This is a genomic window from Obesumbacterium proteus, from assembly GCF_001586165.1.
In the GTDB taxonomy this organism is placed as follows: Bacteria; Pseudomonadota; Gammaproteobacteria; order Enterobacterales; family Enterobacteriaceae; genus Hafnia; species Hafnia protea.
Window position 1 is genome coordinate 4,138,654 of the sequence record NZ_CP014608.1, and the last position, 115,343, is coordinate 4,253,996.

The window sequence follows — 115,343 nt, forward strand, 5'->3', positions numbered from 1 at the left end:
CGTCTCAATAGCGCTCGTTTTCCTCAGGTTATTGAATGGATGAAGGAAAAGAAAATCCACCCAGAAAAGCTGATCACCCATAGCTTTCCACTTAAGCACGTCACCGATGCGCTCGTTCTGTTCGAACAAGATCAGAAAACCTGCTGCAAGGTGCTTTTAGATTTTAGTGAATAGGTTTTAGTAAAGAGATTTTAGCGAATAATTTTATCCAAAAAATTGGATACACGTGTGTCTGCCACAAACGGGCAGACACACACCCAACAACATAATGATAAAAGCACCACGTGGGGTAGTTATGGCTAAGAATTTACGTTGGACTATCGTGTTTCTGCTGTTTTTAGTCTACATGATCAACTATTTAGATCGTGTCGCACTGTCAATTACGTTACCGATGATCGAACAAGACTTATCACTCAATGCTGAGCAGTTCGGCATTATCTTTGGCAGTTTTTTCTTTGGGTACGCCGTATTCAATTTCATCGGTGGTCTTGCCGTCGATAAATTTGGTCCGCTATTAGTGCTCGGCGTTGCGGTAGGGCTTTGGTCAATTTTTTGTGGTTTCACCGCGTTGGCCTCCGGTTTTTATTCAATGCTGATCCTGCGCGTCTTGTTCGGTATGGCTGAAGGCCCTATTTGCTCCTCGGCCAACAAAATGATTAACGGCTGGTTTCCACGTAAGCAGGCGGCAACCGCCATGGGCTTGCTAAGCGCCGGTTCTCCGCTGGGCGGCGCAGTTGCCGGTCCTATCGTGGGATATTTAGCATTAGCTTTCGGTTGGCGTCCTGCGTTTATGATTATCTGCGCCATCGGTATTGTCTGGATGCTGATCTGGTTTTTTGTGGCTTCGGATTCGCCGGAGAAAAGCCGTCACGTCAGTCAGGAAGAACGTACGCTGATCGCTCAGCAAAAAAGCGAAGAGCTGAACGCGGATAACAACCAGCAACCGGGCCATTCGCTGATGTTTTACATGAAGCAGCCGATCATTCTGGCCACCGCGTTTGCTTTCTTTTGCTACAACTACATCCTGTTTTTCTTTCTCAGCTGGTTTCCGTCCTATCTGGTTCAGGCTCACGGCCTGAATATCAAAGAGATGAGTATCACCACGGTTATTCCTTGGATCGTTGGTTTTATTGGCTTGGCATTGGGCGGCATTATCTCTGACTGGATATTCCGCCTCACCGGCAAACTGCTGCTGTCGCGTAAAATCGTGCTGGTCGTATGTCTATTAGCCGCAGCAATCTGCGTTGCGTTGGCGGGTACAGTGAGTCAGGTGATTCCTGCGGTGATCCTGATGTCGGTGTCTATTTTCTTCCTCTACGTTACCGGTTCGATTTACTGGGCAATCATTCAAGACGTGGTGCACAAATCACGTATCGGCGGTGCCAGCGGCTTTATCCATCTGGTGGGTAGCGTGTCAGGAATTATCGGGCCCATCGTGACCGGATTTATTGTGCAAAACACCGGTAAATTCGACAGCGCCTTTATCTTAGCAGGCTGTGTGGCAGCGCTAGGCGCGCTTCTGGTGTTCTTTGTTATCCGTCCGGCAGCCTCAACGCCCGCGGTAATGAACCACGTTTAATCTTTGGTGAAAATACGACCGTTTGATACTCGTCAGACTTAATGGACATATTGATGAAAAACGACTTACTCCAAGCGAACGCTATCGTTCCTAGTTATTCTCGTGAACAGTTGAAAACCCGCATCGTGCATCTCGGTTTTGGGGCTTTTCACCGCGCTCATCAGGCCGTTTATGCCGACCAATTAGCCGCCGATCACCACAGTGACTGGGGCTATGGCGAAGTGAATCTGATCGGCGGTGAGCAGCAAATCCGCGATTTACGCCACCAGCAAAATCTCTTCAGCGTGGCAGAAATGTCGGAGCAAAGCTGGCAGTGCCGTGTTGTGGGAGTTGTTCGAGAGGCGTTGCATGTTCAGCTTGATGGATTAGACCGGGTAATGGACATGCTCTGCCAGCCGGACGTGGCGATTGTTTCCCTAACCATTACCGAAAAGGGCTATTGTCACCATCCCGCAAGCGGCATGCTCAACCTTGAGCATCCGTTAATTGCACACGATATTAAATATCCACAGCAACCCACGTCGGCAGCGGGCGTTATCGTTGCAGCGCTAGCAAAACGACGCGATCTGGGCTTACCCGCATTCACCGTGATGTCATGTGACAACATGCCAGAGAATGGACATGTTACCCACAACGTTGTCTGCGGGCTGGCGGCGGCGCAGTCGCCAGAATTAGCTGAGTGGATTGAGCAAAACGTCACGTTTCCTTCCACCATGGTCGATCGCATCGTTCCTGCCGTCACCGCTGAAACGCTTGATCAAATCGCTCTTCAACTTGGCTTACGCGATCCCGCGGGCGTCGCCTGCGAACCCTTTAGGCAATGGGTTATTGAAGACAATTTTGTCGCCGGTTGCCCAGCATGGGAACGAGTTGGTGCAGAGCTGGTCAGCAACGTGTTGCCTTATGAAGAGATGAAGCTGCGTATGCTGAATGGCAGCCATTCATTTTTAGCCTATCTAGGCTATCTGGCGGGGTATGCGCATATTAATGATTGCATGCAGGACGAAAACTATCGCCACGCTGCACGGAGGCTGATGCTGAATGAACAAGCGCCCACGCTCAGCGTTCCCAACGTGGATTTGCAGGCATACGCCGATTCGCTCATCGCCCGTTATTCAAACACGGCGCTCAAGCACCGCACGTGGCAAATTGCGATGGACGGCAGCCAAAAACTGCCTCAGCGAATGCTCGACTCTGTACGCTGGCATCTCTCACACGGTTCCCGCTTTGATCTTCTCGCGTTAGGTATTGCAGGCTGGATGCGCTACGTCGGCGGCATTGATGAACGCGGGCAGCCCATTGAAATTAGCGATCCCCTGCTGGCTGATATTCAGCGCAGCGTACAAAGCTCCGCGGAAGGACAGGAAAGGGTATCGGCACTGCTTTCTCTCGAGGCCATATTTGGTGCTGATTTGCCTCAGAATCCTGAATTTGTGCGGGCGGTAAACACCGCATATGCCTTGCTATTAGCACGGGGAGCAAAAGATAGCGTTGCCCACACGCTGAAATCAACGGTCTGTTAATTTACTGGCCCGCACCCGCGGGCCGTTCTTAAAAGCATTTACCTCACCCATCGCCATGATTGCAAGATTTAGGCAAACTTATGCCTGAATGCTGTTAAAATGCAGGCACTTTTACAAAAACTCAACGATCCCATACGCATGCCGATGTCTACACCTCAGCAGAACTACGACCTAAATGGCACTGTTCCAGTGAATCAGCAAATCTACCGCTATCTGCGTAAAGACATTGTTGAATGCACCATTCCTCCCGGTACGCTGCTTTCAGAGAAAGAGATCTCGACACGGTTTAACGTTTCACGCCAGCCGGTGCGCGAAGCGTTTATCAAACTGGCGGAAAACGGATTAGTACAGATCCTGCCGCAGCGCGGGACCTTTGTGCAGAAAATATCGGTTAAGCGCGTCGCTGACGGACGTTTTATTCGCAGCGCTATCGAATGCAGCATTGCACGACGCGCCGCAGAGCTGGCAACACCAAGCCAATTGCTGCTGCTAGAGCACAGTATTAGCCGTCAAAAACTGGCCGCACAGCATCAGCAAACCAGCGAGTTCTTAGCCTTAGACGATCAATTCCATCAGCTACTGACCGACATAGCTGACTGCCCTTTGGCGTGGGAAACCATTGAGAACATCAAGGCGACGATGGACCGAGTGCGTTTTCTCACCTTAAGTAAAGTTTCACCACCGGAAAGCCTGATCAGCCAGCACGAAAAAATCTATCAGGCGATCGCCAACGGTGACGCCGACGCCGCAGAAGAGGCCGTGCTGGCGCATCTACAGCAGATGATTCACACCATCACGCCGATTGAACAGCAAAACAAAGACTGGTTCGAATAGCGTTTAAGCGCGGCTGTCCTTTCAGGCTGACAGCGACAAGGCTCACTTTTTCTCCCATCACCTAGAGCTGGTTCAATAAAGCATGTATTGTACCGGCTGGCTGTAAGCAAACCGCTAATATCTTGTTAAGTAATTTCACTCATTGCTCAAGGTCATTTGCCTGAGCCAAGACGGGAGTTCACCATGACTGATATCGCTAAGTTGTTAGGTAAAGAAGCCGATTCACTGCTCCAACATCGCTGTACCACCCTACCCGCTGAACAGTTTTATCTTCCCGGAGCGGACTTCGTTGACCGCGTCATGATCGACAATAACCGCTCTCCGCGCGTGCTGACCGCCATGCAGAATCTGTACAATACCGGCCGTTTAGCTGGAACAGGCTATTTGTCGATTCTGCCAGTCGATCAGGGCGTTGAACATTCAGCCGGAGCCTCTTTCGCGGCAAACCCACTCTATTTCGATCCCAAAAACATCGTTGAACTGGCGCTTGAAGCAGGATGTAACTGCGTAGCTTCAACCTACGGCGTACTGGCATCCGTATCGCGCCGCTATGCTCATAAAATTCCATTCTTAGTTAAGCTTAACCATAACGAAACCCTGAGCTATCCGACTCAATATGACCAAACGCTGTATGCCAGTGTTGAGCAGGCTTTCAATATGGGCGCTCAGGCCGTGGGTGCCACGATTTACTTCGGATCTATTGAGTCACGCCGCCAGATAGAAGAGATTTCTGCCGCCTTTGAGCGTGCGCATGAGCTGGGCATGGTCACCGTACTGTGGGCCTATCTGCGTAATCCAGCGTTCAAAAAAGATGGCGTTGATTATCACGCCAGCGCTGATTTAACCGGACAGGCCAACCATCTGGCCGCCACGATTGGCGCTGATATCGTGAAGCAAAAGATGGCCGAGAATAATGGCGGGTACAAAGCGGTTAACTTTGGTTATACCGATGAACGCGTCTATAGCAAACTCACCACCGATAATCCGATTGATTTGGTTCGCTACCAGCTCGCTAACTGCTACATGGGCCGCGCAGGCCTCATTAACTCCGGTGGTGCGGCTGGTGAAAACGATATGTCTGAGTCTGTACGCACCGCGGTTATTAATAAAAGAGCCGGCGGCATGGGCTTAATCTTAGGCCGTAAAGCCTTCAAGAAATCCATGAAAGACGGCGTTGCATTAATCAACGCCGTGCAGGATGTTTATTTAGATAAGCACGTGACTATTGCTTAATCGGTATCGCCTGACGGGCTTTTCCTAAGCCCGTCACTCTTCTTCTCTAACTTCATGTTTTAACGATTCAGGGATCTCTTTCTTTAAACGATCCAACATGGCAGAAAATACCGGGTTATGCGCCGACGAACGGTTATAAATCATATAAATTCTTACCTGCGGCATAACAAAGTCGGTTTTCAACACTTGGACATTAAAACTGTTTTTGAAGCGATTCAATAAGCCCGCAGGGATCACACCAACGGTATCCGTATTTTCCAATACGCTCATGATCGTGAGCATTGAGTTACTGGTAAATACGACGTTTCTATTACCTAGCGCTTCATTAATTTTTATTTTCCCCGCCACAACCTCAGGATCATCAATGTTAATCGCGGTAAATTTTTCATGCTCAGCCAATTCTTGCGTAAGCACTCCTTTTAAGCGCGGATGATCTTTACGGCAAACAAATAAAACCTCAGTGTCAGCGCAGGGTATACATATGGTCGAAAAACTGGTGTACGGGCTGGTACTGAAAATGATATCCGCCTTGCGAAAACTCAGTAACTCTTCCGTTTTCAACGATTCGGTATAGCCACTGTAATGAATGATTTCGTAGTCAACGCCGTCATCTTGTAAACCTTGCAGCACCGCTGGCAGCAATGCCATCCCCATAAACGGTGGGGAGTAAACGACAAACTTCTTTTTCAAGTCATTATCGGATGAAACGCTAACCACGCGGCCAAGCTGCTCCATGCTTTGCGTCAGTTGTTCATGCAAGTTAATCGCCACAGTGGTGGCTGAAATGCCCTTCCCTTCACGAATAAATAGCGGATCGTTAAAATGATTACGTAATTTTTGCAAAGACTGGCTGACCGCGGAAGGCGTCATTCCCATGGATGTGGCAGCCAAACTCACACTCGAATGGGCATATACCATTTCAAAAACAGTCAGTAAATTTAGGTCAAAGATTTTTATCTTTCCCAAAGAGTTGCGTTCGGTATATCCGCTCATAGATAGTGCGCTCATGTTTATATAAAAAATATATGAAACAATATCGATTAATAATTACAATAAATCCATAAACTGCCACTACATTACTTATTAAGTAATTATAATCAATAAAAATTAGCAGAAATATCCAGATCCGTTGGAATGTCACAATATTTTTCGAACGCAAAAAAAAAGCTCCGTATTCTTAATAAGATACAGAGCTTTTTATCAGGCTAAATATTAATGTCGATTACGTACTAGCTGATAGCGGCGGGTAAGATACTCTACCGGAACGCTCCAGATATGGACTAAACGACAGAACGGAAATAGCACGAATAGCGTCATGCCCAATACGATATGCAGCTTAAAGATCAGCGCAACACCCTCTAAATGCGCAGCCGCACCGGTGTGGAATGTCACGATAGACTGTGCCCACGCCACCAGCTTCATCATTTCACTGCCGTCCATATGTTGGGCGGAGAAAGGAATGGTGAGAAGCCCTAAGCACACCTGAACCACCAGCAGCGTCAGGATTAAAATATCGCCCACGCTTGAGGTTGCACGCACGCGAGGATTCATTAAACGACGCTTGAGCAGCATAACGCCGCCGATCAGCATCATCACACCGCAGGCACCACCGGCAAACATCGCCATTTTCTGCTTAATGGGCACCGGCAGGAATGATTCATACATCCAATGCGGTGTTAGCATGCCTAAGAAATGCCCAGCGAAAATACCTAAGATACCAATGTGGAAAAGGTTAGATGCCAGACGCATGCCCTTTTTATCCAACATTTGGCTAGAGCCCGCACGCCAGCTGTATTGTCCATAGTCGTAACGGATCCAACTGCCAATCAGGAAAATTGCCCCCGCCAGATAGGGATAGATATCGAAAAAGAACTGGTTGAGATAATTCATTAGCGTTCTCCTGCCACCGGCGTGGCGTCCAAACTGAGATACTGCGGCGCAACCGCACCTGCGAAACGACGGTGATGGGCGTTCTGCTGTGCCGACGCACAGCCTTCTTCACCCAGAAACTTCACCTGTTCCTCTTCCCACACCGCATCTAACGCCGCCGGGGTATCGTCACGCGTTTCCTGTGCCACTTTATCGCTCAGTTGCTCACTGGCGACGTGAGTGCCTGAAACCGCCAGCAGCAGATCAAACAGTACGGCATAGTGGCTTTGACGATCTTTTAAACGTGCGCCCAACAATGCCAGAATTGGCACGATGTCCAACAATCCCTGACGCGCCGTCTCACGATCGCGGCTAGCGAGGAATTCGAGATACATCGGCAGGAAATCAGGCAGCTCACGGCTGTCGATCTCTAAACCCGCAGCGTTATATTGCGCCATCAAATCAACCATCGCCTGACCACGATCGCGTGATTCACCGTGTACGTGCTCAAACAACAGCAAAGACGTCGCACGGCCACGGTCAAACAGTTCACAGTATTGCGCCTGAACATCCATCAGATCGTTTTGGGTGAAATCACGAATAAAGGTCAGCAACTGCACCGACTGTGCCAGCGTCAATTCACTGGCGTCATCTAATGCCGTCACCAGCTCTTGCCGATTTTCCCATAATGCCTCATCGGGATAATCCAGCAGACGAGCGATAATGCGCAGCGTCATCATCAGCTTTTCTCCCCATGAATATCGGCATCACGCGGTGTTTTCTGCGTCACGTCGATAGCGTCGATACGGCGACTGTTAAACAGGTTGAATTTGGTATCGCTGCCGTGACAACCATCGCCAAAGCTAAACCCACAGCCTTTGCTTTCAGGGAAAGCTTCACGCGCTTGTTCACGGTGGCTTGATGGGATCACGAAGCGATCTTCGTAATTCGCGATAGCCAAGTAGCGGTACATTTCCTGTGCCTGAGCCTCGGTTAATCCCACCTGCTCGAGCGCGCTGGTGTCAATAACGCCATCAACGGTTTCTGCACGTTTGAAGTGACGCATAGCCAACATGCGTTTCAACGCCAGCAGCACCGGTGCGGTATCGCCCGCCGTCAGCAGATTAGCCAAGTATTGAACGGGGATACGCAGGCTTTCTACATCCGGCAATACGCCGGTATGCGGTAAAGCACCGGCATCGGCCGCCGACTGAATTGGCGACAACGGCGGTACATACCACACCATTGGCAGCGTGCGATATTCAGGGTGCAGTGGCAGAGCCAGCTTCCAGTCCATCGCCATTTTGTACACCGGCGATTTCTGCGCTGACTCAATCACGCCCTGCGGGATGCCGTCTTTCAAGGCTTGTTCAATCACCGCCGGATCGTTTGGATCCAAGAAGATATCCAGCTGGCGCTGATACAGATCTTGTTCATTTTCTGCCGCTGCCGCATCAGCAATTTTATCTGCGTCATACAGCAATACGCCGAGGTAGCGGATACGCCCTACGCAGGTTTCAGAACAGATAGTTGGCTGTCCGGACTCGATGCGTGGATAGCAGAAAATGCATTTCTCAGACTTGCCGCTTTTCCAGTTGAAGTAGATTTTTTTGTACGGGCAACCGGTCAAACACATGCGCCAGCCGCGGCATTTGTCCTGATCGATCAGCACAATACCGTCTTCCGAACGCTTATAGATCGCGCCGCTTGGGCAAGTGGCCACACACGCCGGATTCAGACAGTGCTCACACAGGCGTGGCAAATACATCATGAAAGTATTTTCGAACTGGCCATACATCTCTTTTTGCATGTTGGCGAAGTTCTGGTCTTTGGCGCGCTTGGAAAATTCGCCGCCCAGAATATCGTCCCAGTTCGGGCCGTTTTCGATTTTCTTCATACGCTGACCGGTGATCAGCGAGCGTGGACGCGCAATCGGCTGATGCTTACTTTCCGGCGCGTTTTGCAGATGATGATAATCGTAGTCAAACGGTTCGTAGTAATCGTCTAATCCCGGAACGTCAGGGTTAGCAAAGATTTTAGACAGCAGCCCCACGCGGTTGCCCATGCGTGGTTCTAACTTGCCGTTAATCTTGCGGATCCAGCCGCCTTTCCATTGCGATTGGTCTTCCCAATTGTGGGGATAGCCCACACCGGGTTTGCTTTCAACGTTGTTAAACCACGCGTATTCAGTACCTTCACGGCTGGTCCAGACGTTTTTACAGGTCACGGAACAGGTATGGCAGCCAATGCATTTATCGAGATTCAGCACCATGCCGACTTGAGAACGGATTTTCATTTGGCTTTCTCCTGCTGGCTACCCTGAGAGTAGTCGTTACCTTCTTCGTCTAACCAGTCGATACGGTTCATCTTACGTACCACCACAAACTCATCACGGTTGGAACCCACGGTACCGTAGTAGTTAAAGCCGTAGGCCAACTGAGCATAGCCACCAATCATGTGCGTCGGTTTCGGCGAAATACGTGTAACCGAGTTATGAATACCGCCGCGTTGGCTGGTGATTTCTGAACCAGGAATATTCACGATACGTTCCTGCGCGTGGTACATCATGGTCATGCCCGCTGGGATACGCTGGCTCACTACCGCACGCGCCGTTAATGCGCCGTTGGCGTTGAAGGCTTCGATCCAGTCGTTATCTTCAATGCCTAACTCTTTGGCGTCATCTTCGCTCAGCCAAACAATCGGGCCGCCGCGGCCTAACGTCAGCATCAATAAGTTGTCGCTGTACGTTGAGTGAATGCCCCACTTCTGATGCGGAGTCAGGAAGTTCAGCGCTTTCTCTTTGTTGCCGTTCGGGGATTTCCCCATCACCGGTGCCGCCGCACGAGTGTCAATCGGTGGACGATAGACCAGCAAGCTTTCCCCGAAGGCACGCATCCATTCATGATCCTGATAAAGCTGCTGACGGCCGCTCAGGGTGCGCCAAGGGATCAGCTCATGCACATTGGTGTAGCAGGCGTTATAAGAGACATGTTCGTCTTCCAAGCCAGACCACGTTGGGCTTGAGATAATCTTGCGCGGCTGCGCCTGAATATCACGGAAGCGAATTTTTTCGTCTTCTTTGTTCAGAGCTAAATGGGTGTGGTCACGGCCGGTAATATTGCTCAGCGCCTGCCATGCTTTCACTGCCACCTGTCCGTTAGTTTCAGGCGCCAATGACAGAATGACCTCTGCCGCATCAATCGCCGTGTCGATTTTCGGACGTCCGGCTGCTGCACCGTCTGGCTGGGTATAGTTAAGCTGTTTGAGGAAATCGACTTCGGTCTGAGTATTCCAGCTAATGCCTTTGCCGCCGTTGCCCAAGGTGTCCATTAACGGCCCCAGAGACGTAAAGCGCGCATAGGTGTTTGGATAATCACGTTCAACCGCAATGATATGCGGCGCAGTTTTACCCGGAATAAGATCGCATTCGCCTTTTTTCCAATCCTTCACGCCAAACGGCTGCGCCAATTCGGCTGCGGAGTCGTGCTGGATAGGTAAGGTAACGATGTCGGTTTCTTTGCCTAAATGGCCGTCACACATGCGCGAGAACGCATCGGCGATACCTTTATAGATTTCCCAGTCGCTTTTGGATTCCCACGCAGGATCGACCGCGGCAGACAATGGATGAATAAACGGATGCATATCCGACGTATTCATGTCGTCTTTTTCGTACCATGTTGCGGTTGGCAGCACGATATCGGAATAGAGACAGGTGCTCGACATACGGAAATCAAGCGTGACCACCAGATCCAATTTGCCTTCGCCCGCGTTATCTTTCCATTCAACGTCTTCAGGTTTCACACCGCCCTGCTGGCCCAAATCCTGACCTTGAATACCGTGTTCGGTACCCAGCAGGTATTTCAGCATGTACTCATGGCCTTTACCGGAAGATCCCAGCAGGTTTGAACGCCATACGAACAGGTTACGTGGGAAGTTTTTCTCATCGTCTGGCTGCTCAGCGGCAAAACGAATCGAACCTTCTTTTAGGCTTTTAACCGTGTAATCCACCGGAGACAGGCCTGCTGCGCGGGCTTGTTCAGCAATATGCAGCGGGTTTGTTCCGAGCTGAGGCGCAGAAGGCAGCCATCCCATACGTTCGGCACGAACGTTTAAATCAATCAGGCTGGTGCTAAAACGAGATTTATCCGCCATTGGCGACAGCAGTTCTTCGGTGCCAACGGTTTCATAGCGCCACTGGCTTGAATGGTTGTAGAAGAAAGAGGTGCTGTTCATATGGCGCGGTGGACGCTGCCAATCCAGACCAAATGCCAGCGGAGTCCAGCCCGTTTGTGGACGCAGTTTTTCCTGCCCAACGTAGTGAGCCCAGCCGCCACCGCTTTGGCCGACGCAGCCGCAGAAGATCAGCATGTTGATCAGGCCACGGTAGGTCATATCCATGTGATACCAATGGTTCACACCGGCACCGACGATAATCATCGAGCGACCGTGGGTTTTTTCGGCGTTTTCCGCAAACTCACGCGCAATGCGCACGATATTTTCTTTGCTTACGCCGGTAACCAATTCAGCCCAAGCTGGAGAATAGGCTTTAACATCGTCATAGCTTTGCGCACAGTTTTCATCGTTCAAGCCGCGCTCAATGCCGTAGTTTGCCAAGGTCAAATCGTAGACGCTGGTCACTAACGCCGTAGAACCATCGGCCAGCTGTAGGCGTTTAACCGGCAGCTTATGCAGCAGCACGTCTTTGAGCTCAACGCTGTTAAACTGATCGGTTTCGCCGGTCTTAATGCCGCCAAAATACGGGAAGCCAACTTCAGCAATTTCGTCATGATTATCGAGCAGGCTGAGCTGTAATTTAACTTCTTTACCGCTCACGCCGTCACGCTGTTCGAGATTCCATTTGCCCTTCTCGCCCCAACGGTAGCCGATAGACCCCTGCGGCGCGGTCAGTTCGCCGTTTTGGTTAATCGCAACGGTTTTCCACTCAGGATTATTTTCTTGGCCTAAACCATCCACCAAGTCAGAAGCGCGTAGCATACGACCCGCGGCATAATGGCCTTCTGCACGTTGCTCCAACAGCACCAGCATTGGCATGTCGGTGTAGGTGCGCACGTAGTCGGCAAAATATTCGGTCTGACGCTGAACGTGGAACTCATTGAGGATCACATGCCCCATCGCTAACGCCATGGCGCTATCGGTACCCTGTTTCGGGTTCAGCCAGTGGTCACACAGTTTGGCAATTTCCGCGTAGTCCGGCGTTACCGCGACGGTCTTCGTGCCTTTGTAACGCACTTCGGTGAAGAAGTGCGCATCAGGCGTGCGTGTTTGCGGAACGTTAGAGCCCCAAGCAATGATATAGGAAGAGTTATACCAGTCAGCCGATTCAGGCACGTCGGTTTGCTCGCCCCACGTCATTGGCGATGCAGGAGGCAAATCGCAGTACCAATCATAGAAGCTCAGGCATACACCGCCGATCAGCGACAGATAGCGTGCGCCCGCCGCATAGGAAACCATCGACATCGCAGGGATCGGCGAGAAGCCAATAATACGGTCTGGACCATACTGCTTGGCGGTATAAACGTTTGATGCCGCAATCAGTTCGTTCACTTCTTTCCAGCTCGAACGAACGAAACCACCGCGACCACGCGCCTGTTTGTATTCTTTAGATTTCTCAGTGTCGCTAACGATAGAAGCCCATGCGTCTACCGGATCGCTGTGCTGGGCTTTCGCTTCACGCCACAGTTTCATCAGGCGCTTACGCATCATCGGATATTTCACGCGGTTAGCGCTATACAGATACCAAGAGTAGCTCGCACCGCGCGGGCAGCCGCGTGGTTCGTGGTTTGGCAAATCAGGGCGAGTACGAGGATAGTCAGTCTGCTGTGTTTCCCAAGTGACTAGACCGTTCTTGACGTAAATCTTCCAGCTACATGAACCGGTACAGTTTACCCCGTGGGTAGAGCGCACGATTTTGTCATGTTGCCAGCGGCTGCGGTATCCGTCTTCCCAGTCACGGTTAACGTTCAGTTCTTGGCCGTGGCCATCAGCGAACGTTTCGCCTTTCTGTTTGAAATAACGGAACCGGTCAAGAAATTTGCTCATCCGGAGTTCTCCTGATACGGGGATTAAATCCCCTGTCATTATTGTGAAATATGCGTGATGCATTGCTCAGATTGCGGCCAGACTACCGAGCGTTACGCGCGCGGAACTTGATTGCGATCAAGGCAGAATGCGAGGCCTATTTCGGTATCAGTGCGAAATACCACCAAAGGATAAGATCGTGAAAAACATCTAATTCAATGAAAAATAAAGATTAAATTTAAATATATATATTTTATTGAGGATAGTTTGATAGGCAGGACTATTTGGGGGTAGGTAAGTCGTTGATGGCCATCAGGTCAGCCTTTTTGCTCAATGCTTCGACGTTAAACCATAAGGAAAAAGAGTAACAACATGAAAATGGGATATTGTATTTGCCACTCAGACATATCAGCATCACGCCGAAAATATCCCCTTCTGGATTATTCTTTCAGCCAGAAATTGCGTTTTACTCTTGAGATTGACACCTGATGAGTCATATAAATATGTGATGTTTCCTATTTTGGCAGCGCTTCCCTTATTCGCTAATGCCATTGAACCAGACACCAGTTCTCCCATTCAGCATCAAAAATGCGGAAAAAACATTAACCTAACGTTGAGAAACGTGGCCGATGGTCACGCCGTTATCGGTTTGATTAACCGTAAAACCAAGGCTTGGGATTATTTTTACTCTCATAATGGCTTTGTCAGCGATTACAAATATTCCCAATATGTTCCCGTTGTCCATAACGCTAAATCCGATAGCTACGCGTTAGCGAAAGAAACCTCCAGCAACAGCCATGAGATTTATTGGGGAGTGGATAAAGCCGGTAATTATCAATTAGCCCTTGGCAAACACAGCTATCGCTGCGGGCCGCTGATGGTGCCAGAAAAGAATCCCGCGCGTGTAAACGACAATTTAAACGCAGCCTATGGTGAATAGTCGCCCTGCTGTTCGCCAATAGTAAAAAGCCCCCGCGAGAAATTAGCGGGGGCTTTTTTATCAGAACAAGCAAACTTATTAACGTAACGCGACTTACTTAAGCCAGATTTTAGGGGAACCACTCCGATGGGGTCGTAGCGGCGTAAGCCGCCGACAACTTTGCCAGGAGCAAAGTTGAACAACGCGTCAGCGTTGCCCTTTAGGGAGGAACACATGGATGTGTTCCGTAACCGCCCCGCGGGGTGGTAGCCCCGTGTATCTCGATCTCTTAAACGATTAAGATCTATTAGCGGGCTTTCTTTGTTGCCAGCGTTTTCAAATTACGGCCATAAACAAACCACGTAATCAGAATACAGACGACGTAAAACACCACAAAGACCTTCATGGCCCCAGCCGGAGAACCGGTCAGCGCCAGCGATGTACCGAAGGCTTTAGGAATGAAGAAGCCCCCTGCTGCGCCAATGGCGGAGATAAAGCCAAGCGCCGCTGCGGTATCAGTTACGGCTTCACGCTGTGCCTGATCGTCGCTACCGCCACGCGCTTTCACGCTGTCGATAGTGATCTTACGGAATACCACCGCAATCATCTGGAACGTAGAACCACTGCCTAACCCAGCGGTTAAGAACAGCAGCATGAAGACGCTGTAGAAGGCGATAAACGAACCACCCACTCCGTGAGTTGGCAGCGTCAGGAACAACAGCGCGGCAAAAATCGCCATCAGCACAAAGTTGATCAGCGTGACGCGAATGCCGCCAAAGCGATCGGACAGAGCCCCGCCGACCGGACGGGCCAACGCCCCGAGGAACGGACCAAAGAAGGCGTAATGTAGGATCACAACATCAGGGAACTGGGTTTTTGACAGCATGGCAAAGCCTGCGGAAAAACCAATAAACGAGCCGAACGTCGAAAGATACAGCACGCTCAAGATCCACAGATGCCCACGTTTAAGCACCGGCAGTTGTTGGCTGAGCGAAGCTTTAGACGCGGCTAAATCGTTCATGCCAAACCAAGCAAACAGCGTAGCAATAATCAGGAACGGCACCCAGATCCATGCGGCGTTTTCCAACCACAGGCTACTGCCGTCTAGCTGAGTATGTCCTGTACCACCGAAGATACCGAAAATGCTGACGGAAATAGCAATTGGCGCAATCAGCTGCATCACGCTAACGCCTAAATTACCTAAACCACCGTTTAAGCCCAGCGCTCCGCCCTGTTTGTTCTTAGGGAAGAAGAAGCTGATGTTCGCCATACTGGAGGCGAAATTAGCACCGGCAAAACCACACAGCAGGGAAATCGTCACGAAAACGCTAAACGGCGTCGTGGGATCCTGCACCGCATACCCCAGCCATAGGCAAGGAATAATGAGGAAAATCGTGCTGATTGTCGTCCAGCGACGCCCACCAAACATGGGGATCACAAAGGAGTATGGCACGCGCAAAATGGCACCCGAAACAGAGGGCAGCGCGGTCAACATAAACAGCTGGTCGGTGGTGAAGTTAAACCCGACTTTGTTGAGATTTACCGCTACCGCGCTGAACAGCATCCAGACGCAAAAAGCGAGTAATAAACAGGGAATTGAAATCCATAGATTACGTTGAGCCGTTTTTTGGCCAATTTGCTGCCAAAAATCAGGCTCTTCAGGGCGCCAATCCTGGATCACGCCCCCTTTCGATTGTGTATCTGGAGCGGATGCTTGTGTCATAAAAACCTCTGCCTTTATCCGGTTAGTAGCGGAGTTGTACGCATCACGCACGTGGGCAAACTTGATACAAATCAAGCCGCTGTAAGGTAGCAATTTAGCGAAATCAGCCATAACTCCCTTAATGAGTAGGCTATAATTATAAAAATATTTTCGAAGAATCATTCGTTTAAAGCTTTGAAAATTGAGCCTCGCCACGTGAGTGGCACAAGCAAATATTAAGGGTTACTTCCTTATGGGTATGGGGTTATAGGCTAGGATGATTTAAAAAGGCTTTTCAAAGGTATCTTTCCCTTCTCCCCCAGCTGGTAGATTTTCATGAAACATTTCTGTGCACGTTTTTCCATTGTCAGTCAGGTAGCCGTTTTGATGCTACTGCTTGGCATATGTGGTATTGCAGGAATGAGCGTTTCCAGCTGGATGGCACAGAGCATTCAAGGCAACGCGCATGCGATCAACACCTCTGGTGCGCTGAGAATGCAGAGCTACCGTCTACTTTCGATGGTACCGCTGAATGCCAATGCAGATAGCAAACGCTGCTTAGATGAATTAAATAACGATTTAAATAGCCCAGTGTTACTTGCAGCGGTCAAGGAAGAGCATCTCAACAAGCAGTTTTCCGCCCTACAACAAGCTTGGCTGGGCGATCTGCGCCCCGCACTGCTTGCCGCACAGCATCCCGATGATGCGCGGGATAACGTGGCTAAATTTGTCGGCCACCTCGATGAGCTAGTCTCCGCCATCGACCATCAAACCGAACAGCGTTTGACGATGGTGAGCATGGTACAAAAGATTTTTATTATTCTGACGCTGTTATTGCTGGTTGGCACCGTGGTCTATTTACGTCGCCGATTACTCCACCCTTGGCGCCAACTGGTCAGCATGTCGCAGGCGATTGGACAAGGGAATTTCAGCCAGCGTTTTCAGCAGACCGATCATCAGGATGAAATGGCTATTTTGGGTTCAACGCTGAACGCCATGTCGTCCGAACTTTCGCTGATGTATGGCAAACTCGAGCAGTTGGTCGAGCAGAAAACCACGGATTTGCAGAAGAAAAATCAGGTATTGTCGTATTTGTATCGCGCCAGCCGCCAGCTCCATTCGCGCGCGCCGCTATGTTCTCGTCTGCTACCGGTGCTTACAGAGCTGCAAGAGCTCACACCGCTGCACTCGTTACAAATTCGCTTGTATGAAAACAACAGCGACGAGCAGTTTGACGAACTGAACTGCGTGGAAACACAACGTCCCAAGCACTGTCCCGATACGCATTGCGTGCAGTGTTTGAATCACACAGATCATGCCCCAAATAAACCCAGCTCTACCGTAAGCTGGAGCTTGAACGATCAAAGCGGCCGCTATGGTTTAATTTTGGCTCAGCTGCCTGAAGGCATGACGCTACAGCCCGAGCAAAAACAGCTGATGATGACGCTGTCCGAACAGATCACCAGCACGTTGGCCCTTGAGCAACAGGCCGACCAGCAACAACAGCTGGCGGTGATGGAAGAACGTTCTGCCATTGCCCGTGAGCTACACGACTCTATCGCCCAGTCGCTCTCATGCTTAAAGATGAAAATCAGCTATTTGCAGATGCAGTCCACGGCGTTGCCTGACAATATTCAAACCCAGCTGCAAGAGATGCGTGAAGAGCTGAATGCCGCCTATCGTCAACTGCGCGAGCTGCTCACGACTTTTCGCCTGAAACTGAGCGAGCCGGGGTTACTGGCTGCTTTGCAGGTCACCGTCGCCGAATTTAATCAACGCTTTGGTTTTACTATCCATTTTGACTATCAGCTTCCGGCCAAAAGCGTTCCATCCCATCAGGCAATTCATTTGGTACAAATTGCCAGAGAAGCCCTAAGTAACATACTTAAACACGCACAGGCAACGCAGGTTGATATGACTATCACCCTGCAAGATGATGAAATCATTATGTCTATTTGCGACAACGGCCTAGGTATTAGCACTTCCCCTGAGCGGCAAAATCACTACGGCCTCGTGATCATGAGCGATAGAGCCCAGAGCCTGAACGGGGAATGCCACATTTCACGTCGTGCGAGCGGTGGCACCGAAGTACGAGTCACATTCCCGCAGGAATTGCGCTAATCCCACGGCATCTGGTTTAGAGGAGAAATTGATGAATTCCACATTAACTCAAGACGATCAATATACGATTCTGTTAATTGACGATCACCCGATGCTTCGCAGCGGTGTAAAACAACTGATTAGCCTTGAGCCACAGCTCAAGGTCATCGGCGAAGCCAGCAACGGCCAGCAGGGCATTGAGTTGGCGGAAGAGCTCGATCCCGATTTGATTTTGCTCGACCTTAATATGCCAGGCATGAACGGGCTGGAAACGCTGGATCAGCTTCGTACCCGCACACTATCAGGCCGCGTGGTGGTGTTTAGCGTTTCTAATCATGAAGATGACGTCATCAGCGCGCTCAAACGCGGTGCCGATGGTTACCTGCTTAAAGATATGGAGCCCGAGGATCTGCTGCGTTCACTGCATCAGGCCGCGGCCGGACAAGTGGTTATCAGCGAGGCGCTCACACCGGTATTAGCCGCCAGCCTGCGTGAAAGTCGCCCTTCTTCAGAGCGCGATGTGCAGCAATTAACCCCGCGCGAATGTGATATTTTGAAGCTGATTGCGCAAGGTTTACCGAACAAAATGATCGCCCGTAAATTAACCATCACCGAAAGTACGGTTAAAGTTCACGTGAAACATTTACTGAAAAAAATGAAATTAAAATCACGTGTAGAAGCCGCCGTATGGGTATTGCAAGAAAAGGTCTTTTAATTAAAAAAACAAAAAAGCCCGCGAGACAAATATCAGCGGGCTTTTATTGCGGTATTAAAAATTACTTATTCTGATCGACCAAGAATTTCACGACATCGGCAAATTCAGTGCGGTAACCATCGATGGTTTTGCTCTGCATTCCGTCATTTTTAATCTGATATTGCCCATCGACATAGAATGATGGCGTACCGCGCACACCAAAGGCCTCGATGGCATTTTGCTGTTTTGCGGTGATTGATTTCACCATAAAGCTATGAACCGCGCCGTCATATTCTTCGGCTGGAATACCCGCCTTAATAAATACCTGACGGATACCCTCTTTATTCTTTATCGATTGCTCTTTTTGAACGGCATCGAAGAGAGGCTTTTCTACTTTATTTTCAACCCCTAATGCAATGGCAACGGACCATGCTTCGGTCAGTTCTTCACCCATAGAACCGAGGAAGCTGACGTGGTATTTCACCACTTTATCGTTCTGAGGCAGACGTTCGTTAACGGCTTCACCCACTTTATAAACATTGGCAAATTGATTACACGGCGGGCAATAAAAGGAGAAAAACTCAACAACGGTTGGCGCATTGGGCACCTGGTTTTTCAGTTTGATGTACTGATCGCCTTCCTGATAGTCTGCCGCGTGTGATGCAAAAGAAAATAAAGAGAATGTGCTGAGTAGCGCCAGCAAAAGATATTTTTTCATATTTGTAAACATTACCGTCATTAGAGAGTTAAACAACGGCCAAAATGTTAGCATCAACGGTTATAAAACCCTGCTGGCTTTACGGTTTATTACATAGTCAATGACATAGAAAGACAAACACCATTATTAATTGCGTGCTGATAGTTTCAAAAGAAAATATTTTATATGCACATCTCATGGATGTGATTTATTCCCCAAGCGGTAAATTCATCTTGGGGAATATCAAACAAAAATGCGTTAAAAAATCAGTTCCAATCAGGCGCACTTTCAATTTGCTTGGTGAGCATCGCTTTCATCTGGCTGTCTGGTTTGCCCAGCCACTGATATTTTGCGTGCTTGCTTGGGTGGTCGAGCGCGTCAGGCGTATCCGCTATTTCCACACGAACGCCCCAAGCCTGTTTCTTATCGTTGCTAAACGCCACGTACATAAAATTATTAGCGCAGTCATGTGGCTTGCAGATATTGCCAACCTGATATTTTTTGCCTTGCCACGTTACCCATTCTGGCGGCGTTGAGGTGCCTGAGCCTTTACGTGCCCACACGGGCAAGTTTTTCTGCCCTTTCACCATCTTCTGCCATGTTTGCTGATAACCTGATTGCTGTACCAACTCCGAGGTTGAGACTGGTATCGAAGCCGCTAAGCTGGCGGTACTCAAACTCATAACAGCCCCTAGCAGCGCCGCTCGTAGCATTTTTTTATCAATCATCATCAACATCCTTTGCAGTCAAATATCTATTACAAATTGAATAACAAGAAAACATACATGCATCTTATATGACCACGCTATAAGGCAAAAGTTGATCCATACCACGAAAGTTATGACAAAAAAGCGGGAAATCCTCGTTGGTATGACAACTTAAGGTAAGCTATCAACCATAAGAATTGACCAGAGAAAATCAGCATGTTCACACTCCCTTCGTTGCCACCGCTAGAAAAAAGCCTGCATAGCGCAGAGCTTGCACACCCATTAAATAAGTTAGAAGAAGATAAGATTTCACAGATGGTGGCCGATCTGGATTTGAACGGTTCGATCAAAGAACATTACTTAACCGGCTGGATGGGGCTTTGCCCGCTGGTGATGATCCGTAACTATCAGGATAAGCGCGGCACATCCAATGGCTTTATGCTGACACGGCCCGGTCATTTCCGCTTTAGCGTACAGGCCATTACCTTCCGTATTCCCAAATTTCTGCTGTGGGCAACGTTTCGCCGTAAACCACGGACGATGTCGCTGATTGCCTATCAGCAACTAGGTGAAAACGGCGGCGGCCTAATGCAATATCGCAACATTCTCGACGCTGAGATGAAAGAGACGGTCAACCAGCAATGGCGAGAGATCAATGATTACCTTGGTGCCGCGTGCTATCAGGTTGAAAATGACTATCCGCTGTGGCAAATGCTAGAGAAAACGGTCACGGAAGAGAAGGCTAACGACTTAGCGACCACGCTGGCTTCTAATGGTAAAAAGCTGCAAAAAGATGATGAATTCAGCGGGCTATGGCAAGGCGACCTCTTTATTGCCACCCGCCCTGCCGGTGAAACATCGCCAGCCACATCGGTCATCATAAGCTGGCACGACGGCGATGATATTGGCAGCTATCTTTATGGCTGGCTGAATAACGAACAAGGCGAAAAGCAGCTTGCGCTAGCTATTCGCCCTGGGAAAAATGAGCAGTTTTTCACGCTTAACCGCTTTGATGCCGAGCATGTGCAACGTGCAGCGGCATTGTTTAAGTTGGTGACCTCTAAATAAAAAACAGGGCCATCTCATTGGCCCCGTTTTTTATACGTTAATTACGGCACAATACACGCCACGCCTTCCGTTTTTTCAGCCAGATTCGACGTTATACGTCCCGTTGCGGTGTACACATAATAATAAGCATCTTGATCGGCAATCGCTTCTTCAGAGGTCCAAAATACGGTACCAGCATGAGAAACATCATCCAGACTCGCTCCCCACTCCTGCCACAGTGAGTCACTTGGCACCGTACGATCGCTATTCCCCGTAGATAAATCATCACGCGTTGGCAAACTGTATCCCTGACTTTCACACCAGGCTTTCGCGTCATACCAGTTTAATTTACCTGCTGATTCGTCTCTAAAAATAAAGAATTTTTGCGGGTTAAAAACAATGGATCCTTTCGCTTCGTTATGCCGAGCCGTTATTCTGAATGCCCCCTTAGCCTTAATAGTAACAACTCCTTTATCGCTCACTGTCGCAATAGATGGATTGCTCGTTGTCCATTCATCAATTTGATCGTCTTCGTTATCCGTTTCTAATTGGATCTGTGCGCCGGGAAACGCGGTATGAATGGTGGCATCCGCAGTAGCATAATAGGTCGCACTGTTATTTGAAGGCGCAATTAAATAGCCAATCACATTTAATAGATGTGGGTTAACCGGGCCGGTCGGGATATTGTCATTAACATCATATGTACTGATATCCTTGATAGAGAGCGCAACATTTTCCCGTGGTTCGCCGGTCACTGTGGTCGGTGTTATATTGACCCCTACAGTGCAGCCTTTATCATCGGGATGGATGACATACTGATTAACGCCCGTCGCCAGCACGTGGGTTTTGTTACTTGTATCAGTACAAATCCACTCTACTGTCGGTAGCGTGATTTCCTCATCGCCTTCAGCATCAGTCACTGTCCAAGACATTTTAATAATATCCGTAACATCCAACTCATCGTCTACCCCCATCGTTTCATTAACACGACTGAAACTCACTTTTCCTGCTTCATTTTTATCATTATAAATAACAGGGGCAGTTCCGTTAATTATGCCCGCAGAGCCTGTCATATCCGTTGCATTAACGATATTCAATGAGCTAGAGAGAAAAAAAACAAATGCGACTGTGCAGCTATTGAAACGCTTTATTTTCATAAAACCATCCTGCAATAAGCGTTGAGCACCGAAGCACTCAACGCTTATTATTTGCGCATATTATTTACGCTTGGTCGATTTCAGCACTGCTCTGACTTTCGCAGTGTAATCAACTTTCAGGCTGTAACCCTGAACACCGTCAGCGCCCGCCGTTGCAAACACATTTTTCGCATTGACGTTAGTGGTTGGGATAACCAGATCTTTGTTATCCGTGCTGCTTACAGCATAACCGCCTGCGGTACCGGTGGTTGCACTGGTGCCATCGAAGAACCATTTGTAATTGTAGTTAGCCGATGCGTCGAGTTCACCCGCGTCTTGCTTACCGTTGTTGTTAACGTCATACCAAACTTTGAACTGATAAGTATGTCCGACCAACAGTTTGCTATCTGCTTTGCCGATCAGGTTAACCGTTGGTGCTTCGCTATCGACAATCGCGGTACCGATAGTGCCACCCACAATTGGACCATCTGGAATATTATCGCTGCTATCGTATTTACTGATATCGTTGATAACGATGGTTTGGCCGGTTGTTGGCACACCCGTTGACGTTTGCTCAGTAATTTCCGCGCCTAAATAAAGACCGGCGTCTGCATTCTGAATGGTGTAATCGGCTTTTCCGTCGTTACCACTCAGCATCACTTTATTGGCTCCAGCGCCATCGGTGGTGGTGAACCATTTAATGGAAGCCGTACTGCTGTCGGTATCGCCTTCAGCATCTTGTAACACGTAGCTCAGCGTAATTTTATCGCCCGGAGACATCGCATCGGTGGAACCGCTGTGGTGGTCGTTGGCGAAAGCAACGCTGTGAGCCGCACCTGCGGCGCTCGCTTTAAGCACAGGGAGTGTACCGTTAAGCGTACCCGCAGAGTCCGTCATAACCGCCATTGCAAAAGGACTACAGCTGGCGAATATAAAGGTTGCAAGCATCGTTTTATTAAATTTTTTCATATCAATATGACTCATAAAGTTAATATTAATTATTACTTGAACAGCCTGAGATTATTAATTTCCACGCAGCTGATTCATGATTTGTTGCCCTGCCGGCGTGAGTTGATAATCAACTTTTAGCTGATATCCCTGCACACCATCTGCACCCGCACTGGCTAATACTTGATTTGCCTCTGCATTGGTTTTTGGAATTGATATAGTATTATTCTTAGTCGAATCTATTGCATAACCGCCTCTAGTTCCATTTGGAGAAACACCATCAAACATCCATTTATAATCAACCAGCGAAATTAGCGGAGTAGGATCGCTATCAGAAACAGTTTCACGATCTGTGGCATCCCATTGCCCATTATTATTACTGTCATAGGCAATTTTAAATTGATATTTATGACCTAATTGAAGCAGGTTTCCCTTTGTCGCCGTTAAATTAACGGTTGGATTTTCACTATCAACAATTGCGGTATAGATCATTGTGCTTGCAGAACTAAAGTCGACTAGCACAGCATTCGTTTTTTGTGTGTTGTCATCACTCTTTGATGCAATGATAGAAAACACGCCATTCGTTGTACTGCCTAATATAGCTTTAGCTCCCGATGGCGGCTCTTTAAAGAACAGACATTCACTTCCTGATTTACAGTCATTTTTCGAGGCGTGAATAGCAATTTCATGAGAGTGAGACTTGTCTTCCATTTTATAGGCACGGAAGGTCAGGTTCAGATCCTTGGCATCCAACGGCGTGGTTTCTCCGGCCAGCCCCGTCACTTTTGCGCCACTGGCAACCAAGTTTGCAAAATTATTACCATTGGCTAAAAGCTTAATCGCTTTCTTTTGCTCACCGCTGTCATCAATAACCAACTGATAGTCAATCGGGGCTTCTGCCACGATAACATTGACGGCATTGGACTGTTTTGTATGGCCCTTATCATCAACCAGTATGACCGCAAGCTTGTATTTATTTGCGTTCGGATCGGTTGAGTTCACCCACGCAGGGAAGGTCAGCGTCCAGTGATTATTTTGTCCATTGCTGATGTTTTCTGCCGTCAGTGCTGGCAACCCGAGCGTGCTTTCAGGGCTAAAATTGCTCATTGGCACCCATTTGGCACTTTTGATTTTCAGGTGCGAAGTAACGGTAGCATTGACTGTCCAATGGCAGCCTTCGTAAGCCTCGGCGCTATCGGGATCATCAGCCAGAATACAGGCTGCCGCAGTGCCTGTCGGCTTGAGGTAAAGCCCAACATCAAGATCGTTTTTCTCACGGTATTCCAGCACGATGTCATTATTGCGATCGACAAAATCCATGCGACTGCCTGCAAGGCTGCGCATATTTGCAACCTCATCGCCATCAAGCTGTTTTGATAAAGGAACGCCAATGCGGTAATCCAAATTTAGATTTGCCGTCATCTCGTTTTGATCTGAATCCCCTTTTTTATACCCTGCCTGTAGGGTAATCAGCGGAACCGGCGTGTAGTCGATGCCAACCGTCACTGCTGAAGGATCTTCCTGCAAACTATCCTTACCGAATAACGCTACCTGATCGCCGTAGTACTGTTCGTATACCATCGATGAGCCTAGCTGTGGATAAGCAGGTAGATAAGCCTGTAAGCGAATATCCCAGCCACGCGCAGGGCGTTCCTGATAATCATCAAAATCAGGTGAGTCTTTCCAAGAAGAGAGCGGCACATAATAGTTACCACTCAGCTTTAAGAAATTTGTCCAAGCTTCGCCACCTAATCCTGCGCGATGATGTCCACGAGTCATATCATGGTCATAGAAAACATTAGAACCTAGCATCCAGTCTTCAGAGATATTATGGCGAACACCGATCCCCACATTAGCAATAGTACGGCCATCTTTATTATGGGCAGAAAATTGACTAAACCAGAGATCGCTCTCGCCCTCATACCACGGAACTAAATAATCAAGGGATGAACCTTCAAGGCTTCCTTTATCGTTAATATTTAAATTGGTTGCAATATGGCCATAAGGTGAAAGCAGCGATTCTATTTCTGATTGTGCTGTAGCCGTGGCTAGATTTTTACCATACTGCAAGGCTTCTGATTTCATGCCTTCTGGCGTCAAATTTTGGAAATTACTCTGCGCCTCATTCACTAAAATTTCTGACGTTTTTTTCTCAATAGGATTATTTTTTTTATTTAAAACTGCCGTTGAAGAAGCGTTATTCTGATTATTAGATGCAGTGTCGCTAGTACCTAAATCAGGTAAAGCAATATTATTAGCTGAATAACTAACACCTGAAATGGCAATACTTAGCGACGGTGCTATTAGGCAATACAAAATGATCTTTTTCATATACACCGAAAGTATTATCAATAAAGAGTTATTTCTATTAAACTAATACTTAAGAATCTCTTCATGGCTGGAATACCACAAATTATGAGCGAGTTGTCTAAATATTAAAATATCCAAAATTGGATAGAATTTTGACTTGAACAAGGAAAAACAGCCGTAAAAATATCATTAAAAATAATAAAACATAGTTAATTCAAAAGGATAAATAATTCTTATTTTATATATTTAGCCACACTTAATTATACATATCTATAGAATAACACCGCTTAGAATTTATTATGAACCCGCACTTATCTTATATGTAAGCAAGAAAATGGCTTCTAGAAGCGCTTCTGCGCAGCATATAGCCTAGTTTAATAAACAACCGAATGACTCTTCGTACAGCAGAAGAGGATTAGCTTAGTAGTTACGCGGAAAACTATTGAGGATTTTGATTAACTTACCGTGCTGAATGTCGATGTAACCACCAAAACGCAGGTCTGCTAAAACTTTCATCACACCACTGCGTGCCAGATTTGAACGCTGTAAAATGTAATCTGCAACGCTTAATTTTGCGCGTTCGCTGTCAGGATAGTAGGATAAATCTTTGAGAAATAAACAAACAGTTTCATAGGTGGAGCTGTTTATCAGCAGAGATTCATGATGTAGTTGACGATCGTTAAGATAGCCTTGATAGTAAAAAACATCGCGCCACAACGACTGCTGCTCAATTATCTTCATGGCTGCTTGCAGTGGTAACGTACTGATCTCAGCGTCTGATGAAAACTTTAAGTAATAATTTTGGGAGCGATAGGTTGAGCCTTGCAGCCCAAGAATTGATGGCGAAAAAGCCGTTTCAACAAGACGATTATCTACCTCACGCCATATGTCGACTCGCCCTTTTGTCACCAGATAAACTTTAAACTCCGCATCTTTATTTTTTAGCCGTGCTTCGATGCTCTTGCCATCGTGCGGGTACGGTTTGGACATACTCACAAAAGCAGTCATTAAACGATGAATGCTTTCCATCGGCTTTTCTATGACGCTGCGATTATTGAAATGACCCATAAAAATGCCAAGTTTATTGTAAGTTCAGTCAGTATATCCTAAATCATCGCAGGTGTAGAAAAGTCCCCTATTGCGCATAGACGACTTATCTCCCGAGCGTGTAACTTAATAACTCCCCTCTAGAGCGGGAGCTACCACCATTGGTGGAAATGGTGTACCGGCCCAATACCATGACCAACTTCTAATGAATCTGCGGCCTCTAAGGCTTTTTGCAGATAGTTTTTGGCGGCAAGTACCGTTTCATTCCAGTTCTGATATCGCGGGCGTAGTGCGGCAAGCGCCGCCGATAACGTGCAGCCGGTTCCGTGGGTATGACGGGTATTCACCCGTGGTGCGGTAAATCGCTGTTCGCCTTCACGACTAAACAACCAGTCCGGACTTTCGCTGTCGCTCAAATGCCCTCCTTTCATCAATACCGCTTGGCAGCCCATATCTAACAGCGCGTGGCCTTGACGACGCATTTCATCTTCATTGGTTGCCATTGGGCAGGCTAAAAGCGCTGCTGCTTCAGGCAGATTTGGGGTGATAAGCGCCACTTTGGGAAGTAACAAATCACGCACGGCCTGCACCGCCTCTGGGGCTAGCAATGGATCGCCGCTCTTCGCCACCATTACCGTATCCAACACCACAAAGGGAATAGGATACATATCTAACGCCTGCGCGACCTGCTCGACGATATCGGCATTGGCCAGCATGCCAATTTTTGCACTGTCGATACGAACATCGGTGAGCACGGACGCCAACTGAGCCCCAACAAACTGTGGTTCAATCTCATAAACAGACTGCACACCGCGCGTATTCTGCGCCACCAGCGCCGTGATCACGCTGGTACCATAGGCGCCTAACGCGGAGAACGTTTTGAGATCGGCCTGAATTCCTGCGCCGCCGCTCGGATCGGTTCCTGCAATAGTTAAGGCATTAATACGTTTCATGAGCGATCTCCAGAGCGAATAAAATCCTGCGGGGTTAAGTGATACAGCGCGTCGATAAAAGCGGGTACAAAACTGCCGGGGCCGTGAGATACGGCGACCGCACGCTCACCGGCCAGCGACATCGCTTGGCAGGCGGTGGCAACGGCCAGCAAAAGATCGGTCTGCCGAACGCTAAACGCCGCCACCACGGCGGACAAGGCACAGCCGGTTCCGACGACGCGCGTCATCAGCGCGTCGCCGCCGGTTACGCCATACACTCTTTTACCGTCAGTGACGTAATCCGTTGCGCCGGTTACAGCCACCACGGCTCCCGTTTGCAACGCCAGAGCCTGAGCAGCTGGCAATGCTGCCGCAGAATCATCGGTGCTATCAACACCGCGGCCTCCCGCTTCCATCCCACTCAACGCCAATATTTCTGAGGCATTTCCACGAATAACGCTGGGCTTCAGCGCTAAAAGCTGACGTGCAAATTCGGTGCGATAAGACAATCCGCCAACGGCAACCGGATCAAGCACCCACGGTTTTTGATGATAATTGGCAGACTCAATGGCAGCTAACATCGACTGCGCTCTTTGCACATGCAAGGTACCAATGTTGATTAACAACGCGTCAGCCAATGAAGAAAATTGGGCGGCTTCTTGCGGCTCAACCACCATGGCAGGCGATGCACCCAGCGCCAACAGCACGTTCGCGGTAAACGTTTGGACGACTTCGTTGGTGAGACAATGAATCAGCGGGGCGTGATGGCGAAACTGAGCAAAAGCGGCAGCGGCGCTTTCACCGAGTGATTCTGTATGGGGAAATTCGGTAAGGTGCGGATTCGACGCGATGGACATATTCCTCCCAACCGGCGGTCAAGAAGACGATGCGCTCATGCACCGAGACTTCCCTACGCTGGCATAATCCAGATCAGGTAATACGGGTAAGTTCTCAGCCCTTTCATTTTCATGTGGGCACCCCGAGTCAAGGCATTCATTATTGGGAACACGGAGCGCCACGTCAAGGCCAACGGGCGCTCCAGCTCATGTTACTTCTGATGTTCTGCGCAGTCGCAGCCCCAGTTTTTCAACTTAGACGTTTTCCCAATACCCGGATTGAGCGTGTTGGTGGGGTCATTTTGTTGATAGAAAGCCTTCAGCTGTGGCTTGGCTTTGTATAGATGGCCAACGTTATGCTCCGCAGGATATTCCGCGCCGCGCGTGTCCAGCAGCGCGAGCATCTTTTCCTTCAGCGCATGCACATCGACGCCTTTTTTAACAATGTAATCCTGATGGAAAACGTAGCACATGAAATGCCCATAATAGAGGCGGTGTACCAGCGCATCGTCAAATTCCGGCGGCAGACGCTCGAACCAATCATGATCGTTTCGACGCAGCGCAATATCGAGGGCAAGAATGTCTTCAACCTCTTTGCTATGCACCGCGTTGTAGCGAATGGCCGCGCCCGCAGCGGCAAATCGGTGTAAGAAGGCTTTAGCTCCTTCTTCTGCCGTACAGACAAAAAACTCTCCTTCTGCCTGTGCAAAATAAGATTCTAGCCACGCGCGCGCTTCCTCAATGCCCTCGCCCGAAATTTTCAGCATCAGATGATGTTCAAAGCGGTTGCGATACTCTTTCAAACGTTTGGGTAAATGCGATGGCAGCAGGTGACTCAGCGTTTGCATCGTGCGATCGACCAAATGACTCGGCAGGAAAGGCACTTTGCCGAAGATGGCATCCATACGTCCTTTCAGAGTAAAGAACATCGGCATTTTGTCGGTGCCCAGTTTGTCGATCATCACGAAGGTATCTTTGCCATACACTTCCGCAATATCGAAAATATCGCGATGCATGTACTCACCTGCCACCGGCAGATTTTTGAAATTCGCCAGCATATGACGACGCAGCTCGGTCAAAACCTGCGGCTGGTTGGTGCCGATATAGAAGACCTGCGATGAGGATTGCGCCGGGAAAGTATCTAAGCGCACCGCAAATACCGCGAGTTTGCCCGCACAGCCAGAGGCTTCAAACAAGCGGCGTTCATCGGCGTTAAAGCGTGACGGCGTATCCGCTTCAACGTCGCGAATTCGCTCGGCATAATCGTGATCGGACGCCTGGCGTTCGCTGTGTTCAACGTCTTGCGGGCCGTACTTCTGGTTTTCCAAACGCGTCAGGATCTCTTCTGGCGTGCCGCCCAACGCAATGCCTAGATGGTTAACTAGCTCAACCTGCCCACGCTCATTCACTCGACCATACAGCGCCATTTCGGTATAGGCGGGGCCACGGTGCACCAGCGATCCACCAGAGTTATTACACACGCCGCCCACAACCGATGCGCCGATACAGGAAGACCCGATCACCGAATGCGGCTCACGCCCCAGCGGTTTTAGGATACGTTCTAGATGCCACAGCGTGCTGCCCGGCAAAGCCACAACCTGCTTGCCTTCGTCCAACAGCTGAATTTTATCCAAACGCTGGGTGCTAATAATGACGATTTCGCGATCGTAGTCATTACCGCTCGGCGTGGAACCTTCGGTCAGTCCGGTGTTAGCCGCCTGCATCAGCACAATTTTATCGGCCTCAACGCTGGCCTTAAACACCTTCCACTGTTCAAGCAAGCTGCCGGGAAAAACCACCGCCAAGGCATCGCCCTGTCCTGAACGAAAGCCTTTGCGATAGCGTTCAGTTTTACGCGCGTCGGTAAGAATATGAGATTTACCCACGATATCCGTGAGTTGTTGAATTAACGCACGCGAGTCGGAAGTCTGACTCGCACCAAGAGGTTGTTCCTGCATAGCCATAGTCCTTTTATTAGTATGATAAATCCTTTCGAGGATACCGCTTTTTGCTTTAATGTGAAAAAAATTATACTGGAAAGTTAAATAAATAATTGCTGGGGCAAAAAAAACCTGACGCTAAGGTCAGGCTGTTTATCTCAGCAAAGGCTACTCATGTAATCCACATTCGCGTTTTAGCCCAAAGAATCGCGTTTCTTCCTCCGCCATTCCCGGCTCCCATTTGCGCGTGGTGTGAGTATCACCCACAGACAGATAGCCTTGCTCCCATGGCGGGTGATAGCTGAGTCCATGCTGCTGTAAGTATTGATAAATCTGCTGATTATCCCAATCGATAATCGGCAGAATTTTAAATACCCCGCGCTGAATCGCGAGTACCGGCAAATGCGCACGGCTGCCCGATTGTTCACGGCGTAGACCAGCAAACCACGTTTGCGCCCCGAGCTCGCGCAATGCGCGGTTCATCGGCTCAACTTTGTTAATATCGTTGTAGCGCTCAATGCCCTCGACACCCTGCTCCCAAAGTTTGCCGTAGCGCGCTTCCTGCCACGCTGCCGACTGTTCAGCGCGGTAAACCTTGAGATTCAAATTCAGCTTTTCGTGCAGGGTATCAATGAACTGGTAGGTTTCAGGAAACAAATAGCCAGTATCCGTTAAGATCACCGGAATATCCGGCAGCTCACGGGTGACCAAGTGCAGAGATACCGCTGCCTGAATGCCAAAACTCGAAGAGAGTGCAAACTCGGCGGGCAAATGCTCTAGCGCCCAACGCACCCTTTCCTGTGCGCTCAGTTTTTCTAGCTGAGTGTTAATTTCAGCTAACGCCATGACCTGTTCGACTTTGGGTAAGGCTTTCAGCTCATGTAAGTTTAATGCAGACATAGAATTCTCCGCGATGAATCAGCAACCCCCTCCCAACCTCCCCCTTCGCAGGGGGAGGGGCATAACAGCGACACCTTTTGGCTCTCAAAAAAAGAACATATACAGCGTCACCACTCAGCCCCACACCTGTCAAAAGGAGGGGTATAACAGCGACACCTTTTAGTTCTCAAAAAAGAACACATACAGCGTCACCGCTCAGCTCCCGCACCTGTCAATATGAGGGGCATAACAGCAACACCTTTTAGCTCTCAGAAAAAGAACACATACAGCGTCACCGTTCAGCCCCCTCCCCTGACAAGGGGAGGGTTGGGGTGGGGTATTTACATCAATCAGTCATAAAAATCCCTTGCAGGATCCAGCACCGGACGCACAATCCCTGCGCGAATGGTGAAATCACCAAAGCCTTCATCGGCTTCTCGTTCTTTCGCCCAACGGCCTACCAATTCGTCGATCACGCCGAGGATTTCTGCATCGGTGATGTTTTCGCGATACATTCTCGGGATCCGCGTTCCGGCGCGATTCCCACCTAAATGCAGGTTGTAGCGCCCCAGCGCTTTTCCGACCAGACCAATTTCCGCCAACAGCGCACGGCCACAGCCGTTTGGACAACCGGTGACTCGCAGAACAATATGTTCATCGCCAACGCCGTGGCTTTGCATAATCTCTTCAACCTGAGTCACGAACTGCGGCAGGAAGCGCTCGGCTTCTGCCATCGCCAGCGGACAGGTTGGGTAAGACACGCAGGCCATTGAGTTTTTACGCTGCTCGCTAACGCCGTCGTCGATCAGGCCATGTTCACGCGCAATTTGTTCGATACGGGCTTTGTCTTTTTCAGCCACGCCCGCCACAATCAGGTTTTGATTCGCCGTCAGACGGAAATCCCCCTGATGAATCTTGGCAATCTCTGCCATGCCGGTTTTCAACGGACGATTTGGATAGTCCAGAATGCGCCCATTTTCAATAAACAGCGTCAAATGCCATTTATTATCAATGCCCTTCACCCAGCCAATGCGATCGCCACGTCCGGTAAACTCATAAGGACGTACCGGCTCGAACGTTACTCCCGCACGCTTTTCCACTTCGGCTTTAAAGTTTTCTACGCCGACGCGCTCTAAGGTGTACTTGGTTTTTGCATTCTTACGATTGGTGCGGTTTCCCCAGTCGCGCTGCGTCGTCACCACGCCTTCAGCCACCGCCAACGTGTGCTCGACGGGAATAAAGCCAAGCTCGCTGGCCGTGCGGGCATAGGTCGCCTTATCGCCATGAGCAATAGACAGTCCACCGCCGACCAGCACGTTAAAACCGATCAGCTTGCCGTTTTCAGCAATCGCCACAAAGTTGAGATCGTTGGCATGCAAATCCACATCGTTTTGCGGCGGGATCACCACCGTAGTTTTGAACTTACGCGGTAAATAGGTTGCACCAAGAATCGGCTCTTCATCGGTAGTTTCGACTTTTTCCTGATCCAGCCACACTTCTGCATAGGCGCGAGTGCGCGGCAACAGATGTTCAGACAGTTTTTTCGCCCACTCATAGGCTTCTTGGTGCAGCTCTGACTCTACAGGATTCGACGTGCACAGCACGTTACGGTTAACGTCATTGGCGGTCGCCAACGCATCTAAGCCCAAACGATTAAGCAGCTGATGCACTGGCTTAACGTTTTGCTTCAAAATGCCGTGAAACTGGAACGTTTGACGGTTGGTAATACGAATGCTGCCGTACAGCGTGCTTTCGTCGGCAAACTTATCGATACCCAGCCATTGCTGTGGCGTCATCACGCCGCCCGGTAAACGGCAGCGCAGCATCATGGCATGACGCGGTTCTAGCTTTTGCTCGGCGCGTTCGGCGCGAATATCGCGGTCGTCCTGCTGGTACATACCGTGAAAACGGATCAGCAGAAAATTGTCACCGTTAAAGCCACCGGTCAGACCATCATTTAAATCTTCGGCAATAGTGCCGCGCAGAAAATTGCTCTCACGCTTAAGACGCTCAGCGTCGGCCAAGGGTGCATCGACCACCAAGGGCCCCGGGTGTTTGCTGCTAAAAGCGTAATTATCTTGCATCGATTTGCTCATTATTAGTAAACGTCCCGCTGATAGCGGCGCTCTACGCGCAGCTCACTTAAAAATTCATCGGCCTGCTCGGCATCCATTCCACCGTGTTCAGCCAATAGCTCCAGTAACGCCTGTTCAACATCTTTCGCCATGCGGTTGGCGTCTCCGCAGACGTAAATATGTGCGCCCTGTTCGATCCAGCGCCAAACCTCGGCCCCTTGCTCACGCAGCTTGTCCTGTACATAGACTTTATGTTTTTGATCGCGTGACCAAGCCAAATCGATACGGGATAGAACGCCATCTTTGACAAAGCGCTGCCATTCCACCTGATACAGAAAATCTTCGGTAAAGTGAGGGTTGCCAAAGAAAAGCCAGTTAAGGCCTTCTGCTCCTTCAGCTGCACGTTGTTGAATGAACGCACGGAACGGAGCAATGCCGGTACCAGGGCCAATCATAATGACCGGCGTTTGTGGATTAGCAGGCAGACGGAAATTGTCGTTATGCTCGATGAAAACGCGCAGCTCGCCGTCTTCTTCCAGACGATCGGCTAAATAACCCGAAGCACCGCCTGTGCGTGCACGGCCATCAACCTCATAACGCACCACGCCAACGGTAATATGCACTTCGCTGCCCACTTCCTCTTGAGAAGATGCGATGGAATAAAGACGCGGCGTTAACGGGCGTAACAGCGCCACTAGCTGCTCAGCGTCTAAATCAGCCGGTGCTTGGCGGATCATGTCCGGCAGCGGCGTGGTTTGTGCGTATTGTTGCAGCTGATGCTTATCCGCCAAGAGCTCAATCAAGCGCTCATCGCGCGAAAGTGCCGCGTATTTTTCTACAATAACGGTGGTGTTTTGCGTAAGCTCCAAGCGCTCGGTCAGCGCCTCACGCAGCGTCATCGTTTGGTCGTTAAGAGTGACCGTCTCGTCGCCGGTGCGCCAAATCAGGCCAATAATTTCTTCAACCAAATCGGGATCGTTGTGATACCACACGCCCAGTGCATCGCCCGGCTGGTAGCTCAGGCCCGATTCACCGAGATCGATTTCAATGTGGCGCACGTCTTTATCCGAGTTGCGGCCGGTAATTTTTTGCTTCACCGCTAAAGAGGCGGTTAGCGGGGATTCTTTGCTGTATGGGCTGCTCACGATCTGCGCGACGCTTCCGGCTACGCTAACCTGAGTCTGCGCCGCCGTTGCCTGTGGTACGCGCTGTTTCAAAACGTCTACGATCTGCTTACGCCATGCTTCTGCCGCGGATTTGAAATCAACATCGGCGTCGGCGCGGTCGAATAAGCGCTCCCCACCCAGTTCTGCTAAACGGGCATCAAAATCTTTTCCGGTTTGGCAAAAGTTTTCATAAGAAGTATCACCAAGGCCAAACACCGCAAACGCCGTTCCGGCCATCTGTGGGGCTTTTTTGGAGAACAAATATTTGTGCAACGCGACGGCTTCTTCCGGTGGTTCGCCTTCCCCTTGGGTTGAAGCAACAATCAGCAGCAGTTTTTCCTGCGCGATCTGTTTGAATTTATAGTCACCCGCGTTAACCAACGTCACCCCCAAACCCGCGGCGGTTAAGTCATCGCGCAGTTGCTCAGCCACCCGTCGTGCATTGCCCGTTTGCGAAGCGGAAATCACGGTAACTGACGCGGCTGCGGCCGGTGCTGGCGTCACGGCTACCGTACCTGGCTGTTGATTAACCATTCCCCAGAAATAACCGGAGAGCCACGCCAGCTGGTGTGGTGAAAACTCACCAATCGCCGACTGGAGCTTTGCCAATTGCTCCGGCGTGAGTGGAAGCATAGAAGTAGGAGGAGCCTGAGTCGTCATTGCTAAGTGTTCCTTGCACAGTGATCCCTTTGGTACTTCAAGCAGCCTCAGACTTAGCTTTAAGAACCGTGGGTGTGGCGAATTGATGTAGCGCTTTTTGTAAGGTTACCTAGCTGGATAATAACAATTAAATAAGTGATGGAAATAACAAATAACCATTTGAACTAACCACTAATTCAGGTAGGTGATAGAGGCTGGAGTGTTTTAGGCGAAAGTCTATAAAATCAATGAATAACAGTTAGTTATTACATAACTATTCCCACTGACTTTGCTATTAGCTTTATTATTCACGCCTAAGGGAGTCTTAATAGATAGGATTAAACATTTCATCGCCCGTTAAAAAAATAACGCAGCGGAAATAAAACAGGCGACCTCTTGGGCATTGAAGAATAAATTTTCTGCTTATACTCAAACAATCGCGGTAAAACTACCGCCAACGGGCGCTTTCCGGTAGTATGCGCAGGTTTTTTAGGTTACGAGGCGTCATCATGACAACCACCCTGTTTAAAGATTTTCAGTTTGAAGCTGCGCACCATCTGCCACACGTTCCGGAAGGACATAAGTGTGGTCGCCTGCACGGCCATTCGTTTTTAGTACGCATTGAAATTACCGGCGAAGTGGATGCTTATACCGGCTGGGTGATGGATTTTGCCGAGCTGAAAGCGGCGTTCAAACCAATTCTGGACCGCCTCGACCATTATTATCTGAATGATATTCCTGGTCTTGAGAACCCAACCAGCGAAGTGTTAGCCCAGTGGATTTGGCAACAGCTGAAACCTGAGCTGCCATTGCTAAGCGCCGTATTGGTGAAAGAAACCTGCACCGCAGGCTGCACCTATCGCGGTTGATCGTTGCCATGGTGTGACCGGTATTGCACCGGTCACATAAATTTCGCACATCTATTGCACACATAAGTCGCGCTAGTGATTGATTAGCGTTTTGAGAGCAAGAGCCCCAGAATCAGCCCTGCGGTTGCCCCAATTCCCACGCTGTGCCACGGTTTATTCCGCACGTAGCCATTCACATCACAGCAGGCATTTTTCACCCGATCCGTTACAGGACACGGCGTATCGCCGCTGATGCGTGCTTTCACCTCACGCAGCGTATCTTGTGCGCTACGGCGCAGCGAAGCGATTTCATCCTCCGTCTTATCCGCTCCCTCCTGCAACACACCTTCAAGCGCGTCCGCCAACAATGAAACCTCTTCTTCGATGGTTCGTTCAACTTTATCGGTTTTTCTAAACATAGTGTTCCCTCTTTGCTGTATCAAAATCATGTTCAAAGGATTGGCGAAAAATGATTAGCAAATTTAATGCTAGCTAATAAGCATAGTTGAAACTCAGCGATAAGGGTTCGGAGTGTTCTGGAAAGCGATTGAGAAACCAAAAAGCGCTGTTTAAAAAATCCGCTCGACAGAATCTTCGGCTTCGCCTATTTTCGTTAATAGCCTGTAAACAGGCAGCGTCGCTCGGACGGTCCGGGCGCTAACGTCATCTTGAGGTATCTATGACAGACTCACGCACTCCGCGTCGTTTTACTCGTATTGATCGTCTTCCCCCTTATGTATTTAACATTACCGCTGAGCTAAAAATGGCTGCGCGCAGGCGCGGCGAAGACATTATCGATCTCAGCATGGGGAACCCAGACGGCCCAACGCCGCCGCACATCGTTGAAAAAATGTGTACGGTTGCACAGCGTGAAGATACCCACGGCTACTCCACCTCACGCGGTATTCCGCGTTTACGCCGCGCGATCTCGCACTGGTATCAAGATCGTTATCAGGTCGATATCGATCCCGATAGCGAAGCCATTGTTACCATCGGTTCCAAAGAGGGTCTGGCACATTTGATGCTGGCCACGCTCGATCATGGCGATACCGTTTTAGTACCGAATCCTAGCTACCCTATTCACATTTACGGCGCGGTCATTGCGGGTGCGCAGGTGCGTTCCGTGCCGCTGGTTTCAGGCATCGACTTTTTCAACGAATTAGAACGCGCCATTCGCGAAAGTATTCCCAAGCCTAAAATGATGATTCTGGGCTTTCCTTCGAACCCTACCGCGCAGTGCGTTGAATTAGATTTCTTTGAGCGCGTCATCAAGCTGGCGAAAGAACACGATATTTTGGTGGTACACGATTTGGCCTATGCCGACATTGTGTATGACGGCTGGAAAGCCCCTTCAATCATGCAAATTCCCGGAGCCAAAGACGTCGCCGTCGAGTTTTTCACACTGTCGAAAAGCTACAACATGGCTGGCTGGCGCATCGGTTTTATGGTCGGCAATCCTGAGCTGATTAACGCGCTGGCACGCATCAAGAGCTACCACGACTACGGGACTTTTACGCCATTGCAGGTGGCGGCGATTGCCGCACTCGAAGGCGATCAGCAATGCGTGCGAGATATTGCCGAGCAATACCGTCAACGCCGCAACGTGCTGGTCAAAGGGCTGCATGAAGCCGGTTGGATGGTAGAGAACCCCAAAGCGTCGATGTATGTTTGGGCAAAAATCCCCGATGCCTATGCGCACCTTGGATCGCTTGAATTTGCCAAAAAGCTGTTGGCCGATGCCAAAGTCTCCGTTTCCCCTGGAATTGGTTTTGGTGACTACGGCGATACCCACGTTCGTTTCGCCCTGATCGAAAACCAAGACCGTATTCGTCAGGCCGTGCGCGGGATTAAAAGCATGTTTAGAAAAGATGGGCTGATTGCAAGCAAGTCATAAACCCTCCCGTGATATTTGGGTAATGACCCCACCCTAACCCTCCCCTTCGCAGGGGAGGGAACTGTTCAGTGATGTTTAATAACCACACACTAACCATGCCCTTTGCAAGGAGGGAACTGTGCGGTGATGTTCGTAAGAATCTCGATCGGCTCCTCCCCCTGCGAAGGGGGAGGCTGGGAGGGGGGTCTTATAACCCCACACTAGCCATGCCCTTTGCTGGGAGAGAAACTGTGCAGTGATGTTCGTAAGAATCTCGATCGGCTCCTCTCCCTGCGAAGGGGGAGGCTGGGAGGGGGTCTTATAACCCCACACTAACCCTTCCCTTTGCAGGAAGAGAACTGTGCGGTGATGTTCGTAAGAACCTCGATCGGCTCCTCCCCCTGCGAAGGGGGAGGCTGGGAGGGGGGCTTAGCCAAAAACTAATGGCTTGCCACTTTCGGCCTGAAGAAAATCACCGGCAACACCACCAGCGCCATCGCATAGAACATGCCGCCTTGATAGTGCTCAAACAGGAAACCTGACAGCATTGTCATAATCGCTACGCTTCCGCCCATGCCTAGCGCCGAATAGACCGCTTGCAGACGGATCACATCGCCACCCTGTCGTGCCGAAATAAAGCGCATTGCCGCCAGATGACATACGGTGAAAGAGCCCGCATGCAGAATTTGAATCAAAATCAGCCACGGCAGCGCCGTTGTTGAGCCCATTAAGCTCCAACGAACCACCGCACAAAAACACGACAATAGCAGTAGCTGGGAAACCGACATGCGGCGGAATAAGCGCTTGCTTAATGCAAAGATGATCACTTCAGCAACAACGCCTAACGACCACAGATAACCGACCACCGACGCGGAATAGCCCGCTTCCTGCCAGTAAATTGTGCTAAATCCGTAATAGCCTGCATGAGCCCCTTGAAGTAAGGCGGCACACAATAAAAAACGCCATACCGGCGCTTCTTTTAATAAAATTTTCCACGGCGTGGTTTCCTGCACCGCGCTATCTTTTGGTGCATCCTGTGGCATATGACGCGGGCGTAAAAGCATCCCCACCAGCATGGCCGCCAGACCCGCCCACAGGCAATACATAATGGCCTTATGGCCAAAGGCATTGACCACTTCCCCTGTTACCGCTGAACCAATGACAAAGGCCATCGATCCCCACAGGCGTACTTTGCCGTAGTCTAACCCCACCTGACGTTGCCACGTTGCGGCCAGCGCATCGGTCAGCGGAATAAGCGGCCCATAGAAAAGGCTAAATCCGGCCATCACCACCAGCAGCCACGCCCAAGCAGTACCAAAGGAAAATGCGATAGAACAAATCAGGGCGAGGAGAGCAATAAGACGGAGAGCGGTAATCAGTTGAGAGGTTTTTTTAACGGCGGGAGCAATGAATAAACTACCAAGAAAACGGGCTATCATCCCTGCGCCAAGCAATAAGCCAATTGACTCGGGAGAAATGCCCTCGCCTTGTAGCCACAAGCTCCAAAACGGCAGAAATATGCCAAAAGAGAAAAAATAGGTGAAATAACTGAGTCCTAACCAACCAGCAGACGGCAACATTTTTCCTCCTTAATTTTAAACGCGCTACTTTGACAGAGGCATCCCATGCTGGCAATGAATATTGTCGCAAAATCAATTAGCAAATGAGATGTACACATCCCCTCATCAGTTTTTTGTTCCGAGAGGTTATATAGGAAATAGGTGACAGTTTTTAACGCATGTAAGCAGCTTTGTTTAGCGGTTGTTTGCCAAGCGTAAACGGGGGTGAAACAGCTTAAAATTTTGTGAGAGGCGGGTCTAAAATTAGGATTTGATTGATTTTATATATCAGAATGCTGGTTACCATAGGCATCCCTGTTTTTGACTAGGAAGCTGACGAGTGACGGAAACCACTTCGTTAAACAAAATTGATGCACTTAAAGCCGAAATTAATCAGGAAATATCCATGATCGAATTCGACCTGAAGCTGCAAATTTCACATGATGCATTAGCCGATCATTCAGAGAAAGAACCCGACGTCGCGATAGAAGAGGCGTGCTAAATCTGACTCCCTTTTCCCGGTTCACTGAGCCGGGATTGTTTGCAGCAGTTCACAGCGCTTATCCAGCAATGACTCCACCGATGCCCTATTTCTCTCTCCCATCCCTACCCGCGTGGCCAATAATATAAAGCCCGGCTGATTTTCAAACGTCGTTGGCACCACGGCTACGCCATAATAGGCCAGCTGTTCAGGCGTAAGATGAAACCGATCGGCAAGCGATTTGATTGGGTTCACGCCGATGAGCGCCGGTTGCTCAACACGCTTGGCATAAAACGGATGACGCAACAGCAAATCAGGTAACAAAGTCCATTCACGCCCAATATAGGGGCGCTCAGCTTTTAACTGGCGACGAACGTCTTCACGCAAACAGGTGAGATGAATATGAAGCTGATTCTGGCTGCGTCCATAGGCTGAATTTAACGCCAGCCCCAGTACATCGTCTGGAAGCGGTCTGCCATATTCATACGCCAGCCGATAGCGCATCGTCCACGCGTAACCGAAATAATCCGGCGCGTCCTTTTCTAGCAGCACAGGGCTCTCAATGCCGCTCATTCGAGCATTGGGGACCAAAATAAAATGAGCGGGAAAGCGCGGATTTTGAATCACGGTAAACGCAGAGCGCCGATCGTGAGTCGGCGAGTAGATCTGGGCGCAGGGTGCGGGATCGTGCTTTTGCTGATAGTTAACGCGACAAACTTTATCCACCACGCCCCACAGCGCGTCAGATTTGGCACAGCCGGTTAGCGAAAACACCAGCATCAGAAGCGCAGTGCCAAAAATCATCCGATAATTATTTAGCAGCGCGCTTCTCATCAGCATATCAGGCGATATTCAAATACTTATGGGTTTGCATCGACAAGCGCCAGTTGCGCGCAATACAGGTTTCAATACACAGCTTCGTCGCGCTCTCTTTTTGGCTAATCGGCTGGAGCGCGATAATACGTTTCTTGTCATCGTGAAGCACGGACAGTAATGCATCTAAATCTTCAATATCGCGCTCACGCGCAACGGGATGCTTAACCTCATCGGCGCGCACCAAAGAGGATTCCAAAACCTTCATCCCGCCTTTCATGTTGACCTTTGGAGAGACGGTCACCCAAGTTGCTTCAGAACAGCGGATTTCATGGGTGCCGCTGGTTTCTATCTGGCAGGAAAAACCATTTTGATTCAGCAATTCCGTCAACGGACGTAAATCATGGATGCAGGGTTCGCCGCCGGTGATCACCACATGACGAGCGGTATATCCGCGCTCGCGCAGGATATCCAGCAGTTGCTCAGGGCTAGCGCTGCCCCACGCATCGCTCTCTTCAGTTTTGATCAAGATTTCGTTCATGCCGATTTCTCGTTCAGGTAACTGTTCCCACGTATGTTTGGTATCACACCAGCTGCACCCTACCGGACAACCTTGCAGGCGAATAAAAATAGCCGGAACACCGGTGTAAAAACCTTCCCCTTGCAGGGTCTGGAACAGTTCGTTTATCGGATACGACATGACACTCTCATTGTTAATAAAACTTTCTTACCATAAAAAAGCTGCGCCATATTGTCGCAGATTTGCCCCCGCGACGCCAAACACGCCGCACCTCAGTCGCACATCGCATTTGAAGTCACAATTAAATAACATTTTCATCAAAAACGTTTGACACTCATAGGCCTTTCGAAAATAAATGTATATACAACTCTATACAGGTTTGGGGATGCTATGAATTTATTGGAGTCCGACGTTATTTGGCGCAACGGACGCTTAGCCACCATGAGCGCACAGAGCAACGCGCCTTATGGTCTTCTCGATCGTCATGCACTGGTGGTGCGCGATAAGCATATTATAGCGGTGATCCCAGAGGATGAGCTTCCCGCGCAGCATCCCCAGCAGATCGATCTCCAGGATCGGCTCGTGACTCCAGGTCTTATCGACTGTCATACGCATTTAGTCTTCGGTGGCGATCGCGCCTACGAGTGGGAACAGCGCCTGAACGGCGTGTCATATACCGAAATCAGCCAGAAAGGCGGCGGTATCAATTCAACCGTGCGCGCCACGCGCGATGCCTCACCGGATACGCTGCTCAGCATCAGCCAACAGCGTTTGCAGGCTTTAATGGACGAAGGCGTAACCACGGTAGAAATGAAATCCGGCTACGGTCTGGATCTTATCAATGAAGAAAAACAGCTACGCGTTGCCCAACAGTTGGCACGGCAAAATGCCATCGACGTTAGCCCAACGCTGCTTTCAGCGCATACCACACCGCCGGAATATCATGGCCGTTCAGACCACTATATCGATCTGATTTGTGAGGAAATCCTGCCGCAGCTGTGGGAGAAAAAACTGTTTGAATCGGTCGATGTATTTTGCGAAAGCGTGGGTTTTTCACTCACGCAAAGCGAAAAGCTGTTCGCGGCCGCTAAACAGCTCGGAATTCCTGTGCGTGGGCATATGGAACAGCTTTCTAATCTTGGCGGCAGCGAACTGGTCGCGCGTTATCACGGGCTGTCGACCGACCATATTGAGCATCTGGATGAAGCCGGTATTCAAGCCTTAGCGCGCAGTCAAACCGTGGCGGTTCTGTTGCCCGGTGCCTTCTATTTTTTACGCGAAACCAAACGCCCTCCGGTGGATTTGCTGCGCGAATATCGCGTCCCTATGGCGGTAGCCAGTGATTTCAATCCCGGCACCAGCCCCTTCGCCTCTCTGCGTCTCGCGATGAATATGGCCTGCGTGCAATTTGGCCTCACGCCGGAAGAAGCGTGGCTAGGCGTGACACGACATGCGGCTCAGGCGTTAAACCGTCAGCATACCCACGGACAGCTTGCCGCCGGTTTTCAGGCTAATTTCGCGGTGTGGGAGGCAGAAAAACCGGTTGAAGTGATTTATGAGCTGGGGCGAAATCCACTGTATCAGCGGATTTATCAAGGCCAAGCGACACAAAAACAGAGCGAAAATGAGGAAATGCAATGAGCCACTGGCAGCCCACCGCGAATGACGTTTGGCAAGGACGTAACGATCTTGCAGAGTCTCCCGAAGCGTTACGCTTATTTCAAACTATTGGGCAACACAATGAGCCTCGCCCTATCGTGTTGCTCGGTTTTGCCTGTGATGAAGGTGTTAAACGCAATCATGGCCGCACCGGTGCCGCGGCTGCGCCCGATGCGCTGCGTAAAATGCTGGCTAATCTTGCTGCGCATGCAGGACATGATCGCGTCACCGACGGCGGCACTTTACGCGTTGGCGATACCCCATTAGAAGAAGCGCAGGCGCTCTTTAGCCAAAAGATCACGAAATATCATCAGCAAGGGGTAAGAACCTTAGTCTTTGGCGGTGGTCATGAAACCGCCTTCGCCCACGGTTTAGGGATATATCAGGCACATCCCGACAAAACCGTCGGCATTATTAATTTTGATGCTCATTTAGATCTGCGCCGCAACGACGTGGCGACATCGGGCACGCCGTTTCGCCAGCTCGCTCATTACTGCGAACAGAACCATCGACCGTTTCATTATCTCTGCGTCGGCGCTAGCCTCGCCGCGAACACGCAGGCGTTGGTCACTGAGGCCGAGCGCTTAAACGTTGAGATCGTATGGGATACCGAGGCGCTTACGCGATCGCTCGACGATCTGCATCGCCAGATCGGCGCATTTATGGATAAGTGTGAGATCGTCTATCTGACGATCGATCTGGACGTACTTCCTGCGTGGCAAATGCCCGGCGTCTCAGCGCCCGCCGCCGTGGGATTACCGATTGAACGACTTTTGCCGTTAGTAGGTGCGATATGTGAAAGTCCGTCATTGTGGGGAGCGGATCTGGTGGAATACAATCCCTCTTTGGATATTCAGCAATTCGGTGCCCGCACGGCGGCACGCATTGCATGGCAAATTCTACATCAATGGAACATCGGCGATTGCCCATAAGGAATGTTATCCATGACTCTTCCCGCTGATTTATCACCGCTATCAACGCCTGCACCGCTGTATGAGCAGGTCAAAAAAATGATTACCGATAACATCAGTAGCGGAGCTTGGCCGCCAAATTATCGCATCCCCTCAGAGGCCGAGCTGGTCGCGCATCTGGGATTCAGTCGAATGACCATCAATCGGGCGTTACGCGAGTTAACTCATCAAGGATTACTGGTGCGCATGCAGGGCGTTGGCACCTTTGTTGCGGAACCGAAAGGGCAATCTGCGCTGTTTGAAGTTCACAGCATTCGCGACGAGATACTGGCACGCAATCACCGCCATCACTGCAAAATTATCTTACTGGATAAAGTGCAGGCTAACAGCGAACAAGCCGCAGCCTTAAATCTCAGCGTAGGCGCGCCAATTTTTCACTCCATCATCGTGCATTACGAAAATGACACGCCGGTGCAGATTGAAAATCGCTATGTAAATCCTATCGTTGCGCCTGATTATCTACAGCAGGACTTTCTCAAAATCACGCCGCACGACTATTTATCGCGCGTGGCACCACTCACCGAGGGAGAACATATTGTTGAAGCCCTGCTGCCTTCGGCAGAAGAAAGCCAATGGCTTCACATTCAGGCGAATGAGCCTTGCCTATTGATCGAACGTCGAACTTGGTCTAAACATCATAATGTTACCTTTGCAAAATTGCTGTTTCCTGGAACTCGACATCGTTTAAAAGGACATTTCACCTCATGAATCAATGGCAGATCATACGATGGGCTGATTATCACGCCATGCCTTGGAAAAATGGACAAGGCGTTACGCAGGAGATCATGCGAGTGGATTCCCCAAGCGGACGCGATTTTCGCTGGCGTTTATCCATGGCAGAAGTTTCCTCTGACGGCGATTTCTCCAGCTATACGGGGTATCAGCGCATCCTTTCTATTTTAGAAGGCGATGGCTTGCAGTTAAAAATCGATGGGCGTATTGAGCCACCAATTTTGGCCTGTGGGATCCAGCGTTTTTCCGGCGATAGCCGCGTGAGCAGCACGCTGCTCAATGGCAAAGTGCGCGATCTGAATTTGATTTACGATCCACGCTATTATGGCGCACGACTCCAGTGGGTCACCACCAGCCCAAATATGCCGCCACTACGCTGCCACGCCAGCACCATTATTTTATTCTGCCACGACGGCGAAATTTCGCTGACGCCGATTGGCGGCGGTGAATCAATTACGCTAAACCGCTATGACAGCGCAGTGTTAGTCACACCTCGCCCACAAACCCACACCGTTAATTTAGACGGCCACGGCCATCTTGGGGTCTTTGAATTAACCGGGTTCGATGAATAAACTCAAGAAGTCTTAATCCTCGTTAACCTAAAATGATTTATTCCTGTTAATCATGTCAGTCTTACGCACGATTGGTTAAACTATTATCAATCGTGCGGTATGAGGCCGTTCGCTAACAGGAGGTTGTCGATGTTTACCGTTATTCCCGTCTTAGTGGTTGTTGCGTTGGTCATCGTATGGTCAGGGATTAAAATCGTGCCGCAAGGCTTCCAGTGGACCGTCGAGCGCTTTGGCCGCTACACCAAAACATTAATGCCTGGCCTGAATTTAATCATTCCATTCATGGATCGCGTCGGTCGTAAGATCAACATGATGGAACAGGTTTTAGACATCCCTGCTCAAGAAATCATTTCAAAAGATAACGCCAACGTCACCATTGATGCCGTTTGCTTTATTCAGGTTATCGACCCTGCCCGCGCCGCCTATGAAGTGAGCAATTTAGAGCGCGCCATCGTCAATTTAACCATGACCAACTTCCGAACCGTTCTGGGTTCGATGGAACTGGATGAAATGCTGTCACAGCGCGACCACATTAATGGCCGTTTGCTGCATATCGTTGATGAAGCCACCAACCCTTGGGGCGTAAAAGTCACGCGTATCGAAATCCGCGACGTGCGTCCGCCGGTCGAACTGGTGGCTTCCATGAACGCCCAGATGAAAGCTGAGCGAACCAAACGTGCGGATATTCTCGAAGCTGAAGGTGTGCGTCAGGCAGCCATTTTGCGTGCCGAAGGTGAAAAGCAGTCTCAAATCCTGAAAGCCGAAGGTGAACGTCAGTCCGCATTCTTGCAGGCAGAAGCGCGCGAACGTGCCGCGGAAGCTGAAGCTCAGGCCACCAAAATGGTGTCAGAGGCGATTGCCGCCGGGAACATTCAGGCGATTAACTACTTCGTGGCACAAAAATATACTGACGCACTGCAAAAAATTGGTTCTGCCACCAACAGCAAAGTGATTATGATGCCGCTGGAAGCCAGCAATCTGATGGGCTCCATTGGCGGTATCGCTGAATTGCTGAAAGAAACAGGCCCCGTTAAAGGCAAATCATAATGATTGATTACATTGCCCAAAATCCGCATGGCTTTTGGCTGTCGCTGGGCGGTGTGCTATTAGCTGCGGAGTTGTTAGGCGCTGGCGGGTATCTGCTGTGGTGCGGCATTTCAGCACTGTTGGTCGGCCTGCTGACATGGGTACTTCCATTTGGCTGGGAGTGGCAGGCAACGCTGTTTGCGATCCTCACCGTCGCTACCGCGCTACTTTGGTGGCGCTGGCTACGGCGCAGTCAGCCGGTATCAAGAAACAATGATGACCTGCTTAATCAACGTAGCCGCCAACTTATTGGTGCGCGTGCCACGCTTGAAGCCCCTATCGTCAACGGCAATGGACGCATTCGTATCGGCGACAGCAGCTGGCGCGTCACCTGTTCGCAGGAGTTACCGATCGGGGCCGTCGTTGAAGTTATCGACGTAGAAGGTATTACGTTAGTCGTGAAAAGTATTTAAGCCGTCAGTTCCCCCGCGCAGAGATTTGCCGGGGGGCAAGCCACTTAAGCCTTATGCCCGTGGCAGCAACCCGCCAGATTATTAATGATCGGGCAATCCGCACTTTCATCGCCGGGACACTCATCGGCTAGCGCCATCAACCGGTGGCGCATCTGCTGCAATTCGTCAATATGCCGTTCCAGTTCGGCCACTTTCTCTAAAGTACGGCGCTTAACGTCTGCACTGTGGCGGCTTTTATCATGAAAAAGCCCGACCAGCTCGCGGCATTCGTCCAGCGTAAAGCCCACCTGCCGCGCCTGACGCAGCAAAGTCAGCTCTTCAATATGTTTTTCACCGTAGAACCGATAGCCATTATCAGCGCGGTTTGGCGCGGTCATCAGCCCTTTTTCTTCGTAAAAACGGATGGTTTTACTGGTGAGTCCGGTTTTCTTGGCAACCTCACTGATATTCATTCTGCCTCCCCTCTTGACCTTACCCTTGCAGGAAGGTTTAAGCTTAGTCCAAGTGAAGAATACCATGTGATTCGCCCATCAACACCACGTGTTCATTGGGCAATACCAGAGAGGATTTTATTATGTCACAAACTCAACTGTTCGCGCTGCAAGGCTTGTCCTGCATGAACTGTGCGAAGAAAGTCAAAACCGCGTTAGAAGCGCGTTCCGATATTGAACAAGCACAACTGAATAACCCACGCTATGCCAAAGTTACCGGCGACGCCGATGCTCAGGCAATTATCTCAACCGTAGAGCAAGCGGGCTACCATGCCACAGTTGCGGGAACGCCTGACGTAGAGCTGGCACTTAGCGGCTTAAGCTGCGGCCATTGCACCGCCAGCGTCACCAAAGCGCTGGAGGCTGTTGCGGGCGTTGATGCGGTTGAAGTTTCATTAACCGACGCCAAAGTCTATGGTTCCGCCGATGCAACCACGCTGATTAATGCCGTGATAGCCGCTGGCTATGAAGCTTCATTGGCAAGTGGAGAAAGCCACCCAAAAACTGAGCCGCTGACACAGTCTGCAACAGCAAACTCGACAGCACCACAAGCGCCGGAAACTCTGGCAGCGGCTGAAACGACTTCTCCGGCGACAGCAACTGCGAACGCTTCTGACGATGACGATAGCGTTCAGCTGTTGCTCGACGGCATGAGCTGCGCAAGCTGCGTATTAAAAGTGCAGAATGCTTTGCAAAGCGTCCCCGGTGTTCAACAAGCCCGCGTCAACCTTGCCGAACGTAGCGCATTGGTCACAGGGCATAGCGATCCAGATGCTTTGATACACGCCGTTGAAAAAGCCGGTTACGGCGCTGAAATCATTCAAGATGAAGAGAAACGTCGTGCACGCCAGCAGGAATCGGCAGAGAAGTCTGTGAAAAAATTCCGCTGGCAGGCTGCTCTGGGCTTAGGTCTGGGTGTGCCGCTGATGGCGTGGGGGCTCTTCGGTGGATCGATGGAGCTCACGGCGAGTAACCAGAATAACTGGCTGATCGTCGGGCTGGTAACCTTGGCCGTGATGGTATTTGCCGGTGGGCATTTCTATCGCAGCGCATGGCGTAGCCTGATGAACCGTAGTGCCACCATGGACACCTTGGTGGCATTAGGCACCGGCGCAGCATGGCTCTACTCCATCACGGTAACGCTGTGGCCGCATGTGTTCCCGATGGAAGCGCGTCACCTTTACTACGAAGCCAGTGCGATGATTATTGGTTTGATTAACCTCGGTCATGCCATGGAGGCCAGAGCACGCCAACGTTCTTCCAAAGCGCTTGAGCGCCTGTTGGATTTAACCCCGCCGACCGCTCGTGTCGTCACCGAAGAGGGTGAGAAAACCTTACCGCTGGCCGACGTTAAGCTTGGCATGACGTTACGTTTAACCACCGGCGATCGAGTTCCGGTTGATGGTGAGATTATTTCCGGCGAAGTATGGATGGATGAGGCCATGCTGACCGGCGAACCGATTCCACAGCAGAAATCTTCAGGCGATCCGGTCCATGCGGGCACCGTAGTACAAGACGGTAGTGTTTTGTTCCGCGCAGGTGCCATCGGCAGCCAAACGACGCTGGCGCGCATCATTAAACTGGTGCGCCAAGCACAGAGCAGCAAGCCTGAAATTGGACAAATGGCTGACCGTATTTCCGCAGTTTTTGTTCCAACCGTGGTTGGGATTGCGGTATTTAGCGGCCTGATTTGGTATTTCTTTGGTCCACAGCCGCAAATTGTGTACACATTGGTGGTGGCGACGACGGTACTGATTATTGCCTGCCCATGCGCCTTAGGTTTAGCAACGCCAATGTCGATCATTGCCGGTGTTGGGCGAGCCGCTGAACTGGGTGTGTTGGTGCGTGATGCCGACGCATTACAACGCGCCAGCGAACTCGATACGTTAGTATTCGATAAAACCGGTACCTTGACTGAAGGTCAGCCAAAAGTGGTTGAGATTCACACTTTTAACGGCGTCAGCGAAGCGCAGGCTTTGCAGTGGTCTGCGGCCTTGGAAGCGGGTTCAAACCATCCATTAGCACGCGCAATCACAGAGCGAGCGGATCGTTTGGTCATCCCTGAAGTCACCCAGTTCCGCACGCTGCGTGGTCTTGGCGTAAGCGGTGACGTTGATGGGCATACGTTGCTGTTGGGGAACGACGCACTGATGGAACAGCAACAGGTTGATACTTCCGAGGTTAAGTCCCTGCTTAAACAGCAGGCCGAACGAGGGATTACGCCGGTACTGTTATCCGCAAACGGGAAACCTGCCGCATTGCTTTCTATCCGTGACCCGCTAAGAAGCGACAGCGTGGAAGCACTGCAACGCTTGCATGGTTTGGGCTATCAGTTGGTGATGTTAACCGGCGATAACCCACTCACTGCGAATGCAATTGCTAAAGAAGCTGGCATCGATCAGGTCATCGCGGGCGTACTCCCTGAAGGTAAAGCCGATGCGATTAAAGCGTTACAGGCTAAAGGGCATAAAGTCGCGATGGTCGGCGATGGTATCAACGACGCCCCTGCGTTAGCTCAGGCTGATGTGGGTATCGCGATGGGCGGCGGCAGCGATATTGCCATTGAAACTGCGGCAATTACGCTAATGCGTCATAGCCTTAACGGTGTGGCTGACGCGGTAGAGCTTTCCTGTGCAACGTTGCGCAATATGAAGCAAAACCTGCTAGGCGCTTTCGTCTACAACTCGTTGGGCATTCCGATTGCCGCTGGCGTGCTGTATCCGTTAACCGGAGCCCTGCTTAGCCCAGTCGTTGCCGGAGCGGCCATGGCGCTGTCATCCATTACCGTGGTGAGTAACGCTAACCGTCTGTTGCGTTTCAAACCTAAATCACAGTCTAAATAGGCCTTGATCTTTAGTCCTACTCAAAAGGCCGCGTTTGCGGCCTTTTTTATTGCCCTTCTCGCTCGCTTCTCATCCGCTTAAAGAATTTCCGATCAAAAATCCGCTTGCATCGGCAAAAAATGCGCCGCATAATAATTGTTATGTTATAACATCAATAAAGAGTAAAAAATGAAAACCAATATCCATCCAAACTATCGCACAGTGGTTTTCCACGACACAACGGCAGACGCCTATTACAAAATCGGTTCAACAATCCAATCCGACCGTACTATCGAATTGGAAGGGGTTAGTTATCCGTATATCACGCTAGATGTCTCTTCCGCTTCCCACCCTTATTACACGGGTAAGCAAAAAGAGTTTTCTAAAGAGGGCAGCGCAGCCAAATTCCAGCAACGTTTCGGTCGCTTTATGACGAAGACAAAATCGGCAGAGGCTAACTAATGCAAGTTTTAAGCTCATTACGTTCCGCAAAGAAACGCCACCCTGACTGCAAAATAGTAAAACGTCATGGACGCATTTTCGTTATTTGTAAGTCTAATCCGCGCTTCAAAGCCGTGCAGGGAGGTAAGAAAAAACGCTGAATATGCCTGCTTTACTCACCACAGCCCCACCAAGTGGGGCTGCTCCCGCGCCTTCATCCCGCCATCCGCTTTACCTTTCCATCTGCCCTGCCTCACTTCCAACACACTGAAAAAACACGAATCAGCTTGCTAGAACTTAGTTAGCACACCAAGACACATAATCACTGCGTAATAAAAGGTAAAATTCACTTGGCTAGGTACCTATTTGTGCAATAATCATAAAGAGATAATTATTTTCAAGTCTTTACCCTATGCTTAATTAGTTAAACACCTTTAGAATCGCAAGGATAATTTGCTTTAGAACTTTCTGAAAAGTGTTTAAAAAACACGCGAAGTGTCTTAATTAAATACTTATTAACACAAATTATCGCCAATCTAGATGTGCTTTTGCTATGATGCTGCGGCCTTTAGTAATGCTTATGGTTGTAAACTGCTCGTGATGTTTATTGTTGTACTTCACGACGGCATAGACTAATTCGTTGAGACAACGTTGAGCAAGATGGAGGCATGATATGGATGAATACACGTCTTATCAGCACGATATAACTGAACTGAAATACCTGTGTAATATGCTGTATAATCAGGGAATGGAAGTTCTGAGTGATAGCCATCATGGCTGGGTTAATGACCCAACTGCTGTAGCTAACCTGCAACTCAATGAATTAAACGAACATATCGCAACGTTCGGTTTAACGTTCAAGATTAAGTATCCAAAGAGTTCAGAATTAACTGAAATATTAGATGAGTATCTTGACGAAACTTACAGTCTGTTTAGTAATTACAGCATAAACGAACCAGAACTAAAAAAATGGCTTAAAGCAAAAGGCCGTATTTTGCGTTATTTAGCGGGTGAAAAACCAGCATCCGCGTTGAATTTTTAACCTTAGATCAGGAGTTCTTATGACTAAAATTGATTACCTTATGCGCTTACGCAAGTGTACAACGCTAGACACTTTAGAGCGCGTAATTGAAAAAAACAAATACGAGCTCTCCGACGATGAGCTAGAAACTTTCTACTCAGCCGCCGACCATCGTTTGGCCGAACTCACCATGAACAAACTGTACGATAAGATCCCTGCTGAAGTTTGGAAGTATGTACGTTAATTAGTTAATCTAAGTTGTCACTTAAGAAATTACCTTTATTTATTACTTAACGATTAATAAACACTTTTATCAATTGGATTATTTATCAATGATTTTCCATTTGTATTTTTGCGCCTTAGATTAGGTGCTACTGTTTCAGCACTAGTAAGAAAAACAGTAAAGGCCAATAACGTTTATATGCGCTGGCCTTTACTTGCTCTATTCGCCCGATAAATCCGTACTACGGCGCAATCTATCTAAATCAATGGCTTTGTCTTTAATCACATTGAGCTTGGTTTCAGCTGCAACAAGGCTCCATATGGTTCCCTGCTCTTGTTGGTAAAACGCATTTATCGCCAGAAAGTAATCATCTTTATATTTAACCCACCCTCTTTGCGCAATTTTTAGTTTTGCTTGAACGACTTCTGATTGATCCTTGAGTAATAGCTTGTACTGGTTATTTAACTCAACATCCCAGGCTTTCATCGCGGTCTGATAGCAGTCAGAAATATCTGGTGTCGCAGAGGCCACATTTTTGCAGCGCTCTAAGGAATCATCAATATTCTTGCCCAAAGGCGTCTTTGCATAGGCTGATACGCAGCATAAAAACAGCGTTATCGCCAGTAACCCTTTCTTCATTACAACAACCTCATTAATGCACTCAATAGAAAGAATATATACAACTTTTCTCGCTGTTGCGTATTACTGTTGCAATAAAAAGGTGATGGGTAGGCAATACAAAGAGTTTGAGAATAGCTAGTTGGGGATGAAGCAATTGAATGGTTTAAAGCTAAGAAAATAGGGAGGGCCTAAATGGGTGGAGGCCCTGCCAGCTACATCCCGGCACACACGTCGCCTGCTGCGGCTGCTTCCTTCCGGATCTGACCGAGTTCACAAGTTAGCGTTGCGGGAGAACCAACAGGGCCTCCATTGATGAGCGACTGAAGATAACTTAACTTGCTGCATAACATCATGCATAACTTCAGTGCGGGGGCATTATCTGTGATGGCACGGTGAAATGCAAGGCTAAGGCTGTCGAACGTCGTTTTATTAAACAATCATTTTATCCATCAGCCCCTTATGGCAAACTGCATGCATACTATGAGCGACTCATTTTGAACTTCAATGCCTTATGCCAAACGATATCCCACCAGAACCTGAAGATAACTTTCGCCAACGTGTTTTGATGTCAATTCATGCCATCCCTTATGGGAAGGTGGCAACGTATGGGCAAATCGCGCGCCTTGCAGGTTCATCACGTGCGGCACGGCAGGTGGGTGGTATTTTACGTAAGCTCCCCAAAGGTTCTTCAATTCCTTGGTATCGCGTCGTCAATCGCAGCGGCAACATCTCTCTGATTGGCCCTGACTACACGCGCCAACGCACAGCTCTGCAAGATGAAGGCATCACCTTCAACGCTAGCGGTGTTATCGATTTGGCTCTTTACGGATGGAATCCATCGCAGCCATAAAAAAACCTGCCACATTGGGCAGGTTTTTCATATCGCCTAAACGAATATTAGAAAGGTGATGTTCCTTCAACCTTCTTTTTTTCGTTCAGCACGGTGGCTGCGCCGTCAGCGGAAACTGGCACCAAGACCAGATCTTTCTGCGTACCAGCGTTGTTATTCACCACTTCATTTAGCGTATCGGTGATGAATACTAAGCGACCGTCGATTTTGATTGCCGCGCTCAGGTTAATACGCTGGTTTGGCTGAATATCCTGAGGATTAAACGGCAGAACAAAGTTATAAGGTGGTTGTTTGCCATCGGTGCGGAACACTTTCTGTGACAGCACGCGAGCAGGCGCATCCGCCAGAGAAACATCGGCTAAGGTGACCGTAACTTCCGCATTCGGTGGCAAAGCGATACGCTGACGAATATTCACGCTACCGCGCACCGCTGGGCCGCTAATCTGCGACGCATCAGCAGTCACTTGATTACCCGGAGCAGGCGTTGGAACATCAGCGGCATTTGAAGAACAGCCAGCAACCGTTGCGGTCATCAGTACACCACCTACAATTTTCCAGAGTTTCATAAGTTCGGTCTCCTTCCTTTTATTTTTGTTGTCGAATACCTATCTATAAAAGCATATTGAGCAATCGACACGAGCCTCTTAAAATAGTTTCTTAAACTACGATACTCAATAAGCATGGCACAAAGCGCTGAGTTTTCCAGTTTTATCTACTTTACATTAACATATTCAGATAATTGAACCCTCGAAACGATGGCGAACCCTTAAATAGTTTTGTGATAAGTTCTGCCATAATTGATAATGCAGTTGGGGTTTTCGCTCCCGTTTTCAACACTGGTTAATTAGGATCTCACTCATGAGTCAGGCATTAAAAAATTTACTCGATCTGTTAGATCTGGAAAAAATCGAAGAAGGGATCTATCGCGGGCAGAGTGAAGATCTTGGCTTACGTCAGGTTTTTGGCGGTCAGGTGGTGGGCCAAGCGCTCTATGCCGCGAAACAAACGGTGCCCTTAGAGCGCAATATTCACTCCTTTCACAGCTATTTTCTGCGCCCCGGCGATAGCAGCCAGCCAATAATCTATGACGTTGAGAATCTGCGTGACGGCAATAGTTTCAGCGCGCGCAGGGTGAAGGCGGTACAACACGGTAAACCTATTTTCTACATGACGGCCTCTTTCCAGACTGCAGAAGAAGGTTTTGAACACCAGAACGTGATGCCTGATGTGCCAGCGCCTGAATCATTAAAATCTGAGTCTGAAATTGCCAGCAGCATGGCACACTTGATCCCTGAATCCGTGCGTGAAAAATTTACCTGTGAAAAACCACTGGAAATGCGTCCGGTAAGTTTCCATAACCCGTTGATGGGGAAAGTAGAAGAGCCTATCCGTAACGTCTGGTTCAAAGCCAACGGCGAAATGCCCGACGACCCACGCATTCATCAATACTTACTGGGTTACGCGTCTGATTTCAACTTCCTGCCCACCGCATTACAGCCGCACGGTAAAGGATTCTTAGAGCCTGGCATGCAGGTCGCGACGATTGACCATTCAATGTGGTTCCATCGCCCATTCCGCTTGGATGAGTGGTTGCTTTATGCGGTTGAGAGCACCTCTGCATCTGGCGCTCGCGGTTTTGTACGAGGGCAATTCTACAATCGTGCGGGTGAACTGATTGCCTCTACGGTTCAGGAAGGCGTGATCCGCCAACGTTCGTAAAAACTGAGTATCATTCATAAAGCAAAAGGGCGGATTTCTCCGCCCTTTTCACATCTGGAATCACACGATAAAGAAGAAAACTACTGGTTATATGCGTTCTCACCGTGGCTGTTAACGTCCAGACCTTCGCGCTCTTGTTCTTCCGGCACACGTAGGCCTACACAAACATCGGCAATCTTAAAGGCAATTAACGCAGCCACACCGGACCAAACGATACAGACCACAACGCTCAGTGCCTGCACGCCTAACTGATGGCCCATCGTTACCCCTTCAGCATAACCTGTTCCTCCCAATGACGTTGCGGTTAGGATCCCCGTGGCTAAACATCCCACGATACCGCACACGCCATGCACGCCGAATACGTCACAGGTATCATCCACCTTCAGCCAGCGTTTCAGCATCACCACGCCCCACAGCCCAGCGACACCCGCAATCAGGCCGAGCAGCAGCGCGCCGCCCACACCAACGGTACCCGCGGCAGGCGTCACCGCAACCAGCCCTGCGATACAGCCTGAGCACGCACCCAGCAGAGACGGCTTTCCGCGCGTCATCCACTCCGCTAACACCCAAGACAGAATCGCTCCCGCCGTTGCCACCACCGTATTCACAAAGGCCAGCGCGGCAATTTCATTCGCTGCACTTGCCGAGCCTGCGTTAAAGCCAAACCAGCCGATATACAGAATCGCAGTTCCCATAAAGACCATTGGCAAGTTATGGGGTTTGAAGGCTTCTTTGCCGAATCCTGCACGCTTGCCTAGCAGGTACGCGCCAACCAAACCGGCAATTGCCGCGTTAATATGCACGACCGTTCCACCTGCAAAGTCTAACGCCCCGTCTGCTGCTAAATATCCGCCGCCCCACACCATATGAGCCATCGGAATATAAGAGAGCGTGAACCATAGTACGGCGAAAATCAGCACCGCTGAAAAGCGAATACGTTCTGCAAACGAGCCAACAATCAGCCCCACGGTAATACAGGCAAATGATCCCTGAAACGCAACGTGGATCATTTTATAGAATGAGCCGGTTAAATCAGTTAGCCCAATCCCTTTCAGCATCACTTCATCGAGGTTACCAAAAATGGCGCTACCGGCACCAAACGCCAAAGAGTAGCCATAGACAACCCACAGCACGCAGATGGTGGCAAAGGTCACCATCACCTGTGTCATTAAGGACAGCACGTTTTTGGAGCGCAATAATCCACCGTAAAATAGGCCAATGCCTGGGATGGTCATAAACAGAACGAGCGCGGTACAAATCATCATAAAGGCGTTATCAGCCTTATCTGCTACGGCTGGCGTTGCGGCCATGGCGGCACCGGGTAGTAATAAAGCACTCCCCAGAGCTAAAGTGGATAAGCGTGTTTTCATCATTAATCCATCCCTATCTGTGTGAGTTATTAATTACAGAGCCGCTTCGTCGGTTTCACCGGTACGAATGCGAATAACGCGCTGTAGTTCGGCAACAAAGATTTTTCCGTCGCCAATTTTTCCGGTGTAGGCGGATTTACTGATGACATCGATCACCTCATCGAGTTGATCGTCGGCAATCGCCACATCAATTTTCACTTTGGGCAAGAAATTCACGTTGTACTCTGCCCCACGATATAGCTCGGCGTGACCTTTCTGGCGGCCAAATCCCTTCACCTCGGTAACGGTCAGTCCCTGAATCCCAACAGAGGAAAGGGCTTCACGTACGTCTTCCAGTTTGAACGGCTTAATTACCACGGTTACAAGCTTCATACGGCCTCTCCTCACATAACTCCGATTAATTTCGTCTACGCATTAACATGAGCAAAGGCTATGCCAACTTTGCATAAGGCTCGTTGATGGAAGAAAATGCTGGTTTTAGGGAAGGAGGGACTCAGTTACAGCAGATAAAACGTGAGGTATTTCTCAAAAACGCACCAATAGCGTGCAATCAGGGAAAATACGGTGCATTTTTTTTACACAATTCTAGGCTGCTATGCACTGCAAATGCACAGACTGGGTTACCATAATGAACGCTGTAGAAAACAAAAAGCCGGTGCTATGCATCCGTGGCATAACAACCGGCTTTTTAGCTGCGGAAAATATTTAGATCGTCGGCGATTCTTGATGCAATCCAGCCGCCAGCGCTTCTCCCACTAATTGCAGCTGGTGCATTTGGTAGTAACGCCCCTGCTTAGCCAGTAGTTCGTGATGCGAACCTTGTTCCACTGCCTGTCCTCGGTGCAGAACCAGAATAGAGTCAGCATCTACGATAGTCGACAATCGATGAGCAATAACAATCAAGGTTGTTTGTTGGCGAATCACATTGAGCGCTTTCTGAATCGCCTGCTCGGTACCGGAATCGATATTAGCCGTTGCCTCATCCAGAATAAGAATTTGAGGAGCCTGAACCAGCACACGCGCCATTGCTAACAGCTGCTTTTGCCCTACGGACAGATTATTTCCCTGCTCACCCAGTTGGGTTTGAATGCCCTGCGGCCAGCTTCTGACCAGCGGTGCAAGCTGCACGTCCTCCAGCGCTTTCCAAACCTGAGCCTCACTGATATCGCGGCCAAGCGTCACGTTATGCATAACCGACTCAGCCATCACCACAGGATCCTGCTGAACCATCGCTACGCCTTCACGCAAAACCTGATGGCTCAGCGTAGGGATCGGACGACCATCAATGCAGATCTCTCCCTGATTAACCGGGTAATAACCCATCAGCAAGTTAGCCAGCGTCGATTTACCGCTGCCAGTATGCCCGACTAATGCCACAAATCCGCGTGATGCAATATGCAGATTGATATCCTGCAAAACAGGGCGACCTTCCCGATAGGCAAAAGTCACGTTGTTAACATCAACGCGCCCGCTCTGCAAAGGCTGAATATCGCCACCGTAATTCTGCTGGGCATCATCCATTAACTCGAAAATGCGCTCTCCGGCAACAACGGCCTGCTGCATCATGGACTGTTGGCTCGTGAGCTCAATCAAAGGCTCATTCAGACGACCTAAATAGTTAATGAAAGCGTAAAGCACGCCCACGCCAATCGAGCCTTCGGCGCTGAAGCCAAACAGCATTAACAGTCCACAGAGGATCATGGCGGAGAAAAGGCTCAGCAACGGACGCAGTAAAAAGCCTTCCAAACGCAATGTCTGCATACGCGCTTGATAATGAGAGCGGCTAACCTCCCCCATTTTTTCACCAAAGCGCGCCTGCTGGCGGAACTGTTGGATAACTCCCATGCCGTTGATCACTTCGTTAAAACCATCATTGATATCGGCAAGGTAGCTACGAACGCGGCGTACCACCGGTGTGCTGTAGTGCTGGTAAACGGCCATCACCACAAATACGGCGGGGAAAATACAGATAGAAATCAGCGCCATTCGCCAATCAAGGGTAAACATGGCCACCAGCATCGCACCAATCAGCGCCGCGCTTTTCAGCACCGTCGCCACTACCGTGACATAAAGATCTTTAATCACTTCGGTGTCGTTGGTCACTCGCGAGATAAGCTGTCCGACAGGCTGATTATCGAAGGCTGATAGAGGCTGGCGCAGCGCAGCATCCATAACGTCGGTGCGTAGCTGTTGCACGACTCCAACCGCCGCACGGTTGAACAGCAATGCCTGCGCATACTGCAAACCCGCTGCGGTAAACTCAAGAAGCAGATATAACAGCGCGAGGCCCGTCACCAATCCAAGTCTGAGATCGCCTTTGGCAACCACGTTATCAATAAAGTAGCTGATAATAATCGGGCCGCAAACTTCCGCTGCCGCCGCTACCCACAGCATCACCACGGCAATCGCTAACGGCTTTTTATAAGGGCCACCATAGGCGAGCAAGCGTTTCAGGGTCGGCCAGAGTTGTTTGATATTACGCATTATCTGGCTCCTGAATCTGCGAGTCTGGTTCATCAAGCTGCGCTTCAATTTGCTGGAAGCGATGCATATCTCGATACCAACCACGCTGTTGACTCAGTTCACTGTGCAAGCCACGCTGAGCCACAGCGCCTTGCTGAAGCACGAGGATTTCGCTGGCTTCTGTCAGCGCAGAAAGGCGATGGGCGCTGATAATCACGGTTCGATTCTCTCCCCATTCGCGCAGATTATGCAGAATTTGATATTCAGTACGGCCATCAACCGCCGATAGTGCATCGTCAAGAATCAAAATTTCCGCGTCCAGTAACAATGCGCGAGCAATAGAGATACGCTGCTTTTGTCCACCGGACAGCATCACGCCACGCTCTCCCACTTCGGTTTGATAGCCTTCAGGCAAGCGCAGAATATCCTCATGCACGCTGGCGAGCTTAGCCACACGTTCAATATCTTCCTGTGTTGCATCAGGCTTACCTAATGCAATATTCATGGCAACGGAATCCGAGAACAGGAAAGGTGTTTGGCTCACCACGGCAAGACGAGCACGCCATTCATCCAGACGAAGTTCACGCAAAGAGATACCGTGGAAACACACTTCTCCTTGGTCGGGATCAAACTGTCGCTGAATCAATGAGAGCAACGCGCTTTTACCCGCCCCCGTTGGCCCACACAGGCCTAGCATCTGACCCGGCGCGAGATTGAATTGGATGTTATGCAGTACAGGGTTAGTCCCTTCGCTATAAGCGAAACGTGCAACATCAACGCTGAGTACGCCTCGCCCCTGAGGCAAAGAACGCTCGCCGTCTTGAACCGTTGACGGCTCAGATAGCATGCTGCGTATACGGCTATAGGCCGCACTACCGCGCTCCACGATGTTAAACATCCACGCTAATGCCAGCATCGGCCAAATCATTAATCCCAGATACATCACGAAGCTGGTCAATTGCCCTAACGTTAGGTGACCATGAATGACCATCACCCCACCGCCGCCAATCGCCAATAAGTTGGCACAGCCAATCGCGATAAAAATCGTCGGGTTAAAGCGCGCATCGACTTTAGCTACGTGCATATTTCGCGCACCGGCTTCGGCTGCGACATCGGCAAAGCGTTTCGACTGATGATTTTCTAGACCAAAGGATTTAATCATGCGAATGCTGGTCAAGCTCTCTTGAGCCTGATCGTTGAGCATGGAGAACGCCGCCTGCGCAGACTTAAACCGCGAGTGTAGCTGCGCGCCTTGATGCTTAATCACCATAGCCATAATCGGCATCGGAATAAGAGACAGCAGCGTTAGCTCCCAGCTAATTTGGGTGCTCATCACAAACAGCACCGCCAAGCCCATCACCAGCGAGTCCACCAGCGTTAATACGCCTTCCCCCGCGGCAAAGACAACGCGATCGACGTCGTTGGTCGCTCTGGCAATTAAATCGCCGGTGCGGTGGCGCTGATAAAATGAAGGCGCTTGGTTACTGAGCTGGCGGTAATATTTTTCACGCAGTTCAACGGCAAGCAAATAGGACGCGCCGAAGAGCAGCACTCGCCACACATAGCGCAGCAAATACACCACCACCGCGACGAGCAGTAAAATACCAATCCAAAATGCCAGCGTTTTTGCGGGCATATGCTGTTTTGACACGCCGTCGATCACGATGCCAACAATGCGCGGCGGCACCAGTTGCAAAATAGCGATAACGACTAATAAAAGTACGGCTCCCAGATATCGCCGCCATTCACGACGAAAATACCAGCCTAGTTGGGCAAATAATCTCACGTATTTTTATTCCATAGCCCGCAGTGGGCTTTGATTTTAAATGCTGTATATATAAACAGCACTAGGATAACACCGATAGGAAACTTAGGTAACCGCGTGATGGGTAAATTTGTGTGCTTTATTCACCCACTGGCAAGAACGTGGTGCTTTTGATTTGTTCCATCGCAAAACTGGAAGTGACGTCACTTAAGCCTTTCACCGCATTCACCAATCGCTTATAAAAAGCATCGTAGCTTTTCATATCCGCAACCTGTACCTGCATTAAATAATCGTACTCTCCAGCCATACGATAAAACGCAAGGATTTCAGGCATGTGCTCAACCTGCTGCACAAAATGATGATACCACTCGCTGCTGTGATGCTGGGTTTTGATCATAACAAATGCGGTCAGACCAAGGCCAAGCTTGTCTTTGTCGAGCAGCGCTACGCGCCCGACGATATAGCCTTCATCTTCTAGGCGTTTCAGGCGTTTCCAGCAAGGCGTAGAGGTTAGGTTGACCGCATCGGCCAACACCTGCAACGACTGAGTGCAGTCGCGCTGTAAAAGCTCCAACAGTTTTCGGTCTGTTTTATCTAACATATATCACTTATGGAGAAATATTTTCTCTTATTAGGCCAATATGAAGTCTATATAGCAACTTTTTTTTCTGCAAAATCCGATAGTCTTATCCCATACGTTCAGACTGACTCATATAGGCCATTATCATGAACAACGCTTGGGTAAAGCACGCTATCAGCGAGATCGAAGCCGATTTTCAACGTTCGGCAGACACACATCTTATTCGTTTAAATCTGCCTACTTTTCCCGGCATCTATTTGTATCTAAAAGATGAGAGCACCCATCCAACCGGCAGCCTGAAACATCGTCTAGCCCGCTCACTCTTTTTATATGGACTCTGTAACGGTTGGATTAAAGAAGACACCACGATCATCGAAGCCTCTTCAGGCAGCACCGCCGTCTCCGAAGCCTATTTCGCTCGACTGCTGAATTTGCCGTTTATCGCCGTGATGCCTTCATGCACCGCTCGTAAAAAAGTCGAACAGATCGAGTTCTATGGTGGTCGCTGTCATTTTGTTGACAGCGCCAGCCAGATTTATGCGGCGTCAGAGCAGTTGGCCAAAGAGTTGAACGGCCATTATATGGATCAGTTCACCAATGCTGAACGAGCAACCGACTGGCGTGGCAACAATAATATTGCCGATAGCATATTTCGTCAGATGGAACGCGAACCGCATCCGGTTCCTGCTTATATCGTCATGAGCGCGGGCACCGGCGGCACGTCCGCAACCTTAGGTCGTTATATTCGTTACCAAGGGCACCCGACTCATCTGATGGTGGTGGATCCTGAAAACTCGGTCTTTATGGATAGCTATCTGCAAAAAGACCGCACTATTACAGGCACCTGTGGCAGCAAAATTGAAGGCATCGGACGCCCACGGGCCGAGCCCTCATTTATCCCTGAGGCTATCGACAGCATGATGCGTGTTCCTGATGCCGCCAGCATTGCCACCATCCATTGGCTACAGAAGGTATTAGGACGCAAAGTCGGGGCTTCGACGGGTACAAACATGTGGGGAGCATTAACACTGGCACGTCAAATGCGCGAGCGCGGCGAACAAGGCGCTATCGTCACCCTACTCTGTGACAGCGGTGAACGGTATTTAGATACCTACTATGATGCTGATTGGGTGAAAAAGAATATCGGTGACTTGAGCCAATATACCCAACAGTTAGAAGCGATGTAGCGTATCCCTCTTTCCTAAAGCAGAAAGAAAAAACCGGGCTATATACATTATGTATAGGCCCGGCGGCTGTAAAAGAATCCTCGTTATTCGGGGGAATGGTGAGGTTTTTTTGGTGAACTCAGCCAATTGTTTAACTGCTGTGCCACCGCCTGTTGCTGGCAATGACCAATAATCTCTAAGTGCGGCAGGCTGGCTTTAAGCTGCGGCAACGCATTACCCATGATGTAACCTTTTCCAACCATGCCTAACATCTCTCTGTCATTCATCGCATCACCAAACGCCATACAATCAGCAAGATCGATATCTAAATGATTGCATAAATGGCTGAGCGCAGAACCTTTGTTCGTCCCTACTGGCAGAACTTCTAAGCAATCGTAGGCCGAAAAACACAGATCAACCGCATTGCCAAAATGCTGGCGTAGGCGCGTTTGTAAGGCCGTTAAGGCATCGTGATCGCCACAAAAACAGATTTTACTAATACCATAAGCCGGTAAAGCGCGCAGCGGCGTGATTTGATAGCCAAAACCATTTTCCACATGTGGCGCTAAGAGCTCTGGATACTCAACCGAGGTCAACCAGCCGTCATCTCTAAAAACGTGTACCGAGGCGGGCGTTTCCCAATGCGAATGCAAAACCTCAAGCGCAATTTCTGGTACTGAGTCGCTGGAAAATAAGTTATTACCCTCGCGATCGTGTATCCGCGTGCCATTGCCGGTAATCATGTAACCCTGTAAACCTAATCGGCGCGCAATAGTACGCACTTCAAGAAAATGACGCCCCGTTGCAAACGTCAGCGCAACCTGATTTTCAGACAAACGATGCAGCGCATCCAAGGTTTCAGTCCCAACCTGATGATTAGGCATCAACAGAGTGCCATCCATATCAAAGGCGGCTAAACGAACCATACTGAAACCTCTTCTTGTGACGAATAATTTTGTGACGAATACAGTGAGATAAACAGTATGGCGTGGCATTTGCGGAACTAATAGTGAACAATTAAAGAAAATTGTTCAGGATTTAACGATGCGCCTGCTACAGAGGCTTAGCCAATACCAACGTTTAAACCAGTTTGCTGGTGACGATCCGATTCAGACAACCGTTGCTGAACTGGCTGGGGTTTTCTGCTGTAGTGAGCGCCATGTACGCACGTTGTTAGCCCAACTTCAGGAGCTGAAATGGTTGGAATGGCATGCAACCGCAGGACGTGGGAAACGCGCCCGTTTGCACTGCGTTATTCCTGAACAGCAGCTGCGTGCTAACCTGACGCAACAGTTGCTCAACGCGGGCGATCATCAAAATGCGTTAAAGCTGGCCGAGCGTGACCCCATCCATCTAAATGAACTGCTGATGCCGCATCTGGGTGGACAATGGGATTCTGACCTTCCTACGCTGCGTATTCCGTACTATCGAACGCTTGAACCTATTGCACCGTTAGCACTAACTGGACGTGCCGAACAGCATCTCGCCCATACCATTCATGCAGGGCTCACTCGCTTTGAAACCGGTAATCCTCACCCGCAGCCCGATTTAGCACATCATTGGCAAATCAGCGCCGATGGTCTTAAGTGGCAGTTTTTACTGCGCAGCGATTTACGCTGGCACAACGGGCAGCCTATCACTGCCGAACAGTTGGTTCAGCGGCTAAAACAGCTGCGCCATCATCCTCGCTGCGGTAGTTTCCTGAGCAGCATCGCGGATATTTCTCTGCCCCACGCGCTGTGCATTCGTTTTACCTTAAAGTGTGCCGACTATTGGCTTGCTCACCGTCTGGCGGATTTACTCTGCCTTCTGCCTCATCCTGATTACCCTGAAATCGGCGCGGGGCCTTTCCGCCAGATCAGCTCTTCTGACATGCTCATTAGGCTTGAGCAGCACAGCAGCTATCATCTGCATCGCCCTTACCTGCATGCGATTGAATATTGGATCACCTCCAATCCTGAGCAAGCATCAGCGGCGCCCAGCAGCCAGCATCCAGTAAAAATAACCATCGGACAGTATGAAGAGTTAGACAGCGTTCGTCCGGTACAACGCAGCACCAGCGTAGGTTTTTGTTATATCGCACTCAACCAGAAGCGCGGAAAGCTCACCGTGGCTCAAAGGCGTTTCCTCACGACGCTGATTCGAGAAGAAAATACGCTCAATCATCTCCCGATTGAAAATGGCCTTATCGAACGCAGCAGCGCAATGTTGTCTGGCTGGCCGTTGCCGGAACCTACCCCTGAGCCGATTTCGTTGCCCTCAAAACTCACGTTGCTTTACCATCCACCGGCAGAGCTCACCGCGCTTTCCGACCGGCTACAGGAACGCCTCGCTCAAGCTGGGTGTGAGTTAGAAGTGCGTTTCTATGACGGTAAACGTTGGGAGTCAAATGCGCAGTTTGCTGATGTCGATATTATTTTAGGCGACAGATTAATCGGCGAGTCGCCCGAGGTCGCCTTGGAGAACTGGCTGAGAATTGATGTGCTCTGGCAGGCAATTTTGAGCGATAAAGAACAGCAGCAATGCCGCACGGTGCTTGATGGTGTGCAGCAGTTAGCAGACGAAACGCAGCGTCATCATGCTCTACGGAATTATTACACTCACCTCATGCAGCAAAGCATCATCATGCCGCTGTTTAATTACCAGTATCAAATCAGTGCACCTCCTCGCGTAGAAGGCGTGACGCTTACCGCCTATGGGTGGTTTGACTTCTGTCGGGCATGGGTTCCCGCCCCCACGGATGAATAGTCGGGCTGTTCATCTATTCTCATAGCCGTTACCATAGACAACGTTATGGCAGGCAATTTTGTTGTCTGCCTATCTTTTTTTAGATTGATAGAGGTAAGGCAATGAAACGCGCGGTGGTAGTATTCAGTGGCGGTCAAGACTCCACAACTTGTCTAATTCAAGCTTTGGAGCGTTATGACGAAGTGCATTGCATCACTTTTGATTATGGCCAACGCCATCGTGCTGAAATTGACGTCGCACGCGATCTCGCGATTAAACTCGGCGCATCAGCGCATAAAGTGCTCGATGTTGGCTTGCTTAACGAACTGGCGATAAGCAGCCTTACCCGCGATAACATTCCGGTTCCCACCGAAAGTGAAGACGGTATTCCAAATACTTTTGTGCCTGGCCGCAATATTCTATTTCTGACCTTAGCAGCTATTTATGCTTATCAAGTGCAGGCCGAGGCCGTCATTACCGGCGTATGCGAAACGGATTTTTCCGGCTACCCAGACTGCCGAGACGAATTTGTGAAAGCGTTAAATAAAGCGATTGTCTTAGGCATGGCGCGCGACGTTCGTTTCGAAACCCCATTGATGTGGCTGAATAAAGCAGAAACCTGGGCGTTAGCCGATCATTACCAAAAACTTGATCTGGTTCGCCAGGAAACGCTCACCTGCTACAACGGTATTCAAGGTGACGGCTGCGGTGAATGCGCTGCCTGCCATTTGCGCTCACACGGGCTCAATGATTATTTAGCCAACCGTGCGGCGGTTTCTGCAAGCCTAAAAGAAAAAGCCGGTCTGTAAGATCAATGTTGGTCACTTAAGCCTGATTTTAGGGGAAGTACACCGATGGGGTCGTAGCAGCTTTAGCTGCCGGAGCGCCCCGCGGTGTGCTAGCCCCGTGTATCTCGATCTCTCAAACGATCAGCATCAACCTGTAAGATCACACTCAATGAGCCGCTATATTTTCATATTGGCGGCTCATTTATTATCTTCACTTATCTCCGCTCAATTCCAGCAGACGATCGCGTAATGCGCCTTCCAAAGGCAATGCCTTTTGCGTTCTCAGATCGGTGCAAACAAACGTTAAAGCAGCATCAATGATAATTTCATTATCCGAAGTGCGAGTGATGATTTGATTTAACACGCCGCTACGGCCATTAAGCTGATGCAGCTTACTCTCCACCACCAGCTCATCATTTAACACAGCGCCGCGACGATAGTTAATGTTCAGATTCACCACCATAAACGCGATGGCTTCCTTCATCATCCAATCAAAAGCACCGTGGTCTTCAAGCCACTGCCAGCGCGCCTCCTCAAGGAACTCAAGGTAACGGGCGTTATTGACATGCTGATAGACATCTAAATGATATCCTCGAACTTTAATGATGGTTGCATTGCTCATCGTTCATGTGGCCTTTTCCAGTATTTGACTGAAGCGACTGCAAACATGCAGCCGCCTGCTCAGCTATTTTTAATTCTTAGCGCACTATTGAAAGTAGCAGAGCGCTAAAAAACCAAACTGGTTTGACCACTGAATTTTGTGCTCGATCACAATTTTAAGCGATCGCGGTTACGTTCGATTAATGCTGCGCCAATTCCTTTCACCTCTTCTAACTGTTCGATCTGGGTAAAAGCCCCATTCTTCTCACGATATTCCACGATCGCCTGTGCTTTCTTCAGCCCAACACCGTTAAGCGCCGTTGCCATCTCTTCCGCACTGGCCGTGTTGATATTAATACTGGTTCCCACAATGCCCGGTGAGGCATCTTTAGTTACCGGTTGAGGATCTGTGGCTTTTTGCGTTTGTTCAACGCTAGGGGGTGTTGGTTTAGCCGTCGTCGCCGCTTGAGCCTGTAACGGCAACAGCAAAGCCCCTGCGAGCAAGGCCCATGCACCGATTAATTGCACCATCATATTTTGCTTTTTCATGCTGAAATTCTCCTGTTGTGTGTCAGCGAACACAGAGTGCAGCAGGATAAAAAACATGACAAACACCATTCTCCAGATATGGAAAAGGCCGCATAAGCGGCCTTTTATGATTGCATCAGGATGCAAATTTATTGCGATGCTTACTGCATTTCGCTCGCTGCGCTGCCTAATTTAATTTTGGCATTTGAACGCAGATTATCCATCAGAGAATCGAAGGTAATGCCGGTTGCACCAGTCAACATCTGAGAAGAGAAGGCTTTAAGCTCTTCATTACTCAAATGACCCGACTTAACCGCGTCCAATTGGATCAGCACGATGTTGTCTTGACGATCCTGAGCCAAGCCATAAACCGGCTTGTTGTCTTTTGGCTGCGCCATGGCAAACACGGTATCGGCTAACTGACGATCCTCAGAGGCACGCGTTAAGGTCTGTTCTGCACCAAAACTAATCCCCGCCGCTTTCAGCGCTTCATCACCTTTACCTGACTGCAACGCGCTCAACAGTTTGTCGCCTTCATTACGCGCCTGCTGGATAGCTTTCTGACGCTTCACCATATTGGTGATTTGATCTTTAACCTGATCCATCGGCTTAACGCCTTCTGGCTTATGGCTAGAAATACGGATCACGAAAGCACGGTCGCCTTCAGCGCTGATCACATCAGAGTTGCTTCCTGGTGCGCCATTCTCGCCAATCAGCGAACCATCGAAGATTGCCTGAGTAACCGGTTTAAAGTTCAGCGCAGCAGGGACGCTGTCACGTGTAAACCAGCCAGTCTCAGTCGCCTTCACGCCAGCGGCTTCTTCTGCACCGGCCAGTGATTCATTATCGCTGGTTGCAGAGTCGCTCACTTTTTGCTGTAACGCGTAGTAAGCATCAAGTGCTTTCTGCTGTTTAACCTGAGTGGCAATATCCGCACGAACTTCAGCCAGCGGTTTTACCTGCTCTGGTTTCACGTCATTCAGGCGAATAACGAGATAGCCAACGCTTGATTTTACTGCACCAGATAGCTGACCTTTGGTGGTTAACTTAGCACCCAGAATTTCATCTGGCGTAGTGCCCGGTTCTAACCATCCCAACTCACCGCCGTTTTTACGCGAGATGATGTCAGTGGATTTCTCAGCAGCGACTTTGGCGAAATCGGCACCGCCGTTCAATTCATCCAATACCGCTTTAGCATCAGCTTCAGTTTTTACCTGAATAACGCTGTAATCTTTGCGCTCCGGCTGGGTGTAGCTGGATTTATGCTGATCGTAATAAGCTGCGATATCCTCATCAGAAACGGTAATTTTGTCCTGAATCGCCGCGGCATCCATTTCGATATAGCTAACCTTCACTTCTTCCGGCGCAATAAAACTATTTCGGTTTTGCTCGTAGTAGGATTTCAGCTCTTCATCAGTAACCTGCTGAGCTTTCTCCAACTCTTTGATATCAATCGTTGCCAAACGCACATCGCGCTGCTGCATGGTTAACGCAGCCATAGCTTCAACTTCTACCGGCAGCGTGAAGCCCGTTGCGGTGTAAGCCTGAATCAGCTGTTGGCTGGTGAGCTGCTGGCGAACCAACTGTGCATAGGTATCTGGACTTAATCCCATATTGGCAATAATGTTCAGATATTTAGCATTATCGAACTGGTTGTTCGTCTGGAAGTAAGGCATTGCCCAGATAGCTTCTTTCACCTGCTCATCGCTAATTCCCAGACCCAATTTCTTGGCGTACTGATCAAGCAGAGTGTCATCAATTAGGCGGTTAAGAGCCTGCTTGCGCAGCTCTTTCATATAGCCTTCGTTACCTGCCAACACTGAAAATTGGTCGCCCAATTGCTGCTGTAAGCGACTACGTTCGCTTTGAACCGCTTGCTCAAGCTGACCACGGCTAATTTCCTGACCATCGACTTTCGCCGCATAGTCACCGGAACCGCCGGTCAAATAACCCCCTACCCCGGTCAAAACAAATGACACGATGATTAGGCCCAGGATGATTTTGAGCACGACGTGATTAGCGGCCGCGCGTAAATTGTCCATCATAGTGTGGCAACACTCCGCTGTGATTGTGGGTAATACAGTAATTTTTGTCGGCTCAGTCTATCTGATTCGTAGCCAACACTGCACACGTAATACGATAAAATTGGGCTATAAGATCAAAAACCTATCCCATTAACCGAATCGACCTACTGGGAAAGGCTCTGTTTCCATGAAACCTTAGCCATAAAAAAAGCGCATCGGTTATGATGCGCCTTGTATTTTACCCTAGCAACTCAGCCACGTCAGTCTAATGTTTCATTGTTTCCACTCACGTGGGTTTATAACATACAAACAAATTCAGACGGTTGAGTCGGACACGTTATTTATTAACGGCGTCTTTCAGTGCCTTGCCAGCACGGAAGCCAGGTACTTTGGCAGCAGGAATGCTGATTTCTTTACCTGTCTGAGGGTTACGGCCAGTACGTGCAGAACGCTCACGCACGTCAAAAGTACCAAAACCGACCAGAGCAACAGAATCACCGCTCTGCAAAGACTCAGTAACAGACGCAATAATCGCATCTAATGCACGGCCAGCTGCTGCTTTAGAAATATCTGCGCCTTCGGCAATCTTATCGACCAGTTGTGACTTATTCACTCTTTCATCCCCTTTAGAAATCTTATGCCGTACTGGAATATTGTCCTTAGGGTACGGCTGCGCTGCTGTTATATCAATCCTGTCAGTTCATGGCAAGACACATGAGATGCGGCTTTTCCTAATTTGACAGGGCTCTACGTTAGCTGCACAAAAAAATGCTGGCAAGTCCGAAATAGACTGCCAGCATAGGTTTTATCAGCGGTTTATGCGATATATCACTATTTTGCGGTAACCACTTCCATTCCGAATGGTGAATTTTGCAGCGCCAAGGCTAAAACTTCATCAATTCGTTTCACCGGATGGATATCCAGATCGGCCAAGACGTTGTCTGGAATCTCTTCCAAATCGCGTTTGTTTTCGTCTGGGATCAGCACGGTTTTAATTCCACCGCGGTGAGCCGCCAGCAGTTTTTCTTTCAAACCACCGATTGGCAACACTAAACCACGCAGCGTAATTTCACCGGTCATAGCAACATCAGCACGCACAGGATTACCGGTTAAGCATGAAACCAGCGCGGTACACATCGCGATACCTGCACTTGGGCCATCTTTCGGCGTTGCACCTTCAGGCACATGGACGTGAATATCGCGTTTTTCGTAGAAATCAGGATTGATGCCCAATTTCTCAGCGCGAGCACGAACCACGGTCAACGCAGCCTGAATGGATTCCTGCATAACTTCACCTAAAGAACCGGTATAAGTCAGCTTGCCCTTGCCTGGTACGCATGCGGTTTCAATCGTCAGCAGATCGCCGCCCACTTCGGTCCATGCTAAACCAGTGACCTGACCCACGCGGTTTTCACTGTCCGCACGGCCATAGTCATAGCGCTGCACACCTAAGAAGTCTTTCAGGTTGTCGCCGTTGATCTCAATGTGCTTAACGGATTTATCCATCAGCAGGTTTTTAACCGCCTTACGGCACAGTTTTGAGATTTCACGTTCCAGACTACGCACGCCCGCTTCGCGAGTGTAATAGCGAATAATGCCGCTAATTGCGCTGTCATCAACCGTCAACTCACCTTTTTTCAGTGCATTGCGTTCCAACTGTTTTGGTAGCAGATGCTGTTTCGCAATGTTGAGTTTTTCATCTTCGGTGTAACCCGACAGACGAATCACTTCCATACGATCCAACAACGGCGCAGGAATGTTCATCGAGTTCGATGTTGCCACAAACATAACGTCAGACAGGTCGTAATCAACTTCCAGATAATGGTCGTTGAACGCGATATTCTGTTCTGGATCCAGAACTTCCAGCAGTGCTGAAGCCGGATCGCCACGCATGTCCGAAGACATTTTGTCGATCTCATCGAGCAGGAACAGTGGGTTTTTCACCCCAACCTTTGCCATCTTCTGGATCAGTTTGCCCGGCATAGAACCGATATAGGTACGACGATGGCCACGAATTTCGGCTTCATCACGCACGCCACCCAGCGCCATACGCACATACTGACGCCCAGTAGCACGAGCAATAGACTGACCCAAAGAGGTCTTACCGACCCCTGGAGGCCCTACCAGACAGAGGATAGGCCCTTTAATTTTGCTAACGCGACTCTGAACCGCTAAATATTCCAGAATACGGTCTTTGACGCGCTCAAGGCCGTAATGGTCGGTATCCAGAATTTCCTGCGCTTTATTCAGATCTTTTTTGACCTTGCTGCGCGCATTCCACGGAACCTGAATCATCCAATCGATATAGCCACGCACTACGGTTGCTTCAGCAGACATCGGCGACATCATCTTCAGCTTTTGCAGCTCAGCTTCCGTTTTCTCGCGCGCATCTTTCGGCATTTTTGCCGCTTCGATTTTGCGTTTCAGCGCTTCGAATTCGTCTGGCGTGTCGTCCATTTCGCCCAGTTCTTTCTGAATCGCTTTCATTTGCTCATTCAGATAGTACTCGCGCTGGCTCTTTTCCATCTGCTTTTTAACGCGGTTACGAATGCGTTTTTCAACCTGCAGCAGATCGATTTCAGACTCCATCATCGCCATCAGATATTCCAGACGCTCAGTCACGTCTGACATTTCCAATACTGCTTGCTTGTCGTTTAACTTCAACGGCATGTGTGCAGCAATGGTATCTGCCAGCTTAGCCGCATCGTCAATACTGTTGAGCGACGTCAGCACTTCTGGTGGGATCTTTTTGTTCAGTTTGATGTAGCCTTCAAACTGATTAATGGCGGTACGAACCAATACTTCTTGTTCGCGCTCGTCCATTTCTGGAATTTCTAAATATTCAGCCTGTGCAGCAAAATGCTCACCACTGTCAGATAACGTAGTAATTTTTGCACGCTGAAGCCCCTCGACCAGCACTTTGACGGTGCCATCGGGTAATTTCAGCATCTGTAAAATAGAGGCAACGGTACCTACAGAGAAAAGGTCATTTACCCCTGGTTCATCCGTTGAGGCTTCCTTTTGCGCGACCAGCAGGATCTTCTTGTCGTGATCCATTGCGGCTTCTAGGCACCGGATTGACTTTTCCCGGCCTACGAACAATGGAATCACCATGTGCGGATAAACCACCACATCGCGCAGAGGCAATACGGGGATTTCTATGCGTTCGGAACGCTCAGGATTCATAGAGCTCTCTCTTAGTTTAGCTTCCGCCAGGTTATGGGAATCTTACAACCCGTTTTACGTTGTTGCTTCACCCAGTTTGTATCTGAGTATATGGGGATGTTTACCAGGGATTCAACGCAAACAACAACAGAAAAAAAATGGGAGATAAAATCCCCCATTTTATTGATAACCCATCAGTTTACTGGCTAATTATTCGCCAGAAGCTTGTGCTTCTGGTTTACCATAAATCAGCATTGGCTCCGCCTGACCTTCAATGACATTTTCGTCGACAACCACTTTTTCGACGTTTTCCATTGATGGCAAGTCGTACATCGTTTCCAGCAGCGCGCCTTCAACGATAGAACGCAGACCACGAGCACCTGTTTTACGCGCCATCGCTTTTTTCGCGATCGCCGTCAGGGCTTCGTCACGGAACTCCAGATCGACACCTTCCAGATTAAACAATGCCTGATACTGTTTGGTCAGGGCATTTTTTGGCTCTTTCAGGATCTGAATCAGCGCGTCTTCGCTCAGTTCACGCAGGGTAGCGACAACCGGCAAACGACCGATAAACTCAGGGATCAGACCAAATTTGATCAAATCTTCTGGTTCTGCCTGAGCCAGCAACTCGCCTTCGGTTGCTTTTTCAGACAACGCTTTAACCGTTGCGCCAAAACCAATACCGGTGCCGGTATTGACACGCTGGCCAATCACTTTATCCAAACCAGCAAAAGCACCGCCACAGATAAACAGGATCTTAGAGGTATCAACCTGCAAGAATTCCTGCTGTGGATGCTTACGGCCGCCCTGAGGTGGAACCGCAGCGATAGTACCTTCAATCAGCTTCAGCAATGCCTGCTGTACACCTTCACCTGAAACATCACGGGTGATAGACGGGTTGTCAGACTTACGAGAAATCTTATCGATTTCATCGATGTACACGATACCGCGCTGTGCTTTCTGAACGTCGTAATCACACTTCTGCAATAGCTTCTGAATGATATTTTCAACGTCTTCGCCCACATAACCCGCTTCGGTTAGGGTCGTCGCATCAGCCATGGTAAATGGCACATCAAGGAAACGTGCCAGCGTTTCAGCCAGCAAAGTTTTACCGCTACCGGTTGGACCGATCAGCAAAATATTACTTTTGCCCAGTTCTACACCGTTGCTGCTATCGCCGTTACGCAGGCGTTTGTAGTGGTTATACACCGCTACTGCCAAGACTTTTTTCGCCTGTTCTTGACCAATCACGTAATCATCTAAATGGTTACGAATTTCATGCGGCGTTGGCAGAGAGCTGCGCTCGCGATGCGGAGCAACTTCTTTAATCTCTTCGCGAATGATGTCATTACACAGATCGACACACTCGTCGCAGATATACACTGACGGCCCGGCGATCAGCTTACGAACTTCATGCTGGCTTTTGCCGCAAAAAGAACAGTACAGCAGCTTGCCTGAACCGTCTTTGCGCTTATCTGTCATCAGTAAACCTCTTTCATTAAGTATCTGTCCCGTCGAATCAGCCTATTACGGCTAAGACCGCTCAACGGCAGTGCGACCAATCTGCGCAAAACGGCCTATCAGCGTAGTCTATGCAACCCATTTGCGCGATGCGAGCATCGCTCCGCGCTTTATATTCACTATAGTATATCGGCAACCCGCCGTAACATGATAGTCACGCTATCGGCGGTTGGACGAGAATAGCGTATGCGTTGAGTTCCACAGACGTCCTGAGTCTAGGCCGTAGTCTGACACAATCAGCCGCGGTGAGTCATTACCGAATCAACCAAGCCGTATTCTACAGCTTCGTCCGCTGACAAGAAGCGGTCACGTTCGGTATCACGCTCGATCTCTTCGAGCGGTTTACCTGAATGTTTTGCCATCAGCTCATTCATACGAGCTTTAACTTTCAGGATTTCTTTGGCGTGGATTTCGATATCCGTCGCCTGCCCTTGGAAACCACCCAACGGCTGGTGAATCATCACGCGTGAATTTGGCAGGCAGAAACGCTTACCTTTCGCCCCTGCCGTCAGCAGAAACGCGCCCATGGAACACGCTTGTCCCATACAAATGGTGCTCACATCCGGTTTGATAAACTGCATGGTGTCATAAATTGACATGCCCGCAGTAATGACGCCGCCCGGTGAGTTGATATAAAGATGGATATCTTTCTCTGGGTTTTCTGCTTCGAGGAACAGCATCTGAGCCACGATCAGATTTGCCATGTGATCTTCAACCTGACCAGTCAGGAAGATGATTCGTTCTTTCAACAGACGGGAAAAAATATCGTATGAACGTTCGCCACGCGAAGTCTGTTCAACAACCATTGGCACTAAGGCCATGTGCGGTGCTAAATCACGCTCGCCACTGTATGACATTAACCGTCTCCTATAGAAATCACTTTGGCATTATTTGCTTTGATTCTACTGTAGATAAACTATGTTGACCATGCTCAACTGTCTGTGTCTGTTGTTATAGGTTAGACACTTAGCCAATATTTGGGGTCAGTAATCAAAGAAATAAACCTTTTCCCATAAAAAAACCTTCGCCCAAGAGCGAAGGTTTTTATTACTTCGGAACGAATAAGCCGTTCAGAGCAACATTACGCAGCCTGAGTCTGGTTCATCAGTTCGCTGAAGTTGGTCGCTTTTTCAGACACTTTAGCGCTAGCCAGCAGTGCTTCAACAGCTTGTTCTTCCAGAGCAACATTACGCATGTTGTTCATCAGCTCTTTGTTTTTGCTGTAGAACTCAACCACTTCTTTTGGATCTTCGTAAGCAGAAGCCATTTCTTCGATCAGCGCTTTAACGCGATCTTCATCAGCTTTCAGCTCTTTCTTGGTGATAACTTCACCCAGCAACAGACCTACAACAACGCGACGTTTAGCCTGTTCTTCGAACAGTTCGCGTGGCAGTTCCAGAGCTTGTTTCTCGTTGCCACCAAAACGCTGTGCAGCCTGACGACGCAGAACGTCAACTTCACCGTCAATCAGTGCAGCTGGAACGTCGATGTCGTTTGCTTTAACCAGACCGTCGATAACCTGAGACTTGATACTGTTACGTACCGCGCCTTTCAGTTCGCGTTCCATGTTTTTACGCACTTCGGCTTTCAGACCATCCAGAGAACCATCAGCAACGCCGAAACGTTTGATGAATTCTTCGGTGAATTCTGGCAGTTCACGTTCTTCAACTTTCTTCAGAACGATATCGAATTTAGCCGCTTTACCTTTCAGGTTTTCAGCGTGGTAATCTTCTGGGAAGGTCACTTCGATAGCGAATTCTTCACCCGCTTTGTGGCCCAGAATGCCTTCTTCGAAACCTGGGATCATACGACCCTGGCCCATTGCCAGAACGAAATCAGAGGCTTTGCCGCCTTCGAAAACTTCGCCGTCGATAGAGCCGGTGAAATCTACGGTTACGCGGTCTTCAGCTTCAACTGCACGTTCAGTTGCAGTCCAAGTTGCCTGCTGCTTACGCAGGGTGTCCAGCATCGCGTCAACGTCAGCGTCAGTCACTTCAACAACTGGTTTTTCAACTTCGATGCTTTCCAGATCTTTCAGTTCGATCTCTGGGTAAACTTCGAATTCAACCGCGAAAGAGAAATCTTCGCCCAGTTTGTATTCGCCTGGTACATAATTAGGCGCGCCAGCTGGGTTCAGTTTTTCTTTGATGATCGCATCAACGAAGTTACGCTGCATCAGATCGCCCAGAACGTCCTGGCGAACAGAAGCGCCATAACGCTGAGAGATAATGTGCATTGGCACTTTACCTTTACGGAAGCCGTCGATACGTGCTTTTTTAGCCACGTTGACCAGCTCACTGTTTACTGCTTTTTCAATGCTGTCGACTGCAACAGTAATATTTACGCGGCGGCCAAGGCCTTCGGTGGTTTCAACAGAAACTTGCATCTTATACCTCAAAAAATCACAGTGCTCGGTCAACTCCAGAAGCCATTTTCAACGAAGAAAACCAGACTTCACAGAACCGGGACGGCCGCTTTCAGCAGAACCGTGTTCCCTGTTTATCCCTTCTTACTTGAAGCCGCTACGGTGCTGGCTGCGGTTATTCACCCTAATCACTTACCGGTGTAAGCTCATCGGGATTCACTCGCTGACCGCCTAGCAACAACATCAAGTACTTTGGGCGTAGAAGCGTCCCGAATACATTCAGGAAAAAATAGACGCGACATTATAGCGATGCATGAGCAATGAGTCGAGAACCGCACGCCAACTGTCCGCGGCGTGATTCACAGTTTCGAGCGATACCTCAGCAACTCGGGTACAAAATTACAGCGTAATAGCACCAAGTTCCACGGGCCAAAGTCACGAAATCGCGTGCGCACCTAAGTCATAAAGTTGCTACGCAAAAAGAAACGGCCACTCGGGCCGTTTCTCGTCAAACACGCTATTAATACAGCAAAAACGGCTAAGAGTTCCACCTTCGTGGTAATTTACTTGCCTTTTCGCCGCCTATTTAAGCAAGTTAGCTTAGGCTAGGGTGCCAGCCCCGCGACAGGGCGGTGATGCAGGAACCGTATCTTGCAACGCCTCCCACTCTTTATGGGTGTAGGTATGTAGGGCTAACGCGTGTACGCCGTCGGCCAGTTCCTCTGACAAAACGCCATATATAGAACGATGACGCGTCAAGAAGCGCTCACCTTGGAAACGATCGCTAACCATGACAACTTTAAAGTGACTTTCAGAACCTGCCGGTACGTTATGGCGATAGCTTTCATCAACCACCTCAAGATAGAAAGGTTCAAACGCGGCGCGTAACTTTGCTTCTATCTGTTCTCTCATCATAAGATATCCCCTCATACTGCATCGGCAGAAAGAGCGCTGCTCTTAATGGAATGTATTTCCCTCTCGGAACCGCTCAGCCATCACCTTTATTTTCAGTGACAGCCCACATCAGGCGCGGACAAGCGCCCAATCGAAAAACACATCTTAACGTTAAGCGTAGCTGTTTTTTTGCAACTAACGCCGCTGCGAAACATTTTTATCGTGTTTTGCGTAGCGTAACTTATAAAAAATTTCTGTCTATCATTCAAATGGGTGGCTTGGAAAGTCAGTTTAATGTTTAAGCAGATAGGCAAAACGCCACCGCGATAGTGATTTCACTATTCTTAAGATAAAAATATTTATAGGGGGCTTCAACATCCTAATGGCAATGCTATGATGGCGGATATTTTGTCCGTAAAGTCCGTTGATTCATCATTGTCATACTCAGTCTTAACTCAGTCATAGACGAAGAATGAACGCGGCATCTTCCCACGTAAAAATGGTTATTAACTCGATGAATATGATCAAAAAACTGTTTTTCCCGCTTTTGGCCGTTTTCGCTCTGGCCGGATGCGCAACCAGCACCAATACCATAGACGTTAATCCTAAGATGGCGTTGCCGCAGCAGGACCCAACCTTGCAAGGCATTACGATCAGCATTAACGGTGCCGATGTTCGTCAAGATAAAGCGCTGGCAAAAGTGAATCGCGATGGCGCATTAGTCACGCTGACACCTTCACGCGACCTGCGTTTCTTGCTGCAGGAAGTGTTGGAAAACCAAATGACCCAGCGCGGTTATATGGTGGGGCCAAGCGGTGCCGTTGATTTGCAGATCGTCGTCAACCAGCTGTATGCCGATGTAAAAGAAGGCAACCTGCGTTACAACATCACCACCAATGCTGATATTTCCATTATTGCACAGGCGAAAAATGGCAATAAGCAGGTGAAAAACTATCGCTCGGTTTACAACGAGCAAGGTGCATTTACCGCATCGAACAGCAAAATCACTAATGCCGTCAACAATACCATGTCGGACATCGTGTCTAACATGGCGCAAGACACCAGCATCAGCGACTTCATCAAAGCCAACGCGCGTTAATCTCTATGCTCAGAGTCATTCGAACCGTTGGATAAAAGCGCAATCGGATGATAATGGGCATACACCGTTTTCACCCCGCACTGCCCGACCTTGGGCAGTGCATGGGAATCAATTGAATGTCTAATTCAAACTTAGCTATTTTCACCCAACGTAACACGGTCATTTTATTACTGTTGGGTTTTGCCTCAGGCCTTCCTCTCGCATTAACCTCCGGTACACTTCAGGCTTGGATGACCGTTGCCAACGTCGATCTCAAAACGATCGGCTTCTTTTCACTGGTTGGTCAGGCCTACGTTTTTAAATTCCTTTGGTCACCGATGATGGATCGCTATACGCCTTCCTTCCTTGGTCGCCGCCGTGGCTGGCTTTTAGTCACACAAGTCCTACTACTCATCACTATCTTTGCCATGGGATTACTCAATCCTGTCCAGCATCTGTGGTGGCTGGCGGGCTTGGCCGTCATCGTCGCATTCTGTTCTGCCTCACAAGATATTGTCTTCGACGCCTATAAAACCGATTTGCTCAGCGCTGAAGAACGCGGAACCGGCGCGGCTGTTTCCGTTTTGGGTTATCGACTCGCGATGCTGGTTTCCGGTGGGTTAGCGCTATGGTTAGCCGATCGCTATTTTGGCTGGCAAGGTACCTATTGGCTGATGGCTGGCTTAATGCTGATCGGTATATTGGCTACGTTATTTGCTCCAGAACCTCAGGTATCTGCGCCTGCACCACGCACGCTTGAACAGGCCGTGATTGAGCCGCTTAAGGATTTCTTTGGCCGAAACAATGCATGGTTAATCCTATTACTCATTGTGATGTACAAGATGGGTGATGCTTTCGCCGGTAGTTTGAGCACAACGTTTCTGATTCGCGGAGTCGGATTCGACGCGGGTGAAGTTGGTATCGTCAACAAGACACTAGGATTGTTTGCCACCATCGTGGGTGCCTTGTTTGGCGGCGTACTGATGCAGCGTTTGTCCCTTTTCCGCGCACTGATGCTATTTGGTATCTTGCAAGGGGTATCCAATTTTGGCTACTGGCTGCTGGCGGTCACTGATAAAAACCTGCTCACCATGGGCAGCGCCATTTTTCTCGAAAACCTCTGCGGGGGCATGGGCACCGCGGCGTTTGTCGCATTGTTAATGACGCTGTGTAACAAGTCATTCTCAGCAACCCAATTCGCCCTGCTCTCGGCGCTTTCAGCCGTTGGTCGTGTTTATGTAGGGCCGGTTGCGGGTTGGTTTGTTGAATTACATGGCTGGCCGTTGTTCTATCTATTCTCAATCGTCGCTGCCGTTCCTGGGCTTTTGCTGCTGGTCGCCTGCCGCAAAACCTTGGAGTATACGCAAACAACCGGTGAATTCTCGCGCCGAACCCGCTTTGCTAGAGCCTATAAATTGGCCTTTCAATCACTGTTGGTCGGATGCATTCTTATCGCACTATGGCTGCTTGGGCTACTCGCAGAAAGTCTCTCTGGTTTGAGTGCTGATGTCATCATGGCTTGGTTGTTAAATATTGGCTTATTGCTGAGCTTATTTGGCATTTTACTTGGCGCAGGTTTAGATTATCGCAGCCAACGCGATCTACAGCAGGTCATTTAATTCCGTTGCTAAATTAATTTAAGCCTTAAAATAATAAAAAAGCGCTGCCTATATTTTAGACAGCGCTTTTTTTATTCTTCAAATTTGCCGCTTAATTATCCCCTAAATAATTTTTTACTGATATTCCGCTGTATTTTCGCCCTCAAATAACTGCTTATTTTTCACGCTAAATTAAATTTAGCATCAGAAAAACGAAGAACAAAAAATTAACAAATAGAGATCTCTTTCACGTTTCGTGCCTTCTAAGGGAAGAAATAAACCTAAATGTAACGAGTTACATGCCCCTACGATCTGTGTCACATATTCCTATTTTAAGCAGGTAATACATGGGCTAACCACAGATTAAGGACTAGGCTAAAAGTGACAGAACGTGATTTTCAGAGGCAGTGAAATATCTTTTGTTACATTTACTTTGTTACAACAAAGTGAAAATAAGCCTCTGATTTGATAGCTACATTTCGCCTAAAAGACACCATGAAATGCGACATTTTGCACAAACCAACTGGACTTTTTAAACAATGGAGTGACAGACCTTTAAGAATGTTTACAGATCTGCAACCTTCCCGTAAAATGCCCCTACATTTGGGACGACAGAGAGCCTTCGATTGAGGTCGTTAGATGAGACTCAGTAAATTAAATAAAAGCTTTGGGATATTATCTTTAATCGCAGCCTCGGCCTTGCTGAGCGGTTGTGATATGGCGCTTCTGGATCCTAAAGGACAAATAGGTCTAGAGCAGAGATCCCTGATACTGACTGCCCTTGGGCTGATGTTAATCGTGGTGATTCCAGTAATCGTAATGACAATTGTATTTACGCGTAAATTCCGCGCGTCAAATACCGATGCCAAATACACTCCCAACTGGTCTCACTCTAATAAAATTGAAGCTGTCGTTTGGACAGTGCCAATTATCATTATCGCTATCCTCGCAACATTAACGTGGAAAACGACTCACGAACTGGATCCGTATAAACCACTGGTGTCCGACGTTAAACCGATCCGTGTCGATGTTATTTCACTCGACTGGAAATGGTTGTTCGTTTATCCAGATCTGGGGATTGCAACCGTTAATGAACTGGCTTTCCCAGCCAATACTCCGGTTAATTTCCGCATCACGTCAAACTCGGTAATGAACTCATTCTTCATTCCGCGTTTAGGTGGGCAGATTTACGCGATGGCAGGCATGCAGACCCAACTGCATTTGATTGCCAACGAACCGGGTAAATATAACGGGATTTCCAGCAGCTACAGCGGTCCAGGATTCTCTGGAATGAAATTCACCGCCATCGCAACGCCAGATAATGCCACCTTTGACCAGTGGGTTGCCAACGTTAAGAAAGCACCTAATCAGCTGACCACCATGGCAGAGTTCGACGCATTAGCGAAGCCAAGTGAATACCATCCGGTTGAGTACTTCTCTAGCGCTAATCCTGAATTGTTTGTCGATGTGATTAACAAATTCATGGGTAGCAAGAAGATGGACATGAAGAAAGACGAGCATATGGATATGGACATGGGTGAGCACGCTCACGCAGGAGCCGAGGAATAACAGATGTTTGGAAAACTAACACTCGACGCCGTCCCGTACCATGAACCGATTGTTATGGTTACGGTTGCCGGCATTATCTTAGGCGGTCTGGCCCTTCTGGCTTTGATTACCTATTTTGGAAAATGGAAATACCTATGGACGGAGTGGCTAACTTCGGTTGACCATAAACGTCTGGGTATCATGTACATCATCGTGGCGTTTGTCATGCTGCTGCGCGGCTTTGCCGATGCCATCATGATGCGTAGCCAGCAGGCGCTTGCGTCCGCCGGTGAAGCCGGATTCCTGCCACCGCACCACTACGACCAGATCTTTACCGCTCATGGCGTTATCATGATCTTCTTCGTGGCGATGCCGTTCGTGGTCGGTCTGATGAACGTCGTTGTACCATTGCAAATCGGTGCTCGCGACGTTGCATTCCCATTCCTGAATAACCTGAGCTTCTGGTTCACCGTTGCCGGTGTGGTTCTGATCAACCTGTCGCTGGGTGTGGGCGAATTTGCTCAAACTGGCTGGTTGGCCTATCCACCGCTATCAGGTAAGGAGTACAGCCCTGGCGTAGGGGTCGATTACTGGATATGGAGTCTACAAATATCCGGCTTAGGTACCTTGCTGACGGGTGTTAACTTCTTTGCCACTATCATCAAAATGCGTGCCCCTGGCATGTCACTGATGAAAATGCCGGTCTTCACATGGACCGCATTGTGCACCAACGTTCTGATCATTGCTGCCTTCCCGATTTTAACCGTTACCGTTGCTTTACTGACGGCTGACCGCTACCTCGGCACCCATTTCTTTACCAACGATATGGGCGGCAACATGATGATGTACATCAACCTGATTTGGGCCTGGGGCCATCCGGAAGTGTATATCTTGGTTCTGCCAGTCTTCGGTGTGTTCTCCGAAGTGGTGGCAACCTTCTGTAAGAAACGCCTGTTTGGCTACACCTCGCTGGTATGGGCGACCGTGTGTATCACCATCCTGTCGTTCATCGTTTGGCTGCATCACTTCTTCACCATGGGGTCAGGCGCAAACGTCAATGCGTTCTTCGGTATAGCCACGATGATTATCTCGATTCCGACCGGGGTAAAAATCTTCAACTGGCTGTTCACCATGTACCAAGGCCGCATCGTGTTTAACTCTGCGATGCTGTGGACTATCGGCTTCATCATCACCTTTACCGTAGGTGGTATGACCGGGGTTCTGCTGGCGGTTCCGGGTGCAAACTTTGTTCTGCATAACAGCCTGTTCCTGATTGCGCACTTCCATAACGTGATCATCGGCGGTGTGGTCTTCGGTTGCTTCGCCGGTATGACTTACTGGTTCCCGAAAGCATTTGGCTTCACGCTGAACGAAACTTGGGGCAAACGCGCATTCTGGTTCTGGATCATCGGTTTCTTCGTTGCCTTTATGCCGCTGTACGGCTTGGGCTTCATGGGCATGACTCGTCGCTTGAGCCAGCAAATTGACCCTGCATTCCATCCTCTGCTGATGGTTGCTGCGGGCGGCGCTGCGCTGATTGCATGTGGTATTGCCTGCCAGCTGATTCAGATTTTCGTGTCTGTTCGCGACCGCGATCAGAACCGCGATCTGACCGGCGATCCATGGGGCGGCCGTACGCTGGAGTGGTCAACGTCTTCTCCACCGCCGTTCTATAACTTCGCTATCGAGCCACAGGTTCATTCGCGTGATGCATTCTGGGAGCTGAAAGAAGAAGGTATCGCTTATAAGAAACCAGAGAAATATGCACCAATTCATATGCCACGTAACACTGGCGCAGGCGTCATCATTGCAGGCTTCAGCCTCGTCTTTGGTTTTGCCATGATTTGGGACATCTGGTGGCTGGCGATTGTCTGCTTCCTGGGCATGATTGCCACGTGGATCGTGCACAGCTTCAACGATGATGTTGATTACTACGTTCAAGTTCCTGAAATTGAACGTATTGAGAACCAACACTTTGAACAAATTAGCAAAGCAGGCGTGAAATATGACAACTGATACTTTACATCATACTCACGGTCAGGAGGCCCATGCGGAGCATGGGCACCACGACGCCGGTGACACGAAAGTGTTCGGCTTCTGGGTCTACCTGATGAGCGACTGTATTCTGTTTGCGAGCTTGTTCGCAACTTATGCAGTCTTGGTCAACGGCACCGCTGACGGCCCATCCGGCAAAGATATTTTTGAATTGCCGTTTGTGTTGGTTGAAACCTTCCTGCTGTTATTTAGCAGCATCACCTATGGCTTCGCCATGCTGGCGATGAACAAAGGTAAAATAGGCACCGTAAATACATGGTTAGGTTTGACCTTCCTGTTCGGTGCAGGCTTCATCGCGATGGAAATCTACGAATTCCATCACCTGATTGCCGAAGGTTTTGGCCCAGACAAAAGTGCATTCCTGTCTGCCTTCTTCACCTTGGTTGGCACGCACGGTATCCACGTTACCAGCGGCCTGATCTGGATTATCGTGATGATGATTCAGGTCGGCAAAAAAGGCCTGACCGCGCGTAACCGTACTCGCCTGATGTGTCTGAGCCTGTTCTGGCACTTCTTGGACGTGGTGTGGATCTGCGTATTCACCGTAGTTTATCTGATGGGGGCAATGTAATGAGTCACTCACCTACAACGGGTCACCATTCTACAGACAACAACAGTGCTAGCCACGGCAGCGCAAAGTCTTACATGATTGGCTTTATTCTGTCGGTTATCCTCACGGTTATTCCGTTCTGGATGGTGATGGAAGGTACCGCGTCGCACCAAACGATTTTGATTACCGTGGTTGCGATGGCTGTGATTCAGATTTTTGTTCATCTGGTGCACTTCCTGCACATGAACACCTCGTCTGAAGAGCGTTGGAACCTGATAGCTCTGGCATTTACCGCCTTGATTATCGCCATTGTTGTCGTTGGCTCACTTTGGATTATGTACAACCTCAACATCAATATGATGGTCCACTAAAGAGCTGCCTGTGATGATGAAGCAATACCTGCAAGTAACAAAACCGGGCATTATCTTCGGTAACCTGATTTCGGTTATCGGTGGATTCTTCCTGGCCTCGAAGGGGAGCTTAGATGTTCCCCTGTTCATCGCGACCATGGTAGGCGTGTCGCTGGTTGTCGCCTCGGGCTGTGTATTTAATAACTACATTGACCGAGACATAGATAAGATTATGGAGCGAACCAAAAACCGCGTTTTGGTGAAAGGGTTAATCGCGCCTAAAGTGACACTGACCTACGCTACGCTGTTGGGCCTTGCCGGTGTTGCACTGTTATATGTTGCGGCTAATCCGTTAGCCGCGCTGTTGGCAGTGATTGGCTTCATCGTCTACGTTGGCGTGTACAGCCTGTATATGAAGCGTCATTCCGTATACGGCACGCTGATTGGCAGCCTGTCTGGCGCAGCTCCACCGGTTATTGGCTACTGCGCCGTCAGCAACGAATTCGACGCTGGCGCGCTAATCCTACTGGCTATTTTCAGCCTGTGGCAGATGCCGCACTCCTATGCGATTGCCATCTTCCGTTTCAAGGATTATCAAGCCGCCAATATTCCCGTATTGCCGGTGGTGAAAGGGATTTCGGTAGCTAAAAACCACATCACGCTGTATATCGTGGCGTTTATGGTTGCTACGCTGATGCTGTCTCTCGGCGGGTATGCGGGTTATAAATATCTGGTTGTGGCGGCGGCAGTAAGCGTGTGGTGGCTAGGCATGGCGCTTTCTGGCTATAAGAAAGCGGTGGACGATCGCGTATGGGCACGCAAACTGTTTGTGTTCTCCATCGTGACCATCACCTGCTTGAGCGTCATGATGTCGGTTGACTTCCAGTCTCCGGCAACAGAAAGCCTGCTAACGATGCTGCGTTGATCATTGAGCCTTAATGATTAATCGTGAAAAGCCGGATATCTCATCCGGCTTTCTTTTTTCCCCTCCCCCACTTCGCGCTGAGTCTGTTCAAAACGGGTCAGGTCAAGTAATCTAGCTCGGCTGTAATTGCAATATAGAGACTATTCCTCGGGAATGCTTTCCACCAACTGCCACCAGAGCAGTGCTCATTAGAAAGCACCAATAACAAGAATAATTCCAACGCAGTGGAAACGCTGGGTTGTTCCCGCACTAAAAGAAACTGAGGTTGTAATGAATGATTTTCAGATGACACCAGAGGAACGGAAAGCCACCTGGGGTCTAGGAACCGTATTCTCATTGCGTATGCTTGGGATGTTTATGGTTTTGCCGGTGCTCACCACCTATGGCATGTCTTTGGCGGGCGCTTCCGAAACGTTGATCGGGATTGCGATTGGGATTTATGGCTTAACACAGGCCGTCTTCCAAATCCCATTTGGCCTATTTTCTGACAGAATTGGACGTAAGCCGCTCATCGTCGGTGGGCTACTGATATTTGCTCTCGGCAGCGCTATTGCGGCCATGACAGACTCAATATGGGGCGTGATCCTTGGCCGTGCATTACAAGGCTCGGGGGCAATTGCCGCCGCTGTTATGGCGCTATTATCCGATTTAACCCGTGAGCAAAATCGCACTAAGGCGATGGCATTTATCGGCGTCAGCTTTGGCGTCACTTTTGCCATTGCAATGGTCGCAGGCCCGATTATTACCCATGCCGTTGGCCTCTCTGGTCTTTTCTGGATGATCGCGCTGTTAGCATTAGGTGGCGTTATCATCACGCTATTTTGCATCCCAACGCCACGCCATCACGTATTGAACCGTGAATCCAGCATGGTGAAGGGAAGCTTTAGCAAAGTGCTGGCAAACAGCCGGTTGCTCAAGCTTAACTTCGGCATTATGTGCGTACATATCTTACTGATGTCGAGCTTTGTGGCACTGCCACCGCTGATGGAAGAAGCCGGTCTAGCACGAGATAACCAGTGGAAAGTCTATTTGGTTACCATGCTGATCGCGTTTGTCTGCGTTATCCCTTTCATCATCTATGCTGAAAAACAACGCCGTATGAAGCAGGTGTTTCAGGTATGCGTTATTTTAATGCTCGCCGCTGAGGTGATCCTTTGGTACGCCGATTTACACCTGTGGGGCATCATCTTTGGCGTCCAAGTCTTCTTTATTGCCTTCAACGTGATGGAAGCGTTATTGCCTTCGCTGATCAGCAAAGAGTCGCCTGCGGGCTATAAAGGCACAGCGATGGGAATTTATTCCACCAGCCAATTTCTCGGCGTGGCCATCGGCGGGAGCTTAGGCGGATTCTTGTATTCACATAACGGCGCTGCAACCGTGTTTACCGGATGCGCAGTATTGGCCGTGATCTGGCTTGCGGTCAGCATGACGATGAAAGAGCCTCCTTACGTCAGCAGTTTGCGCATCGTCATTCCAGACACAATCCCTGCGACACCAGAATTAGAACTGGCGCTTAAACAGCTACACGGCGTGGCTGATGTGGTACTTATTCCTGAAGAGAAAACGGCTTATGTGAAGATTGATTCTAAAATCACCAACCGTGGCGATATTGAGCTGTTTGTAGCGGGACAGCATTAGATTTAGGCCTGTTTATCTGATGCTTTTGTTTTTCTTGTTGGATGAGATACATGATAGAGCCGCCAGCAAGGATGCTGGTGGCAGGTTGAGGGCGCACAGGACGTGCGCTCCGAGACCGGTCGGACAAACAACTCGGTAAAAAGCGCGAGAGTCGAGAGGTTGCGCGCCAGCAACCTTTCGTCGGACGCCTGAACCAGCATTTTCATGGAAACCCAAATGCTAATTGGCGTCCGAAACCTTACGCGATTCTACAAACCTTACGCCTAAAACAATTTGTTAATCGCGGAAGTTATTAAACTGGAATGGTTGTCCCAATTCGGCACCGCGAATAAGCGCCATCACGCCCTGCAAATCATCACGTGATTTACCCGTTACACGCACTTGTTCACCCTGAACCTGCGCCTGCACTTTCAGCTTGCTGTCTTTAATCAGCTTAATGACTTTTTTCGCCATCGCGCTATCAATACCTTTTTTCAGCGTGGCTTCAATGCTGTACGTTTTACCGCTGTGTTCGATCTGCTCAGGGATCTCTAATGCAGCACCATCGATGCCACGTTTCGCCAGTTTTTCGCGCATAATATCCACGAGCTGGTTAACTTGGAAATCAGAGACGCTGGAGATTTTGATACTTTCATTTTTCTCATTCAGCTCAAAGCTGGCTTCAACGTTGCGAAAATCCCAACGAGTTCCTAGCTCACGTGAAGCGTTCTCTACGGCGTTACGAACTTCTTGAATATCAATTTCAGAAACGATATCGAATGAAGGCATGTTAAATCTCCTCTCGGTTGAATGCCGAGCATAATAGCGGCTTCCTCCGGCGATGCAAGACCAGCCACAGTCCTTACACCATAACCGATGCTTCTCACTGCGATCTGCGTCATAAAAGTTTATACTGATTAGATTGAATATTTCTGCTTTGCGCGCAAATCGCCTGATGTATCGGGAAGGAGGCCAAATGAAAATAACAGTTCTTGGTTGCGGGGCGCTAGGGCAGCTATGGTTATCGGCATTAGAACAAGCTGGGCACGATGTTCAAGGCTGGTTACGCGTACCTCAGCCCTATTGTCCAGTGAACATCATCCAACTTAACGGACAGTCATACAATAAAAACCTAGCGGCGAACGATCCTCTACATTTAGCGGAAAGCCAAATCTTATTAGTGACGCTAAAAGCGTGGCAGGTTTATAACGGTCTGGTTCCACTGCTGGCGAAAATTCCGCCTCACTGCCGAATTATCCTGCTACATAATGGGATGGGCAGTCAGGATGAGTTTCCAAACCTGATTGAACAGCCCCTGTTTCAAGGGGTAACCACCCACGCGGCGCGCCGTGATGGCAATACGATTATCCACATTGCCGCGGGCACGACACATATCGGCCCAACGAACTCAGCGGCTATTGGGCAAAGCAACATTGCTGAAGTCTTGCATCAGGCACTTCCTGATGTGGCTTGGCATGACAATATCATGCCCGCTATCTGGAAAAAATTAGCCGTTAACTGCGTCATTAATCCATTGTCAGTTATCTATAACTGCCGCAACGGCGATCTGCAAAAATACATGCCGCACGTAGAAGCCATCGTTCGAGAAATCTCTGAGGTGATGGAAGCTGAAGGATATCGAACATCCCCCGAAAGCTTGCTGCATTACGTAACCAACGTGATGTGCATGACCGCCGATAATTACTCTTCTATGTACCAAGACGTGCAGGCACAGCGCCATACTGAAATTGATTACATCACTGGCTATCTGCTCAGGGCGGCGCGCAAGCATGGACTTAGCGTCACTGAGAATGCCCATATTTTTGAAACCATTAAACGAAAGGAACAAACCTATGAGCGCATCGGCTCTGGTGTGTCTGGCTCCTGGTAGCGAAGAAACCGAAGCAGTAACGACCATTGATTTGCTTGTTCGCGCGGGCATTAAAGTCACAACGGCAAGTGCGGCCAGCGATGGCGAATTAGTGATAACCTGTTCACGCGGCGTAAAGCTGTTAGCGGATAAACCGCTGGTTCAGGTTGCCGATGAGTCTTATGACGTGATTGTTTTACCCGGTGGAATGGAAGGTGCCGAGTGTTTTCGAGACAGTGAATTAGTCGTTGAGAAAGTACGCCAAATGCACCTTGAAGGAAAACTGGTCGCCGCAATCTGCGCAGCTCCGGCATTAGTATTGGCTCACCACAAACTATTCCCAATTGGGAATATCACCTGTTTCCCAACGCTAAAAGACCAGATTCCCGAAAATCAGTGGATCGACAAACGCGCTTACTTCGATGAACGCGTTAACCTGTTAACCAGTCAAGGGCCGGGAACCAGTATCGACTTTGCACTAAAAATTATCGACGTACTTTTAGGCAAAGAAAAAGCCGCCGAAGTGGCAGCCCAGTTAATTCCCGCATCGGGGATCTATGACTATCAGGAGTGGTAATCCAGACATCTTGCCAAGCGTATAATCTGCGTTAGCGGCGAAGTCAGTTTGAGCTCGGCCAGCGCACAGCAACCGGAGCGTACATTCAGTACGTGAGGATTGCGAGCACTGCCCGAGTTCAAAATGGCAAGCAAGCTAGCAGATTACGGGCGATACACCTTAACGTTGTTAAACCCTTGCTCTTTCAGATACAACGCCTGCAAACGGCTCATCACGCCACGATCGCAGTACAACACATAGTTGCGGTTTTGATCGAGATCGCCAAACTGGGTCGCCAGTTTGTAGAATGGCAGGCTTTTCACTTCTAGCCCTTCAATCTTCAGCGGTTTGTCTTCTTGTTCGTCGTTAGAACGGATATCTAGAACTACTTCGTCACCGCTTAATGCATCAACGATTTCAACTTCAATAACCTGCTCGCTGGTTTGCTGGGCAATTTCACGGATATCCATGTTTTGCGCTTCGGCCACCACACGCTCAAGAATGTCGAAATCGAAGTTTTCTTCTTCGGCTTCAATCTTAGACTTCACGGCTTTTACGGTTGGGCTTTTTGAAATCACGCCGCAGAATTCAGGCATGGTTTTCGCAAAATCTTCAGTCCCAATTTCACGTGCCATATCAATGATATGTTCTTTATCGTGCGAAATCAGTGGGCGCAGGATCAGCGTGTCTGTCACGCCGTCAATCAAACGCAAATTGGTCAGCGTTTGGCTTGAAACTTGGCCCAGTGCTTCACCGGTGACCAAAGCCTGAACGCCATAACGTTCTGCCACTTTCGACGCCGCGCGCATCATCATGCGCTTGAGGATAACGCCCATCTGGCCATCATCGACTTTCTCCAAAATCTCACCCACCACCGGGGCAAAATCGATGGCAACAAAGCGCACGCGATGAGAGCTACCAAAGCGATTCCACAGGTAATGAGCGACTTGTTTGACGCCAATTTCGTGCGCGGAACCGCCCAGATTGAAGAAACAGTAATGTACGCGGCAACCACGGCGCATCAGCATATAGCTGGAAACACCGGAATCGAAACCGCCGGAAATCAGCGACAGCACGTCTTCCTGCGTACCGATTGGGTAGCCACCTAAGCCTTCGTAGCGGCCTTTAATCAGCAGCAGGCGGTCGTCTTCAATTTCCAGATGAACGGTCACCTGAGGATGGGACAGTTTAACCTTCGCACTTTCAATATGCTGATTCAGACCGCCGCCGACGTAACGTTCAACTTCAATCGACGTAAAATCATGCTTACCACGACGTTTAACACGCACGCAGAAGGTTTTGCCTTCCAGCTTGTCACGGTACATTTCGAGCGTTTGCTCAAAGATGTTGTGCATATCGGTGTAAGGGCAGTCATCAACTTCTAAAATGTGATGGATCCCAGGGATTCGCGTTAAAGCGTCACGAACCTGCTCGGTGCGGCTTTCATCTTTAGCGCGAACTTCGATATGATCCCAATGGCGTACAATAGCCACTTCATCAATTTGTTTTTTCAGAACGTTGCGAATGTTCCCGGACAGGATCTTAATAAAGCGCAAACGCACTGATTGGCTTTTGATAGTAATTTCTGGGAATAATTTAATGATAAACTTCATGATGGCAGTGGCTATTTCGTCGTGATTTACGTTAAAAGGGCTTACACTGCATGCTTAGAAATTGAGGACGCAATGTACAAGGCGCGCAGTATAGCACTAACTTGCTCACTGGCGCACTGAACCTCATCTCACGAGTTTAAAATCCGTAATTTGCCAAGTCCTACAGACTCCGGTAACGTGGCAAAAAATTCTGTCACTCCATCGCAGAACCGCTATTTATTGCAGAACACCATTACAGAACAGCGAAGATAAGACGACTATGGCAAAAAAAGCACCCGCCGCGCCTAGCTTTGAACAAGCTCTGAGCGAACTAGAACAGATTGTGACTCATTTAGAATCTGGCGAACTGCCATTAGAAGACGCGCTCAATGAGTTCGAACGTGGCGTTCAACTTGCTCGTCTTGGCCAACAGACGCTGCAACAGGCTGAACAGCGCGTACAGATCCTACTCAATGACGATAAGGACGCCCCTTTATCCCCTTTTAACGCGGATCAAGAATAAAACATGGTTGTTTTTGAACAGTTACTCAAAACCTATCATCAACGCGCCGATGCCGCGTTAATACACTATATTGACCCACTGCCCTTTTCTGATGGACAGCTGGTTGCTGCAATGCGCTATGGCGCGCTGCTCGGCGGCAAACGGCTGCGCCCTTTCTTGGTGTATGCCACCGGCGAAATGTTTGGCCTTTCGTTAGATAATCTGGACGCTCCAGCTGCGGCCGTTGAATGCATTCACGCCTATTCGCTGATGCATGACGATTTGCCCGCGATGGACGACGATAATCTTCGTCGCGGCCAGCCCACCAGCCATATTAAATTTGGTGAAGCCCACGCGATTTTAGCCGGCGATGCGCTGCAAACGCTGGCATTCTCCATTTTGGCCGATAGCCCGATGCCTGCGGTTGCCGTGACCGATAGATTGGCGATGCTTAGCGAACTGGCGCAGGCCAGCGGCGTGGCAGGCATGTGTGGTGGCCAAGCGTTAGATTTGGAAGCCGAAGGCAAACGCGTTGATTTGCAGGCGCTTGAGCAAATTCACAGTCACAAAACGGGTGCATTAATCCGCTGCGCGATTCGAATGGGGGCTTTGGCCGCGGGTGAAGCCGGACGCGCCGCGCTGCCGCTGTTAGATCGCTATGCTCACGCCATCGGGCTTGCATTCCAAGTACAAGACGACATTTTAGATGTTATCGGCGACAGCGCTAAAACGGGTAAACCTCAGGGTTCAGATCAAGAATTAGAGAAAAGTACTTACCCTGCATTGCTCGGCCTCGAACAGGCCCAAAATAAAGCGCTCGATCTGTACAAAGATGCAATACATGTTCTTGAAGAGCTTGAGCAACACCACAGCATTGATACTCTGGCATTAAAATCCTTAGCCAGTTTCATCATTGAGCGCGATAATTAAACCAATAAAAATAGAAACCGCCCTTCGTGCACATTAAAACGCCGATGGGTTGGAGTCTATACCCTAAGTAATCCGAGTTGCAGTCAGGCCAACACCTTAGACAACGCATCTGCAGCTCGAAGTATGCCGGGTATATATTGAAAAATGTAATTCAGACATGAGCCGCTAATGAGTTTTGATATAGCCAAATACCCGACACTCGCACTGGTTGAAGACCCTAACGATCTTCGCCTACTGCCGAAAGAAAGCCTGCCAAAGCTGTGCGACGAACTCCGTCAGTATCTGCTCAATAGCGTTAGCCGCTCTAGCGGACACTTTGCCTCAGGGCTAGGAACCGTAGAACTCACGGTCGCGCTGCACTATATCTATAACACCCCATTTGATTCACTGATTTGGGATGTCGGCCATCAGGCGTATCCGCATAAGATCCTGACCGGGCGCCGCGATCGCATTGCAACCATCCGCCAAAAAGGCGGTTTGCATCCGTTCCCATGGCGCGATGAAAGTGAGTACGACGTGCTCAGCGTGGGCCACTCTTCGACATCCATCAGTGCTGGATTGGGGATGGCCGTTGCCGCCGAGCGTGAAGGCAAAAATCGTCGCACGGTTTGTGTGATTGGTGATGGTGCCATCACGGCGGGTATGGCTTTTGAAGCCATGAACCACGCAGGTGATATCAAAGCGGACATGCTCGTTATTCTGAATGATAACGAAATGTCGATCTCCGAGAACGTGGGCGCGTTGAATAATCATCTAGCCCAATTGCTTTCCGGCAAACTCTATTCCAGCCTGCGTGAAGGCGGGAAAAAGGTGCTCTCAGGCTTACCGCCAATCAAAGAGCTGGTAAAACGTACCGAAGAACACCTTAAAGGCATGGTTGTTCCTGGAACCTTATTCGAAGAGCTCGGTTTCAACTACATTGGCCCCGTTGATGGGCATGATGTGCAAGGCTTGGCCGCCACGCTAAAAAATATGCGTGATTTAAAAGGCCCACAGCTGCTGCATATTATGACCAAAAAAGGCAAAGGCTATGCCCCTGCCGAAAAGGATCCGATCAGTTGGCACGCGGTACCTAAATTCGATCCAGCCAGCGGAACCTTGCCCAAAAACGCCGGTGGTTTACCCACTTATTCCAAAATATTTGGCGATTGGCTGTGTGAAACGGCGCTTGATGACAGCAAATTGATGGCAGTCACACCAGCCATGCGCGAAGGTTCTGGCATGGTGCGATTCTCCAAAGAATACCCGCAGCAATACTTTGACGTTGCTATTGCCGAACAGCACGCCGTGACATTCGCCGCTGGCTTAGCCATTGGTGGCTATAAACCGGTTGTTGCCATTTATTCCACGTTCCTGCAGCGTGCCTATGACCAAGTCATTCACGACGTGGCGCTGCAAAAACTGCCGGTGATGTTTGCTATCGATCGCAGCGGCATCGTAGGTGCCGACGGGCAAACGCATCAGGGCGCCTTTGATATCTCATTCCTGCGCTGCATCCCTAACATGGTCATCATGACGCCAAGTGATGAAAACGAATGCCGCCAAATGCTGCATACCGGACATCAATATCAGGATGGCCCAACGGCAGTACGCTACCCACGTGGCTCAGGTACCGGCGCTACGTTAGAGCCTTTAGCCTGTCTGCCGATTGGCAAAGGCATTGTTCGTCGTCAAGGCGAGAAGATCGCCATACTAAACTTCGGCACGCTGATGCCAGATGCCTTAGTCGCCGCCGAACAGTTAAATGCCACCGTTGCTGACATGCGCTTTGTTAAGCCACTCGATGAAGCATTGGTATTGGAACTGGCCGCCACGCACGACGTACTGGTGACGCTAGAAGAAAACGCTATTATGGGCGGTGCTGGCAGCGGCGTGAATGAACTGCTGATGGCGAAACGTAAGCTCGTTCCTGTGCTTAACCTTGGCTTACCGGATAAATTTATCCCACAGGGAACTCAGGCTGAAGCCTTGCATGAAATCGAGCTAGATTCAGCAGGCATCGTTAACCAGATCTCGCGCTGGTTACAAGACTAAATCTCTTCCTAAATAACAAAGTTACCAATAACAAAGCTACCTTTCGGTAGCTTTGATTTTTTATGCTTACCACACAAGCTAAGCCAATATTAAGACTCGCTTGGCGCACGCCAGTCATCGGCACCAGAAGTACCGGAAACGGTATGTTCCCAAGTAATTTTACGGTATGCCAAAGACACTTTAACTAGCTGAGTGAATTCCGCTTTTACGGCATCTTGGCAATGTGGCATATGGCAATCAATATCAACGATAGTGGCATCATCCAGAATGGTTGAGAAGAAGTGCTCTTGTTTCCCCTCAATGGAGGTGCGATACCATTTCAGCTCAACTTTCGGCAACATTTCACCTGAAGCTAATGCGTTATATAACAAAGGCACAGCTTTGTTCAATGCAACGGTAAAACGAAACGGCTTATGAACACGCTGACCAGAAGGCTGACCTGATTGCGGATCGGTTGGCACAGTCACAATGTGTTCAAATTCCTGCACCAGCATTTGGTCTTCATGGCCCTGAACGTAAATATTACCCACAGAATCAGAAGTGAATGCGCCAGACGTAATATTTCCCTGAGTTTTACCTTGGATGGCGATATAACATGGAGTAGGCATTGCAATATCCTTATAAATAAACCGAGCTAAGTTAAAAGAGATGTTCCTTAAAAGAAAAAGAGAAGTGCATCTTTTTCTATCTCCATGCTATCTGTCTCTCTGAGAAATTTGTTTCCAACCATCAAAACGAATGTAAGCAGATATAAATCGCACCTTTCATAAACTAGAAAAAAGCTTCCATTCTGGTTATTTCAATTGGGAAAGGCCAAATAAGCAGATTAATCAGCCACAAAATCCGTGCGCTACGTTTTTTCTATAACGGAGATAAAAAACATCCTTCCACCAATAGATGGAATTACATGACCTAAGAGTTTTGTCTTTTGAATACAGCATGCGCTCGCCCTTTACAGAGCGAGGCTTCATTGAAATAAGGTATTAAGAGACTGCATTCCGAACCACTTAATTAAAGCCATCTATTCGGATGAGGAAAGGTATTATGCCTTCGGTGGGGTTCCTTCCTCATTGGCTACCACAACCTCTATCTGGATTAGCGCATCTTTAGGCAAAGCAGACACGCCAATAATTCTTCGTGCAGGAATACCGCCAGGGAAGAATGTTGCGTAAACGCGGTCTACTGCGGAAATATCTGCGATATTTTTAAGGGCGATATTAACTTTAACCACATCTCCCATGCTGTGTTCGATGCTCTCTATAATTGCCTTAATATTTTTAAGGCACTGCTCAGCCTGTTCTTTTATCCCACCAGCCACCAATTTACCGGATTTAGGTTCGATAGGTAGCTGAGCTGACAAATGATTGTAATGAGAAAAAGCGACAGTCTGTGTAGATAGAGAACATTTTGGCGCATTATCTGTATTGTGGGGTTCTATAATGAGCCCATGTCTGTCTTCAACGGCCTGCGGCGGTGTACCGTCACCGTGTGACACCACGGCTTCTATTTGTACCAAAGCCCCCATAGGTAAGCCTGATGCAATAATCAGTGTCCGTGCAGGAACATAACCGATGGTTCGGGCAATCGCCGAATCAGGGAAAAATGTGGCGTAAACCTCGTTGACGGCTTCAAGATCCGCAAGGTTGGTTAGAAAAACACTTATCTTCACAATGTCATCAAAGGGCACATCGATACTGTCGACAATGGCCTTAATATTTTTTAAACACTGCTTAGTTTGCTCTTTTATCCCCCCTTCTACGACTCTGCCGGTTATCGGATTAATAGGTAGTTGAGCTGAAAGATTATTATAATGAGAAAAAGCGACCGTTTGTGAGGACAGGGAGCAAGCAGGCGCATTTACAGTGTTATTTATAAGCTTTATTAGATCGCCCGCTTGTTGGGCATTCGGAATTGTTCCTTCACCGTTTGAGAGTAGCGCTTCAATTTGCACTAGCGCTCCCATAGGCAAAGCATCAACGGCCACAACCGTTAGCGCGGGTACATAGGTTGGGAAGAATGATTTATAAATTACACTTACAGCGTCAGCATCTTTGATATTTGTAACGAATATCGTGATGCGAACAACATCACTCATCACATGTTTGATGCTCTCTACAACTGCTTTAATATTGTTAAAGCACTGCTTGGCCTGCTCATTTATACCACCAGCGACTAATTCACCTGATTTTGGATCAATAGGTAGCTGAACTGAAAAATTATTATAATGAGAAAATGCGACAGTTTGTGAATAGAGTCCGATTTCGCTTGGTGCATTTTGTGTGTTTCTTGCTAAGACCTCATTGTAACCGCTCATAGTAATGTTCACCGTTAAAGATTAGAGTTTAGTGGGTTATGTGGCAAACACAGACTCTACAGCGCTGCTATCATTGCTGCGGTTGTATCCACGTAACAAACATAAAGGCTTCATAAAAAATGAAGCCTTTATTTAAAGCAAAATAAATGCCATACGCTTAATCACACGGCATTTATTTTTACTCGTTTTTTGACTTAGCTCGTCATTACCGTTGAGACAGAATATCTTCATCACCCCCTACCCGCATTTTGATACTTTCTAATATCCACAGGATCAGCTCCTCGCCGCTGATTTTGTCGCGGTATTCAGGAGGTAAATCACGAGTATCAATTTCACCGTCAATCATAATCAGCGGCTTGAGACGATTACCCAGTTCGGTGCCGCTAGGCAGCCATTGAAATTCACGCCCTGTCGGATTGAGTTTATCGTGGCTGGTATAGAGTTCCCCTTTAATCCCACCAACAACTACCGTGGTGCTCGGGAAGAAGGTTCTGAGTAGCTTACCTTTGGAAGTGCGGTCTTCTAGCACTGATTGCTCATCTTTATTAAGGCTTTGGACATCAATAGTAATACGGCTCGCTGTATCAGCATGTCCTGTTGTTCCACGCCATGTGATGCCATAACTATCCTGCTTCTCAAGGCGCCCCGGATAATATTGATACTCGTTGTCAAGACAATAGCCTTTCTCATAATGTGGATAGGCATGATAAGCAATTTTCGCCACATCACGCATTTGTGCATCCATCCGGCGTTTGACTTCAGTATCGAGTTTCTCTGAAGGCTGTGGGCGTGCTAGTTCTATAGAGTTCCCCGTTACAAGCATCCATGTTTTTCTTTCAGGGAAGGACTTCAAATAGTATGGATTAAACATATAAATAGAGCCCAGTGATATAGATGGATCTTTAGATGTATCCATATATTCCAGCAACACTCGTGGAGTAGATTTCATATTTTGATGAACAAGCGTGCTCCCAGGCCAATTGGAACTGTCAGTTGCAACCTTGTCTTTTATATAACTAACCCAATCGTTCTCTATAGCTGGATAGTCAGTTCTAACTGCTCTTACAATCTCCACTCTAAAATTTTCAAACAAATATGCTCCGCTATTCATATACATAAAATTGGGTAGTTCAATTTCATAACGCCCAAAGCAGTGTTTCTGTGTGGGAAGTTGAGTTCTCATAGCAGTATCCTTACGAAGAGAGTGTGCTCCACACCCGGCTGTTGATAACACCAAAGTGCTAAGTAATAACCACGATAAATGCCGCATCGCTAATTCCTTTTATTTTTTAGGCGCGCTAATTTCTGCGTTATAGGGCCAACTGGCGGTTTGCAAAGATTTCATAAGGAGACTGCTCGATACAATTTTATATTTACAACACGACAAATACATTAGTCATATAGCTATTAAGGGAAAATATACGTTTGAGTCGCTAACGCCATGCATATAAAGAATGGCGTTAGCTTAAAACAGGCTATTTATCGATGAGACAGAATATCTTCATCACCCCCTATCCGCATTTTGATACTTTCTAATATCCACAGGATCAGCTCCTCGCCGCTGATTTTGTCGCGGTATTCCGCAGGTAGATCGCGAGTATCAATTCTGCCGTCGATCATAATCAGCGGCTTGAGGCGATTACCCAGCTCGGTACCGCTAGGTAACCACTGGAACTCACGAGCAGTTGGGTTAAGTTTGTCATGGCTGGTATAGAGTCCCCCTTTAATCCCGCCCACCACCACCGTGGTGCTCGGGAAGAAGGTTCTAAGTAACTTGCCTTTAGAAGTGCGGTCTTCTAACACTGATTGTTCATCTTTATTAAGACTTTGAACATCAATAGTAATACGGCTCGAGGTATATTTCCCACCTGTAATGCCACGCCACGTAATACCATAACTATCTCGCATCTCAAGGCGTCCAGGGTAATATTGGTACTCATTATTAAGGCAGTAGCCTTGCTCATAGTGTGGATAAACATGGTAGGCAATTTTAGCCACATCACGCATTTGTACATCCATCCTGCGTTTGACTTCTGCATCGAGTTTATCTGAAGGCTGTGGACGTGGTATTTCTATCGAACTACCCGTTGCAAGTATCCATTCTTTCCTTTCAGGAAAAGGCTTCAAGTAGTAGGATTTAAACATATAAATAGAACCAAGTGATATAGATGGATCTTTGGATGTATCCATATACTCCAATATTACTCGTGGAGAGGACTTCATATTCTGGTAGATAAGTTTACTTCCGGCCCAATTAGAAATATCTGTTGCAATTTTTCCGTTAATAAAACTTACCCAATCTTTTTCAATCGCTGTACGTTCAGATTTAACTGCTGTTACAATTTCTATATCAAAATTATCAAATGAATAAGCCCCGCTATTCATATGCATAAAATTGGGTAATTCAATTTCATAACGACCAAAGCAGTGTTTTTGCGTGGGAAGTTGAGTACTCATAGCAGTATCCTTACGAAGAGAGTGTGGCCCACAGCCGGTTGCCGATAACACCAAAGTGCCAAGTAATAACCACGATAAATGCCGCATAACTAATTCCTTTTATTTTTTAGGCGCGCTAATTTCTGCGTTATAGGCCCAACTGGCGGTTTGCAGCTCCTTATATACCGCTGCACGGATTTTCTCGTCTTGATACAGACTGTCGTGATATTCACTGCATTCGACTTCCGTAGCCCCTTTCGCCGCCGACAGCGGCAGCTCGCCGTCACCGACGCTACTGCCTTTTTGCAATACAAACTCGGTTGGCAACACGGTTAAACTCGCCGTTGCTCCGGTAAGATACAGCTTGCCCTGCCCGCTATCCGCCAATGAGCTAAACAGTTGCGTACCTAACACAGAGTCAATGCCGTTGAGCAGGCCACTGGCGTTAGCCACGCGTTGACCAAATTTTTGCCAGCTATCCGGTGTTCCCGGTGGAGTCACGCTCTGTGCCTGCCAAATCGCTTTATCTCGCGACATTGGCTTACTGTTCTTACCGCTCAATTGCTGAGTTTTATCTAAACCACTTGAGCCCAAACTTGAATGAAAGGATGAGGATTTGGCTAAGTAGTTATGTACAAAAGATAAGTTGCTTTGTTGCGACTTTTTGTCCTTACACAGAAAATTTTCATTAATCGCTTTATACCAATGATTATCGCTTTTATATTCAACATATACATCTTCCCCTACAGCCATCGCCACCGGAGCGGGCGCTTTTTCCCCTTCCACCAACGAAATGGACGGAGGCTGATAGCAAATCCATCCTTTCTCATAGCTATTATTAGGCAACACTTCCAGCGCACTTTGGCTATAGCTCAGTACCATGGTGATTTCTGCTGAGTTAGCACCCAGTACCTGATTACTGATATAGGCTAAAGTCTTGTCTTTCGCCGCCTGATCGGGCTTGCTCCAGTCCACCGATACCGGCGTTTGCATGCCCACACGAAACCAGCAATAAATATCTGGCATACCGTTTATCGGCAGACCAACATGCACTGCTTTAAGTAACTGAGATTTATCAAAAGAAGGTATCGCCTTTAAAATTCCAGCAAAGCCCCCGCCTCCAGCACTATTTTTCGCACTCGATACTGCGGCATCTTTCTTGGGATCCACCCCCTCCATATAATCATCGTTGGTCGATGAACTATCTCCACTGCCGCTGTTACCTGTGTTTGATGAAGAGGTTGCTGACGTCTCCGGTGATAAATCTGCCAGCATCGCTCGCACCACTTGCCCACCCGCTCCGTGCGAAACAATCAGTACCTTTTCAACTGGCTTTTTGGTCATCCACGTACCGTCACCGCCGTCATCTGAGGTTTTGTACATCGCCATAATCTGTGCAATACGGGTCGTGAGCCGCTGAGCACCGTCGGCACAGCCCTGCATCCAGTTAAAACCCACCACGTGTAAAGGAAACGCGTAGCCTCCCATCACCTTGGCAAAGTTAGCATCCGCTCCCCAAGGCAGGGGGGATTGTTTGCTTGCGTTGCTCGTAGGCTCTGCTGGAGGGGCTGGGGCTGGCGTTGACACGGAGGTGACCGTTTTAGGCGCGGTCGCCGCGGCAGGTTTGGCTGCCGGTTTATCGCCGAAATCAAACAGCGCTTCAATGGCTGCCAACAAGTCTTTAAGCGCTTTTCCCGTTGGCATCACTGGTTGCGGAATATCACCCGGCAAATTCTGCCCTGCAACGCTAACGTCTTTGATATTAAAACGCGCATCCAAATGGCGCTGCAGCGTCATCAAAAATTCACCGTATTGATGCCAGCACACTTCCCCCCATCCCTGCTTAAATCGCTGGTCAATATCCTGCACGCGCACCGAGGTCATGGTGCTGAAATAGAGGGTATCTGCGCTGCCTTTGGTTGCATCTTGGCTGATTTCAAGCAGGCTATCATCACGGCCAACCTGCGTTCCCACCAGAATTTCCCGGCGCTTACTCGCATCACGAAACATCCATTCCAATACTGAGATTGCCCCCCACACGTTACGCCCAATGCGCAAGATATCCTCAGCCTTACCCATCGCCTCGAACACATGGGTGATCTCTTTTTCAATATGGGCAATCTTGGTTTTTATCTCTGCAAGTTGGGCTTTGAGCTTGGTGGTGGTTTCTTTGGTGTCGCTCACCGCATCGGTACTGGCTCCCTCAAGTCGCTTGCTGAGGCTATTAAGGCCGAGTGCCTTAGCAATTTTCTTGCTCATCTGATACAGCGCCATCAGCGCGCCGTGTAACTGCGTGAGTTTTTCCTGCAGCGCCAGTAGTTTTTTAACCAAAGGAGAGGCATTGGCCATCGCGGTTTGTTGGGTAATCATCCCGCTTAAATCAATCGCGGCGGTCCCCAGCGGGGTGTGATAACTCCCCATTCCCGCCATCGGATCCCAGACAACCTCTCCTGCCTGTACGTTATACAACCGCGTTCCTAAAATATCCGGCACAAAAATCACCGGAATAACCACTTTCTTACACTGGCATTCGCCACGACATTCATGATCGCTCATGCCGTTACCTCCTTGCTTTGCGGGTACATCATTAAGGTTTGATGTTCCAGTGCGTCGTCAATCAAGCTGTAACGATGGAGCCGTTGAGCTGACCATAAGGGATTAGGATCTGGGCTTATCCAGCGCTGTACTGGGCCAAAGAAGTCCGCTAATCGGAAGGAATCAAGTGTATTAAGCCAATGAGAAAATACGCGTGGGTCGTGAAAGCGAAATCGACTATTCTGGTCATCGTGTTGTTTGACATAGAGCAGGCCTTGCAGATGGGTAACAAGGTCGTTGGCATCACCGTCTGCGACCAGCCATAACGTATTGAACGCGTAATTTGGGCGTGATAGCAGATATTGCACCATGCGTGGTTTGGCCCATGCGGCGATTAACCACGGGCCGTGGCTTTCCAAGGCACGGTCTGTCGCATTGAACAACGAATAATGAGCCACATCCAAACCGCTAGCAAAGCCTTGAGGAGCAGCATCTAATGCGCCGTCAATGATCGCCCACAGCGGTAATCTCGCCTCACACCAGTGATAGATAGTGCTGTTAGTCACATCCAATACGGTTGACGTTTGTTTAACCGTATTACGTTGTTCTAACCTCGCCATTTGCAGCAACGTATTTAGCCGAACGCTATCAATGTCCTCGTTATTTAGCACCTCTTGCACATCATCAAGTTGCCAAAATAATTCACCGCCGCGATGTGATATTTCAATCCAAATAGGTAGCCGATAAGCATCCATCACCTTGTAATGCTGAGCCAAAGTAATGGTATTCTCTAACCACCGTTCACCTTCCTCTCCGAGCAATATGGGAGGAAGATCCTGTATGGCCATCACTGCACGCAATGCATTCCATATCAGCGTTTGTTCGCGTCCGCGCTGTAGATTCTCTTGATCTTGAGCATTCAAATACCAGTGTTTCTTTTCCATCATGCCGTCCCTAGCCGATGATAAGACACGGATCGCCTTGTACGATCACCCCACCGTGCTTTGTTGATGAGCCCATAACGGCCACTGCAATCCCATTGACCGTCAGTAACGGACTGCCAGTGGCAATACTGTCGGGACCTCCGACAGCACAGACACATTTGTGACCAACCAACGCAACCGGTATGCCGTTAACCGTGAGTGCAGGATCGCCTTGTATGATTGGCCCACCGACATGAAATGGAATAGGACAAACATGTTGATGACCAAGTAATGCAACGGGTACGCCCATTGTTTTCTCCCTATCACAATGACTGTAAACAAATTGGACAAATTTCTGAAAGTGGATCGCCGTTCATCGCCGTGGCGCTTAATGCCGACATGGAACTGCTCCCACCGCTGGTAATACGCGTAACAGCCTTGATATTGACCAAATTCGACGATAGCGAAATACCTGAGCTATCGATGACAATCTTGCCGCCGGGGCCTTGCAGTACTACGCTTTTTGCCCCTTGCAACACCAAATCATTGGTGTTGATCAGCACCTTTTTATTGGCCAGTAATTCATAGGTTCCCGCTACCGTGTGGTGATGATCGCCCCCAACCTCCTCGGAAAAATCAGCACCCATCTTATCTTTACGCTGATTAAGAACATGAAACAAATACTGATTATCTATTTGTATTTGTTGATTATTCATCACGTTTATCATCTGATTGTGATGGATGCGTTCGATATGGTCGTGAGTGACATCGCTGGTTTTGTCGTTACCAATTTCCTCAACCTGATCGTGCTTGATGGTTTTAGAACGATCTTGCTCTACTACGAGGTATTGGTTGTTTTTAACTTCAGTCTGCTGATCTTTTTGCGCATGCAGATAAACAAGCTGTTGCCCCTGCTCGTCTTCAAATGAGAGCTCGTTATAACCCGCTCCTTTATGGGTAGAGGTGCGCAGCACGGTGCGTGTTTTATGTATCGGCAGGGCGTGTGGTGGAACATTAACAACGTGGTAAGTGCGACCAGTAATAATCGGCTGGTCGGGGTCACCTTCAAGAAAATCAACAATAACCTCGTGCCCAATACGTGGCACCGCCATGGCACCATAGCGACTACCGGCCCAACCTTGGGCGACACGGATCCAGCAAGAGCTGGTTTCGTTGCCTTTGCCTTCAAGATCCCAAGGAAACTGAACTTTGACTCGCCCGACTTCATCACAGTAGATTTCTTCATTTTCAGGCCCAACCACCACCGCCATCTGCGGTCCGTCAACACGCGGACGCACATTAGGTAAAGGTCGCCAAGTTTGCCCATCGGGAATCATGACTAAGTGACTTTCCAGAAAAGTCCCCAAGACACCGGCCTCTTCTCTTTGTGATTGTGGCTGCTGCCCTTCAGTTTGCAGTGAAATAATTTGCCACTTTTGATTGAATGACTCATGCGGATGAGACGTCATGGCAATGCACTGACCCGCCATCAAAGCAGGACTGTCTGAGCGGCCCAGAGCTTGCATCGCGTCTTGGCGCAGCGCATCTAGACGATATCCCGTGTAGGCTTGGCCATTAAAATCCGTTTTATACCGACCAGGAAAATCATAATGCAGCGTTTCACTTCGCTGATGATCCCCCCGGCAGTGCTCTTGATAGAGCATTTCCCACGCCGGATTTTTGAAGGTATAGTCTTTCAGCAATACCTGTGCAGCGCGCACATTTTCTTCATAGCTAAAACGCTGAATACTTGCACCCTCATTCAACCCACGCTGATGTGAATTATAGGGAAGCGTTTCTCCCATCGGTAAAAAGGCACAGTCATCAACAAACACAATTTCCTGCTTATTATTTTCAAAACGAAAATACCAAGAAATACCTTCTTCAGCGGCTAATCTCTCAATAAATTCCAGCGTTGATTCACGATACTGCACGCAATATTCACGCATTGGATGTTCATATCGAAGCTGGAAACTAAACTGTATGACATTAGCCTTGCGCAATAGTGTAGTAATAATCTGTTGTGGTGTTTGTTGCTGAAAAATACGCGACGAATGCTCTAATGACAGCGTCCAGATAACAGGCCGTAATGTGACGCTATATCGCGAGCGCTCATTACCCGTATCGCTGTGGGAAAAGCGACTAATCACCCCATTTATCCGTCGCTGAAGCGCACCGTTGTACCAAATTTGTAGCTCAGCGATATTATCTAGCAAACGACCAAAACTGATTTCCTGCAATATGCTCGACAGCTCAACCGATAATGAATAAACCTGAGAGAGCCCTTCGTTAAGGGCAAAGCTCACTACGTTAAATGTGTGTTCAGGTAATGATTGAGTGGTAAAAGTGAACTGTAATCCGGTGTTATCAGACATATTACCCCCTAGCCTCTGGCTTTCGCCAAGGCGACGAATGCCGCAATATGCTGGTTAGCGGCCAGCGATTGGCAGGTGCCGGAAACATCAGCGCCGTCCACGGTTATACTCTGCTCAACCTTTTGTCCCATCTGATCGAGCTTGGCGTTATACATTCCCGTAGATTCACCGTTCGGGTAGTATTCGCGGCTATCCCAGCCCATATCCATGGCGGTAACAATAGCGATCATGCTCAGGGATTTATTCGCGGGTATATCTGCCACGCCACAGTGGTCGCGCAGAAAAGCGGCACTACCGATTAAGTCAGCCAATCCATTCATTTGTTCTTGCACAGATGGCGTTGTGCCGCTCTCCGCTTGGCTAGCGCTAGCTAAAATAGCGAAACTCAATGCACTTATTTTTATCCATGTATTCTTTTTCATTAACTCGTCCTCGTTAATAAATATGCTATGTGACATGATTTAAAGTTCTATTCTTGGAACTCTCTTTCTTTTGCCGCTTGTAATAATAAATAACGCGCCTGTAGCCCCTTCAGTTGATCATCAATTTGATGCAACTGGGCAGGAGAAGGCTTAATGCCTTGCTGATTTTGCTGTTCTATTTGCATGAGCAAATAGGCAATCGGTGGAGAGGCGCTTAATTGACTCTGAATGTTATATAGCCCTGTTTTAAGGCTAGAGATCGTCATATAACCGCGGTGTAGTTTCTCTGATTCTAAGAGCTCATTAAGTAAAGCTTGTACTGCCTGTTGTGTAGAGACATAGCCCGTATCTTTGGCTACTGCCGATAAGTTTTCTAACTGCTGTCGCCATTGAGTAGAAACGCTGTTTTGTGGGTAGACTTTTTGTAGTAATTGACTTATTTCTTGCCCACGCTGTAAGTCATTTACCGGGGACGCTTGAGCAATATCCATTAATTTTTGCTGGTAAATGCGAAGGATCTTTTGTTCTTGTTGCTGTAATTCAGCGTTATATGTCATAGCCTGATTAATTGGCATTAGTTCAGGCTCTGGCTGTGCAGCCGCTAAAAAATGCGCCACCGGCGCTTCCGGTTCCCACATGTGGTAAACCAATACGCTCCCAAGCGTTAATACACACCCCGCCACTACGCCAGATAGCACTGGGATCCAAGGAAAACGCTTTTTGGTTTTTATCGCATGAATTGAAGTGAAGACTTGTTGAGTATCTGCCGTAGCCGGTATTGAGGAAGAAAAAGAGGAGCTCGTTGAGGCTTCTTGCTGAGGTAGGTAAACCAGCGGCAATACAATGGGGGGCTCATTGGAATACGTACTCGCCGCCGCTTTACTTTCTTTAACGCACTCTTGTAAAAAATAGAGCAAGCTATTGATCAACATAACGTTGATCTCTTTATGTTGCTGCAATTTATCACTCACGCGTTTCAGCGCATATTCTGCTCTAAATACATCTTGCATCGTTTCTGGTGACCGAACGAGCTGCCGTACAAGCGCGCCCACTCGGGCGGCAAACCAATCAAGCATCTCATTACGAGCTCTCATCGCATTGGTATTTGGCCAGAAACTCTCCCACTGCGACACAATAAGAACGGCCATGAGCTCACACCCTTCGGCAAACCCATTCCATCCGTTTAAACGCGTTCGAGCCATTGCGTAATAAACCACGCTTTGTAAATCAACGCCGTTCTTAGTAAATAGAGCAACCCCAAGCCGTTGTACCAAACTCCAATCCACTGGAGGATGTAGAGGATGGGTCATTTTATTAATCTCACCCCGGATGCGCTCAAATTCATCAATATCGCGTGGATCTTTCCCTGTTGCTACTTGTTGATAATCGATATTAGCCATATGCGTAGCATCAGTGCCGCCGGTACACCACCAACGACACTGATATTCTCCTGATCAGTAAAGTTGGTCAGTCAAAGTAAACTGACTGAATAAGCCACCAGCAAACGGATTGTTTGATGCATCCATGAATACGCGATAGGTCATCGTGCCGTTATCCACGGAGAAACGAACATCAAAACTACTATCCTGCACGTTGGTCAATTCGCCCTTATCCCACAGACGGAACATCGCCCATGGCCCCACATAACCAAAGCTGCGTGGGGATCCTCCACTGATATCAGGCACCAGCGTTAACTTGCTTTCATTTCCCGCACGCATGGTATTTGGCCAAACCAAATGCGCCGTATGGCTATTTCCTTGGGTGTAGTCCAGTAGCTGACCATCCAAATTAAGCACCGCGCGACGTTTGTTTGAACTCAAATCGACCGGCGCAACGGCAAACTGAATCCCAAAACCATTTTGAGCAGAGAAGAAGGTTGAGCGAATTTTTTCGCCTTGCTCCAACGCCGTTAATATTTCAGGGCGAATGAGGCTATTACCGTCGCGATCCAAAGAACCACTGTCTTCAATAAAGACTTTAAGATTGTTTTTATAGAAACTATCTAAAGTCCCATTTGGCGCAAAGAAACGCTCCATATCGCTCAGTGCAACTTCTTTAGTCGCTTTAGGATCGAACGGATAACGGTCGGCCATTTGCGTTGTGAATGGCGTGACGACAGTTTTAGACCATTCGGCCTCGAGCGATTTTAAAGCCAGCGCAGTTACGGTATTCCAACTGTTCTCTGCCAGTTGCTCTACCCAGCGTCCAAGTGGATCAGACAAATTTTTAGAGAGTTGTTGAGCGGTAAAGAAGGCATCCGCATTATTCTGCTGCAACCTCATCTGCACCAGAAGCAACGCGGCTTTACCCGGTTCTGGGGCATTACTAATTCGGTGCAGCTCGTTGCTCATTTCATTGAGTGCTTTGTAGGCCTGCTGGACTTGACCGTTTTGATCATCCCCATTTTCAACCAATGCATTTTGCTCGGAGAACGAACGGCTAATACGATTGAGTAGCAGGTACTCTGGCTGATTATCGAGCTGATTAAGCGATTCTTTTTGCGCTGAATTCAGAACCTTACTGGCAACAGAGCTATCCTTCTGTCCTTTGGCGACTACCACTGACGGTGTTTTAACTTCACTCGATAGCGCAGCCACTAAATGAGGCTGAGTATTATCGCCAAGCAAAACAAGCGTGCGCCAGAGAGGCTGCCCGTTGTTGAGCACCGCATCTAACGCACCTGAAGCCTGCTCAACATCATCAAAAGGCCTAATGCTCAGATTATTGACCGCATTACGCCAGGTGCTGGTGTAATCACCGACATAACGTTCTGTGATTTGACGTTCAATCTCGGCCTTATCGGCATCGCTATAATCGACGTTGTCGGTTAAGCCCAAGACCCACGAGTCAAGCGCAGTAATGGAAACCAGCTTATCGGTTTGTTTTACAAAGAAGCGGCTAAGGCCATAGCGGGACCAGAACTGAGGCACTTTGAGAAGTTCTTCGTTGTCAGCAACGAAAACCGTATCAAACTGGGCACCAATTTCGGTGCGTAAATCCATATCCTGAGGAAGCTGAGTTTTCGCCTTAATAATGAGGTTTTGGTAAACACGCTGGTGCAGGGGTAATTTGCTTAATTCAATCTGAGCAGAACGAATTGAAGAAGCAAATGGCTCATACATTTTGATCGCTTCTGCATTTGATTGGCTGCGGTCCAGAGCCCAATCCGTATGCTGCAATGCGTAATCAAGGTGCGTCATCAGGCGCTCTTGTACATCACGCTGTCCGGTATATGCGGTTTGCCAACGCGCACGCATATAATCTTCCACTAGCGGGATATTTCGACCACTCTTATCATCAATCATGCGCATAATACGCAGCAGAGCGAGTTTCTCTTCGCTATTTGCCGGAGCGCTATCGAGATGCTGTTGGAGGTCTTTCATCAGCACGGGCAAGAAGCGCGATTCAAGCAAGCGTAAATAAGTTTTCTCTACTAATTGGCCAATTTTAGCCCCTTGATATAGCCCCATATCTGACATGAACTGATTTTTCTCACGATAGTCACCGTAAGACATCGTCGCATCACGAATAAGATCCATATGAGGTAGCCAATCAGCCCCCAGAGGTAATTTACTCATGGGTTCACCAAGCTTTTGAAATTCACTCACCTTATTAAGTGCAACTTCTCCAGCATGGTAATTTTTCAAATAATAATAATACCAACCACTCAGTAACAGCAGAGCAAAGCCACCTGAAATCACAGCAATAAGCGTCAGGTTATGACGCCTAATTTTGACATGTTCATGATTTTCACCCGCTAAATTAGGCTCAGAAAAAAGAACCTGATTAAAGAGTTGGGGTATGAAATAGCTGCGCTGATTATCTTGGTTTGCCCACACATTTTTATGACTAACATGGAGCTTATAATGACGACATACCGCGTCGCTGAAAAAATCGCTGCGTCTGTTTTGCTGCAAGCTAGAGGTAAAATAACAGCCGCGTATAAGCATTTGCCGACCAGGATCACGATTATAATGTCGTTTTAATCCTGTAATTAGTTCTTCAACGACCAGCTTGATACCCGCAATTTGCCCCACAAAATTAAATAATGCTGAGCGAAGGTCGAGCGACGTGCGATGCACCATTTGATCCGGCATCAAATTATTAAAGTTTTCCTGCCATTCTCCCCAAAACTGAGTCAGCTCCTTACGCCAAGCATCTTCATCAGCACCATCTAATGCAAATGTGATCCCCAAGGTTTCATCAAGTCGTGAACGATCGAGAATAGGATAAATTGTCTCAAAACCGGTCAACACATCTAACTTAGTGAAAACTAAATAGACCGGTATACGACAAGCAAAACGATCGCTCATTTCCAGAATATAAGCCTGCCATTTCTGGGACCATTCACGTCGCGCTTCTGCCGTCATTTCCATAATTTCTTGGATATTAATGGTCAAAATCGCACCGTTAAGAGGCTGGCGCTGGCGCACTTTCATTAACCAGTCTTGCAAGTTCAAGCGTAATGCGTGGCCTCGGGTAATTTCATTACTTTTTTCCTCAGAACTATTCTGGCCAAAAAACTCACCAGGAGGATCTATTATTACGGCCTGCTGTGTTAACCAAAGTTGTAATGTCTTTACGCCAGAACCTTCTTTATTCGCAATAGTGGGTGTATCTGCGGTACCAATGGGAATAATTTGATTAGATTTTTGAATCAGACTCGTTTTGCCACTTAAGCTTTCCCCCATCACGATATACCAAGGCCGTGCATACATTGCATTTCGGCGATGGCTTCGCTGCTGGTATTGCGCTAACCATGTTTGCAAATATCCAGATTGTTGCTCCATGCTGTTTTTATAGGGTTCAGATTCATCCTGCTGCTGAATAGCTACCGTTTTGGAAATTTGCGAATAGAGATAAACAATAATGACCACCAGCGCGAGCAACAACATTCCTAATGTCGCGACGACTTGGCGGCTTGGCGTGCTAAGCGGAGATATATCGCCGATATGCCACCGAGGCCCCCACCACCAGATACTAAATAGACCAATAACCCATAATACCCAGAGAATCGTTAATGAAAACGTAGGCCGTGGTAACGAAAAAGGGATTCGAAAACGCAATAAATTACGGAAATAACGCACTGGGGTTAGCACGTTAGAGGCAAATGAAGAAATTGAAGTGATAATTGACAGAACATTCATGATGCTGACTCCTCAGCGGTAACAACAGGGCGTTCAGCAACGTGTTCTTCTAGTTGTGACAGCAAAGAAGGCTCCCACTCCGCAAGGGTTACACCATGGCTATTACGCCATAAACTCTCAAAATGCTGGTTGGATAATGTCGTCATCCCTGCTTCCATAAGAAGTTGCGCAATTGTCAGTTGGTTATAAAACTGCTCACGGGGTTCCTGTTCACGCGATTGCTGGTTTTCCAATTGTTTTAAGGCCGCACCCAAGCCATTTTCACGATATTGCGCCCAAACATTTTCATAAGAGCCCGCTGAGATATCCGTATTTTTCTGTTTTTCCTCAAGCCACTGGCGCGTGTCATCACCAATAAACGGCGTTCCATCACTAAATGTCATGGCGTTCAGCGCAGGTATTTTTTCGAGCAGCCGTTGCACCGACTGTCTGATGGATTCAGCCACCGTGCTATACCCTAGCTGGCGGGCAATCTGGGCCGAAAGAAAGTGTCCATCGAACCAATATGGCGCCAGTGTGATGCTCGTTTCTATCTGCTGCCAGAGAGGTATTCCGGCATTCGCTAGCGCCGTTCGATAATCAGCAACCCGATCGTGAGAAACCGCGGCAAGCTGCGTAATCCGCCCATCCTTACACAGCGGAGCGGTCTTTACGGTGTACCAGATTGCATGACGGCGTAGGCTATAGCCGATGGGATCATCAGGCTGGCTTTCACAGAGAAGCTCGGCAATTTTCAACAGCGTTTGCTTCCAAACTCGATCTGAATCGTGCTGAATTTCGACCTTAGGCATCAGTGAGGCAACATTTTGCTCTGTTTGAGATGCGGCGCTATTGCTCTGGATTTGCGGTGTTGGCATATCAACCTTCGCTGCCAAAACCTGTCCAAACTGAGGAATAAGAGGAGCGACCTCACCTGCTAATGCCGGATCTGTTGACTCAAGCAACTTTTGCAGTTGAAGAAAGCCACTGCGAACCAGCTCACGAGAATGAGCATCCGCGTGCTGGCAGAAATGCCCAGAGCTGCTCGCAAAGCGCTTAATAACCTGCAGTAATAGGCGATGCCGTAACTTGCTATCTTGAGGCCATGCGTGCGCCCAAAAGCGGCTGACATAATCGACGAGTAAAGTAGAAGCAAGGGTAATATTTGACGGCTCGCCGCCATGCTGTAACGTCCGTAGTAAATGAACCATAATCCGCATGTCTTTACATTCGGACTCCAGCAAGTGCAAACATCCATTTTGGAGTGCAGCAATATCCACCTGCTCGTGGGATAGCGAACCAAGCTTGGCTATCTCAGTATCAATAAACTCCCATTCAGGCAAATCATCAGGGATCCGAGCAACGATATTTGCTTCTGGTAATAACGTCAAAACTCGCTGACGCCATGGATGCTCCATCAATACCGTATTTTCAATTGTGGTCATTTTTATTACATATCCCTGTATTTACCGGCTTATCCCGCCAGTATTTTGTTATTACCAGTGACACGCCTTACGTAGCGGCTGTAGCGTTGTTTGGAGGTTATTGAGTTGAAAAGTAAGTCCGTTTAGCACCTTGTTATCCGCAATGATGGTGAGCGTAGCACTACCCAATAACTGCTGAATTTCGGCTATGCCACTCAGTCCACGACTCGACTCGAGACGATAGCCACTCGAGCGCCAAAACCAGCGTGAATCAATGTCATGCTTACCGGTTCTTAATGTTAAAGGGCTTTCTCCATCACCTAATGGCTGGCTAAATACCAGCTGCATTCGAGTAATATTCTCCACGCAGCTTATGGCTAAAATAGCGGATACTGGGCTCCCCTCTTGGCTCGGGGTTGTCATCATTAAAACGGGTTCGCCACTGTTATTCTTGAACTCACGCAATAGCAAGGTAGGAGCATCTGCAGCGCGTTGATGTTCTTGAGTCATCGCCAACTGCCATGTTTCATCAGGTTTATCTGTTGTCGCTTTACCAAGAGGTATGCCAACATTCTGCATTTTGGGATGCCATGCTTGGTCATAGCACTGCAAACGTGGCAATGGAAATGGCTCATTACGGCACGCTTCCATTGCTCGCTGCACATCCACTGATAGTGGCGCGTTGGTATCTGGCTTTTTAGTTTTTTCCGCTGCAAAAACCAGACACGGAATGAGTGCAATAAAAAGCAGGCCTCTTCTTAGTTTTATTTTCATTTGGATAGCCCTAATTTCTTACATTTCATATCTAATGAACGGCGGGAAATTGCCAAACTATTAGCAACCCTTTCTTTATTTGAGTTTTTCCTAATAAGACGATGACTAATCACTGCCTTTTCAAAAACAGAAATCACCTCTTTCAAAGTGCCAGATTGCGTATAGTCAGGCACGGCAATAGGTTCTGCGCTCAGGCTATGAGTTAATTGTTCTGCGAAGATTTCGTGAACTGTTGATAATTCCGCATCCGAATATTCAAGCAGCAAAATCTCTAGCAACGTTTTAAGCTCTAAAACGTTACCAGGGAAGTGATAGGCATGAAGCGGGGTAAGCCATTCATTAGGGATGACAAGCATCGGTTTATGATGCTGCTGACAAAGCTCTGAAATAATATTTGGTACCAGAAGATCGAGATCTTCACGCCAACATCGTAGCGGTTGCAGCATTAACGGGTAATGATTAAGCCGTAAATATAAAGAATGAAACGATGGCACTGTGACAGCTAGAGCTGATAAGGATTGGCAACTCGTAGTGAGCATGCGGAACTGGCTTACCGCGAAGTCATATTTTTGGCTAGAATGTACCTCTCCACAATCAAGCGCATGCTGTAATCGGCCATACCAACAAGGTGCGAGTTGATCAATATTCTCAAGTAGTAACGTGCCGTTATTTGCCTCTATCAAAGCGCTTTCACTAACATTATCTACACCAAAAAGGCGCCTACCCTGTTGTTGTAAATCTAAGCTATTACAATCAACAATAACCAAAGCCCCTTTCCGCCCAGATAGCGTATGCAACAAAGCCGCTAGCCTACTTTTACCACTGCCACTCTCCCCCTCAATACTGATGGCAGCCTCATGGGTTATAGCGACCTGAATTTTTCTACGTAATTGGCAAATATAAGAACTTCTGCCGACAAACGCCTGTTGCACTGCATGCGATATATTGTTTTTTTCTCTCTGTTGGATATACGAAACTTCATGACGAGCATTATTTTTAGAGACTAAATCAGCGGCCTTTTTTAAATGCCTTACCTGCAACAAATACACCTGTAATAAGTAGAGAAAAGCATGCTCTGGCTGCACCAAAGTATTAAGAACTGCGGGCATATCGAAAATAGCGAATATTCCCACTAGCCGCAGTTCATTATCAAAGAAAGGCTGAACGGATAATCCGCACTCTTTCCCCATATTTTGCACCAGTGCTCTGAACTCAGGATGCTCAATTCGCACCCCATAGTTTAACGTTGACCAGACGGCTGGTTTTCCCGTGCGTATAACTTGGGAAAATGGATGGCTAAAATCGTCAAACTGCAATGTTAATACCGATTCGCCTTTACCATTGGAATAACAGGCAAGATCTTGCTTACTCGGTGATATATAACCCACAAGTAAATAAGCTCCAGGCGCCCATTGCAAAATACATTCGCAAAGCGCCTGTCCTAATGTTTCCAAACATTCACATGACAACAGAGCCAGCGTGGCCTGTTGCGCTGAAAGATTCATCAGCCGTCTACCTCAATGCTGAACTCTCCATTTTTCACACCGAAATGAATTTTTGAAATTGCTTCACCCAAGGCCAAACGCTGCAATAAAACTAGCGAGACAGGAGGTAACAACACGCCATCAATAACCGATTCCAGCATACGCGCACCGTTCTCTTTGCGGTGTGCACGCTGCAATATTTCCTCATGCACGTCCTCGTCGATGATGACTTCTGCATGAAAACGCTCTGCCAAAGTTTTATTCAGATGAGCCAGTTTATTTGCAACAATTTCCCTGAGAACATCAGGAGGCAATGGTAAATATGGGATCACTTCCATACGTGCCAATAAAGCAGGTTTGAAAAATGCAGCGAGCTCAGGATAAAGAGCATCTTGAATTTCATCAGGTCGATGGTGCAATTCATCGATAACCTGATACCCCAAGTTGGAGGTCAGGAAAAAGACGATATTTTTGCAATCAATGATTCGACCCTCGCCATCGGCAAGCTCTCCTTTATCAAAGGCTTGATAGAAAAGATTCAGAACATCAGGGTGTGCTTTTTCAACCTCGTCAAGTAATACAACTGAGTATGGCTTTTGGCGAATAGCCTCGGTGAGAATCCCCCCTTCGCCATAGCCAACATATCCAGGAGGGGAGCCGATAAGCCGAGAGACGGTATGTTTTTCCTGAAATTCAGACATATTAATGCTGGTTAACCAAGCGCGCCCGCCGAATAGCAAATCGGCAATGCACAAAACGGTTTCAGTTTTACCAACGCCGCTTGGCCCTACCAGCAAGAATGCTCCTAGAGGCCGCCCCGTTTTACGTAAATCTGCACGCGCGGTTAATAAGTGACGATGTAAATGGCTCAGCGCTAAACTTTGCCCTTTGATATCTTCTCCCAAATAGTCAGGCAGCTCAGTAATCACTTTAAGCTCACTGCGCGATATTTGATTTAAGGGAACACCTGTCCATTCGGCAATAACAGAAGCAATAAGAAGCCGGTCAACATGAGGAGAAACACTGACGGTTTGCAACTGCAATTCAGCTAATTCATGCTCAAGCTTAACTAAGTTTTCAGCCAGCTGTGGGGTACTTTCGCCCGCTAAAATAGCTTGCCGTTGTTTAATAATATCAATGACCAGCGTCTGCTGTTTTTGCCAAGTAGCCTGCTGTTCATCAAGATCATTTTTTAATACTTGCTGAAGCTGATAAAGATCGCTCAGTCGACTGGCGTGGTCGTTTAATCCAATGCGTTGTTCGCGCTCTATATTGGAAATTTCAAGCTGGCATTCACATAGTTGTGTTCGCAACGCGCTAATCTTGCGCGGCGGCGTTGTCATATTAATTGCACACCGAGCACAAGCCGTATCCAAGACGTCTATCGCTTTATCCGGTAGCTGACGCCCCGATAGATAACGGGCACTGAGCTGAGCTGCTGCCTGAATAGCATCTTCATTAATGAGGACGCCGTGAGCCTCTTCATAACGAGACTGCAAGCCTCGCAGAATAATTGTTGCTTGCTCAATTGAAGGCTCTTTAACCTGAACTATTTGGAAACGACGTGATAGCGCAGCGTCTTTTTCAATATATTTTTTATATTCATGCCACGTGGTAGCAGCTATCGTTTTAAGCTCGCCACGCGCCAATGCAGGTTTAAGCAAGTTTGATACATCTAACCCACCTTGCTGGTTTCCTGCCCCGATTAATGTGTGAGCCTCATCAATAAATAGGATAATAGAACGTTCAGCATCTTGGACCTCTTGCATCAGCCCTTTGAAGCGCTTTTCAAATTCACCTTTT

At 48.7% G+C, this 115,343-nt stretch carries 98 protein-coding genes, 1 other RNA gene and 1 riboswitch (2 of these 100 only partly in view); of the genes, 41 read left to right on the top strand and 58 right to left on the bottom strand.

Features of this window, described 5'->3' with window-relative positions; genetic code table 11:
* The 5 genes from DSM2777_RS19295 to fbaB all read left to right on the top strand — a co-directional run.
* On the top strand, positions 1–174 hold the 3' portion of the coding sequence (locus DSM2777_RS19295; RefSeq protein WP_061554902.1) for a Zn-dependent oxidoreductase. 846 nt of this gene lie to the left of the window's left edge; 174 of the gene's 1,020 nt are visible here — the last part of the coding sequence; the start codon falls outside the window, past its left edge; its stop codon occupies positions 172–174.
* Between the two features lie 121 nt (positions 175–295).
* Complete coding sequence (locus tag DSM2777_RS19300) at positions 296–1,579, top strand: MFS transporter (protein ID WP_061554903.1); 1,284 nt, start codon at positions 296–298, stop codon at positions 1,577–1,579.
* A gap of 53 nt (positions 1,580–1,632) precedes the next feature.
* A complete protein-coding gene (locus DSM2777_RS19305) occupies positions 1,633–3,102 on the top strand; it encodes a mannitol dehydrogenase family protein (RefSeq protein ID WP_061554904.1) in 1,470 nt (489 codons plus the stop codon).
* A gap of 144 nt (positions 3,103–3,246) precedes the next feature.
* Positions 3,247–3,936, top strand: coding sequence for a GntR family transcriptional regulator (locus DSM2777_RS19310; RefSeq protein ID WP_122974893.1), 690 nt, complete (start codon positions 3,247–3,249; stop codon positions 3,934–3,936).
* Positions 3,937–4,119: 183 nt separating this feature from the next.
* A complete protein-coding gene (gene fbaB / locus DSM2777_RS19315) occupies positions 4,120–5,169 on the top strand; it encodes a class I fructose-bisphosphate aldolase (protein ID WP_046457205.1) in 1,050 nt (349 codons plus the stop codon).
* Between the two features lie 33 nt (positions 5,170–5,202).
* On the opposite strand, the gene DSM2777_RS19320 is transcribed toward fbaB, so the two are convergent.
* The 5 genes from DSM2777_RS19320 to DSM2777_RS19340 all read right to left on the bottom strand — a co-directional run bounded on the left by DSM2777_RS19320 (position 5,203) and on the right by DSM2777_RS19340 (position 13,098).
* A complete protein-coding gene (locus DSM2777_RS19320) occupies positions 5,203–6,162 on the bottom strand; it encodes a LysR substrate-binding domain-containing protein (protein ID WP_061554905.1) in 960 nt (319 codons plus the stop codon).
* Positions 6,163–6,381: 219 nt separating this feature from the next.
* Positions 6,382–7,059: a respiratory nitrate reductase subunit gamma gene (narI, locus tag DSM2777_RS19325; RefSeq protein WP_025799839.1), complete on the bottom strand. Its 678-nt coding sequence runs from the start codon at positions 7,057–7,059 to the stop codon at positions 6,382–6,384.
* The gene (gene narJ, locus DSM2777_RS19330) at positions 7,059–7,778 is read right to left on the bottom strand and encodes a nitrate reductase molybdenum cofactor assembly chaperone (protein WP_046457207.1); all 720 of its coding nucleotides are present in this window, start codon (positions 7,776–7,778) and stop codon (positions 7,059–7,061) included. Before narJ ends, narI begins: the two co-directional genes overlap by 1 nt.
* On the bottom strand, positions 7,778–9,334 hold the full coding sequence (gene narH / locus DSM2777_RS19335; protein WP_061554906.1) for a nitrate reductase subunit beta: 1,557 nt from the start codon (positions 9,332–9,334) through the stop codon (positions 7,778–7,780). The genes narJ and narH overlap by 1 nt, the downstream gene beginning before the upstream one ends.
* Complete coding sequence (locus DSM2777_RS19340) at positions 9,331–13,098, bottom strand: nitrate reductase subunit alpha (RefSeq protein WP_046457208.1); 3,768 nt, start codon at positions 13,096–13,098, stop codon at positions 9,331–9,333. The genes narH and DSM2777_RS19340 overlap by 4 nt, the downstream gene beginning before the upstream one ends.
* A gap of 487 nt (positions 13,099–13,585) precedes the next feature.
* Here DSM2777_RS19340 and DSM2777_RS19345 point away from each other — a divergent pair, with 487 nt between their 5' ends.
* On the top strand, positions 13,586–14,017 hold the full coding sequence (locus tag DSM2777_RS19345) for a hypothetical protein (RefSeq protein ID WP_061554907.1): 432 nt from the start codon (positions 13,586–13,588) through the stop codon (positions 14,015–14,017).
* 286 nt (positions 14,018–14,303) lie between these two features.
* On the opposite strand, the gene DSM2777_RS19355 is transcribed toward DSM2777_RS19345, so the two are convergent.
* A complete protein-coding gene (locus tag DSM2777_RS19355) occupies positions 14,304–15,719 on the bottom strand; it encodes a NarK family nitrate/nitrite MFS transporter (RefSeq protein ID WP_061555441.1) in 1,416 nt (471 codons plus the stop codon).
* A gap of 315 nt (positions 15,720–16,034) precedes the next feature.
* Here DSM2777_RS19355 and narX point away from each other — a divergent pair, with 315 nt between their 5' ends.
* Both narX and narL read left to right on the top strand, forming a co-directional pair.
* The gene (narX, locus tag DSM2777_RS19360; RefSeq protein ID WP_061554909.1) at positions 16,035–17,819 is read left to right on the top strand and encodes a nitrate/nitrite two-component system sensor histidine kinase NarX; all 1,785 of its coding nucleotides are present in this window, start codon (positions 16,035–16,037) and stop codon (positions 17,817–17,819) included.
* A gap of 31 nt (positions 17,820–17,850) precedes the next feature.
* Entirely contained in the window at positions 17,851–18,513 is a 663-nt protein-coding gene (gene narL, locus DSM2777_RS19365) for a two-component system response regulator NarL (protein ID WP_040047239.1), read from the top strand.
* A gap of 61 nt (positions 18,514–18,574) precedes the next feature.
* On the opposite strand, the gene DSM2777_RS19370 is transcribed toward narL, so the two are convergent.
* Both DSM2777_RS19370 and DSM2777_RS19375 read right to left on the bottom strand, forming a co-directional pair.
* A complete protein-coding gene (locus DSM2777_RS19370; RefSeq protein WP_061554910.1) occupies positions 18,575–19,210 on the bottom strand; it encodes a DsbA family protein in 636 nt (211 codons plus the stop codon).
* 245 nt (positions 19,211–19,455) lie between these two features.
* Complete coding sequence (locus DSM2777_RS19375) at positions 19,456–19,917, bottom strand: inhibitor of vertebrate lysozyme family protein (protein WP_046457212.1); 462 nt, start codon at positions 19,915–19,917, stop codon at positions 19,456–19,458.
* Between the two features lie 195 nt (positions 19,918–20,112).
* Between DSM2777_RS19375 and DSM2777_RS19380 the strand changes: the two genes are divergently transcribed.
* Positions 20,113–20,964: a hypothetical protein gene (locus DSM2777_RS19380; protein ID WP_061554911.1), complete on the top strand. Its 852-nt coding sequence runs from the start codon at positions 20,113–20,115 to the stop codon at positions 20,962–20,964.
* A 41-nt stretch (positions 20,965–21,005) separates the two neighbouring features.
* On the opposite strand, the gene DSM2777_RS19385 is transcribed toward DSM2777_RS19380, so the two are convergent.
* The 10 genes from DSM2777_RS19385 to cysJ all read right to left on the bottom strand — a co-directional run bounded on the left by DSM2777_RS19385 (position 21,006) and on the right by cysJ (position 34,872).
* Positions 21,006–22,100, bottom strand: coding sequence for an Ig-like domain-containing protein (locus DSM2777_RS19385; RefSeq protein ID WP_061554912.1), 1,095 nt, complete (start codon positions 22,098–22,100; stop codon positions 21,006–21,008).
* 60 nt (positions 22,101–22,160) lie between these two features.
* The gene (locus DSM2777_RS19390; protein WP_061554913.1) at positions 22,161–23,048 is read right to left on the bottom strand and encodes a SinI family autotransporter-associated protein; all 888 of its coding nucleotides are present in this window, start codon (positions 23,046–23,048) and stop codon (positions 22,161–22,163) included.
* Between the two features lie 54 nt (positions 23,049–23,102).
* Positions 23,103–25,358 (bottom strand): inverse autotransporter beta domain-containing protein, encoded by a 2,256-nt coding sequence (locus tag DSM2777_RS19395; RefSeq protein WP_061554914.1) that lies wholly within the window; start codon positions 25,356–25,358, stop codon positions 23,103–23,105.
* 399 nt (positions 25,359–25,757) lie between these two features.
* Complete coding sequence (locus DSM2777_RS19400) at positions 25,758–26,405, bottom strand: helix-turn-helix domain-containing protein (RefSeq protein WP_061554915.1); 648 nt, start codon at positions 26,403–26,405, stop codon at positions 25,758–25,760.
* A gap of 131 nt (positions 26,406–26,536) precedes the next feature.
* Positions 26,537–27,337, bottom strand: coding sequence for a bifunctional hydroxymethylpyrimidine kinase/phosphomethylpyrimidine kinase (gene thiD, locus DSM2777_RS19405; RefSeq protein ID WP_061554916.1), 801 nt, complete (start codon positions 27,335–27,337; stop codon positions 26,537–26,539).
* Positions 27,334–28,173: a hydroxyethylthiazole kinase gene (thiM, locus tag DSM2777_RS19410; protein WP_061554917.1), complete on the bottom strand. Its 840-nt coding sequence runs from the start codon at positions 28,171–28,173 to the stop codon at positions 27,334–27,336. The genes thiD and thiM overlap by 4 nt, the downstream gene beginning before the upstream one ends.
* Positions 28,174–28,206: 33 nt before the next feature.
* Positions 28,207–28,308, bottom strand: a riboswitch (TPP riboswitch).
* 56 nt (positions 28,309–28,364) lie between these two features.
* Positions 28,365–30,116, bottom strand: a complete 1,752-nt coding sequence (gene dld, locus DSM2777_RS19415; RefSeq protein WP_418008637.1) for a D-lactate dehydrogenase — start codon at positions 30,114–30,116, stop codon at positions 28,365–28,367.
* A gap of 144 nt (positions 30,117–30,260) precedes the next feature.
* A complete protein-coding gene (gene cysH / locus DSM2777_RS19420; RefSeq protein WP_061554919.1) occupies positions 30,261–30,992 on the bottom strand; it encodes a phosphoadenosine phosphosulfate reductase in 732 nt (243 codons plus the stop codon).
* 329 nt (positions 30,993–31,321) lie between these two features.
* Positions 31,322–33,055 carry an assimilatory sulfite reductase (NADPH) hemoprotein subunit gene (gene cysI / locus DSM2777_RS19425; protein WP_046457220.1) on the bottom strand — a complete coding sequence of 578 codons (1,734 nt, stop codon included), beginning with the start codon at positions 33,053–33,055 and terminating at the stop codon, positions 31,322–31,324.
* A gap of 14 nt (positions 33,056–33,069) precedes the next feature.
* Entirely contained in the window at positions 33,070–34,872 is a 1,803-nt protein-coding gene (gene cysJ, locus DSM2777_RS19430) for an NADPH-dependent assimilatory sulfite reductase flavoprotein subunit (RefSeq protein ID WP_046457221.1), read from the bottom strand.
* A 488-nt stretch (positions 34,873–35,360) separates the two neighbouring features.
* Between cysJ and queD the strand changes: the two genes are divergently transcribed.
* Entirely contained in the window at positions 35,361–35,720 is a 360-nt protein-coding gene (gene queD / locus DSM2777_RS19435) for a 6-carboxytetrahydropterin synthase QueD (RefSeq protein ID WP_008814216.1), read from the top strand.
* An 83-nt stretch (positions 35,721–35,803) separates the two neighbouring features.
* Here the strand turns inward: queD and DSM2777_RS19440 are convergent, their stop codons facing one another.
* Complete coding sequence (locus tag DSM2777_RS19440) at positions 35,804–36,118, bottom strand: ElaB/YgaM/YqjD family protein (RefSeq protein WP_025799875.1); 315 nt, start codon at positions 36,116–36,118, stop codon at positions 35,804–35,806.
* Between the two features lie 260 nt (positions 36,119–36,378).
* Here DSM2777_RS19440 and alaC point away from each other — a divergent pair, with 260 nt between their 5' ends.
* A complete protein-coding gene (gene alaC / locus DSM2777_RS19445; RefSeq protein WP_061554920.1) occupies positions 36,379–37,593 on the top strand; it encodes an alanine transaminase in 1,215 nt (404 codons plus the stop codon).
* Between the two features lie 419 nt (positions 37,594–38,012).
* Here the strand turns inward: alaC and DSM2777_RS19450 are convergent, their stop codons facing one another.
* A complete protein-coding gene (locus tag DSM2777_RS19450) occupies positions 38,013–39,152 on the bottom strand; it encodes a 3-phenylpropionate MFS transporter (protein WP_061554921.1) in 1,140 nt (379 codons plus the stop codon).
* Between the two features lie 319 nt (positions 39,153–39,471).
* Between DSM2777_RS19450 and DSM2777_RS24710 the strand changes: the two genes are divergently transcribed.
* Entirely contained in the window at positions 39,472–39,633 is a 162-nt protein-coding gene (locus DSM2777_RS24710) for a hypothetical protein (protein ID WP_165490633.1), read from the top strand.
* A gap of 21 nt (positions 39,634–39,654) precedes the next feature.
* Here DSM2777_RS24710 and DSM2777_RS19455 read toward each other — a convergent pair whose 3' ends face one another.
* Together DSM2777_RS19455 and queE are read right to left on the bottom strand one after the other, a co-directional pair.
* Entirely contained in the window at positions 39,655–40,452 is a 798-nt protein-coding gene (locus DSM2777_RS19455) for a CDP-diacylglycerol diphosphatase (RefSeq protein WP_061554922.1), read from the bottom strand.
* Between the two features lies 1 nt (position 40,453).
* Entirely contained in the window at positions 40,454–41,125 is a 672-nt protein-coding gene (queE, locus tag DSM2777_RS19460) for a 7-carboxy-7-deazaguanine synthase QueE (RefSeq protein ID WP_061554923.1), read from the bottom strand.
* Positions 41,126–41,335: 210 nt separating this feature from the next.
* Between queE and hutI the strand changes: the two genes are divergently transcribed.
* The 6 genes from hutI (at position 41,336) to DSM2777_RS19490 (ending at position 46,378) form a co-directional block, all read left to right on the top strand.
* Positions 41,336–42,586, top strand: a complete 1,251-nt coding sequence (gene hutI / locus DSM2777_RS19465) for an imidazolonepropionase (protein ID WP_061554924.1) — start codon at positions 41,336–41,338, stop codon at positions 42,584–42,586.
* Positions 42,583–43,536 carry a formimidoylglutamase gene (hutG, locus tag DSM2777_RS19470; RefSeq protein WP_061554925.1) on the top strand — a complete coding sequence of 318 codons (954 nt, stop codon included), beginning with the start codon at positions 42,583–42,585 and terminating at the stop codon, positions 43,534–43,536. The genes hutI and hutG overlap by 4 nt, the downstream gene beginning before the upstream one ends.
* A 12-nt stretch (positions 43,537–43,548) precedes the next feature.
* Positions 43,549–44,283, top strand: coding sequence for a histidine utilization repressor (hutC, locus tag DSM2777_RS19475; RefSeq protein ID WP_046457228.1), 735 nt, complete (start codon positions 43,549–43,551; stop codon positions 44,281–44,283).
* Complete coding sequence (locus tag DSM2777_RS19480) at positions 44,280–44,879, top strand: HutD/Ves family protein (RefSeq protein ID WP_046457229.1); 600 nt, start codon at positions 44,280–44,282, stop codon at positions 44,877–44,879. Before hutC ends, DSM2777_RS19480 begins: the two co-directional genes overlap by 4 nt.
* Before the next feature lie 129 nt (positions 44,880–45,008).
* Positions 45,009–45,926, top strand: a complete 918-nt coding sequence (locus DSM2777_RS19485) for an SPFH domain-containing protein (RefSeq protein ID WP_025799893.1) — start codon at positions 45,009–45,011, stop codon at positions 45,924–45,926.
* Positions 45,926–46,378, top strand: a complete 453-nt coding sequence (locus DSM2777_RS19490) for an NfeD family protein (protein WP_025799896.1) — start codon at positions 45,926–45,928, stop codon at positions 46,376–46,378. The genes DSM2777_RS19485 and DSM2777_RS19490 overlap by 1 nt, the downstream gene beginning before the upstream one ends.
* Positions 46,379–46,422: 44 nt before the next feature.
* Here DSM2777_RS19490 and cueR read toward each other — a convergent pair whose 3' ends face one another.
* Positions 46,423–46,830, bottom strand: coding sequence for a Cu(I)-responsive transcriptional regulator (cueR, locus tag DSM2777_RS19495; RefSeq protein ID WP_046457231.1), 408 nt, complete (start codon positions 46,828–46,830; stop codon positions 46,423–46,425).
* A 122-nt stretch (positions 46,831–46,952) separates the two neighbouring features.
* Here cueR and copA point away from each other — a divergent pair, with 122 nt between their 5' ends.
* The 5 genes from copA (at position 46,953) to DSM2777_RS19515 (ending at position 51,397) form a co-directional block, all read left to right on the top strand.
* Entirely contained in the window at positions 46,953–49,712 is a 2,760-nt protein-coding gene (gene copA, locus DSM2777_RS19500) for a copper-exporting P-type ATPase CopA (RefSeq protein WP_061554926.1), read from the top strand.
* A 168-nt stretch (positions 49,713–49,880) separates the two neighbouring features.
* Entirely contained in the window at positions 49,881–50,153 is a 273-nt protein-coding gene (locus tag DSM2777_RS19505; protein WP_061554927.1) for a type B 50S ribosomal protein L31, read from the top strand.
* Positions 50,153–50,293, top strand: a complete 141-nt coding sequence (gene ykgO / locus DSM2777_RS23925; RefSeq protein ID WP_004091741.1) for a type B 50S ribosomal protein L36 — start codon at positions 50,153–50,155, stop codon at positions 50,291–50,293. Before DSM2777_RS19505 ends, ykgO begins: the two co-directional genes overlap by 1 nt.
* Before the next feature lie 512 nt (positions 50,294–50,805).
* Positions 50,806–51,174, top strand: a complete 369-nt coding sequence (gene tomB / locus DSM2777_RS19510) for an Hha toxicity modulator TomB (RefSeq protein WP_046457234.1) — start codon at positions 50,806–50,808, stop codon at positions 51,172–51,174.
* A gap of 19 nt (positions 51,175–51,193) precedes the next feature.
* Positions 51,194–51,397, top strand: coding sequence for an HHA domain-containing protein (locus DSM2777_RS19515; protein ID WP_004091739.1), 204 nt, complete (start codon positions 51,194–51,196; stop codon positions 51,395–51,397).
* Positions 51,398–51,595: 198 nt separating this feature from the next.
* Here the strand turns inward: DSM2777_RS19515 and DSM2777_RS19520 are convergent, their stop codons facing one another.
* Positions 51,596–52,015, bottom strand: coding sequence for a lysozyme inhibitor LprI family protein (locus DSM2777_RS19520; RefSeq protein ID WP_061554928.1), 420 nt, complete (start codon positions 52,013–52,015; stop codon positions 51,596–51,598).
* Positions 52,016–52,200: 185 nt separating this feature from the next.
* Positions 52,201–52,297, bottom strand: an RNA gene (gene ffs, locus DSM2777_RS19525) — signal recognition particle sRNA small type.
* Positions 52,298–52,508: 211 nt separating this feature from the next.
* Between ffs and DSM2777_RS19530 the strand changes: the two genes are divergently transcribed.
* Positions 52,509–52,847 (top strand): MGMT family protein, encoded by a 339-nt coding sequence (locus DSM2777_RS19530; RefSeq protein ID WP_061554929.1) that lies wholly within the window; start codon positions 52,509–52,511, stop codon positions 52,845–52,847.
* A gap of 47 nt (positions 52,848–52,894) precedes the next feature.
* Here DSM2777_RS19530 and DSM2777_RS19535 read toward each other — a convergent pair whose 3' ends face one another.
* Positions 52,895–53,413 carry a YbaY family lipoprotein gene (locus tag DSM2777_RS19535; RefSeq protein WP_046457237.1) on the bottom strand — a complete coding sequence of 173 codons (519 nt, stop codon included), beginning with the start codon at positions 53,411–53,413 and terminating at the stop codon, positions 52,895–52,897.
* Positions 53,414–53,705: 292 nt separating this feature from the next.
* Here DSM2777_RS19535 and tesB point away from each other — a divergent pair, with 292 nt between their 5' ends.
* Positions 53,706–54,566 carry an acyl-CoA thioesterase II gene (tesB, locus tag DSM2777_RS19540; RefSeq protein WP_046457238.1) on the top strand — a complete coding sequence of 287 codons (861 nt, stop codon included), beginning with the start codon at positions 53,706–53,708 and terminating at the stop codon, positions 54,564–54,566.
* An 80-nt stretch (positions 54,567–54,646) separates the two neighbouring features.
* Here tesB and amtB read toward each other — a convergent pair whose 3' ends face one another.
* The 5 genes from amtB to DSM2777_RS19565 form a co-directional block, all read right to left on the bottom strand.
* Positions 54,647–55,936, bottom strand: a complete 1,290-nt coding sequence (gene amtB, locus DSM2777_RS19545; RefSeq protein WP_061555442.1) for an ammonium transporter AmtB — start codon at positions 55,934–55,936, stop codon at positions 54,647–54,649.
* Between the two features lie 33 nt (positions 55,937–55,969).
* Entirely contained in the window at positions 55,970–56,308 is a 339-nt protein-coding gene (gene glnK, locus DSM2777_RS19550) for a P-II family nitrogen regulator (RefSeq protein WP_004091732.1), read from the bottom strand.
* Between the two features lie 333 nt (positions 56,309–56,641).
* Positions 56,642–58,420 carry a SmdB family multidrug efflux ABC transporter permease/ATP-binding protein gene (locus tag DSM2777_RS19555; protein ID WP_046457239.1) on the bottom strand — a complete coding sequence of 593 codons (1,779 nt, stop codon included), beginning with the start codon at positions 58,418–58,420 and terminating at the stop codon, positions 56,642–56,644.
* Positions 58,413–60,185, bottom strand: a complete 1,773-nt coding sequence (locus DSM2777_RS19560; protein ID WP_061554930.1) for a SmdA family multidrug ABC transporter permease/ATP-binding protein — start codon at positions 60,183–60,185, stop codon at positions 58,413–58,415. Before DSM2777_RS19560 ends, DSM2777_RS19555 begins: the two co-directional genes overlap by 8 nt.
* Positions 60,186–60,303: 118 nt before the next feature.
* Positions 60,304–60,765, bottom strand: a complete 462-nt coding sequence (locus DSM2777_RS19565) for an Lrp/AsnC family transcriptional regulator (RefSeq protein WP_025799970.1) — start codon at positions 60,763–60,765, stop codon at positions 60,304–60,306.
* Positions 60,766–60,890: 125 nt separating this feature from the next.
* Here DSM2777_RS19565 and DSM2777_RS19570 point away from each other — a divergent pair, with 125 nt between their 5' ends.
* Positions 60,891–61,931 carry a PLP-dependent cysteine synthase family protein gene (locus DSM2777_RS19570; protein ID WP_061554931.1) on the top strand — a complete coding sequence of 347 codons (1,041 nt, stop codon included), beginning with the start codon at positions 60,891–60,893 and terminating at the stop codon, positions 61,929–61,931.
* Between the two features lie 83 nt (positions 61,932–62,014).
* Here DSM2777_RS19570 and cof read toward each other — a convergent pair whose 3' ends face one another.
* Positions 62,015–62,836, bottom strand: coding sequence for an HMP-PP phosphatase (gene cof, locus DSM2777_RS19575; RefSeq protein WP_061554932.1), 822 nt, complete (start codon positions 62,834–62,836; stop codon positions 62,015–62,017).
* Between the two features lie 118 nt (positions 62,837–62,954).
* Here cof and DSM2777_RS19580 point away from each other — a divergent pair, with 118 nt between their 5' ends.
* Positions 62,955–64,658, top strand: a complete 1,704-nt coding sequence (locus DSM2777_RS19580) for an SgrR family transcriptional regulator (protein WP_061554933.1) — start codon at positions 62,955–62,957, stop codon at positions 64,656–64,658.
* A gap of 101 nt (positions 64,659–64,759) precedes the next feature.
* Complete coding sequence (queC, locus tag DSM2777_RS19585) at positions 64,760–65,446, top strand: 7-cyano-7-deazaguanine synthase QueC (protein WP_061554934.1); 687 nt, start codon at positions 64,760–64,762, stop codon at positions 65,444–65,446.
* Positions 65,447–65,636: 190 nt separating this feature from the next.
* Here the strand turns inward: queC and DSM2777_RS19590 are convergent, their stop codons facing one another.
* The 9 genes from DSM2777_RS19590 to bolA all read right to left on the bottom strand — a co-directional run bounded on the left by DSM2777_RS19590 (position 65,637) and on the right by bolA (position 76,558).
* The gene (locus DSM2777_RS19590; protein ID WP_025799978.1) at positions 65,637–66,047 is read right to left on the bottom strand and encodes a YbgC/FadM family acyl-CoA thioesterase; all 411 of its coding nucleotides are present in this window, start codon (positions 66,045–66,047) and stop codon (positions 65,637–65,639) included.
* A 146-nt stretch (positions 66,048–66,193) separates the two neighbouring features.
* Positions 66,194–66,574 carry a ComEA family DNA-binding protein gene (locus tag DSM2777_RS19595; RefSeq protein WP_061555443.1) on the bottom strand — a complete coding sequence of 127 codons (381 nt, stop codon included), beginning with the start codon at positions 66,572–66,574 and terminating at the stop codon, positions 66,194–66,196.
* A 140-nt stretch (positions 66,575–66,714) separates the two neighbouring features.
* Positions 66,715–68,598 carry a peptidylprolyl isomerase gene (gene ppiD / locus DSM2777_RS19600; protein ID WP_061554935.1) on the bottom strand — a complete coding sequence of 628 codons (1,884 nt, stop codon included), beginning with the start codon at positions 68,596–68,598 and terminating at the stop codon, positions 66,715–66,717.
* A gap of 316 nt (positions 68,599–68,914) precedes the next feature.
* On the bottom strand, positions 68,915–69,190 hold the full coding sequence (gene hupB, locus DSM2777_RS19605; protein ID WP_046457246.1) for a nucleoid-associated protein HU-beta: 276 nt from the start codon (positions 69,188–69,190) through the stop codon (positions 68,915–68,917).
* Positions 69,191–69,408: 218 nt separating this feature from the next.
* The gene (gene lon / locus DSM2777_RS19610; protein WP_040044362.1) at positions 69,409–71,763 is read right to left on the bottom strand and encodes an endopeptidase La; all 2,355 of its coding nucleotides are present in this window, start codon (positions 71,761–71,763) and stop codon (positions 69,409–69,411) included.
* A gap of 189 nt (positions 71,764–71,952) precedes the next feature.
* Positions 71,953–73,224 carry an ATP-dependent protease ATP-binding subunit ClpX gene (gene clpX, locus DSM2777_RS19615; protein ID WP_025799987.1) on the bottom strand — a complete coding sequence of 424 codons (1,272 nt, stop codon included), beginning with the start codon at positions 73,222–73,224 and terminating at the stop codon, positions 71,953–71,955.
* Positions 73,225–73,499: 275 nt separating this feature from the next.
* Positions 73,500–74,120, bottom strand: a complete 621-nt coding sequence (gene clpP, locus DSM2777_RS19620) for an ATP-dependent Clp endopeptidase proteolytic subunit ClpP (RefSeq protein WP_004091711.1) — start codon at positions 74,118–74,120, stop codon at positions 73,500–73,502.
* Positions 74,121–74,344: 224 nt separating this feature from the next.
* Positions 74,345–75,649 (bottom strand): trigger factor, encoded by a 1,305-nt coding sequence (gene tig / locus DSM2777_RS19625; RefSeq protein ID WP_061554936.1) that lies wholly within the window; start codon positions 75,647–75,649, stop codon positions 74,345–74,347.
* Between the two features lie 579 nt (positions 75,650–76,228).
* Positions 76,229–76,558, bottom strand: coding sequence for a transcriptional regulator BolA (gene bolA / locus DSM2777_RS19630; protein ID WP_172625154.1), 330 nt, complete (start codon positions 76,556–76,558; stop codon positions 76,229–76,231).
* Between the two features lie 484 nt (positions 76,559–77,042).
* On the opposite strand from bolA, the gene DSM2777_RS19640 reads away from it, so the two are divergent.
* The 8 genes from DSM2777_RS19640 to DSM2777_RS19675 all read left to right on the top strand — a co-directional run bounded on the left by DSM2777_RS19640 (position 77,043) and on the right by DSM2777_RS19675 (position 86,264).
* Positions 77,043–77,621, top strand: a complete 579-nt coding sequence (locus DSM2777_RS19640) for a lipoprotein (protein WP_061555444.1) — start codon at positions 77,043–77,045, stop codon at positions 77,619–77,621.
* Positions 77,622–77,737: 116 nt separating this feature from the next.
* On the top strand, positions 77,738–79,219 hold the full coding sequence (gene ampG, locus DSM2777_RS19645; protein WP_061554937.1) for a muropeptide MFS transporter AmpG: 1,482 nt from the start codon (positions 77,738–77,740) through the stop codon (positions 79,217–79,219).
* A 618-nt stretch (positions 79,220–79,837) separates the two neighbouring features.
* Positions 79,838–80,767 (top strand): cytochrome o ubiquinol oxidase subunit II, encoded by a 930-nt coding sequence (gene cyoA, locus DSM2777_RS19650; protein ID WP_025799998.1) that lies wholly within the window; start codon positions 79,838–79,840, stop codon positions 80,765–80,767.
* A gap of 3 nt (positions 80,768–80,770) precedes the next feature.
* On the top strand, positions 80,771–82,762 hold the full coding sequence (gene cyoB, locus DSM2777_RS19655; RefSeq protein WP_040044358.1) for a cytochrome o ubiquinol oxidase subunit I: 1,992 nt from the start codon (positions 80,771–80,773) through the stop codon (positions 82,760–82,762).
* Complete coding sequence (locus DSM2777_RS19660; protein ID WP_061554938.1) at positions 82,752–83,372, top strand: cytochrome o ubiquinol oxidase subunit III; 621 nt, start codon at positions 82,752–82,754, stop codon at positions 83,370–83,372. The genes cyoB and DSM2777_RS19660 overlap by 11 nt, the downstream gene beginning before the upstream one ends.
* Positions 83,372–83,722: a cytochrome o ubiquinol oxidase subunit IV gene (locus tag DSM2777_RS19665; protein WP_061554939.1), complete on the top strand. Its 351-nt coding sequence runs from the start codon at positions 83,372–83,374 to the stop codon at positions 83,720–83,722. Before DSM2777_RS19660 ends, DSM2777_RS19665 begins: the two co-directional genes overlap by 1 nt.
* Positions 83,723–83,735: 13 nt before the next feature.
* The gene (gene cyoE, locus DSM2777_RS19670; RefSeq protein ID WP_025800005.1) at positions 83,736–84,626 is read left to right on the top strand and encodes a heme o synthase; all 891 of its coding nucleotides are present in this window, start codon (positions 83,736–83,738) and stop codon (positions 84,624–84,626) included.
* Between the two features lie 270 nt (positions 84,627–84,896).
* A complete protein-coding gene (locus DSM2777_RS19675; RefSeq protein ID WP_061554940.1) occupies positions 84,897–86,264 on the top strand; it encodes an MFS transporter in 1,368 nt (455 codons plus the stop codon).
* Between the two features lie 276 nt (positions 86,265–86,540).
* On the opposite strand, the gene DSM2777_RS19680 is transcribed toward DSM2777_RS19675, so the two are convergent.
* Positions 86,541–87,032 carry a YajQ family cyclic di-GMP-binding protein gene (locus DSM2777_RS19680; protein ID WP_061554941.1) on the bottom strand — a complete coding sequence of 164 codons (492 nt, stop codon included), beginning with the start codon at positions 87,030–87,032 and terminating at the stop codon, positions 86,541–86,543.
* Between the two features lie 187 nt (positions 87,033–87,219).
* Here DSM2777_RS19680 and panE point away from each other — a divergent pair, with 187 nt between their 5' ends.
* The gene (panE, locus tag DSM2777_RS19685) at positions 87,220–88,134 is read left to right on the top strand and encodes a 2-dehydropantoate 2-reductase (protein WP_061554942.1); all 915 of its coding nucleotides are present in this window, start codon (positions 87,220–87,222) and stop codon (positions 88,132–88,134) included.
* Positions 88,097–88,690, top strand: coding sequence for a protein deglycase YajL (gene yajL / locus DSM2777_RS19690; protein ID WP_046450105.1), 594 nt, complete (start codon positions 88,097–88,099; stop codon positions 88,688–88,690). Before panE ends, yajL begins: the two co-directional genes overlap by 38 nt.
* Positions 88,691–88,833: 143 nt before the next feature.
* On the opposite strand, the gene thiI is transcribed toward yajL, so the two are convergent.
* Positions 88,834–90,282 carry a tRNA uracil 4-sulfurtransferase ThiI gene (thiI, locus tag DSM2777_RS19695; protein WP_061554943.1) on the bottom strand — a complete coding sequence of 483 codons (1,449 nt, stop codon included), beginning with the start codon at positions 90,280–90,282 and terminating at the stop codon, positions 88,834–88,836.
* A 259-nt stretch (positions 90,283–90,541) separates the two neighbouring features.
* Between thiI and xseB the strand changes: the two genes are divergently transcribed.
* From xseB to dxs, 3 genes are all read left to right on the top strand, one after another.
* Positions 90,542–90,784, top strand: coding sequence for an exodeoxyribonuclease VII small subunit (gene xseB, locus DSM2777_RS19700; protein ID WP_025800016.1), 243 nt, complete (start codon positions 90,542–90,544; stop codon positions 90,782–90,784).
* 3 nt (positions 90,785–90,787) lie between these two features.
* Positions 90,788–91,693 carry a (2E,6E)-farnesyl diphosphate synthase gene (gene ispA, locus DSM2777_RS19705; RefSeq protein WP_061554944.1) on the top strand — a complete coding sequence of 302 codons (906 nt, stop codon included), beginning with the start codon at positions 90,788–90,790 and terminating at the stop codon, positions 91,691–91,693.
* Positions 91,694–91,861: 168 nt separating this feature from the next.
* Positions 91,862–93,727, top strand: coding sequence for a 1-deoxy-D-xylulose-5-phosphate synthase (gene dxs, locus DSM2777_RS19710; protein WP_061554945.1), 1,866 nt, complete (start codon positions 91,862–91,864; stop codon positions 93,725–93,727).
* 89 nt (positions 93,728–93,816) lie between these two features.
* Here the strand turns inward: dxs and DSM2777_RS19715 are convergent, their stop codons facing one another.
* The 15 genes from DSM2777_RS19715 to tssH form a co-directional block, all read right to left on the bottom strand.
* Positions 93,817–94,335, bottom strand: a complete 519-nt coding sequence (locus DSM2777_RS19715) for an Hcp family type VI secretion system effector (protein WP_004096682.1) — start codon at positions 94,333–94,335, stop codon at positions 93,817–93,819.
* A 434-nt stretch (positions 94,336–94,769) separates the two neighbouring features.
* Positions 94,770–96,041, bottom strand: coding sequence for a RidA family protein (locus DSM2777_RS19720; protein WP_061554946.1), 1,272 nt, complete (start codon positions 96,039–96,041; stop codon positions 94,770–94,772).
* 205 nt (positions 96,042–96,246) lie between these two features.
* Positions 96,247–97,224, bottom strand: a complete 978-nt coding sequence (locus DSM2777_RS19725; RefSeq protein WP_237087791.1) for a hypothetical protein — start codon at positions 97,222–97,224, stop codon at positions 96,247–96,249.
* A gap of 296 nt (positions 97,225–97,520) precedes the next feature.
* Complete coding sequence (locus tag DSM2777_RS19730; RefSeq protein ID WP_237087792.1) at positions 97,521–98,498, bottom strand: hypothetical protein; 978 nt, start codon at positions 98,496–98,498, stop codon at positions 97,521–97,523.
* A 99-nt stretch (positions 98,499–98,597) separates the two neighbouring features.
* On the bottom strand, positions 98,598–101,033 hold the full coding sequence (locus DSM2777_RS19735) for an AAA family ATPase (protein ID WP_061554949.1): 2,436 nt from the start codon (positions 101,031–101,033) through the stop codon (positions 98,598–98,600).
* Entirely contained in the window at positions 101,030–101,959 is a 930-nt protein-coding gene (locus DSM2777_RS19740; RefSeq protein ID WP_061554950.1) for a DUF4123 domain-containing protein, read from the bottom strand. Before DSM2777_RS19740 ends, DSM2777_RS19735 begins: the two co-directional genes overlap by 4 nt.
* Positions 101,960–101,966: 7 nt before the next feature.
* Positions 101,967–102,245, bottom strand: a complete 279-nt coding sequence (locus DSM2777_RS19745) for a PAAR domain-containing protein (RefSeq protein ID WP_061554951.1) — start codon at positions 102,243–102,245, stop codon at positions 101,967–101,969.
* 13 nt (positions 102,246–102,258) lie between these two features.
* Complete coding sequence (locus tag DSM2777_RS19750) at positions 102,259–104,310, bottom strand: type VI secretion system Vgr family protein (protein WP_061554952.1); 2,052 nt, start codon at positions 104,308–104,310, stop codon at positions 102,259–102,261.
* An 8-nt stretch (positions 104,311–104,318) separates the two neighbouring features.
* The gene (locus DSM2777_RS19755) at positions 104,319–104,732 is read right to left on the bottom strand and encodes a molecular chaperone (RefSeq protein WP_061555445.1); all 414 of its coding nucleotides are present in this window, start codon (positions 104,730–104,732) and stop codon (positions 104,319–104,321) included.
* A gap of 47 nt (positions 104,733–104,779) precedes the next feature.
* Positions 104,780–106,132, bottom strand: coding sequence for a VasL domain-containing protein (locus DSM2777_RS19760; protein ID WP_061554953.1), 1,353 nt, complete (start codon positions 106,130–106,132; stop codon positions 104,780–104,782).
* A gap of 54 nt (positions 106,133–106,186) precedes the next feature.
* The gene (gene tssM, locus DSM2777_RS19765) at positions 106,187–109,879 is read right to left on the bottom strand and encodes a type VI secretion system membrane subunit TssM (RefSeq protein WP_064645432.1); all 3,693 of its coding nucleotides are present in this window, start codon (positions 109,877–109,879) and stop codon (positions 106,187–106,189) included.
* The gene (gene tssA / locus DSM2777_RS19770) at positions 109,876–111,303 is read right to left on the bottom strand and encodes a type VI secretion system protein TssA (protein WP_061554954.1); all 1,428 of its coding nucleotides are present in this window, start codon (positions 111,301–111,303) and stop codon (positions 109,876–109,878) included. Before tssA ends, tssM begins: the two co-directional genes overlap by 4 nt.
* Before the next feature lie 51 nt (positions 111,304–111,354).
* Positions 111,355–112,056 (bottom strand): type VI secretion system-associated protein VasI, encoded by a 702-nt coding sequence (vasI, locus tag DSM2777_RS19775; protein ID WP_061554955.1) that lies wholly within the window; start codon positions 112,054–112,056, stop codon positions 111,355–111,357.
* Complete coding sequence (locus DSM2777_RS19780) at positions 112,053–113,561, bottom strand: sigma 54-interacting transcriptional regulator (protein WP_061554956.1); 1,509 nt, start codon at positions 113,559–113,561, stop codon at positions 112,053–112,055. The genes vasI and DSM2777_RS19780 overlap by 4 nt, the downstream gene beginning before the upstream one ends.
* Positions 113,561–115,343, bottom strand: the 3' portion of a protein-coding gene (tssH, locus tag DSM2777_RS19785) for a type VI secretion system ATPase TssH (protein WP_061554957.1). The gene runs 818 nt beyond the window's last position; 1,783 of the gene's 2,601 nt are visible here — the last part of the coding sequence; the start codon falls outside the window, past its right edge; it ends in the stop codon at positions 113,561–113,563. Before tssH ends, DSM2777_RS19780 begins: the two co-directional genes overlap by 1 nt.

Bases quoted from the DNA above. Each gene is read 5' to 3' on its own strand.
- DSM2777_RS19300 (WP_061554903.1), top strand. From the start codon at position 296: ATGGCTAAGAATTTACGTTGGACTATCGTGTTTCTGCTGTTTTTAGTC.
- DSM2777_RS19305 (WP_061554904.1), top strand. From the start codon at position 1,633: ATGAAAAACGACTTACTCCAAGCGAACGCTATCGTTCCTAGTTATTCT.
- DSM2777_RS19310 (WP_122974893.1), top strand. From the start codon at position 3,247: ATGTCTACACCTCAGCAGAACTACGACCTAAATGGCACTGTTCCAGTG.
- fbaB (WP_046457205.1), top strand. From the start codon at position 4,120: ATGACTGATATCGCTAAGTTGTTAGGTAAAGAAGCCGATTCACTGCTC.
- DSM2777_RS19320 (WP_061554905.1), bottom strand. From the start codon at position 6,162: ATGAGCGGATATACCGAACGCAACTCTTTGGGAAAGATAAAAATCTTT.
- narI (WP_025799839.1), bottom strand. From the start codon at position 7,059: ATGAATTATCTCAACCAGTTCTTTTTCGATATCTATCCCTATCTGGCG.
- narJ (WP_046457207.1), bottom strand. From the start codon at position 7,778: ATGATGACGCTGCGCATTATCGCTCGTCTGCTGGATTATCCCGATGAG.
- narH (WP_061554906.1), bottom strand. From the start codon at position 9,334: ATGAAAATCCGTTCTCAAGTCGGCATGGTGCTGAATCTCGATAAATGC.
- DSM2777_RS19340 (WP_046457208.1), bottom strand. From the start codon at position 13,098: ATGAGCAAATTTCTTGACCGGTTCCGTTATTTCAAACAGAAAGGCGAA.
- DSM2777_RS19345 (WP_061554907.1), top strand. From the start codon at position 13,586: ATGTTTCCTATTTTGGCAGCGCTTCCCTTATTCGCTAATGCCATTGAA.
- DSM2777_RS19355 (WP_061555441.1), bottom strand. From the start codon at position 15,719: ATGACACAAGCATCCGCTCCAGATACACAATCGAAAGGGGGCGTGATC.
- narX (WP_061554909.1), top strand. From the start codon at position 16,035: ATGAAACATTTCTGTGCACGTTTTTCCATTGTCAGTCAGGTAGCCGTT.
- narL (WP_040047239.1), top strand. From the start codon at position 17,851: ATGAATTCCACATTAACTCAAGACGATCAATATACGATTCTGTTAATT.
- DSM2777_RS19370 (WP_061554910.1), bottom strand. From the start codon at position 19,210: ATGAAAAAATATCTTTTGCTGGCGCTACTCAGCACATTCTCTTTATTT.
- DSM2777_RS19375 (WP_046457212.1), bottom strand. From the start codon at position 19,917: ATGATTGATAAAAAAATGCTACGAGCGGCGCTGCTAGGGGCTGTTATG.
- DSM2777_RS19380 (WP_061554911.1), top strand. From the start codon at position 20,113: ATGTTCACACTCCCTTCGTTGCCACCGCTAGAAAAAAGCCTGCATAGC.
- DSM2777_RS19385 (WP_061554912.1), bottom strand. From the start codon at position 22,100: ATGAAAATAAAGCGTTTCAATAGCTGCACAGTCGCATTTGTTTTTTTT.
- DSM2777_RS19390 (WP_061554913.1), bottom strand. From the start codon at position 23,048: ATGAAAAAATTTAATAAAACGATGCTTGCAACCTTTATATTCGCCAGC.
- DSM2777_RS19395 (WP_061554914.1), bottom strand. From the start codon at position 25,358: ATGAAAAAGATCATTTTGTATTGCCTAATAGCACCGTCGCTAAGTATT.
- DSM2777_RS19400 (WP_061554915.1), bottom strand. From the start codon at position 26,405: ATGGGTCATTTCAATAATCGCAGCGTCATAGAAAAGCCGATGGAAAGC.
- thiD (WP_061554916.1), bottom strand. From the start codon at position 27,337: ATGAAACGTATTAATGCCTTAACTATTGCAGGAACCGATCCGAGCGGC.
- thiM (WP_061554917.1), bottom strand. From the start codon at position 28,173: ATGTCCATCGCGTCGAATCCGCACCTTACCGAATTTCCCCATACAGAA.
- dld (WP_418008637.1), bottom strand. From the start codon at position 30,116: ATGGCTATGCAGGAACAACCTCTTGGTGCGAGTCAGACTTCCGACTCG.
- cysH (WP_061554919.1), bottom strand. From the start codon at position 30,992: ATGTCTGCATTAAACTTACATGAGCTGAAAGCCTTACCCAAAGTCGAA.
- cysI (WP_046457220.1), bottom strand. From the start codon at position 33,055: ATGCAAGATAATTACGCTTTTAGCAGCAAACACCCGGGGCCCTTGGTG.
- cysJ (WP_046457221.1), bottom strand. From the start codon at position 34,872: ATGACGACTCAGGCTCCTCCTACTTCTATGCTTCCACTCACGCCGGAG.
- queD (WP_008814216.1), top strand. From the start codon at position 35,361: ATGACAACCACCCTGTTTAAAGATTTTCAGTTTGAAGCTGCGCACCAT.
- DSM2777_RS19440 (WP_025799875.1), bottom strand. From the start codon at position 36,118: ATGTTTAGAAAAACCGATAAAGTTGAACGAACCATCGAAGAAGAGGTT.
- alaC (WP_061554920.1), top strand. From the start codon at position 36,379: ATGACAGACTCACGCACTCCGCGTCGTTTTACTCGTATTGATCGTCTT.
- DSM2777_RS19450 (WP_061554921.1), bottom strand. From the start codon at position 39,152: ATGTTGCCGTCTGCTGGTTGGTTAGGACTCAGTTATTTCACCTATTTT.
- DSM2777_RS19455 (WP_061554922.1), bottom strand. From the start codon at position 40,452: ATGCTGATGAGAAGCGCGCTGCTAAATAATTATCGGATGATTTTTGGC.
- queE (WP_061554923.1), bottom strand. From the start codon at position 41,125: ATGTCGTATCCGATAAACGAACTGTTCCAGACCCTGCAAGGGGAAGGT.
- hutI (WP_061554924.1), top strand. From the start codon at position 41,336: ATGAATTTATTGGAGTCCGACGTTATTTGGCGCAACGGACGCTTAGCC.
- hutG (WP_061554925.1), top strand. From the start codon at position 42,583: ATGAGCCACTGGCAGCCCACCGCGAATGACGTTTGGCAAGGACGTAAC.
- hutC (WP_046457228.1), top strand. From the start codon at position 43,549: ATGACTCTTCCCGCTGATTTATCACCGCTATCAACGCCTGCACCGCTG.
- DSM2777_RS19480 (WP_046457229.1), top strand. From the start codon at position 44,280: ATGAATCAATGGCAGATCATACGATGGGCTGATTATCACGCCATGCCT.
- DSM2777_RS19485 (WP_025799893.1), top strand. From the start codon at position 45,009: ATGTTTACCGTTATTCCCGTCTTAGTGGTTGTTGCGTTGGTCATCGTA.
- DSM2777_RS19490 (WP_025799896.1), top strand. From the start codon at position 45,926: ATGATTGATTACATTGCCCAAAATCCGCATGGCTTTTGGCTGTCGCTG.
- cueR (WP_046457231.1), bottom strand. From the start codon at position 46,830: ATGAATATCAGTGAGGTTGCCAAGAAAACCGGACTCACCAGTAAAACC.
- copA (WP_061554926.1), top strand. From the start codon at position 46,953: ATGTCACAAACTCAACTGTTCGCGCTGCAAGGCTTGTCCTGCATGAAC.
- DSM2777_RS19505 (WP_061554927.1), top strand. From the start codon at position 49,881: ATGAAAACCAATATCCATCCAAACTATCGCACAGTGGTTTTCCACGAC.
- ykgO (WP_004091741.1), top strand. From the start codon at position 50,153: ATGCAAGTTTTAAGCTCATTACGTTCCGCAAAGAAACGCCACCCTGAC.
- tomB (WP_046457234.1), top strand. From the start codon at position 50,806: ATGGATGAATACACGTCTTATCAGCACGATATAACTGAACTGAAATAC.
- DSM2777_RS19515 (WP_004091739.1), top strand. From the start codon at position 51,194: ATGACTAAAATTGATTACCTTATGCGCTTACGCAAGTGTACAACGCTA.
- DSM2777_RS19520 (WP_061554928.1), bottom strand. From the start codon at position 52,015: ATGAAGAAAGGGTTACTGGCGATAACGCTGTTTTTATGCTGCGTATCA.
- DSM2777_RS19530 (WP_061554929.1), top strand. From the start codon at position 52,509: ATGCCAAACGATATCCCACCAGAACCTGAAGATAACTTTCGCCAACGT.
- DSM2777_RS19535 (WP_046457237.1), bottom strand. From the start codon at position 53,413: ATGAAACTCTGGAAAATTGTAGGTGGTGTACTGATGACCGCAACGGTT.
- tesB (WP_046457238.1), top strand. From the start codon at position 53,706: ATGAGTCAGGCATTAAAAAATTTACTCGATCTGTTAGATCTGGAAAAA.
- amtB (WP_061555442.1), bottom strand. From the start codon at position 55,936: ATGAAAACACGCTTATCCACTTTAGCTCTGGGGAGTGCTTTATTACTA.
- glnK (WP_004091732.1), bottom strand. From the start codon at position 56,308: ATGAAGCTTGTAACCGTGGTAATTAAGCCGTTCAAACTGGAAGACGTA.
- DSM2777_RS19555 (WP_046457239.1), bottom strand. From the start codon at position 58,420: ATGCGTAATATCAAACAACTCTGGCCGACCCTGAAACGCTTGCTCGCC.
- DSM2777_RS19565 (WP_025799970.1), bottom strand. From the start codon at position 60,765: ATGTTAGATAAAACAGACCGAAAACTGTTGGAGCTTTTACAGCGCGAC.
- DSM2777_RS19570 (WP_061554931.1), top strand. From the start codon at position 60,891: ATGAACAACGCTTGGGTAAAGCACGCTATCAGCGAGATCGAAGCCGAT.
- cof (WP_061554932.1), bottom strand. From the start codon at position 62,836: ATGGTTCGTTTAGCCGCCTTTGATATGGATGGCACTCTGTTGATGCCT.
- DSM2777_RS19580 (WP_061554933.1), top strand. From the start codon at position 62,955: ATGCGCCTGCTACAGAGGCTTAGCCAATACCAACGTTTAAACCAGTTT.
- queC (WP_061554934.1), top strand. From the start codon at position 64,760: ATGAAACGCGCGGTGGTAGTATTCAGTGGCGGTCAAGACTCCACAACT.
- DSM2777_RS19590 (WP_025799978.1), bottom strand. From the start codon at position 66,047: ATGAGCAATGCAACCATCATTAAAGTTCGAGGATATCATTTAGATGTC.
- DSM2777_RS19595 (WP_061555443.1), bottom strand. From the start codon at position 66,574: ATGAAAAAGCAAAATATGATGGTGCAATTAATCGGTGCATGGGCCTTG.
- ppiD (WP_061554935.1), bottom strand. From the start codon at position 68,598: ATGATGGACAATTTACGCGCGGCCGCTAATCACGTCGTGCTCAAAATC.
- lon (WP_040044362.1), bottom strand. From the start codon at position 71,763: ATGAATCCTGAGCGTTCCGAACGCATAGAAATCCCCGTATTGCCTCTG.
- clpX (WP_025799987.1), bottom strand. From the start codon at position 73,224: ATGACAGATAAGCGCAAAGACGGTTCAGGCAAGCTGCTGTACTGTTCT.
- clpP (WP_004091711.1), bottom strand. From the start codon at position 74,120: ATGTCATACAGTGGCGAGCGTGATTTAGCACCGCACATGGCCTTAGTG.
- tig (WP_061554936.1), bottom strand. From the start codon at position 75,649: ATGCAAGTTTCTGTTGAAACCACCGAAGGCCTTGGCCGCCGCGTAAAT.
- bolA (WP_172625154.1), bottom strand. From the start codon at position 76,558: ATGAGGGGATATCTTATGATGAGAGAACAGATAGAAGCAAAGTTACGC.
- DSM2777_RS19640 (WP_061555444.1), top strand. From the start codon at position 77,043: ATGATCAAAAAACTGTTTTTCCCGCTTTTGGCCGTTTTCGCTCTGGCC.
- ampG (WP_061554937.1), top strand. From the start codon at position 77,738: ATGTCTAATTCAAACTTAGCTATTTTCACCCAACGTAACACGGTCATT.
- cyoA (WP_025799998.1), top strand. From the start codon at position 79,838: ATGAGACTCAGTAAATTAAATAAAAGCTTTGGGATATTATCTTTAATC.
- cyoB (WP_040044358.1), top strand. From the start codon at position 80,771: ATGTTTGGAAAACTAACACTCGACGCCGTCCCGTACCATGAACCGATT.
- DSM2777_RS19660 (WP_061554938.1), top strand. From the start codon at position 82,752: ATGACAACTGATACTTTACATCATACTCACGGTCAGGAGGCCCATGCG.
- DSM2777_RS19665 (WP_061554939.1), top strand. From the start codon at position 83,372: ATGAGTCACTCACCTACAACGGGTCACCATTCTACAGACAACAACAGT.
- cyoE (WP_025800005.1), top strand. From the start codon at position 83,736: ATGATGAAGCAATACCTGCAAGTAACAAAACCGGGCATTATCTTCGGT.
- DSM2777_RS19675 (WP_061554940.1), top strand. From the start codon at position 84,897: ATGAATGATTTTCAGATGACACCAGAGGAACGGAAAGCCACCTGGGGT.
- DSM2777_RS19680 (WP_061554941.1), bottom strand. From the start codon at position 87,032: ATGCCTTCATTCGATATCGTTTCTGAAATTGATATTCAAGAAGTTCGT.
- panE (WP_061554942.1), top strand. From the start codon at position 87,220: ATGAAAATAACAGTTCTTGGTTGCGGGGCGCTAGGGCAGCTATGGTTA.
- yajL (WP_046450105.1), top strand. From the start codon at position 88,097: ATGAGCGCATCGGCTCTGGTGTGTCTGGCTCCTGGTAGCGAAGAAACC.
- thiI (WP_061554943.1), bottom strand. From the start codon at position 90,282: ATGAAGTTTATCATTAAATTATTCCCAGAAATTACTATCAAAAGCCAA.
- xseB (WP_025800016.1), top strand. From the start codon at position 90,542: ATGGCAAAAAAAGCACCCGCCGCGCCTAGCTTTGAACAAGCTCTGAGC.
- ispA (WP_061554944.1), top strand. From the start codon at position 90,788: ATGGTTGTTTTTGAACAGTTACTCAAAACCTATCATCAACGCGCCGAT.
- dxs (WP_061554945.1), top strand. From the start codon at position 91,862: ATGAGTTTTGATATAGCCAAATACCCGACACTCGCACTGGTTGAAGAC.
- DSM2777_RS19715 (WP_004096682.1), bottom strand. From the start codon at position 94,335: ATGCCTACTCCATGTTATATCGCCATCCAAGGTAAAACTCAGGGAAAT.
- DSM2777_RS19720 (WP_061554946.1), bottom strand. From the start codon at position 96,041: ATGAGCGGTTACAATGAGGTCTTAGCAAGAAACACACAAAATGCACCA.
- DSM2777_RS19725 (WP_237087791.1), bottom strand. From the start codon at position 97,224: ATGAGAACTCAACTTCCCACACAGAAACACTGCTTTGGGCGTTATGAA.
- DSM2777_RS19730 (WP_237087792.1), bottom strand. From the start codon at position 98,498: ATGAGTACTCAACTTCCCACGCAAAAACACTGCTTTGGTCGTTATGAA.
- DSM2777_RS19735 (WP_061554949.1), bottom strand. From the start codon at position 101,033: ATGAGCGATCATGAATGTCGTGGCGAATGCCAGTGTAAGAAAGTGGTT.
- DSM2777_RS19740 (WP_061554950.1), bottom strand. From the start codon at position 101,959: ATGATGGAAAAGAAACACTGGTATTTGAATGCTCAAGATCAAGAGAAT.
- DSM2777_RS19745 (WP_061554951.1), bottom strand. From the start codon at position 102,245: ATGGGCGTACCCGTTGCATTACTTGGTCATCAACATGTTTGTCCTATT.
- DSM2777_RS19750 (WP_061554952.1), bottom strand. From the start codon at position 104,310: ATGTCTGATAACACCGGATTACAGTTCACTTTTACCACTCAATCATTA.
- DSM2777_RS19755 (WP_061555445.1), bottom strand. From the start codon at position 104,732: ATGAAAAAGAATACATGGATAAAAATAAGTGCATTGAGTTTCGCTATT.
- DSM2777_RS19760 (WP_061554953.1), bottom strand. From the start codon at position 106,132: ATGGCTAATATCGATTATCAACAAGTAGCAACAGGGAAAGATCCACGC.
- tssM (WP_064645432.1), bottom strand. From the start codon at position 109,879: ATGAATGTTCTGTCAATTATCACTTCAATTTCTTCATTTGCCTCTAAC.
- tssA (WP_061554954.1), bottom strand. From the start codon at position 111,303: ATGACCACAATTGAAAATACGGTATTGATGGAGCATCCATGGCGTCAG.
- vasI (WP_061554955.1), bottom strand. From the start codon at position 112,056: ATGAAAATAAAACTAAGAAGAGGCCTGCTTTTTATTGCACTCATTCCG.
- DSM2777_RS19780 (WP_061554956.1), bottom strand. From the start codon at position 113,561: ATGAATCTTTCAGCGCAACAGGCCACGCTGGCTCTGTTGTCATGTGAA.